Here is a 115343-nt window from a genome sequence, read left to right on the forward strand (position 1 = left end):
TGCTACAAATAAATAGCTTAGAAAGTCACCTTGTTCGTTGACTTTTTATGGGAGTGTCGATATGTAGTTCATGGCCGCTCACTTTCTACTTCTGCATTCTTTACAAGACTTTCAATGACTTTCTTTAACGACTGCTCTGTTTTTTCCTCGTGCCGTATTTTTGCTATGAAACAGAGACAGGCATAGGTTTCTTTTGGGGAAAGAACTGCTGAAAAACAGGATTGCTGGTTCTCATCTGATTCTTCCAGTGAAAAAGAAAAGTCTTTTGATTTGAGAATTTTCATTGCTTCCGCAGAAAATTTTTCATCTGAATAAAGACGGAATTCCGCTCCGCATGAGGTTTCAAAGGCGGTTCTGCATTTGCCGTAAAGATTTCTTTCAATTTCTGTCATTCTGAATTCTCCTTGCTTGAAATCTCTTTAACATCAAGAATTGTCGAATAGATTGTTATTCTTGTTGCTGTGCTGCTTACATATTTAACGCTTCTCATGTCTGTAGGCTCATCAACCTGCACAATGGTTATCTCTGTATTTTCTTTCCTGAAAGAGACAGTATTTCTTTTTAGATAGTCATGGCTTTTGTACAGGCAGTTTCTGACATTCCATACTATGTATTCTTCCGAATCAGTTTTTATGATATATCTGCTGTCCCAGTCCGTTGCTTTGACTGTTTTGACGTTGTCGTATTTTCCATATTTCACTGGCACTGAACCGCATGAGAAAAATGACATTGAAATTAGAAAAAACAAGAATGTTAGATCAATTATTTGTACTGCAATAGATTATCTCCTTTTGTAGCTATAAGTGAGATATTGAGAATAATAAAAAGAACTGTAAGAGCAGATTTTGTGGCGATAAAAATTACGGCTCTTTTTGTTGTTTTATCAGGAAGTCTTTTTATTTCTTTCATTCTTTGCTCTCCTACATTACGCTCAGTTTTTCTGAAACTATTTCCAGCCGCTCTTTAAGCAGTTGAATTGTTTTTTCCAGCCGTGCTTTTTCTTTTGTGAGCTTTTCATACGGTGATGAGCTTCTGTCTTACTTTATGGAAACAGAAGCCTGGTTTATTGTTTTACCTTTTTTCAGTCCATTTATTATGTTTTGCCGAGTATGTGAATTCTTTACTTTGAGAACAGTTTCCATCTCATCTTGACCGAAGTTTTCTTCGATGTTTTTGGTTTTAAGGCATTTTTCTGCCGTATTCTTGGATATGTTCAGGTCGTGCGAAAGAATGTCCTCAAATCTGATGCTTTCTTCCTGGGATTTCTCATGTATTTCTGAAAGAATCTTTCCGAGCTTCTTTTTTAGGTTTACGATTTCACGGTCAATTTCCTTTGCTTCTTCAATTAAAACAGACAAATCCTTGGAGCGTTCTCTCGTATAGATTTTTGCTTCAACAGCTTTTTCCAGAAGGTCATCGAATTTTGCCCAGAATTCCGTTGTGTGGCTTTTACCACCATTCTTCACTTCAATACCGAGCTTTTTTTGCTTACAGTTTATAAGGTGATGTGTATATTCGTGGATTGCCGTGTATATAAGCTCATTTTCTGTGGTGAAATTCTTGTTGTGAAGAAAAATTTCAAACGTAGCAGGTCTGTACAGCCCATTCACTTTTTTAGAAGCTTTTCCTGTCTGTGTAACCGAGAAGTCTATGTCTGCTTTTTCAAGGGAAAGAAGAACCTCTTTTATTTTTTCGTTTGTCATTTGCTAGTTTCCTGATTCATCTTGTCTTTGACTTTCATCTTTTTCATTCTGCATTCTCTCGATTTCCTCCAAGTCTAATCCGTTATTGTTTATGATAATCTGAGGCATTTACCGACTCCTGCTTTTTATAAACTTGATTATCTCAGAAATGAGGTCCTTATGTATAATCCGACCGAACTGTAATTATGATTGCAATAAGCAGCTCGATTGTTTCAAGAATCATTTTTTTGCCTCCTCAAACAGGATAAGCTGTTTTTCTTTTTGCATTGCCTCTCTTTTGGCGATGATGTCGTCAACGTTTTTCTCAAGCTCCTTTGACTTTTCAAGAGATTTCTGTGAGCGAGTACGGAAATAACATTTCTGCGCCGCCCTCATCTCGGCGACAATATCTGCAAACTGCCCTGCGGTCATTTTTTATTAACCTCGCTTGTCTTATCGCTCTGGCAACTGTTTTCCAGATAAAATTCTGTAACCTCGTATCTTTCTTTTGCCTCTACAAACAGAACTTGATAAAATACTAGAAGAATTTCTTTTATTGAATTGAAAGCTTTAATCATTTGTTCTCCTCTCCAAAGGCATCATCAAAATCAGAAATATCCGACTCATCATTTTCTGAATCAGAATGTTCTTTTTCCTGTTTCTGCCCATCATCCAGATTGAAAGCCCTGTAAATTCTTGCCACAGAGAAATCGTCAAAATGTATGTCATTACGGATTTCCTCTGCAGATTTTCCGCTCTCAATTTCTGAAAGAATGAAGTCATAGATTTCGTAAGCAAGGGCGCTGCCTTTTTTCAGTCCGGCTTCGTAAGCCGCTTTTCGTTCCTTTGTCCTCTCGGAATCTTCTTCCGGGGAAAGCCTGTATGACGGTCGCTCTATTCCGTCTGAATGGTTGAAGTTCAGTCCTGCAGGAGTACCCTCGTTCGTGGAGAGGGATTCGGAAATATCATCATCGGAAGGTTTCTTCTTAGACGCTTTTCGGGATTTCTTCTCAGCCTTGATTTCCTTGCAGATGTCCTTTACCGTTGCCTCGCCTGATTCAATCCTTTCTCGCTGCTCATCGGTCGCCTCTTCGTCAACGGTTTCTTGATTGATAATCTCATTGTAAATCTGGTTCGGGGAGGCCTCTCCTTTTTCAATTCTCTCGATTTGCTCGTCGCTAGCCCGGCTGTTCACTTTGTTTGCGCGCTCTACTGTTTTTTCCGACAGCCCAAGCTCTTTTCCAACTGCCTCGTTCTTGTTTCCCTCAAGGCTCTGGATATATTCGCTTCCCATAAGCTCCTGTATGTTTTTCAGGAGATCGATTCCGTTAAGGTTTCTTCTGTCGGTCTGAAGATGAAGAGCGTAGCGGTGCGCCTCCTCGAAACTTTCAAAAGTGTGCTTGAAGTAAGGAACCATTTTTATTCCTGCCATTCTGGATGCTGCGACCCTTGTGTAGCCGTCTATCAGATAATTATGCTCCGTTCCGTTTTCATCCCTTGTAACCCATATATGCACCGGCTGGCTTGAGTCGAAGCTGTTCTTTGCCATGTCTGCCGCAATCCGGTCAAGCAATGTCTTGTCTATGGAGAAAAGGCTCTTGAACTTTTCATGCTCCTCGATTTTCTCAATCAGAATGTTTTCGGAAAGCTTTAGTCCGTTGTTTGCGAATGGAAGGTTTCCGCCTGCGGTTATTATGTTGAGCTTTTTTGCCATATTTTTATCCTGCCTCTCTGTAACGAAGAACCGACACGTGTCGGTCAGAATTTATCCACCTCATTGCTGTTTTCAGCAAGCATGCTCACGAGCTTGTTTATTTCGGTTGCGAGCCGTCTTGCGCCGACAAGCTTGCTTGTTGTGCTGATTTTTTCATCAGTCTGCACATATTTGTCCGCGGCGGATGTCTGCGGAATATGGACATCAAGAATATTTTGAAACTCGCTTTCAAAGACTTGAACAAACTGCGACTGAGTTGAGGTTGCGAAGCTTGCAAGCTTTTCCTGCCAGTGGGAATACAGCAGGTACCATTTCCCAGCCTGCTGCGGACAGTCGTCATAAATTTGCCTCTGGAGGAATTTTGTTGTCGTCAGGTTGAAGGATGTGAATTCAAGCGGCGTAAGAATTATGTCCGCGGCGATAAGGGCGTTGATGACGATGTTGTCATAAGTCGGAGCTGTGTCAATCACAACATAGTCATATCCGTTCTCGCGGAGAGTTTTCTGAAGCTCGTTGTAGCCGATTCCTCTCAGCTTGTATATATTCAGGTGGCTCGGAATTATGTCGATGTTTTCAAGCCGGGATTTTATCGCATAGTTCTTTACATTGTTGTGGCTTAGAGCCTCGAAGACATTGCAGCTTTCAATTGTTTCTGCGATGTTCTCAATCCCTGATGTAAAGTACATTGTGCCTGAGTTGTTCGGGTCGAGGTCGAAGTAAAGAACCTTGAAGCCCCTTGCGGCCAGGTTTGTCGCTGTCAGAATTGAGTCTGTCGTTTTTCCGACGCCGCCTTTCATGCTTGAGTACGTGATTACCATATTATTTCCTTCCGTTGAAATTCTTCCGGAAGTCCAGCTGTTTTCTGCCCGCCCAAAAGTTTATTAGCTGTCCTTCCGAAAGAGAAGATTTTCTAGGCAAAAGCCTAAGCCCAACTCCGGGGTTTGAACCCGAGAAATTCCCGCTGAATGAGATGGGCAAAAAAAAACAAGAAAACAACCTGAATCTGCCTGAAAGAGGGTGTCTTCTTGTTCAAAATTGAGAAAAAGATATAAAAGCAAGCAGATTCCAAGACAAAGCCGCGCTTCACAATGGAAATGCCGCTTAAATATCTTGTTTCAACTTGATATTACAATCTACCTAAAAGAAATTTTGATATGTTATTGAATAAGATAATCTGGATTTGTAATTCGTTATAAAAAACAAATTTTATTTAAAATAAAAATACGGCAACTTCCTACTTTCCCGCGTTAGCAGTATCATCGGCGTAGAAGAGCTTGACTTCCGTGTTCGGGATGGGAACGGGTATTACCTCTTCACTTTGGTTACCGTGATTAAGAATATATATTTTCTAAAAAAAAATGTCAATCCCTTTTAATAATTTTTTTTTAGAAATAATTAAGAATTTCGCTTCGGAAGGGCAAGATTGTTTTTGTCGTTTTTATGATGCAGAACTTTTCCGAATGAAAAAGAGTTTCATCTGCATTGAATGGAACTTGCGGCGGCTGTTGGTTCAATTATTGATACTATCTGAAAAAACTTGTATACTAAAGAAATATAAGCGGCGCGCTGGATAATCCGATGGGATTATTCAATGATAGCCATGATTCTGCTGTTTTGCGGTATTTCAAAAATGCAAAAAAATGGAAGCGCAGATAATCGCAAAGAGGTAATCCGCGTTTTCTTAAACATAAATCAGAATAAATAAAGAGGCCTTAAAAAAAATGACTTTTTCGGGGCAGCTCTAAACTGTAAAAATTTAGGATTATTGAGATGAAATTTAGTGAATTTTCTTTGCACGAAAACCTTGCAAGTGGTATTGAGGGCGCAGGGTATGTGGATTGTACTCCGGTTCAGGAGCAGGTTTTGAATTCTTCCCTTGAAGGAAGAGATTTATATGTTCAGTCCCAGACGGGAACAGGAAAAACAGCTGCGTATTTGATAAGCGTTATACAGGAACTTTTGGTTCGCGCCGATGCTGCTGAAAAAAAAGCGCTCATTATGGTTCCAACAAGAGAGCTTGCCGTTCAGGTTCAGGAGGAAGCCCAGAAGCTTTCAAAATTCACATCATTGAAATGCGCAAGCTTTTACGGCGGCGTGGGATATGACAAGCAGGTTGCTTCCCTGAAAAACGGTGTGGATATTATGATTGGAACGCCGGGACGTGTGATAGACTTGAACCAGGGAAACCAGATGGATTTGAGCAATGTGGCTTTCCTTGTGATAGACGAAGCTGACAGGATGTTTGACATGGGATTTTATCCTGATTTGCGGACTCTTATAAAGGTTCTTCCGGCAAGCGGGCAGAGGCAGACAATGCTTTTCAGCGCAACACTGAATTCCTATGTAAAGAATCTTGCCTGGGAATATACAAGAAATCCTGCGGAAATCACAATCGCGGCGGAACATATAACAGTGGACGAAATTGCACAGGAGCTTTTCCATGTTTCAAGCAGTGATAAAATGCGGCTTCTGCTCGGCATAATTTCGCGTGAAAAACCTGAAAGCCTGATTATTTTCTGCAATACAAAGAAAAACTGCGAGATTGTCGCAAAAAGGCTCAGGCACAATGAAATTGAAAGTGAATTTATAATTGGCGATTTGCCACAGAAAAAACGTCTTGCGATAATGGATAAATTCAAGGCAGGAAAAATAAAGTGCCTTGTTGCCACGGATGTTGCCGCCAGGGGAATTGATGTGAATGATCTCGCAATGGTTATAAACTATGATCTTCCTAATGAAGCGGAAAATTATGTGCACCGGATAGGGCGAACCGCGCGCGCCGGAAAGACTGGAAAGGCCTTTACTTTTTGCAGTGAGCAGGATGTTTATTCGCTTCCTCCTATTGAACGCTACATAGAAAAATCCATACCGAGCTGTGTTGCGGATGAATCGCTTCTGGCGGAAGATAAGAGCGCAGGCATCTATATAAAGCTTGATTCTTTCCATGAAGATTATAATGACAAAAGTGAATTCGGAAGGAAGCGGGCAGGCGAGTACAGCAGGCGGAATTCTTCCCATGGAAAAAAGCAGCCCGCAAGAGGAAACGGACGTTATTCACGGCGCAATGAAGAGGCAGGAAAAGCATATAAGCGTGACAGGCGTGTTTATATTGATGAAGAAAAGCTTGCTTCAATGTCCACAGATGAGCGCATGAAGCTTTACAGGGAAAAATATTCATCATTGGCATCTTCTGGCAGCTATAAAAAAACACATTCACGTTCAGAAAAGGAAAAATCCAGAAAATACAGCGAAGAACTTCCACGCCAGAACAGAGCGCAGCCGCATGGCAACAAAGCTTATTCTGAAAAATCCTCTGAGCGCAGAAAATCTGAAAAGAAAAATGTTTTTGCAAAGATAAGAGCTTTCTTTGGAAAAAAATAGCTAAAAATTCCGTTTGAAAATTAAGAGAGCCTTGGAATTTCAGTTTTTCAAGGTGGCTCTAAAAATATTTGGAGAAAAAATTGATTACAGTAACAGATGTTAGCTTGAAATTCAGTGAAAAGCCTTTGTTCAAGGATGTGAACATAAAATTCATGAAGGGAAACTGCTACGGAATTATCGGAGCAAACGGAGCAGGAAAATCAACCTTCCTGAAAATTCTCTCCGGCGAAATTGAGCATGATACAGGGACGATTACTGTCACTCCCGGCGAGCGAATGTCTGTTTTGAGCCAGGACCATTTTAAGTTTGACAGCTATTCCGTAAAGGAAACGGTCAAGATGGGCTACCCGAAATTGTATCAGCTTGAAAAGGACATCGATGCCATTTATGCCAAGGAGGATTTTTCTGATGAGGACGGAATGAAGGCTGCTGAAATGCAGGCTGAATTTGGGGAGCTTGGCGGCTACGAGGCTGAAAATCAGATTGAGCAGATGCTTTCCGGGCTTGGGCTTGATGAGGAATTTCATGATAAAATGATGAGCGAGCTGGATGAAAGCCAAAAGGTTCGTGTTCTTTTAGCCCAGTCGCTTTTTGGAAATCCTGACTATCTTATTCTTGACGAGCCTACAAACGGTCTTGATCTTGAGTCGATTATCTGGCTGGAGGAATTTCTTCTTGAATTCGAAAACTGTGTAATTGTCGTAAGCCATGACAGGCACTTTTTGAATGCTGTCTGCACTTTTACATGCGATATCGACTACGGAAAAATCACTCAGTTCACGGGAAACTATGATTTCTGGTATCAGATGAGCCAGATTCTCCAGAAGCAGGCGAAGGATCAGCAGAAAAAGCGGGAAGACAAGATGGCTGATCTCAAGCAGTTTATCCAGCGTTTTGCAAGCAATGTTTCAAAGGCTGGACAGGCTTCGAGCCGCAAGAAGATGCTTGAAAAAATGGAGCTTGAGGATATTCCGGTTACAAGCAGAAAGTTCCCTTATGTAGGGTTCCAGCCGGAAAGGGAAATCGGCAATTTTGTTCTGACTGCGGAAAAGCTTTGCTCAAAGGACGACGAAGGCAATGTTCTGCTCGATAATTTCAGCCTTACAATTCATCCCGGTGAAAAAGTTGCTTTTGTCGGCATGGAGCATAATTCCATCACATCTTTTTTTGATATTGTTTCAGGCAAAAACACACCGGAAAGCGGCACTTATACCTGGGGGCAGACGACGAGCCACAGCTATATGCGGCGCGACAATTCTTCATATTTTGACAATGAGCTTAATATCACAGATTGGCTTAAGCAGTATTCACCTGAGCAGGATGATGCTTATGTGCGCGGATTTCTGGGGCGAATGCTTTTTTCCGGAGATGACGGTCTGAAAAAAGTGAAGGTTCTTTCCGGCGGTGAAAAAGTCCGGTGTATGCTTTCTAAAATGATGCTCAGCGGCGCAAACGTCCTTATTCTGGATGACCCAACAAATCATCTGGACTTGGAGTCTATAGAGAGCCTGAACGAGGGGCTTGTGAAATTTCCGGGCGTTGTGCTTTTTTCAAGCCATGACCATGAATTTATTTCCACCATCGCAAACAGGATTGTCGAAATTACACCAAAAGGTATAATTGACCGCATGATGAATTTTGACGATTATCTGAAGGATGAGCAGGTCAAGCAGCTTAGAAAGGAATTCTACGCCGGTCTGAACAAAAAAATCAGAATTTAAAACTGCCTCTGAAAGTTTTCTGTTTTCAGAGGTATGCCTCACTGACGCTGTCCGCGCAGGCGGACAGTCTATGGCAGCTTCCTAGAATTCTATCCAATCGCCGTCGGTTGTAAGATACCAGTCTGCAAGAAGATTCTGCGAGTTTGGCTCATACCATGAAATGCTTCCATTGTAATTCAGAACTGCAAGCCTGCTTTTTGTGCCCGCTGATTTCATCGGCATTGAGGCGGAGCGGTGGAATGTCGTTGTTTTTTTAGCCAGAATGCTGTATGCGCGTATTTGGTTTTTACCGATATTTGTGAAAATAAATGGATATGAAATTTCCGCAAATGCAGTTGTATCTTCCGCCTGAAGCGTGAACAGTGAAGTTTTAATTCCCGATTTTGGGCTATATGAAAAAACTTCGGTTTTTGAAGATCCGTTTTCAGAGTTTATTGAAATTCCATAAATTGTCTGGTTTTCATTTGAATTGCTGTTGTCGCAGCTCAGGGAAAAAGCGACATCGCCGGTGAATTTCAACGGAACTGTTTCTTTTGTTTCAATATTCACGGAGACCATAGCGGAGTCTCCCTTTCCTGTGGCTGTTTTTGCAACTATGACATGGCTGCTGCTGAGCATAACGGCATCCTGCACAGAAGTTCCGGTGTACAGTGTGGAATTTTCCCCGGTGGCTATGTCGTACATTCCAACAATGGATGTTCCAAGTATATAGATTATTTTATCTTTAAAGACTCGGAGATTTCTGATTTGCGCGGACGGGGTGAAAAGCTGTCTGGAATTTTCGCTTCCGTCAACAGATACAAGCTGAACCTGCCGGCTTGCATTTTTTGTCCAGAGCACAAGCCCGTCAGCGTGTTTTGAAATGTTTGTCTGCGAAAAGCTCGATGTTATTCTTGTCATGACTTTTGTGTCATAGGAAGTTTTATACAGAGAATTCCTGGTCAGGATATAAAAAAACTGCCCGTCAGAATCAATGTCGTAAACCTTCTGGTACATATTTTCTGTTACCGAGGAAATTGTATACAGCTCAGATTCCGGTATATCAGTCATTGAATAGATATTTCCGGCTTGTGTTCCAATCAAAACTGTTCCCGAGTTTTTTGCAGCGCAAGTAAAGGTATCTCTGTTTTTTAGCCCTGTGAAATTCTTTATAATGAGAGGGCGCGCCGGAGTTTTTTCGGAGAGCTGGATTTTTAAATCCTGCTGCCGGATAAGATTCAGCGAGAAGTTTTTTCCGCTGTCTGCGATATAATAAAGCCCCTGTTTTTCCTCGTTGCTGTTTTTGTACACAAAAAGAATAGGGCTTCCGGCCTGGTAGGTGGCAAGTGTTTTTCCCGAAGTTGCATCGAGCACATATATGCTGTTGTTTTTTTCTCCGGCAATGAATCTGTTCTTTACATTTCCTGTTCCGAAGAGAACTGTTTGATTCAGGGAAGCCGGAGCTGAAAACTGAGCCTTCACTTTCATTTTCAGCAAGTCATAGTAATATATCGTGCCTGACTTTGAGTACATTATTGCGGTTTTTTCCGAGTCGCCTGTAAGAATGAGCGGCACAATTCCTGAAACATCTGTTGCTTTCTTTATAACAGTTCCTGTGGTCGCATTCAAAATGAATGTTCCGTTGACAGCTGTGGTTCCTGCAAAAAGATATTTTCCCCTGGAGGAAAATGAAATGGAAACTATGGAATTTGCAAATTTTTTTGAAAACTTTTTTGTGTATGTTTTTTCGTCCAGAACAGTCAGCCTGTGATTTGAAATTCCGTCTGTTTCATATACTGCGATGTCGCCTGACACTGGATTTTTTGCCACGAGCCGGACTTGCAGCTCTGAAACTTGGTAATGTTCTCCCATTCCATCTGAAGTCCATTTTATAATGAAGCCGTCATTTCCCGCGGAATAAAATGATTCCTGCGCGGAAAACGAAGAGTCAGGCGAAAATAAAAAATTTACTTTTCCCTCATGGGACTGCGTGGAATCTATTGTCTGTGAAAAAATTCCAAGCGGAGCAAGGAGAAAAAAAATAATAAAAAGATGTTTCATTGGAATCCTCTGTTTTTTATGAAATACATTATATCGCTTGCCATGGAAAAAGCAAAAAGCAGCAGTATAAGAAAAACTCCTGCGGCCTGGATAAAATACAGGAATTTCGGATTCATTTTTTTGCGCAGGGCAAATTCAATAAAGGCAAAAAGAATGAGGCCGCCGTCTAAAACAGGAACAGGAAGCATGTTTGTCATAAACAGTGATATGCTTATGAGCGCAAGAAATTCCAGTGTTGAAACAATGCCTTCCTTGAATCCGGCTGAAAATCCGCTTGCTATTGTTGTGCCCAAAATCGATGTTATTCTTGCAGGCCCTGACACCGCGTTTGTAAGCTCAACGCCTTTGAACATGATTTTTATGCTTTTTCCTGTCAGCACGATAATCTGAATGCATTTTGAAAAGCCTTCCCTGCATGCGCCGAAAAAACTGTGGCTTGGATAGCTCCGGACGGCAACAGAATCCGGCATTGAAACAATTCCTATTTTCCCGGCGCCGGTTTCCTTGTCCAGGTCAGTTTTTACATTGAAAAAAAGTATTTCGCCTTCGCGCTCAGCTTCAACCTGTATGATTTCGTCAGGGCGGCAGGAAACAAAAGCTGCAATTTCGCTGAAGTCATTTACTGTGTTTCCATTCAGGCTTAGAATTTTATCGCCGGTTTTCATTCCAGCGATATGAGCCTGAGATACCATGCCGGGGTATTGCTCGTCCGCCATTATAACTGTAGTTCCTGCGCTGTAGTATGTGTAGCCCATGAGCGCAACTGAAAAAAAAGCCAGAAATGCAAACAGAAAATTCGCAAACGGTCCTGCAAAAGAAATTGCAAGCCTTTTCAATGGCGATATTCCATAAAATGAATCCTTTTCGCCGGGAATTTCCTTGAGTTTTTTTTCCATTGCCTCCTGAAAATCCTTTTCGCCTTTCATTGCGCAGTAGCCGCCGAGCGGAATAAGTGAAATCCTGTAATCTGTTCCTTTCCATTCCCGGTGAAACAGAATCGGCCCCATTCCTATTGAAAAAGCTTCAACCTTCACTCCAAAAATTCTGGCTGCTGTAAAATGCCCTAGCTCATGAAAAAAAACAAGGAAACTCAGTCCCAGAATTCCCCAGATAAATATCAATGAATTCCTCCTGGCAGCATTGAAAGCTGGCGCTCTGCCTCAAGCCGGGCCTTTCTGTCAGCCTCAAGAATTTCGTCAATCGAAGCCGCCTGAAAACTCCAGTCAAGAGAAAGTGTGCTGATTACAATTCTGGAAATATCCATAAATCCGCACTTTTTGTCAAGAAATGCCTGGACTGCTGCCTCGTTTGCTGCGTTGAAGGCTATTGTATAGCTTGCTCCTTTTTTTGCGCAATCAAAGGCTGTTTTTAAAAGCGGAAATGAACTGAAGCGGGGAGGCGAAAATGTCATTTCTCCGCAGGCGGAAAGGTCAAATTTTTCAAGATAATTCTGCGAATTTTCAGGCCATGCCAGCGCGCCAAAAATGGGATGCCGCATATCGGGATTTGAAATCTGGGCATAAAGTATTCCGTCCTTTGTTCTTACCAGTGAATGGATAAGGCTCTGTGGATGCACAACAACACTCACATGTTCCGGCGGAAAATCAAACAGCCTGCATGCTTCTATGACTTCAAGTCCCTTGTTTGCAAGAGTTGCGCTGTCTATCGTGATTTTTTGCCCCATAGACCAAGTAGGGTGCTTTAGCGCATCTTCCACGGAAACTTTTTCAAGCTCGTCATCTGAAAGAGTCCTGAAAGGGCCGCCGCTTGCTGTGATTATAAGCTCGCTTATATTTTCTATTCCGATTTTTTCTGTCAGATTGAATATTGCAGAATGTTCGCTGTCCACAGGAATTATATTTGCATTGTGTTTTTTTGCAGTTTCCTTTACAAGAACCCATGCCATTACAACAGTCTCTTTGTTCGCAAGCGCTAAATCGATTCCGCTTTCCAATACAAAAATAGAGGGCTTTAGTCCTGCTGCGCCTGCTATTCCGTTTACCGCTATGTCAGCCCCTGAATTTTTTATGAGAGCCTCAAGCCCTTCTATTCCGTCCCTTGAAAAAACTGTTCCCGGACAGTTGAATTCACTGCACAATTCAGCGACTTTTTCTTCATTGCTGCCGGCGGAAAGTCCGCACACTTCAAACCGGCTGTCCATTTTGCGGATAATGTCAAGAGTCTGCCGCCCGATTGAGCCAGTGCAGCCTAAAACAAGAATTTTCTTTTTCATCAGTTAAAAGGTCCGAATAATATTGAAACTAAAAGGTAGAAAACCGGCGATGAGATAACTATTGAGTCAATGGAATCAAGAATTCCTCCGCGGCCGGGAACAATAGTGCCCGAATCCTTTATATCAGAGGAACGCTTGAATACAGATTCTGTCAAGTCACCTACTATTGCTGACAATGCAATGCAGAGACCTGTAAAAACCATCTTGAAAATTGAACCGCAGAAAATTTCCGGCCATAAAAAATACCCGGCGATTCCTGCTGCCACAGAGCCCAAAAAACCGCCTAAAAATCCAACTATGCTTTTATTTGGGCTCGCCTTTACTATTCCGCGGTTGCTTTTTCCAAAAAGAATTCCCAGAAACCAAGCCATACTGTCGCACATAAAGACCATCATAATGAATACACATGCAACAGGAACAGTTATGTTTCTGCCATTAAGAGCCCATGTTGTCATCCGGGAAATAAAGCTGAGCAGAAAACCTGTGTATGTTATTATGAATATAGAAGCTGAAATTCTGATGTTGGAATTTCCGAAGTCCTTTGCTGTTAAAATTTCCAGTAAAAATAAAGCGATTATGGCAATGACATAGGTGAATGTTATAATTTCCTGACCGCTATAGAAATTTACGCCAAATGACGGCAGAATTGCATAAAGCGCGGCAACAAATGGAATAAAAACGCTTAATGTAATTATAAATTTTCTATTCAGCAAACTGTATTTTGTTGAAAAAATTGTATAAAGCTCATTTGCTCCAAGCGCAGAAATTGTACAGACTAAAATGTGCAGCAAAAGATGATTAAAAAAAGGAACTGCAATAAACAATATTACAAGAGGAATTCCAATGAAAAAAACCAAAAGCCGGGAAATTACTTTGCTCATACGGGAACTGCTCCAAATTTTCTAGTTCTTTTTTGAAACTCCCCGATGTCCTTAAAAAATTCTTCCTTAAAATAATCTGGCCAAAGTGTGTCGGTAAAAAGAAGCTCGGCATAAGCTGAATGCCACATAAGAAAATTGCTTAATCTTTTTTCACCGCCGGTTCTTATAAGCAAATCTACGTCAGGAAGTTCTGGAACATCAAAACTTTTTGAAATAGATTCCTCTGTTATCTCAGAGGCGGAAATTCCGCTTTCAATGAGTTTTTTTACACCCCGGACAATTTCATCGCGTCCACCGTAATTTATTGCCAGGCAAATTGTAAGCCCTGTGAGGTTTTCAGTGTCCTTTTCTATTTTGGAAATGTCTTTTTTTACATTTTCAGGAAGTCTTTCTTTGTCGCCAAGCATCCTGACTCTTACATTGTTATATTTGCAAAAATCAAATTCTTTTAAAAGATAGGAATGAATAAGCCCCATCAGAAAACCGACTTCTTCCTCTGTTCTTTTCCAGTTTTCTGTTGAAAAAACATAAAAAGTTAGAAATTTCAGACCAATATCAGATGCTGCCTTTGCAATTTCCTTTGCTCTTTTCAAGCCTTCTGTATGACCGTTTGTTCTGAGTAAATTTCTTTTTTTTGCCCAACGACCATTGCCGTCCATAATTATTCCTACATGAACCGGCAATGCGTTTTTATCAAATAATTCCATGGAATTTATTCCATTATTTCCTTTTCTTTTGCTTCGTAAACTGCGTTGATTTCCTCTATATATTTATCAGTGAGCTTCTGAAGTTTTTCAGTTTCTGTCTTAAGCTGATCTTCTGTAAGCTCTCCGGATTTCTGCTGTTTTTTCAGATCTTCATTTCCGTCGCGGCGGATATTTCTGATTGTTGTGCGGTAGTTTTCTGCAGTTGACTTTGCCTGCTTTACAAGCTCCTTTCTTCTGTCTGCGGTAAGAGGAGGAATTGCAATGCGGATAACTTTTCCGTCATTGTTTGGATTCAGACCGAGCTCTGCTTTCTGGATGGCTTTTTCAATGTCGCCCATAATTGACTTGTCAAAAGGAGAAATTACAATAGTACGTGCTTCTGGAATAGAAATTGTTCCAACCTGGTTTAACGGGGTAGGGGTTCCGTAATAGTCAACGCGCACCTTGTCAAAAATTGCTGCGCTAGCTCTTCCTGTTCTGATTGATTTATATTCTTCTTTCAGTGAATTAACTGTTTTTTCCATCCGGCTTTCGTTGTCAGCTGCCATAGTTTCTCCGATAAACAAGCATAAAGCTTGCCGTTTTATTTTACATTTTCAAGGAAAACTCTAAAAATTATAGTTTTTAGAAATTTTCTGTTAACAATGCGGCAAGGCTTCCCATTATGGAATATTCTTGCCGCAAAAATTTTATTTTCCCAAAAGCAAAAGGGTGATGCTGCTGAATTCGAGGCTTGAACCTACGGATTTTCCAACTTCATCAAGTTTTGCCTTTACTGATTTTTTGTCATCCTTTACGAACATCTGGTCAACAAAGCATATTTCTGCAAGATGCTTTTTAATTTTGCCCTCAAGAATTCCGGCTTTTACATTATCCGGTTTTGAAGCCATTTTTGGATCATCTTCCATCTGCTTTGCAAAGATTTCCTTCTGCTCATTGATGTATTCAGCAGGAACATCTTCAGGTCTGTTATAAGGAGGCACAAATGCTGCAAGGTGCATACAGCAATCACGTGCGAATTCTTTAACCTTGTCGTCTGTTGAACCCTTTATAACTGTAACAGCAGCTGTCTTGAAATCTGAGTGAATATAAATTCCAGCAACAGAATTTTCAGGAACATCAATAATCTGAATTTTTGAAAGGGACATATTTTCGCGTGTGCGTGTTGCAAAGTCCAAAAGAACATCTGAAAGCTCTTTGTTTACTTCTGTGTATCCCTTTGCAAAAATTTCGTCAAGAATCTTTTCTCCGCAGGCAATAAATTCTTCATTTTTTGCAACAAAGTCTGTCTCGCAAACCAGCTCTGCTACTGCAACCTTGTTTCCATTCTGACGGATGAAAATACGTCCTTCTGAAGTTGCGCGCTCTGTGCGTTTTGCGACTGCAGCCAGTCCCTTTTCCTTCAAAAGCTTTACAGCTGCATCGAAATCTCCATTTGTATCAACAAGAGCCTTTTTGCAATCCATCATACCTGCGCCTGTTGTTTCACGCAGGTCTTTTACCATAGCGGCTGTGATATCTGCCATTTTTTTCTCCATCAGGGAATAATCAGATGCACTGAAATTCCCTGTAATAATTATTTTGTATAATTGTCCTCGTCCAAAAGCTCGCTTTCTCTTTTGTCAGCTTCTGTGTCTTCTTCTTTTGGCTCTGTAGGAGTGTAATTTGAATAATCAACAATTTCTTCATCTTCTTTCTTGGTTGTGGCATCTGTTGTGATGTCATCCTCGTCACCAAGAGTATCGATGATTTTAAGCCCCTGCTCATTGTCAGCTTCAATAACAGCATTCGCAATAATTGAAGTAAACAGGCTGATTGCGCGGATTGCATCATCGTTTCCTGGAATAGGGTAGTCGATTCCTTCTGGATTGCAGTTTGTATCTACAATAGCGATAATAGGAATTCCCATGCGGCGTGCTTCTGCAACAGCAATCTGCTCCTTGTGTGTGTCAATGATAAAGACAGCGCCAGGAAGCTCTTTCATATCCTTCATTCCACCGTAATTCTTTGTAAGTGTTTCTTTTTCCTTGAGGTATGAAGCGACTTCTTTTTTTGTAAGCTTGTCGAAAGTTCCGTCAACTTCCATTTTTTCAATTTTCTTCAGGCGAAGAAGTGATTTTTTTATTGTAGTGAAGTTTGTAAGTGTTCCACCAAGCCAGCGGTTGTTTACATAATACATTCCGCAGCGCTCTGCTTCTTTTGCTATTGCCTGCTGTGCCTGTTTTTTTGTTCCTACGAAAAGAACTGATTTGTTTGACGATGCAACTTTGCGGATAACATCGTAGCTGTCTTTGATTGCAGTGATTGTTTTCTGCAGGTCGATGATGTGGATTCCATTGCGCTCAGCAAAGATGTACTTCTTCATGCGCGGATCCCAGCGCTTTACTTGATGTCCGAAATGAACTCCAGACTCAAGAAGACTTTTCATGGTTACAACTGCCATGATTAACTCCTTCACCGGAAAATTTTCAAAATGAAAAATTTTCCACCGGCATTATTTCTCGTGACTGGAAAAAACCAGCCCGGATATTTTCGTAACATTTTTAAAATGTCCGGCAGAATTGTTTATCAAACTGTAAACTTATAATTCTGCTCTTTAAGCATATCATATAGTTCAAAGATAGGCAAGCCCATGACGGAACTTTCAGTGCCTTCTATTTTCTTTATAAAGCAGGATGCTTTCCCTTGTATCCGGTATGCTCCGGCGGCTCCGTGCCATTCGCTTGTTTCAAGGTATGCTTCTATTTCTTCATTTGACATAGGGGCGAAAGTCACTTTGTTTATGCTTGTCCGTGTGGACATATAATGTGCGCTTCCGTTAAAAAGCGCAATGCCTGTTGCAACCTTGTGTGTTGTGCCCTGGAGGGATTTCAGAAATCTGCGCGCTTCATCCTGATCTTCGGGCTTTCCGAAAATCCGTCCCTTGTGGATGATTATTGTATCGGCTGCAAGAATCCAGCCTATTTCATCTTCGGTCGGAAGCTTTCTGGCAACTGCATCGATTTTTCTTGCGGCAAGAAATTCCGCGGCGCTTTCAAGGGGAATATCCTCTGGAATTTTTTCTTCAATGCATGCTGGGTTTACTATAAAAGGAATATTCAGGAATCTCAAAATTTCCTGACGTCTTGGAGAAGATGATGCTAATATTATTGGATCCATAATTTCTTTTTTTCAGTTGACATTTTAAAAACAAAAATATAAAGTATCTTTGTTTTTCGGGAGATTAGCTCAACTGGATAGAGCGTCGGCCTCCGGAGCCGAAGGTTGTGGGTTCGAATCCCGTATCTCTCAGTTTTAGAATTATATCTAAACTGCCTGTTTTAATTATCTGTTTTTAAATCAAGTAAGCACATACGGATTTTATAAATTCATATGTGCTTTTTTTGTGCTTACATACCTTCTTTTTCGCTGCTGCTTGTGTTGCCGCTTTGAAGAGCCTTGATCAGCTGAAGGGCTTTTGTTCTTACAGGTGTTACATATCTGTAGTTTGTTCCAATCGAAGAAATTGACTGGATCATTGCGCCTTTATCCTGCACTGTAGGAGCAAGCTTTTCATAGGCATTGAGAACTTCAAGCGCAAGCGAGCTAGTCGGGTTCAACGCCGCATATTTTTTGTGAACGAAATCAATCATGCTTACAACTTCGTCATTGTCATTCATGCCTATGTTTCCAAGTGAGCGGATAGCGGCTGTAACAACCATCGGCTCCTTGTCTTCCACAGCGATTGAAACAAGCATGTTCTTTGATTCCTCAGAAGGAATTTCACCGAGAATATCACAGGCCTTTGCGCGGATGTCTGGAAAGTTGTTCATAATGCGCCCGTTTGTTCTGGCTTGGCTTTTTACACCTTCACCAGCGAGCCGTGAAAGTGCTGCTGTCATATCTGGAGATGTTCTTCCAGCTGCAACAGCTTCTTCAAGATACTGTAGGGCTACAAGCTTGTTGTCATAGTCCTCTGAAGCTGCAAGTTCTCCTATAATTATGTCTTCTGCGCTGCTGAAATACTCTTCCTCAACTGTAGTTTCGCTTCTTGAATTTTTGTTCTTTACATTCTGACCCTGTGCGAAAAGTGCCTGGCAGATAAAAATGCAACAAGCAACTGAAGCCAGCTTTGATAATTTCATATTTATTCCTCCTTATGGATATCTTCAAGTTTAGAATATATTTTCTAAAAAAGCAAGAAAAATGTAAGGCTGTTTTATTCTAAATTCTTTGGAAGAACAAGTTTCCATTGACCGTTTGTTTTATGAAAGTTGTAATAAACAACATCGATGTCATCTTGGACTTGAACTGCTTTTACAAGTGTTTTTGTTTCATACCTGATTTCATCAACCTGATGTCCGGCTCTTGCTGGTATGAATACAAATTTGAAGTAATCCTCGATTGTGTTAAGCCTGATTCCTTTTTTAGGAAGCATATTGGAAGCTTTCTGAAGATTCTGGCGCTTTGACCAATAATTGAAGCTTTCCTCGTCAAGGCATGAAATCCATCCGCGGTAATCGACATTTTTCATATAGGTGTCAAGATCTCTTATTATAGCAAGAATCCTTGCCTTGTCCTCATTGAAAACTTCCTTTGAAACCGAAACCGCTGATGTGGATCTTTCGTATTCATCGTCAGTTTTCTCAGCTGGCTGCTCTACTGGAGCCGGCTCTGGAACAGGAACAGGTGCAGGGGCTGGTTCTTCAAGCGGAGCTTCCACAGGAGGCTGTTCTTCTGCGGGAGGCACTTGCTCGATTACTGGCGCACTGGCACAGGACAGGAATGCAAATGCAAAAATAAGACTTGTTTTTGTAAAGAGTTTTTCCATGACAAAAATTGTAATATGTTTATCGCCTTTGGTCAATTAAAGGAAAGCTTTAAAAAGTCATTTTCATTGATTTTTTAGGAGTTCCGGAGAGAGTTAAGTTGTTGTAATAGCATGACTTAAAGAACCGCGTTTTTATATCCGGCTTAAAAAATCGTTATTTTGCAGGGGAAAGTAACGGAGAGTTATAATGTCTTAATTAGCCTGAAATTCGAGTTTTAATTTAAGCGTAAGCCTGAAGCAATTTTCATAAAACTCCAGATTGCGGCTAATCATGTAAGCCGCGGTGCTGAAGAAAAAAATGACGAAACATTCCATTCAAAACGACTCATAACTCTCTTCATGTTCTTTCTCGGGGCAGCTTCAAATTTATTTCTTCATTTAAGCAGTTTATGCAGTCTTAGTTTTTTATTTTTTCAAAAAGTCTTTTTTTGGGGCATAGGGGGATAATTCTGATAAAAATTCATTTGTTTTTTTACAGGGGAATGAAATTTCCTAATGCTGAAAATAAAACAGAGACCAGAACCGCAGGAAGATAATTGGCGGTTTTTATTTTCTTCAGGCCGAGGAGATTTATGCCTATCATTGTGATTAAGGCTCCTCCGACAGCCGTGATTTCAGCAAGCATTGCTTCGTCTATAAAGCTTTGAATCGCAGCGGCCAGCAGTGTCAGCGCTCCCTGGTAAACAAGTATTGAAAGGCACGAGAATATAGTTCCCGGTCCCATTGCGGCTGCAAAAGTTATTGCCATGAATCCGTCAAGAATGGATTTTGTGAAAATAATTGTATAGTCCTTTTCAAGCCCTGCCTTGAAGGATCCGAGGATTGCCATTGCGCCGACACAGAATAAAACAGATGAATTTAAAAATGCGTATGCGAAATTCCATTCTGAGCAGGCAGGCTCTTTGAGTTTTCCGCCGTTTTTTTTGCTGTTTTTATTCAGCAGATTTTCTATTACTTTTCCCAACGATAGGATTTTTCCGTCCCAGTCCCACCATGCGCCTAAAAGACCTCCTGTAATCAAGGAGAGTGTGAGGACAACAATGCTTTTGTATTGAAAGGCAGACTGTATTCCGATTATGCATGTTACAACACCTGCGGCGTTCTGTATGATTTCTGACAGGTTCTTTGAAATTTTCTTTGCAAAAAAAATTCCTATAAGGCTTCCGAAAATTACAGTCGCGCAGTTTACAAAAACAGCAATCATTTTTTTCTCCGGCAGATGGAATTATTAAAATTTTCTTTTTGCAGAATTTTATAGCATGCCATGAGTGTGTTCCGCAAGTATTTTTTACCCTCGGGGAAAATCCACTGTTTTGCCTTGATTCCAGAAATGCTGTCCTTTGAATCGTTGCATCGCAATTATTTTTTTTAGCTTTCTCTTTTGCTTATTCAGTTTCTTGTTAAAATATTTAAAATCTGCTAAAATCCAAAATATGACTACAGCGGTTTTTCCGGGGTCTTTTGATCCTCCGACTTACGGGCATCTGAATATAATAGAGCGGGCGAGCAGCCTTTTTGACAGCGTTGATGTTCTTATTTCTGTGAATCCAGACAAAAAATGTCTTTTTTCAGACCAGGAGAGGCAGAATCTGCTTGAGCGGCTTACAGAGAAATTCAGCAATGTTTCTGTGCATATATGGAATTCTCTTGTTGTTGATTACTGCAGAAAATCCGGCGCGAATGTATTGATCAGGGGAGTGAGGAATGCCATGGATTTTTCACATGAATTCGACCTTTCCCTTATGAACAAGCATTTGAATGCCGATGTGGAGACTCTTCTTATTCCTACCGACCAGAAATATTTTCTTGTGAGATCAAGCAGCATAAAGGAAGCGGCGCGCTTTGGCGGAGATATAAGCACTATGGTTCCTAAGATTGTTGAAATGGAGCTTAAAAGAAAATTTTTCGAGGGAGATTCCAGTGCAAAGGAATCCTCTGGGGCTGAGGCGCTTTAAATTATGCTGGTGCAAGTGCGGGAAGTTTCCCTTAAAATAACAAAAAATGTCAAAATGTCAGAAAAAAGTGCTGAAATTCATTGACAAATATTTCATAATGCAAGTATAATTCTTGACAAGAAATAGAAATCTGTAGTAATATTCAAAACCGTTATACAGACGACTAAAAATTATAGCGAGGTTATATATTATGGCAGTACCTAGATCGAAAACTTCAAAAGCTGTAACCAAGAGAAGACGTGGCGTTAATATGCATCTTGACACTCCGAATCTTGTTGCATGCGGAAACTGCGGAAATTTAGTTCTTCCGCACCATGTATGCAAAAAATGCGGTTTTTACAAGGGCCGCCAGGTTCTTACTCCAGAAGTTAATGGCTAAATCAGGAGATTAAAATGGATGAATTGTTTGTAAAAATTCAGAAGCTTACTGCAGAAAAGCTTGGAATTGAAGAGTCAAAGGTTACAATGGATGCATCTTTCCGTGGTGATCTTGGAGCTGACAGCCTTGATACGTATGAACTTGTTTATGCGATTGAAGAGGAATTGGGAGTTTCTATTCCTGATGACAAGGCTAATGAATTTGAAACTGTAAAAGATGCTTATGACTATATTAAGTCACAGCAGCAGTAGTTTCTGATTTTCAGTTTTATAAGGCACAGTCTGTTGGCTGTGCTTTTTTTATTTGGACTTTAGGCATGATGTTAAAGAATCTTTTCTATCCGGAAAAAAGCCTGACAAAGGAAAGGCGCAAAGAGCTTGATGAGTTCTGCCGCAACTTGAAGCTTCACTTCAAGGATTATTCCCTGCTGGACTTGGCCTTTCATCACAGATCGTATTCAAATGAAAATTCTTCGTATAAGCGTTACAATAATGAGCGCCTTGAATTTCTAGGCGACAGTGTTCTGGGGCTTGCCACAGCGGCTTTTCTGTACAATGACATGTCGCAGAACAAGGAAGGCGATCTGGCCAAGATAAAATCGAATGTTGTCAGCGAGCAGTCACTGGCACCGATTGCGGTTGAAAAAATGCACATAGACCGCTATCTGGTTCTGGGAAAAGGCGAGGAGCTTTCAGGAGGAAGAAAAAAGAAGGCTATTCTTGCAGATGCCGTAGAAGCTGTTATCGGCGCGCTGTATATTGACTCCGGGTATGAGAGCGCTGAAAAGCTTGTTCTTGAGATTATCATTCCTGAGATCCGCAAGGTGCAGAATGACCATGGAAGCAAGGACTATAAGACTTTGCTCCAGGAATTTTATCAGAAAAAGACAAGCCTCTGTCCGTCCTATTCTCTTGTGAAGACAACAGGCCCAGACCACGACCGGGTTTTCTATGTTTCTGTAAAGCTCGGGAATTCAGTGTATGGGCCGGCTTCTGGAAAAAACAAAAAATCTGCGGAGCAGGCTGCGGCTGCGGTTGCATGCGAGGCTCTTGGCATTGAATAGGAATCTCTGCTAGCAGCTGTATTTTTCACGGAATATTTTTTTTGCAAGCGAAATAAGAGTTTCTTTTTCGTTCTTTTCAGGGAATTCTGTTATTGTATCAAAAAGCTCCCTTAAAATTTTACCCATTGTTTTTCCGGCGGGAATGCCTGCTTCTATGAGCTGCGTTCCGTTTACTTTCATGTCTTTTATGCTCAGCGCGGATTTTTCCTCGAGCAGATTATGAATTCTGGTTTTCAGCTCTGAAAGAAGATTCCATGACGGGCTGTTTTCCTGAAGCGGAACCGCGTGCATTCCGTATATGTCCGCAAGTCGCAGCAGAAAGAGGTTTTCAAGATTTTCAGTGCCGGCCCTTATTATAAAACGGCGCACCGCAGAGTCGCTCCAGCTGCTTTCATAGTGGAACATGTGCTCCCTCACAAGGTGGCTCACGGTTTTGATTTCGCTGTTTGAGAATTTCAGGGCGGTCATAGAGTCTTTTGCTTTTTCGGCTGAAATCTGCTCGTGCCCGTGAAAATGAATTCTTTCAGCTCCGTTTATCATTTCAACAGTTCTTGATTCGGGCTTGCCTATGTCGTGGAAAAATGCCGCCAGCCGCACAATGAGATTTTCCCTGGGCGCGCCGTCGCAGGTGTTCAGAATGTGGTCTGCAACATCAAATTCATGGAATCCCCTGTCGTCCTGCTGAAGACAGCCCCTGCACACTGAAAACTGCGGAATGAATATTTGAAGTATGCCGCACTGCTCAAGAAGCCTCAGGCTGTCGCTTGGCTTTTCAGTCTGAAGAATCTTGCAGAATTCGTCCCTGAATCTTTCCGGCGAGATGCCTGCAACTTTTTTCAGCACTTCTTTTTCTGAGATAGCGGCGAATGTTTTTTCTTCAATTCTGAACCCAAGCTGCCCCGAAAATCTGATTGCCCGCACCGGTCTGAGTCCGTCCTCTGAAAATCTGTCGAGCGGATTTCCCACTGTTCTTATTATATTTTTCTGTATGTCGTCCTGTCCGCCGAACGGGTCTGTGATTTTTCCTGTTGAAAGCTCAGCTGCGATTGCATTCATTGTAAAATCCCTGCGCGAAAGATCCTCTTCAATCGTTGCCGCGTACTCAACCTTGTCCGGATGTCGTCCGTCTGTGTAGCTGGTTTCTGTCCTGAATGTGGTTGTTTCAATCTCCATGCCGAAAATGTGGATTGTGACTGTGCCGTGCGCGATTCCTGTTGGAATGACGTTTCTGAATATTTCCATCACCTGCGAGGGGGAGGCGTCTGTTGCTATGTCATAGTCATGGCAGGGATTTCCTCTGAGCATATCGCGGACTGCTCCGCCCACAAGGTATGACTTATATCCGTTGTCTGAAAAAATTCTGCCGATTTTTATTAATTTTTCTGGAATTCTGATACTTTCTGCTGAAAACATGATAATATAGAATATCACATTTCAAACGGAATTTCTATCTATGAAGATTGCAGTTTTTACAGGAGGCGAAGCTCCGTCTCCGGATGACGCTTTTTTGTTTTTTTCGCGCAATAGACCTGACTATGTAATCGCCGCTGACTCCGGGCTTGATACGGCGGATTTGTATGTGCGCTCCCTGGGAGAAGATTTTGCTCCTGACATGATTCTCGGCGATATGGACAGCCTGAGGAATTCATCTCTGCTTGAAAAGTACAGCGGAGCCTCCCGTTCTGTTTTTCCGTGCGACAAGGATTTTACAGATACTGAGCTTGCGCTGTTTGAGGCAAGAAAAGTATGCGGAACAGCCGAAGTTATTCTTGTAGGCGGAAATGGCGGCTGCGTTGACCATTTTATTTCAATATATGATTCTTTTTCCGAGGAATTCCACGCGGATGTCTGGCTTTGCATAAACCAGGTCGCATATTTTGTTCCTGAAAAAAAACGCGCCCGTGTCTTTGACCTGATGATGGAAGACCGCATTTCTGTTGCCCGGCTTACAAGCAGCTTTTGCAATTCTTCAATGGAAGCTGAGGGGCTTGAATGGAATTGCTTCAGGCAGAAGGGAATGGCAAGCATATCAAACAGAATTTCCCGCAGAAATTTCACGGAGAAAAAACCGGCTGAGCTTTTTGCAGAAAAAGGTTCTTTTTTGATTTTCGCTCCGTACCATTGCCGCGTTGAGCTGGAGTAGCTTTAGACTCCCTTTGCAGCGATTGATATTATTCTGGCCGCCACAAAGACTGCGGATGAAAAAATGCATGCTGTAAAATAGATTGCAAAAAAAATCCAGTAGGACTTTCTTTTTGTCACAAAGAAAAATACCGCGCTCTGAATTATTCCCGCCGCGGAAAAAATAAAAAGCCCCAGGCAGGATAGGGAGCACAGGGCAAGAATAAAACTCTGCGTGCTGTTCAGAAAATCCTGGTATGTGCCGCTGATATAAAGTGTTGCAAGAAATACAGAAAACAGCAGAAAAAAAAGAAAAGTCCGGCCTGTGAGCTTGAAGAGAAAAGAGCGGTCTATGTTTTTCAGTTTGTAGTTTATGGAATTCATTTTCTGTAAATATGCTTTAAAATATTTCTTTAAAACAGTATAATAAAAAAACTTCAGATTATCGAGTGGGGCAAAATGAAAGCCAGAAAGTTTTTTGTAAATGCCGTTATCCTGCTGATTTTTTCAGCGGTTGTTTTTTTTATCGGCTGGATTCAGTTTTATGTGAGTCCAGGCACCTGCGCCATAATGAGCTCCAAGACAGGCGGGCTTTATTCTTCCGCGATTGTTCCGGGAAAGTTTACCTGGAGATGGGAGCGTCTTCTGCCGACCAATGTCAGCCTTCAGATGTTTGACCTTTCTGTGTACAGCTCAACACAGTCTGTTTCCGGGGAGCTTCCTGGCGCGGCTTTTTACAGCTCCCGTTTTTCAGAAAAAAAAGTTGATTTTTCCTATGATGTGCAGATTTCTGTTTCAATGTGCGTTTCCCCGGAGGAAATTCACCGCCTGGTTTCAGAAAACAAGATAACTTCAGGGGAAGATCTTCCTGCCTTTTACGATTCAAAGGCTAGGCTGATTGCTTCACTTGTGGCGGATTACCTTGTTGCGAATTCCCGTCTGGTAACTCCTTCCGCGCTGACACAGCAGGAAATTCTTGATGTGCTTGGAAAAAGTCCTTCTGAATTCAAGGGAATTTCAGTTTCGTCAGTCGAGCTGCTTGCGGCGAAAATTCCCGATGTGGAGCTGTACAATATCGCCAAGGAAAACTACGCTTCATACCTTGAGCTTTTAAATTCAAAGATGGCAAAGAAAGCTGATTCCCAGGCGGAATTTTTTGTTGAGCAGGACAGGACTTTGGCGCAGCTTGAAAAGCTTGGTGTGATGCTTCAGCGTTTTCCTCAGTTCGAGGAAATGTTCAAGACAGGGGATGCGGCTGATATTATAAATGCTGTCCGCGCTCTGAAATAAATTCGGAGGAAAAAATGGAAAAGAGAATATATGGAATCCGCGGCGCTGTGTGCGCAGAAAATACCCCCGAGTCAATACAGAAAAATGTGGCTGAAATGTGCCGCGCTCTTTTTTGCGGCAACAATCTGAAGTCAGAGGATATTGTTTCTGTCCATTTTACAATGACCCCGGATTTGGACTGCATGAATGCCGCTGCGGCTCTCAGAAAAAGCGATGCGGGAATCGATACGTCTTCTCTTGCGCTTTTTGTTTCCCAGGAGGCGGTTATTTCTGGGATGTTGCCCCGTGTTGTCAGGGTTCTTGTTACAGCCTATCTTCCCAAGGGATCTGTTCCATCTCCTGTGTACATGAATGGAGCGGAAAAACTCCGGCCTGATTTTTTTAAGGAAGATTAACTTGAATATCTGGCTTGTTTCTAGGGAATACGCAGGCATAGCGGAAGCCGGCGGCGTGAAGAATGTCGCCTGTTCTCTGGCTGAAAGCCTTTCTCGCCTTGGGCATCATGTTTCTGTTTTTATTCCTCTCTATGGCTGCACAGATTTGTCGCATATTGAAAATTTTTCGGATAAATGGCGCTCTTCTGTTTCTTTTGAGATCTGCGGAAATCCGGTTGAAGTTTCATTTTCGCATGGAATTTTGAATTCTGTTGAAATAATTCTTGTCTGCCACCAGTCTTTTCTGGAAAAGAAAGCTGTCTATACATATACCGCTGAAGAGCAGAAAGCAAATCCTGCGCACCGGCAGGGTGAAGGTCATGCTGACCGTGATTTTTTGAATATGCTTTTCCAGAAGGCCGTTGTGTTTTATTCAGAAAACTGCGCCAAGCCAGAGAGGCCTGATATAGTGCATTCCCAGGATGCGCCTGCTTCGATGGTTTCTGTTTTTGCGCGCTTTTTTCCTGCTGTTTCTGAATTTTTTTCGGATACAAAGTTTGTTGTAACGGTTCATAATGCGGGGCCGGGCTACCACCATGAATTCAAGGATCTCAGTGCTGCGGAGCGTTTTTCAGGGCTTCCTGCAAAAATTCTTGAAAAAGGAAAGAACCGCCACTGCATTGAGCCTTTTCTTCTTGCTGCGGAGACAGCCTGCATTACGACTGTTTCACCTGAATATGCCTGCGAGATTATTTCAGGGAGAACAGATACAGCCGGGCTTTCTCAGGAATTCAGGAAGAAGGGCATTGAGCTGGTTGGAATCACAAACGGCATAGATTTTTTCAAGTATGATCCAGCGGATGTACATAAATCGCTGCTTCCGTTTTCTTTTAATCCCCTGAAAAATGACTTGGACGGAAAATATAAGTGCCGGGATTTTTTTCTGGAGCATTTTGCTTCTGAAAAAAGCCTTGCGAGCGGAAAATTTGAGCGCGGAACGGTTCAGTACGGCTTTATTGATACTCGCGGAGACAATACAGGCTTTGTTTACATTGCCTATCATGGGCGGGTAGTTCAGCAGAAAGGCATAGAGGTTATGCTTGAGGCTGCTGAAAAACTTCTTGCCGATAAAGTTCCCGTGAAATTTGTTTTTGCGGGGCAGGGAAGCCTTGAGCTTGAAAATTCCCTGATTCGTTTTTCCGACAGATGGAAGGGAAGCTGTGTGTACATAAAGGGCTACAGCAAGTCTCTTTCCAGGCTGGCTTTGGCTTCAGTTGATTTTTCACTTCATCCAAGCTATTTTGAGCCGTGCGGACTTGAAGATTTTATCGCCCAGACATTTGGCACTCTTCCTGTTGCCCATGCAACTGGCGGTCTTTGCAAGATTGTTGATGATGAAACAGGCTGGCTTTATGCCCCGAACACTGCATCTGCGCTTCGCACTGTGCTTGAATCTCTGGTGTGCATTATGCATTGCGCTGGACGTGATATTTTCAAGGCCATGATTTCTTACGCATCTCGCTATATCCATGAGCATTATTCGTGGAACAGGGTGGGGCTAGAGTATGAAAATCTGTACAAGAAGCTTTTAAAAGGCTAAGTTGAAAAAAAAGGAAGAAAGAAACCGCATCGGCTCCTTTCTTCCCCTTGTTGGATTTCTCTTTTCAGGATAATTTATTCTACAATAGACAAGTCAGATATTGAAAGCAGAACCGGAATGTTGTTGGAATTCGTTACAATGATTCCTTTTCCTGTAACAGTAATAGGGGTGCTTTCTGATATCTTTTCAGTGCTTTTCTGCAAGAGATTAAGGGACTTGTCATAGCGGCCCAGAACCCAGCCTGAATTGTCTTTAATAATGCAATAGAAGCTGCTTCCGTTGTTTACAAGGACTGAATGGGCAGAAACTGTTTCCTCTGATTCCTTCTGGATTTCCATTTTGTAGGCATCAATAAGACAGAGCTTTATAGCGCCTTTTCCGGATTCCTCGCCGCATATTGCCATGTAAAATGTTGATTCTCCTGATGTCTTTGGATATGAAGCGCCTGTTGCAACACCGACAACTGCGTCCTGGACTGCGATTATAGTTCTTCCGCGTATTACTTTTACGGCGGACTCTTTTACAAGCTTTCCTGTTTTTGAATTCAGCTTTATAAGTTCGCTGAGATAGTCATTTTCCTTTACAACTTTCAGTCCGATTACAGTGCCGTCCTCAATCTGCTTTAGCTCTGACTCGGCAATATCCTGCTGGTCTTTTGCAATTTCAATGCGCTCGCTCTGCGCTTCGTCCAGTTTTTTATCAGCTTTCTGCTGCTGGTCTTCGGCTATTTTTGCCGCTGTGTCAGCCTTTTGCTGCTGCTGCTGAGTTTTCTCCTGTTCCTGCTTGGCTTCAGTCTGAGCCTTTTCAGCTTCCTTCTGAGCGGATACAGCTTTCTGCTCTGCTTTTTTTGCTTCTTCGCGCTTTGCAGTGTTTTTTGGATCTGCGGCGGCCTCTTTCTTTGCAGTTTCCGCGGCTTGCTTTGCCTTTCCTGCTTCAGCCTGCTTTACCTGCGCTGTTTTTTCCGCCTGGGACTGCTTCTTTTTCTGATTGTCAAGAGCCTGTTTTTCTTTGGCGGCTTCCTTTGCAGCTTCCTGTGCTTTTGCTTCTGCGTTTTCAGCTTCGCGCTCTTTTATGTCCACCATGTTTTTGCGCTCATCAATGCCTCTGTCGTCTTCTTCCCTCATGGATTCCACGACTTTCTTATCGCTGATAACTGAAGTGTCCACAGAAGAAAGGCCGCCCTCCGGATAGTCTCCGAGCGGAATGACAATCTGTGAATTTCCTGGCCAGTCGCTCCATTTTACTGAAAGACCGCATTTTTTTTCGGACAGGTGCATGAGGACTTTCTCCTTGTACCTTGCCCTGAAAGTGTCAATGTTTCCTCTGTAAACTGCATTGTACACTGTGACAAAAGTAGCGATTGTCGATGCGTCCTGGGCTGAATAGCTGTAGGCTTCGGTTAGATAGGCTGCGATGATTCTCCTGAGGTTTCTTATGTGGTCAACTGTTGCATCTTTATTTATAAGGATAATATCCGCATCGAGCTTTCCGGTTTCAGAAGGGTCTACCGCATGAATCACTGTGTATTTTCCGTTTGCTTCGAATGTTCCGGGAGCTCCTGTTCCGGCTCTCTTCAGCTGCCTTCCAAGTCCTGTTCCTATTGCCTGTATCGCTGCGGCTGATTCAATCACAGAATGCGGGCCTTCATAGTTTTCAAAGACGATTGTGCTTCCGTCTGCGCTTCTCAGCTCTCTTTCATTTACAGTCTGCGCTGAAACGAAAAATGCTGTTCCCGCAAGAATCAGCACGGCAAAAAACTTTCTGTTCATATTTCCTCCAGAGGAATTTATGTCTGCCCTGAAAAACGCTTCAGTTTTCCACAGGGCGGCTTGCGAATTTTTAGGCGAAAAGCACTGCCTAAAGCATCGCATTTTTTTTAGGTTGCCACTAAAAACTTCTGTTTTTATGGTTTTCTTATGTTATCATGGTTTTATAAAAAATTCTATTAAAATGCGCTAAAACTTACATTTCTGACTCAATAATTTTATCAAGCGTTTTTACCGCGTATTCCCTTGTTTCCTTGTCAAACTGCGGATACATCATGTACTTTAGAATTTCCTTTCCCTTTTTGAAGAACGAAGGCCTGCCCATGAACCTGCATATTTCATAGGTTGAATCTGCGATTTCCCTGAGGAGCTGCTTGTCATTTCTTGTCGCTTTTGTTTTTATAACAATCTCAAGGGCGGAAAGCATATTTCCCTCTGGGTCGAATGCGGTTTTTCCTGCGCTGTGAACAAGCCGGATAAGGAGAAATGGATCGTCCGCGTTTTTTATAAGCTGAGGAAGCGCTCCGAAATAAATTCCGCTTTCGCTTTCAAGGTCGATAAGGGTTTGGCAGTAGGCTATATTTCTCCTGAAATATGGAATTTCTCTCCTGGATGCAGGCGTCTTTGTCCAGTCCGCTCGCAGACAGTCAAGCTCGCTTTTTAGCAGTGAATTCCATTTTTCCTCATGGCCGCCGAATTCCCCTGTTGAAAAGGCTTCCTGCATTTGAGCGGCAAGGTTTCCGCTTATGGCCTGTCCCAGAAAATCATCTGACTTCAAGCCGGGATTTTCGTAAGTGTAGGGCGCGGCTTTTTTTTCTTCAAAAACATTTCTTTTTTTTCCCGACAAATTCAGTCTTGCCTGGAATGCTTCCAAAGCCCAGTTTTGCATGCAGAATATAATATAGCCTGAGTCAGCTGCAAAAACAAAGTTCCATTTTTTTTCTCTGCCGAATTTTGTTTTCCATATAATCGAACCGTCTTCTCCGTAACAGGCTCCGCCTTGAAGGCTGCACACTGCAAGCCCCTGCGCGGTCTGCTCTGCGTAAATAATTTCCTGTATGTCAGAGGGAAATTCTGCTGATGTGCTTCCCGTTTTTTCATCCAGCAGATATATGTAGCCGGGATAGATAAGGGCTATTTTTCTGTTAAAGGCCGCAATTCTGGGAACTTTATGGAGCTGCGGCTGGAAAATCCATTTTGATACAGCTCCGCTTTTTTCAGCTGAGCAGAGACCTGCGCTTCCGTCAGTGAATGCAAGGACAACTCCCTGGGCGCACTGGAACACCTGGGTAACTTTTCCTGCAAAGACAATCTCTTCTTTTTTTTCGCCGAACGGGGTTATGCGAAGCGCAACTGATTTTCCGTTTTCTGATTTTTCAAGAAAGACAAGAAGGCTTCCGTCGTTCAGGGCAGAGAGGGGAATTGAACAGTCCTGAATTTCTGTCTGCATTTTCCATCTTTGCACGCCCTTTAATCCGTAGCAGGAAAGCATGTTTTTTCCTCTGATAAAAACTCTTCCGTCCTTTCCGCACAGGGGGGCTTCTTCTATATTGAATTCCGGCTGCGCTGTCCACAGAACAAGTCCTGAAGAATTCATCATAAAAAGCCTTGAATCGGTGGTTGCGCCGTAAATTAAATCTGCCGGACCTTCTGTTATAAACGGCTTCAATCTTCCCGGAGCGTGGCGCTGCCATAAAAGTTTTCCGAGCCTTGAAAAACCGAGCACCTGTTTTCCATCGCCTGCCGCGATATAGCCGTAGCTTGTTCTGACTGGCTGGCAAAGGACATTTCCGCCTAGCACTGAAACAAAGGCCGGATTTTCCCCTGAAAAATCTGTTTCCTGTGAAGTAAATGAATTCTGGGAAAAAGAAAAATGAATTTGTACTAAAAACAGTGTAATGATGTATATTTTTTTGGACAGTGATTTCATTTTTCAAGGTACCCGAGGCTTTCTATATGGCTTGTTTGAGGATAAAAGTCAAGTAAAAACAGCTTTTTTAGCTTATAGCCGGCACTTGCGAGTTCTTGTATATCCCTGGCATGGGTTGCAGGGTCGCACGAAAGGCTTCTTATCACTGGAATATCAGAGGACTTGAGCCAGCTGCGCACTGATTTTTCCATTCCGCTCCTTGGAGGATCTATTACAACCGCATCAAAAGCGCCAAGTTCTTTTCTGCATGTTTCGGCATGGTATTTGACCCAGACGTCTCCGCTCACCCCGAAACTTTTATGTTTTTTGCCTGCAAGGTTTTGTTCTGCGTAGACGACCGCTCCCTTGTTGTGCTCCACGAGGATTGTGTTTTCAAAGCGGTCTGCAAGGAATACTGAAAAAGTTCCAGCCCCGGAATACGTGTCAAGAACGTTTTTGCCGGACAGACCTTCTGTGATGAGCGGAATTGTTTTTTCCAGAGCCTCAAGGTTTGACTGGAAGAATCCCTGCGCATCAAACGTTATGCTTTTTCCCAGAAGGCTCACTGTGCAGAGGCTTTCTGAATCCGGGGATGTTCCTTCGTGTCGGGGTTTTGCGGCTTTCTGCTTTTTGCCTTTTGTTCTGACGGGAGGAGTTTCAGGTTTTGATATGACGATTTTATCGAAGCCGTCCGGTACAGAAGTGATGTATTTGCTTCCAAAAATGTGGACTCTTCCCCTGGGGCGTTCGTTTGGCGGAATTTCTTTCAGGTAGCGGTTCACTTCTTCCGTGGCACAGGGGCAGTGGCTGATTGGTATGATTTCGCTGCTTCTTTTTTCCATGAGGCCTCCGTCGTGGAGCTGGAACCTTGCCCTGTATCCTCTGTCGGGGCTGGAAATCACCTGGATTTCTGGAACTGTTATGCCTTCCCGTAAAAAAGCGTCCCTCAGGATTTGAGCGCGGAGAATTTTCTGGTACTCCGGATCGATGTGCTGAAGGCTGCATCCGCCGCATTTTCCGTAGTAGGGGCAGAACGGCTCGGTTCTGTATCTGGATTTTTCTATGATGCCCAGGTTTTTTGCAGTACTGTAGTCCTTGAAGTCTTTTTCGATTTCAATTTGAACTTTTTCGCCTGGGATTGTATAGGGAATAAAAATTTTTTTTTCAGAGTTTTCCGCTATGCAGTCTCCCCCGAAAATCATTTTTCCTGCGATTACTTCCATTGACATTCGAAAAGTATAGCTAAAAAACTTGTCGCTTTCAATAAAAGAAGAAATATTTTTTTTCCAGGAGAAAATCCCGGCGGCTTGAATCTGGGGTTTTGTGCAGTTGTTTTTAGAATATCAAGCGGACTCTTCCTAGGTTTTTACACAGCAAGTCTATTTTTTCAGACAGTTCGCAGTCCGGCTGAATTCTGTCTGGCACCATAACAGTAAATAGACCCGCTGATTTTGCGCTTTTTATTCCGTTCGGGCTGTCTTCAACTGCCGCGCATTTTTCAGGCAGAAGGGAAAGCGACCTGCATGCAACTCTGTATATTTCCGGGTCTGGCTTGGAATGAGAAACCATATCGCCTGTTGTCACGGTTTCAAAGAATGAAAAAAGCCCGGCGTTTCTTAGCTGCCTCTCGACAACCGGTTCCCTCGTTGAAGATGCAAGTGCCAGCCTGTATCCTTTTTGCTTCAGGTGGGCGAGTGTTTCACGGGCAAATGGCATCAGTTTTATTCCTTCGGAAGTTTCTATTTGTGAAAAAAGCTCCGAAGTCCGCTTCATGAATTCTTCCGCGCTGACGGTAGAAGCCAGGTTTTCTTTTAAAATATTGCTTGTGTCAACCTTGTTTGTCCCTATGCATTTTTTGAAAATCACAGTGGATTCTTCCTCGGGAATTCCGAATTCCTTGCCGGCGATAATCCAGGTTCTTTCGCAGATTGTCTCCGTGTCAAGGAGAACACCGTCCATGTCGAATATAAAGGCTTTTATATCTCTGTTCATAAAAATAGTATATGAAAAATCAGCTGAAATTTCAATTTGAATATTGACCATGCCTCTTTGTTTTTATATACTAATTGGACAATAAAATTTATCTTGTGGCATTGATTTGTTGGACAGCGGAAAATAGAAATACAGGAGCCTTGGAAGCTGCGGAAATGTTTTTTCAGGTTCCCTTTAGTATGAACGACGTCTTTCTTTAATGCCGGGCAAGAATAGGAGTTATCATGAAAAAGGAAATCCATCCGGATTACAAGCTTACAAAAATCACATGTGTATGTGGAAATGTGATTGAGACCCGCTCAACTGTTGCGGATATTCATGTTGAAATTTGCTCTGCCTGCCATCCTTTCTATACAGGAAAGCAGAAGCTTGTTGATACTGCAGGACGCATTGACCGCTTCAATAAGCGCTACGGTGTGAAATCCGCAGAGACAAACTAAATTTGTCCTTTTATTCTCTGAAAGGGCTGTCTAAAAAGTACATATTATAGCATGCAAGGAAATCTGCATGTCGGTACTTGTTGGGCAGCCCGTTTTATTTTTGGCTGCTTCTAAAAAATGCGATTTTTAGGGCTTTCTTTATTTTTTATTGTTTGGAATATAAAAATGCTGTTTAAAAAATCTATTTTGACTTTGTGCGCGCTTGTTTTTTTATCTGGCGTCTATGCACAGGAGGCTGAAACTTCCGAGTCTGGGGAATCTTCCCTGGAATTTTCCAGCGGAAATATGGAGCTTGATACTGAAAAGCATTATTTTGTTGCAGCCGGCGGAATGATGCTTACAAACCTTGTCATCGGAGGCTGGAACCGTTTTGGGCCGGCGCAGGCAGGCTGGGCGCAAGTCTACTGGGATGATATAAAGGATCCGCTTGGCAAGGAAATAAAATTCGACCGCGACTGGTACTGGACAAATTTTGTCCTTCATCCGTATCAGGGAGGACTTTACTATCTTGCTGCAAGAAATTCGAATTTGAACTGTCTTGAATCTCTTGCTGTTTCTGCTGTGGGCTCATTTATATGGGAATATTTCTTTGAAACAAATTCTCCTTCGACAAATGACCTTGTATACACTCCGATAGGCGGATTTATAACAGGCGAAATGCTGTACCGTCTGGGGCTTGAGGCGGCCGCGAGGGGACATACATTTTTGAGCTATACCGCAAATCCTTTGAGGCTTTACACTGACCCGGTGCTGAAGCGTCCTCCGCAGGGACCATCCGGGCTTTTGCAGGATTTTTCTGTCAAGGCAGGCTTTGGTCTTGCTTTTGCAAATACATGGCTTAAAGACCCTTATGACGACTGCTCGGAATTTTTCCCTTCCTATGGCTTTTTGGGGCTTGATGTGGTTTATTCTGATCCCTATGGGCATGACTCAAACAGTCCGTACAGCCAGTTCGAGCTTTCAATTCAGGGAGCTGCCGGCATAGGTTCCGGAGAAGGCGCGGATTCCACAGAAGAAAAGATTATGTACAGCATAAGCATATTCAGCAATGGAATGCTTCTTTCCCGAAGCCTCGATTTCGGGGAAAAATACGATACAACATTCGGGCTTGTTCTTGAATATGACTTTATGTGGCATTCTTTTATGGAATTCTCTTCAATCGCTCCGGGTGTTGCATTCAAGCAGCGCATTTATGGAAAGAACGGAGTTGTTGAGTGGCAGTCGCATATCGCTGGAATTATAATGGGCACTGCGGATTATTATTATCTTAGGCGTGGAGTTTTTCCAAAGCCTGATTATGTTTCCTGCGACTACGGATATACAACAGGCGCGGAGATTGTTGAAAAATTCGCATACAAGCATGATTCCGGGCTTGTCTTTGACTGGACTGTCCATGGATATGCAATGTACAAGTATGAAGCCCAGAAGCAGGACTGCGATGATACCGGCTGGGAATTCTTTGCCTTTTCACAGTGCGGCGTGGAGCTTCCGGTTTCCAGGGCAGTTTCCGTGGGAGTTTCGGATGATTTCTATATAAAATATGCCGCCTATGACGAAGTTGATGATGTTTTTTCAGTCCTGAATGCAGTCAATGTTTACGCAAGACTTAAACTGGGGCGGTTCTAAAAAAATGTAATTTCCCAAGCCCTGTGGATTTTTGAATTTCTGAAATCCTCGGGGATTGTCGATTCTGTTATTTCCCTTGCCTGAACTGAAGCGGGAAGCCTGGAGTTGTTGAGCCTGAGTCTGCGGCTGTTTGTGCTGAAATATAGAATTCCGCGCGGCGACATGATTTTTGTGCATTTTTCTATAAGAGCCGGCCAGTCTTTGTTGAGATCGAGTGTTGTGTCTGTGCTCTTGGAATTGCTGAATGTCGGCGGATCCAGGATGATTATATCGAATTTTTTGTTTTCCGGCAGACTGTCCGGCATTTCATTCAGAAAATGTATGGCGTCAATTCTTTCGGTTTGGTAGATTCCGCTGTCTGTGAATCCGTTCAGCTTCAGGTTGCTCCTTGTCCATTCAGTGTAGGTATTGCTCATGTCGACGCTTTCCACAAAGGAAGCTCCTCCTTCGGCGGCATACACAGAAAAGCTTCCGGTGTAGCAGAAAAGGTTAAGGACTCGTTTTCCCCTGCATGTTTCGCGTACTTTCAGGCGAAGCGGCCTGTGGTCGAAAAAAATGCCTGTGTCTATGTAGCCGGTCAGATCCACGGAAAAAAGCTGGCCCTGCTCGAATATAATTCCCCTTATGCTGTTTTTATCTTCGGATTTTTCGTACTGGTCGCGTTTTCCGCTGCTGTCTCCGCGCTGACGTTTTCTTGTCTTGACTATGATATTGCTTTCCGGTATTTCAAGCGCCCTTGAAACTTGAATGCTCATTTCCTTCAGCCATTTTTCCTCTTCTTCCTCCGGCTTTTCGTAGGGACGCTCATATAGATACAGCCGCGCATAGGTGCAATTTCTTTCTTCCGCCGCAAATTCTCTTGCCCGCTGTCCGTTTTCGCTCACTGCGGCGCACAGTTCCTGGTGGTATTTTGCCGCATCAATTTTTGTTTCAATATAATCCGGCAGAAAGGTGTATATGTCAAGGCACAGCGGAATTTCAGGAATGTCCCTGTCGTAGAGCCTGTAGCAGGTTATCCTGTTTTTTCTTGCCCATTTTTTCAGGCGGCGGTAGTTTTTTGTAATCCTGTTGAAAAAAATTTCGCCCTGATAGCTGTTTTTGTCATTTTCCATAAAATACCTCGCAAAAATTCCGTGAGCTGTTTCCGCGCTTTTTATGCTGCAAAATTCACTATTTGCTTAGCATAGAAAAGGGCAGCGGCTCAGGCGGATTTTCTGTCGCTTCCCCGAGCTGCTTTTGCATCCATACAATGTCCTGCCATTTTCCTGCCTTGTTCCCTGCATTCGGAAATTTTCCTATTTCCTGAAAACCGAGCTTTTTGTGCATTTCAAGGCTCGCTTTGTTTCCTGAAGTTATAACTCCGTAGACATATTTGAAGCCCTGCCTGGAAAGTGTTTCGATGAATTTTTTGTAGAGCGCGCTTCCGATTCCCTGGCGCATTGGAGCCTGATGAGAAAGATATATTGTCGCCTCAACATTCCATTTGTAGGCTTCATGCGGCCTGAGCTGGTGTCCGTAGACAAAGCCAATGATTTTTCCGTCACTGCTCAGCGCGACAAAGTAGGGGTACATTTTTTGGATTTCACAGATGCTTTTTCTACATTCATCCTCGGTCGGAGCCTGTGTTGAAAATGTTACGGATGTGTTTTCCACGTACCACCTGTAAATAGCGCAGATTTCAGGGGCATCTTTTTCTTCCGCCTTTCTTATGCTGAAATTCTGCATCCGGCTATCTCCTGTCATACTGGATTTTAAAATTCCTTCTGTCTGCTGAAACTTCTGCCTGAAGCCCCATTGCAATGGGAACAACTGGATCCACGTGGCCTATGTCAGCGTCCATCACAATGGGAACTTCAAGGTCTGCTAATATATCCGTAACGGCATTGTACTGGTCAATTCCGAAAAGTGTTTTTCCAAGCGAAGCCAGAGGCCGTCCGACAAGAAATCCTGCTGCGTTTTCAAACCAGTCCGCGCTTTTTAAATGCCATATCTGCCTTCTGATTTCGGCGGGATTTCCGTCGCAGCTTTCAAGAATCCATATAACAGGCCCTGAGTTTTTGTTGAATTCCTTCATGCAGTCAAGGTGTGTGCCGCAGAGATTCGCAAGAACATCCAGACAGCCTCCAAGAAGAATTCCGCTGAAGTGAACCTGCTCATTTTCTTGCGGAAAGAGCCTTATGATTTTCTTTTCAGTGAGGCAGTATGTCTGCTCTTCAATTTTTTCTGTGGAAGAATTATCGTTTTCCGGGAGCTGGAATTTTTCAAATCCGGAGGTTTCTTTTATTTTTCCTTCCAGAAGCCCGATGGAATACAGCTCAGTTTCCTGCCATTTTTTTCCGAAGCCTGTGATTGTCGGGCCGTATATTGCCGCGACACCGCATTTTGTGACAAGCGGAAAAATGAAATTTGTGTTGTCTGAATATCCCATGAACCACTTTGCAGGCGCGGCGGCTATTTTCTCAAAGTCTATAAATCCTGCTGTTTCGCACATCAGCTCTCCGCCGCCGGCTGAAATAACAGCGGAATTTGAGCCTGAGCAGTAAAATTCCTCAAGCTCCCTTGCGGCGGTTCTTGGGTCTGTGGAAATTCCTTTTCCGTCGCTTTTAAATACAGTTTCCCCGGCAGAAATTTTGTAGCCGGCGGATTCAAGCTGTGTTTTCGCACACTTAAAGCGGGATATATACGGTTCTGTTGTGCAGCCAAATGAAGGGGCTGTTACACCTATTGTGCATCCTTTTTGTATTGACGGGGGAATTCGAATGTTCATTTTGTTTTTTTTAGATATCCGGTGTTTCTTTTAGAACAGTTCCGGCATAGAGCTCTGGCCCGCGTGAAGCCAGACTTAATAAAAAACCGAGACCGCCCGGTGATTTCAGGACAGCCTCGGTTCACAAAAAATTCTGCTTACTCTGCGGCAGTTTCTGCAGCTGGAGTCTCAGCTTTTTTTGCAGGAGCTTCTTCCTTCTTTTCAGATGAAGAATCATCCTGGGATTTTACTGTGATTTTTACTTCTGCAACTGAAGTTTCATAAAGGTGAATTTTTGCAGAATAAGAACCTGTGCTCTTTATTGTGTGGCCAGGAATCTCAATTTTCTTGCGCTCAATCTCGAATCCGCTGTTCTTGTAGAAATCCGCGATAGTCTGGCTTGTAACCGCACCGTAGAGTTTTCCGTTGTTTCCAGCAGGCATTGAAATAACAACTTCAAGAGCCTCGAGTTTTTCCTTCAGGCTCAGGCTGTCCTTGCGCTTCTGTTCCTTGCGGGCTTCAATTTCAGCCTTTTTTGTTGCGAAATAAGCTTCAGTTTCTGGAGTGCATGGAACTGCGAGCATGCGCGGAAAAAGATAGTTGCGGAAATATCCGTTTGCAACATTTTTTACATCACCCATTTCACCGAGGTGTTTTACATCTTCGTTAAGAATTACTTTCATTTTTCAAGCTCCTAAAAATAAAATTACAGCGCAACCAGGAGTTGGCTTTGCCGTCTGCGAAATTAGAATATCGCATTTTTTACTGCCCCTAAAAACAGCTGCTTTAGAGGCTCCATGGCATAAATTAGTCTGCAACAAATGGAAGAAGGCAAATTGCACGTGCGCGCTTGATTGCAGCTGCAATCTGCTTCTGGTGTCTTGAGCAGGTTCCTGTTATGCGGCGTGGAAGAATCTTTCCGCGCTCTGTTGTAAAGCGGCGAAGTCCGTCTGCGTCCTTGTAGTCGATTTTTCCCTTGTTTGCGCAGAAACGGCACACTTTCTTGTGGAAGAATGATTTTCCTTTTCCGCGTCCTCCGCGAACTTCGTCTTCACGTCCTGAATCCTGAAGCTGCTCCTGTGTTACATTTGCGTTTTCATTTACATCTTTTTCGTCTGCCATAATTAGCTCCTATTTTGAGAGTGTGTTTTTTTCAAACTGCGAATTCACGCTTAAAATGGAATATCTTCCGGAAAACCTGAGGCTTCTCCGCCAAATGGTTCCTGTGAAGATTCGTATCCTCCGCCTGAAGACGTATTCTGGGAATATGACGGACGCTGCTGATACCCCCCAAAAGAATCAGAGCCGCTGTTTCCCTGTGAACCGGAAGACCTTGAGCCCAAAAGCTCGATAGAGTCAGCGAGAATATTCACTCTGCTGAATTTCTGGCCTTCCTTTTCCCATCTGTCCTGGCGCAAAGAACCTTGAACCGCAATCTGTGTTCCCTTTGTAAGATAAGGCTTGATACCTTCCGCACCCTTTCCGAAGTATGAAACATCAAAAAAATGCGCTTCGCTGATCCACTGGTCGCCGTCCTTTTTGCTGCGGTTTACAGCAATGGAAATAGAGGCAACCGCAGTTCCATTGTTAAGGTATCTCAATTCTGCGTCCCTTGTGAGTCTTCCCACAATAACAACGCTGTTTATATCTGAATTTGCCATAATCTACTCCGGAATTTTTTCCTGCTTATACGTTCTTTGATTCTATTAAAACAAACAGGTATTTCAAAAGATTATTGTTGAATTTGAATTTTGCATCAAGCTCAGCGACTTTAGCTGGATTTAATTTCAGAGTGAACAGAACAAAGTGTCCGCGCTTCTGCTTTTTTACTTCATAGGTAAGATCACGGTCGCCGAATACTTCTTCCTTTTCAATTTCAGCGCCAAAAGCTGCAAGGTCAGCTCTCATTGTTTCAAGGCCGGCCTTTGATTTTTCTTCCTCTAAAGGAAAAATTGTCATAAGTTCATACTTTCTCATTGTATGGTTCTCCTTATGGTCAAAATGGGGGCCGCATACGCAGCTCCAAGGGGTACAAAATGTTATCAGTTTTCTGAAAGTTAGTCAAGAAAACATCTGGAAACTGAAGATTTCCGCTCGGAGCCAAAAAACAGAATTTTCAAGAAAATATGTTTTACCACTAGAGTTTTTGTAAACATTTAAGTATAATTTTGCCCATTCTATTTTGAAATAAGCACTGTGCCTGGAAGCAGGGGAAATGCAGGCTGTTTTCAAAAGAGTCATTCAGGCGCGGATGAAAAGCTGTGCCTGGAAACTGCGGTTTTTTTATCCGCAAGTTCGCGTTGCGGACTTTTTATTTTTAATGCAACTTTACACTTCATCACGAAGTTGCGGAAAAAGTCAAATCGAAAATTGTCATAGGCTTTGCTTGCAAGTTTTTCATTGGCTTTTTTAAGGGAGAAAAGATGAACAAGGCTGAACTTATTGAGAAGATGGCAAAATCTACAGGGCTTTCAAAAAAAGACACAGAAAGCGCCCTGAAGTCATTTCTTGAGATTGTTTCAAAGGAGCTTGAAAAGGGACATGAGGTCCAGCTCATTGGTTTTGGAACATTTGCTGTAGGAAAAAGAGCTGCCAGGGAAGGACGCAACCCTGCAACCGGAGAGACTATAAAGATAGCCGCTTCAAAGACACCTAAATTCAAGCCGGGAAAAGCGCTTAAAGACCGTCTGAACAAAAAGTAGAATTTCAGCTTGAAAATCCTTGTTTTTAGTGATGGCGCCGTTCTTTGTGGACGGTGCTTTTTTTATGTGCTTTTTTTTCTTAAACTGCCGGTTTAATATTCTTCTGGTTTATAAAATTCTGTTTTGTTCTGCATTGAAAAGTCGCAAGTATAGAATTGTTCCATGGACAGATCCAGGGATTTAAGTGAAATTTTAGGTTCGAATATTCGCCGCTATAGGCTTAAGCTTGGAATGACGCAGGAGGAATTCAGCAGGAAGATAGGGCTGACTTCCATTGGACTGTCGAAGATTGAAACCGGAAAGTCGTGGCCCAAAAAGGAAACTCTTGCCAAGTGCGTGGAAATTTTCAATATAAAGCCCTTTCAGCTGTTCACGGAAACAAATGAGGATTTTATAAGGTACAGGGGTATCGTTATAGAGGCGATTTCAGATTTGGTTGAAAAGGTTTTTGCGCGGCAGGAAGCCTGTGAAAAAAAGAAAACAGATTTTTCGCTGCGGCACTGATTTTCTGTGGAAACGGAAAAATACAGAGGAATTTTTTTTCAATATTTTTTTTAGAGCCGTGGTTTGGGTGTTGACAAAAAAGCGCAGGACTGATAATATATTGAGCATATTAAATGGGCTCTTAGCTCAGCTGGTACGAGCGTCTGGTTTACACCCAGAATGTCGGGGGTTCGATCCCCTCAGAGCCCAGCTAATCGGGACGTAGCGCAGCTGGTAGCGCATCTGGTTTGGGACCAGAGGGTCGCAGGTTCAAATCCTGTCATCCCGAACTTTTAAGGCATGCAGAATTTTCTGTGTGCCTTTTTTTATTCATGCGGACTCCTTGATGATTGCTGTCTGTGCAGATTTTTTTTATTTTTGAAAAAAATATTGATTTTGCTATTGACAAAAAAAATCATGAAGAGTATAGTATGTACATTAATTGCCGGTGTAGCTCAGCTGGTAGAGCGGAGGACTGAAAATCCTTATGTCGTCAGTTCGATTCTGACCGCTGGCAATGAAAAGCATCCTTTTTAGGGTGCTTTTTTTTATGCCTTGAATTTTGCCTGTTTTCTGATGTATAATTTTGCACGGTTTGCGTTTTTAAATTAATAAGAACGGAAAGTCAGTTTTTTTGCGCAGACCGTGTTTCTGGCTCGCCGTATTTTTCGGGATTATCACGATGGAACTGAAAGACAAGATACCGCCGCATAATATAGAGGCCGAGCAGGCTGTTATTGGCGCTCTTCTGCTGGACTGGAGCTCTGTGGGCGATGTTGTTACATATCTTCGCGCTGAAAATTTCTACAGCCAGCAGAATCAGCTTATTTACGAATCCCTTATGCATCTTTTTTCAGCCGGAATAAAAGGCGATATACTTACACTTGTTGACGACCTTACAAAAAACGGAAAACTGGATGCGGCCGGCGGAGTTGCCTATATTTCATCGCTGACTGATATTGTTCCGACAAGCGCGAATGTTGAGTACTATGCGAAAATTGTCCTGGACCAGTCAATCAGGAGAAGCCTGATAAAAATTTCCTCCGAGATAAAGGCGGAAAGCTTCAACGAAACAAAGGAAAGCCGCTTGATTCTTGAGGACGCCGAGCAGAAGATTTTCAAGCTTACAGATGTGAATCAGTCTGCGCAGGTTTATGCGATGAAGGATGTCGTTCCTAAGGCGATCCAGCTCATCGACACGCGCTACAAGAACAAGAATGCGTTTTCCGGTATTCCGTCAGGGCTTAATGATCTTGACACAATGACAAGCGGCTTCCAGAACAGCGAAATGATCATTATCGGAGCGCGCCCTTCCATGGGAAAAACTGCCCTTGCTCTGAGCATGATGCAGAACATTGCCGTTGACCGCGGAATTCCCTGCGGCTTTTTCAGTCTTGAAATGTCAGCTGACCAGATTGTTCAGCGCTTGCTTTCTCAGATTGCTAGGATTCCGGGCTCTAAGCTTAGAAACGGAATGTTGAAGATAGAGGACTTTAAAAAGCTTCAGGATGCGGCGGGAGACTGCTTCAATGCGCCCCTTTATATAGTAGATACTCCGAATATGAAGCTCCTTGACCTCAGGGCAATGGCGCGGCGCATGAAAGTCAATCAGAAAGTGCAGATTATTTTTATAGACTACATAGGTCTTATTACAAGCGAAAATCTTGATGTGCCTGTTTTTGAGCAGCAGTCTGAAATTTCAAAGTCGCTGAAGGGGCTTGCCAGGGAGCTTGAAATTCCTATTGTTGTGCTGTGCCAGGTCAACCGTGCCGCAGAAGGCGAAGAGCCCAATCTTGCTCAGCTCAGGGGCTCGGGTTCCATTGAGCAGGATGCGGATGTGGTCATGTTCATCCATGGAAACCGAGGCGAAAACAAGGAAAGTAACGAGGACTATAATCCGGTTCAGGAAAGAAAGCTCATTGTGGCAAAGCAGCGTAATGGTCCTATCGGCGATGTGAAAGTTATATTTCTTTCCAGCTATACAAAATTTGAGAACAAAAGCAAGGAATAGTCTGTTTACAGTGTGCTGAAATTTTTATATACTATGGTACTTTTATAAGGGAACCTCTGAAATCTCATTTTCAATGATTTTTTTAGGTTTCTGCGGCTTGCAATGGAGGAAGAAAGTGCTTATTCATTTCTGGGGTGTCAGAGGGTCCTTGCCCACGCCGCTAAAAAACGATCAGGTTCAGGCTAAAATCGCCGCGGCTATTTCCAGGCTTTCTCCTAAGGATTTGGAAAGCTCTGAGTCGAAAATGAGATTTCTTTCATCCCTTCCTGATTGGATTTACGGAACAATAGGGGGAAACACTCCCTGCATAGAGCTTAGGTCGCGCTCCGGGAAGCTTTTTCTCCTGGACTGCGGAACGGGGCTGAGGGAATTTTCTGTTTCCGGGCGGCAGCCTGAGGACAAGCATTATACGATTTTTCTTTCGCATTTTCACTGGGACCACATCCAGGGCTTTCCTTTTTTCGGCCAGTCTTTTTCCCCTGATAGCAAGATTGATATCTATACGCCTTTTCAAAACGCCGAGGATTATCTTGAGCGTCAGAGCAGCCTTCCGTTTTTTCCGATGAATGCATGCTTCGAGTCTGTCAAGAATCAGCTTTCTTTTCATTTAATGGAAGAAGATGTTCCTATTGAAATTGCCGGTGTAAAAATAAAATGCCACAGGATGTTCCATCCAGGAGATTCCTATTCGTATTCGTTTGAGGAGGACGGCAAGCGTTTTATTTACAGCACTGATGTGGAGCTTCAGGCTTCGGATTTTGACAAGAGCCGAGAGCGCAATGCTTTTTTCAAGGATGCGGATGTTCTGGTTTTTGACAGCCAGTATACAGCCCCTGAGGCCGCTAAGAAAATAAACTGGGGCCATAATTCATTCAGATCCGCTATTGATTTTGCCTCCAACTGGAATATACGGAATTTATATTTCTTTCATCATGAGCCGAATTATGATGACAAGAAGCTTGAGGCGATTCTTGATGCCGGAAACAACTACAAGAAATACAAATCCTGCGGCAGCTTGAATCTGTATATTTCAAGGGAAGGCCAGGAAATTCAGCTTTGAAAACTATTTTTAGAAAAACCGTCGTCTTTTTTACATGGGTTCTTGCAGCTGTGGCGCTTCTTGCGGTGGGGCTGTTTGCTCTCTGGTCATATTTGTGCGCTCCGGTTGACATGGCCGGAAATTTGCGTGTGGAGCGTGTTGTTGTTCCGGCTGGAATGTCCGTGAGGGATGTGTCAAATCTTCTTGCGGAAAAGGGGCTTGTGAAGTCCGCCGGGGCATTTTATTATGCGGCCCGTTTCAGTGTTTTTGACAGGGAAAATCCATTCTGCCTCAGAAGCGGCTCTTATCTTCTTGACACTTCCATGGGAATGAAAGCGCTGTACAGAATTTTGCAGTCCGGGGAAAGCGAAAATTTCTCTGTGGTTGTTCCCGAGGGCTTTACGATGTCAAAGATTGCGCGCCTTCTGGAAAAAGACGGTGTGTGCTCCGCTGATGATTTTCTTGCTTCATGCAGAAAGGCAGAGCTTCTTGAAAAGTACGGAATTCCTGCGCAGAGCTTTGAGGGCTATCTTTTTCCCGATACATATTTTTTTATTCCGCAGATGGATTCCGATGCCGTGGTTTCTACTATGGCTGAAAACTTTTTTTCGCGGATTGACTCTATTCCGGAGATGAAGGGGCTGTCCGGGGAAAAGCTTCATAATCTTGTGGTGCTCGCTTCTGTTGTTGAGCGTGAATACAGGATTGAATCGGAGGCTCCTCTCATCTCAAGTGTTTTCACGAACAGGCTTCGGAATGGAATCGGGCTTTATTCATGCGCCACAATCGAGTATATTCTGACAGAAATCATGGGCAGACCTCATCCTGACCGCATAACATACAATGACTTGAAAATCGACAGTCCGTACAACACATATAAGTGGGCCGGTCTTCCTGCGGGGCCTATTTCAAATCCGGGGCTTGTCGCACTGTCCGCCGCGGCTGCTCCTGCTGAAACAGATTACTATTTCTTTGTTCTTGCGGATTCTGAAACCGGGCGGCATGTTTTTTCTAGGAATTTTGACCAGCACAAGGCCGCGGAAAACACAGGCTATTATTTGAAGGGTTATTAAAAGCAGATGCCGGGATTGATTTCAAAGAAATCTATTGACGAAGTGTCGGACAAGACAGATATAGTGGAGCTCGTTTCTGAGTATGTTCCGCTTGAGCAGCGCGGAGCCGACTGGTGGGGCTGCTGTCCGTTCCATAATGAAAAGACTCCTTCATTCAGCGTTTCCCCCTCAAAGAAATTTTACTACTGCTTTGGCTGCGGTGTTTCAGGAAGTGTTTTTGACTTTGTAAAGGAAATGGAGAAAATTTCTTTTGCCGAGGCCGTGGAGCTTCTTGCAAAAAAAAGCGGAGTGGTTCTTTCCTATGCTGACGGTATGTCCAGGCGGGACGAGCCTGCTTCCTCCCTGAAAACCGAGTACAAGACTCTCTATACAAGGGTTGCCGGAATGTTCCATTATATGCTTATGGAAACTTCCGCCGGAAAATTTGCCCTTGACTATGCCATGCAGCGCGGCTTGTCCGCTGAAACTCTTGAGAAATTCAAGATAGGCTACAGCCCTGCGGACAGAAAATGGCTCAGGAAATTTCTTCAGAAAAAAAATTATTCCGATAAGTTTCTGGACGGCTCGGGGCTTTTCAGCAGAAATTATCCGGACTGCGCTTTTTTTTCGGACAGGCTGATGTTTCCGATTTTTGACAAGGACGGCGATGTTGTTGCCATGGGAGGCCGCTTTCTCCGCGGAGATCCTCAGAAATCCCCCAAGTACCTGAATTCCGGGGACTTGCCGCAGTATAAGAAGGGAAGCACTCTTTATGCCTTCAACTTTGCAAAGCCTGCGATCCGTGAAAAGCGCAAGGTTGTATTCTGCGAGGGGTATATGGACTGCATTGCCTATCATCAGTGCGGAATAAACTGGGCGGTTGCGCCTCTTGGAACGGCTCTTACAAACGAGCAGATTTCCCTGGTGAAGAATTTTGTTGAAGAAATCTATCTTTCGTTTGATTCAGACGGAGCGGGGCAGAAGGCCACAAGAAAGGCTATCCTGATGTGCAGAAGTCAGGGAATCGCGGTGAAGGTCATAAGGCTTTCAGGCGGAAAAGATCCTGCGGAAATAATGCTCAAATTCGGCCCTGAATACTTGACAAATGAAGTGAATAATGCTATATTTGATTCTGATTATCTGTTGTCTAAACTGCAAGAACTTTGTCCTAGAGATACGCCGATGGGGAAGACCCGAGCATCCTTGGATTTTTTTGAGTATATCGATTCATTGCAGTCGGATGTTCAGAAAGATGCCTGCCTGGATCAGCTGTGCCAGGTCTACGGTATAGAAAAGGAGGCTGCCCGAAAAGATTATTTCAACCGGAATAAATTGGCGCACCGTTTTAGAAATGTGATTACGGAGCAGAAAAATCAAGCGGCTTCAGAAAAAATAAAAGTGACCGCTGAGCTGCAAGCTGTTATGACAGCCGTAACTGAAGATGTCAGTCTTTTCCAAAAAATGTGTGGTCTTGTTTCCGCTGATGACCTGTCGGATAGTTATTCCAAACAGCTGTTTTCTGTAATGCAGGAATGTCAGAAGAGCGGTTCTTTCTCAGTGAGCAATATACTTAATCGGATAGAGCAAGAGGAATTCAGAAGACTTATAATAGAATATATAAGTAAAAATAATGGAAGAATTCAGGAATCTGTCGATAGTTGTATTCAGTATCTGAGAAAAAATGCCCTCAAGCGGCGGCGAACATCTGTCATGGAGCAGATGGTTTCACTGTCAAGAAGTGTTCTGCCCGAGGACAAAGCCCTTTTGTCGGAGCTTGCTAAGCAGAAAATGGAACTTGATTTCCAAATTGAAAATTTGAAGGATTAGTCAATGGCTAGAAAGTCACCTGAGAAAAAATCTGACACAGTTAAAAAAGAAAAAAATTCGCTGGAATCAAAATCTGAAAAAACTAAAAATGAAGCCGCTTCCAGTGACTATGATGAAAATGAAGTTTCTTCTGAAAACGATGATGCCTCTGACATTGATGCGGATTCTGAGGAAGAGCTTGATCCCAATGTAAAGAAGCTTCTTGATTACGCATGCAGCAAACAGATTATTTCATGGGATGAAATCACAGAAATACTTACTCCTGAATTCGTCGCTTCGCCAAAAATGGAGGAGGTTCTCCAGCTTCTTACAAAGAACAATATCCAGGTCATGGAAGAGGACAGCCTTCTTGATGAGGAAGAGGATGATGAGGATGAAGATTCCCTTTCTGATTCCGATGACGAGTCCAAGCTGGACGAAAAGCACCGCCTTGTTTCTAACGATAAGGATTCGGGAATTGATGATCCGATAAGGCTTTATCTCCGTGAGATAGGCAAGGAAAATCTTCTTACTGCGGAACAGGAAGTTATACTTTCAAAGCAGATGGAAGACGGGCAGAATATCATAAAAAATGTGATAAGAAATTCAGGAATGATTATCCCCGAATTCTATCAGATTTGCCACACAATCTACAAAAAAATAGATCCGCATGAGCCGGGAAAGGCAAGAAAGGAAATAACTGAGCTTATGGCGGAGCGCAGACGGCTTAGAAGCTGCTACGTGGAATATGTCAAGCCGATCCGTGAGCAGATGTCTGAATATATGCAGCTGAAAAAACAGCTTCATTCAGAGGATCCGAGCATAAATATTTTTTCTGATGAAAATTTGAAGCGTGTAAGAAATTTCATAAAGGAAGCGCTTGTAAATGCGGATCTCCAGACCGAGGAAATTGAAGTTTTCAGTGCGAAATTTATCACTGCCTCAAAAAAGATTGACGAGTACCATCTGATTCAGGAGCGCCGCATGAAAAAGCTCCGGATTACTGATGCTGTGGGGCTTCGCTCTATCGGACGACGGCTTGCAATCAGGACAGAGTCTGCAAAGCTTGAAAAGGATCTTGCCATGTCTGCGGATGAGATTCGCTCTGACTATACGGAAATCCAGAAAATTGACAGAAAGCTTCGCGAGCTTGAGTACGATTTCGAGAATTCAGTTGATGAAATTCTGGAAATGAAAAAGGAAATTGAGCGGGGAAGAATGCAGCTGGAGCAGGCTAAAAACAGGCTGATAAATGCAAACCTCCGCCTTGTCGTTTCAATCGCAAAGAAGTACACAAACCGCGGACTTCAGCTTTTTGATCTGATTCAGGAAGGAAATATCGGACTTATAAAGGCTGTTGAGAAATTTGAGTACCGCAAGGGCTATAAGTTTTCAACCTATGCTACATGGTGGATACGCCAGGCCATTACACGCTCTATATCAGATCAGGCGCGCACTATCCGTGTTCCTGTCCACATGATTGAGCAGATAAACAAGGTTGTGCGCGAAAGCCGCCAGCTTATGCAGAAACTCGGGCGCGAGCCGACTGACGAGGAGATTGCAGCCCAGCTTACATGGCCGTTGGCGCGGGTTAAGCAGGTTAAGAATGTTGCCCGCGAGCCGATTTCCCTTGAAACTCCTATAGGCGAGGAGGAGGATTCTTCTCTGGGAGATTTCATTGAGGACAAGGAAATTGAAAATCCTGCAAACCAGACTGCCTATACGCTTCTGCAGGAGCAGCTTCGTTCTGTTTTAAGCACTCTTCCGCAGCGTGAACAGGAAGTTCTGAAGATGCGTTTCGGTCTGGAGGATGGATATTCGCTTACCCTTGAGGAAGTCGGACTGTATTTCAATGTGACACGAGAGCGAATTCGCCAGATTGAAGCGAAGGCGTTGAGGCGGCTCCGTCATCCTAGGCGCGCGGCTATTTTGCGTGACTATAATGAGCCATGGTAAAATTGCCTGAATAAAAATGTTCCGGGGCGCCTTTAAAAATCGCTGGAAATCAGTTTTTTACAGGTGCCCTAGACATAATAATTGAAATTATGTAAAATATTTTACCTTTGTTTGGAATTCAGGGGGAATTTCTAGGATCTTGCTTTCCTGTGTTTTGCAGGCTGGGATGCTGGAAAAATAGTGTTCAATAAAGAGGTTGCTGTTTATGCAAATGACAGAGGAATTGGAAAGGCTGAAGAGCCTGCAGGATGTGCTTGCTGAAAAATACGATATTGAAGCGAAGGTAGAAGAGCTGCCAAAAACTCTTGACGGCAGTACAGAAAGCCTTGACCGTTTTAAAAGAGAATATATAGAAAAAAACAGGCTTTATGAAGAAAAAAAGGAAATAGTTGCCCGCTTGAGAGTTGAGCTTGACGAGGCTCAGAGAAAGCGTGAAGAGGGTGAAAAGGGAATGGATGCCATTTCCACTCACCGCGAGTATGAAATTCTTGAAAAGCAGATTTCCGAAGCCCAGACTTTGGAGGATTCAAAGCGCAAAGAACTTCAGCGTGAAGAAAAGAGCATGGCCGAGCTTAATGACCTTCTGAAAAGCGAAGAGGACTTGATTGCTTCCACAGAAAAGGATGTAAATGAGTCGCGCCAGAATCTTGACAAGGAAATCGCAGAGTGCAACGAAAAGCTTGAGGCTCTCAAGAAAAAAGAAGACGAAATTTCCGAGGGAATAAACACTGAGATTATTATAAAATTTCAGCGCATTATAAAGCGGAACCGCAAGGGCATTGTCGCAGTTAAGGGAAAAGTGTGCGACGGCTGCCACATGATACTTCCTGCCCAGTTTGCAAATGAAGTTCACAGGGGAAAGGAAATTTTGTTCTGCCCTTATTGCAGTAGAATTCTCTTTTACGAGGAGTCTGCTGATGCGGATGAAAGCTATATTTCTATTCAGGATGATATTTCTGCCGATGAGACCGATGAGGATCTTCTTGAGGATGATGATATCATTGATATTGACAGTGACGATTCAGAAGATTCTGATTCTTCTATGAAGTCGCTGGATTATGAAAATTAAAAAATAAGGATATGTTGACCGCGCTGAGGGAAACGATGTGTTTCCTGTCAGTGAGGAAAAGTCCGGGCTCCTCCGGAAAGGATGCCGGGTAATAACCGGGCGGATTTGAAAACTGCTGTTTCAGCAAAGTTTCTTTTCCGACAGAAAGTGCTACAGAAAATTACCGCCTGCGACGCAGGTAAGGGTGAAAAGGCAGGGTAAGAGCCTACCGCGTTTTTGGCAACAGAAACGGCATAAGTAAACCTCATCAGGAGCAAGATCATATAGCAGTTCGGTTTTCCGGCCTTATGCTGCGGGTAGATTGCTGGAGGTGCCAGGCGACTGGCATTGCAGATAGATGGTCAATGCGCTTTAGAAATAAAGTGTTCCAGAACCCGGCTTATCATATCCTTTTTATTTTTGCTTCCTGTTTTGCAGGCTGCGTTTTATATTTTTGCATTTTCGGGTGGGGAAATGAAGACAAGATACGGATTGGATCTGTTTTATCATAAAAAGAAAACATTTGCCGTTAAACTTGTAATCGCGTCTTTTTCTGTTGCTGCGGCGATAGTTTTTTCCTTCCTTTTTATAAAATTCGTAAGAAATAAAATTTTCAATCTTGATTCTGTTGATTCTATGTATGAAAACTGGGCTTTGCATACGGAGGATGGCTATAAGGCTGTCTACAATGCGGCCATGAATATACTTGAAAAAAATCCCTACCACAATGCGGCTCTTGCTTTTTCGGGCTACAGTTCCTTCATGCTCGCCGAATCAGAAACAGACAGCGTAAAATCCCAGGAGCTTTTGGAAAAATCCATTTTCAGCTTGAGAAAGGCAATGCATGGATGCAGGAAAAATGCCCTGCCTCAAATTCAGTATATGCTCGGCCGCGCGTATTTTTACAAGAACAAGGTTTCAGCCTACCATTATTATGCGGATTTGGCTGTGAAATATCTTACACTTTCAGTTTCAAACGGATATAAGTCCGCGGATATTCCGCTGCTTCTTGGACTTAGCTACGCATCTCTTGGTGAGACTGACGAAAGCATAGCGGCTTTTACAGAGGCGCTTCTTGTGCGCGAAACCGATACGCTTTTGTTCAACATAGCAAAGCAGTATTGCGCCAACGGGCAGGAGATGGTTGCCAAGCAGTATCTTGTGCGTGTTCTGGAAACAAGCCAGAATGAGGATTTGCTTGATGACAGCCATATTCTTTTGGGGCAGATATACACAGGTGAAGGAAATTTTTCTGATGCGGAAAAGGAATTTGACTCAATTCTTGAAAAAAATTCAAATTCTGCTGACGCACATTACGGACTTGGTGTATTATATGAAAAAAAAGGTGATACTATAAAAGCGAGGGCAGAATGGCGTAAATGCCTGAAAATTCAGTTCAACCATAAGGATGCGCTGAAAAAAATGTCAGAGCTGTAAAAAAAATACGGATTATGCGGAAAAGCTTGGAGGAGGAAAAGATGAGCTTTCTTGACAATTTCACAACTGATATAGGAATTGACCTGGGAACATGCAATACATTGATTTATGTCCGCGGACAGGGAATTGTTATTGATGAGCCTTCTGTTGTTGCTGTTGAAAAGGGAACTGGAAGAATTGAGGCTGTCGGTGTTGAGGCAAAGCGCATGCTTTGGAAGACACCCGGAAATATTGTTGCCATCAGACCGCTTGCGGACGGCGTTATTTCTGACAGTGATTCAACAGAAAAGATGCTGAAGTATTTTATTTCAAAAGTGATTCCACGCCATCATCTTTTTAAGTCCATAAGAATGAAGATTGGAATTCCGTCATGCATAACACAGGTTCAGCAGGATGCTGTAATGGCTGCTGCTCTTAAGGCCGGCGCAAAGGAAGTTAAGCTCATAGAAGAAAGCCTTGCGGCTGCTATCGGCGCTGAGATTCCTATTTACGAGCCTGCGGGCCACATGGTTTGCGATATCGGCGGCGGCACAACAGAGGTTTCTGTTATTTCACTGGGCGGAATGGTTGTTACAAGCTCAATCAGAATCGGCGGAAATGCATTTGATGAAGCTATTATAAAGCATATACGCTCTGTTCATAATCTTATTATCGGCCAGCAGACAGCAGAGCGGCTGAAAATTGAAATTGGAAACGCAATCGCTGAAAAAAATATTGATGACAATAAAATCCGCAAGATGGAGATCCGCGGCGGTGATGCTATAACTGGACTTCCGCGCCGCCTTGAGGTTGATTCTGTTGAAGTCAGGGAAGCTTTGAAGGAGCCTGTTTCTAAAATCATTGAGGAAATAAAGAAGACTCTGGGACGCACTCCGCCTGAGCTTGCAGCTGATATTGTTGAGCGCGGTATTGTTATGTCCGGCGGCGGTTCAATGCTTAAAGGTCTTAAAGATCTTATAAAGAAGGAAACTGGAGTTCCTGTTTTCCTTGTTGAAAAGCCGCTTGAGTGTGTTGCAAAAGGAGCAGGCGAAGCCTTTGAGCTGTTCAAGGATATGTCTACCCGCCGTTCAATTTATGAAAATTTGAATGACTAGGCGCAGGTTGTTTGTCCATGGCAGGAAAATTTAAAGCTTTTGTCCGCCTCCGGTTTGCAGAGATTCTTTTAGCGTTTCTTGTTTTATTCAGCGGAATTCTCCTGGGATTTTCCAGCGGCGGTTTTGTTGTGAATTTTAGCAAGCTGGGATTTTCTGTAGTTTCGCTTGTTCAAAAGGGAGCTGGCGCAGTTGTAAGTTCTGTAACCGGGGTAGTTACATCTGTAAGGGATATTGCGGTTCTGCAGAAGGAATACCAGGAGCTTTCAGAAAAGCTGAAGGATTACGAGTATATGCGCCGCAGCAACGTTGAGATACGCAAAGAAAATGAGCGCCTGAGGGAGCAGCTTCAGTTTGCTGCTGAGATTGAATATAAAAATATTCCTGCCCAGATAATCGGAAGAGATCCCGACAATCTTTATTCAGGAATCACTATAAACAAGGGTGCACGGAGCGGCATAAAAAAAGGCTTTCCTGTTATTGCGATTCAAAGCGGAAATGTCGGTGTTGTGGGCAAGGTTGTTATAGCCGGACTTGATACAAGCCTTGTGATGCCTATATATGACACAAAATGCAATATTTCGGCCAGAATCCAGAATACCCGGGACATTGGAATTGTTTCAGGAAACGGCTCATACAGCAGCCCTCTGAATCTCCGCTATATACGCAAAAGAGTTTTCGACAGCTTGAATCATGGTGATATTATTGTTACGAGCGGTGAAAATGGAAATTATGTGAAGGACATTCCGATCGGGCGAATTTCAAAAATCACTGTTCTTGACTATGACTCTTCGCTTGAAATTGAGCTTGAGCCTGCGATAGATTTTCTTCGCCTGGAAAATGTTCTGGTTGTTGACCAGAAAAATCTAAATGACAAGCCGCTTGAAGCGCGCAAATAGTTCACTTCTTGGAGAAAAAATGATTCGTTCCTTTTTTTCTGCATCCGTTATTTTGTTTTTTGTTTCAGTTTTTGAAGCTGCTGTTCTTTCCAATATTGTATTTCTTCCTGCTTTGCCGGATTTGTCGCTGATTTGTGTTCTGTTTTTTTCGATAAGCAACGGAAAGATAATCGGCGAGTCAACGGGCTTTGTTTCAGGTCTTCTGCTTGATTTTCTGAGCCTGTGTCCGCTTGGGCTTAACTGTCTGCTTCGCTCGCTGCTCGGTTATGTGGGCGGCATTTTCAACAAATCTCTGAACACAGAGGGATTTTTTGTTCCGTTTTTTCTTGGAGCCTGTGTTACAATTTTGAAGGTTGTTTTGATTCAGCTGATTTCCATTTTTTTCCCGATGGCTGTTGTTTCCTATAAGATATTTTCGTTTAATTTTTTGTTTGAGATTTTGCTGAACAGTTTTTTGTGTCCGTTCATTTTTGCATTTTTGAGGCTGTTTAAAAACAGTGTTGTGATGAAGCCGGAGACTATTTTTCAATGAGCGGAAGAAATAATTTGGGCATGGGTCTTGAGAATTCTGAAGAGAAAGGCAGTTCCCTTAGAAGAAATTACAAGATTTCCTTTTTGAGGGGGTTGATTTTTATTATTTTTGCCCTTTATGCGCTCAAGCTTTTCAGCCTCCAGATTCTTGAGGGGGCGCAGTATCAGAACCGCTCGGTGAGGATTTCAAGGACTGTGACAACGATTGCGGCCCAGCGCGGTGAAATTTTTGACAGAAAGGCAAATCTTCCCATGGTTATCAACACTGATTCTTTTGCCGTCGACCTGATTCCCGGGGAAATTTCACAGAACTATTTTGATACTGTCGCAACAAAGCTTGCAGGTTTTCTTGGAATTTCAAAGTCTGTCATTGACACTAAAATTCCGCCGGAGCTTAGAAAAAGCTTTTCGCCTATTGAAATAAAAACAAATGTTCCTTTTGAAGTGATTTCTGATATCGCGGAAAATATCACAGATCTGCCGGGGGTTTCATGGAGAAACAAGCCGGTCCGCTATTACGCTGAAACCGGTTCCATGAGCCACGTTTTGGGCTATGTGGGCGATATTACAAATGAAGAGCTGAAGCTTATGTATAACAAAGGTTATACTTCAAATTCGATTGTGGGAAAAACAGGAATTGAGCGGCAGTACGACAGCCTTCTTCAGGGAAAGGAAGGAAGCATAAGCCGCACAGTTGATGTCCACGGGCGCATTTTGAACGAAGCTCCGGTTGTAGTTCCCCCTGTGAGCGGAAAAAATCTGGTGCTTACCATTGACAGCGAAATTCAGACTCTGGCGGAAAAGGCACTCGGCGAGCGAATCGGGGCTGCTGTTGTTCTCAAGCCTGCATCTGGGGAAATTCTTGCGATGGTTTCCTATCCGTATTTTGATGCGAATATTTTTTCACGGGGCGATGCTTCATCCCAGTATACGCAGCTCGCCGCAGATAAAAACAAGCCAATGCTCAACAGGGTTGTGAATGCTGAATATCCGCCTGCATCTACCTTTAAGATTATCATGAGCACCGCGGTTCTTTCTGAAAAAGTTTTTCCGTCTGAAAAGAAAATAGAATGTCCCGGACGGATTACGTATGGTGATAGAGTTTTCCGCTGCCACATCGGTGTTCCCGGACACGGATGGCTTGACTTGAAAAATGCGCTCGCCCAGAGCTGCGATGTTTATTTCTGGGTCATAGGAACTGAATACCTTGGAGTTGAAAGAATCGCCAGTTATTCAAAGGAATTCGGATTCGGCCAGAGCCTTGGAATTGATCTTCCGGCGCAGAGTGTCGGTTTTGTGCCGACTCCGCAGTGGAAGGAAAGACGCTACCATGAAAAATGGCTCGGCGGCGATACAATGAATATGTCAATCGGGCAGGGCTATACGCTTGCAACGCCTCTTCATGTGGCGAATATGATGGCGATGGTCTGCAACAGCGGAAAAATTTACCGTCCGCATCTGCTCAAGGAAGTCAGGGATTCTCTGAACAATTCAATACAGGAAATTCAGCCGGAAGTCATGCATGAATCCACGGTTGCGCCTGAAGTCTGGAAAGAGATACAGCGGAATTTGCGGTATACTATTTCAGATGGAACTGCTGTTTATCCGATGCATAATACTTCTGTTCAGATTGCCGGAAAAACCGGAACAGCGGAGGTCAACGGAGTGGGGAAAAACCACTGGCATTCTTGGATGGTTGCCTATGCTCCGTTCGATGCGCCGCCGGAGGATCAGGTTGTAGTGGCTGTTCTTGTTGAGGCTGTAAATACATGGGAATGGTGGGCGCCTTATGCCACAAATATAATTATCCAGGGAATTTTCAACAATCAGACTTTTGAGGAGTCTGTGGATGCCCTGAAATTCCGCTATCTGCTGAACAGGCAGGGTGCTTCTGGAGGAAGGCGGGAATGAAAGTACGTTTTTTTAGCTCAATTGATTATATTCTCCTTCTGTGCGTTCTTTTTTTGATATCAGTGGGAATTGCGTTTATATATTCCTCCGGAATTAATTCAAACGGAATTCTTGTTTCAAATGAATACATAAAGCAGATTGTCTGGTTTGCCATCGGTTTAGCCGTTATGATTGTCATGGCTCTTCTTGACTACAGGCGGCTTGAGCGGTATTCCTGGCATTTTTTTGTTTTTATGTCTGTAGTTCTTGTCTACACAAAACTTTTCGGAAGGTATGTAAACGGAGCTAGAAGCTGGATTGGAATCGGAGATTTGGGAATTCAGCCTTCTGAGCTCATGAAGATTTCCTTTGTGCTTTATCTTGCTCGCTATCTTGACAAGTCCTATGCGGAAAAGCCGATAAAGCGTTTTGCATTTGCAATATACATAATGATGGTTCCAATGGGGCTTATACTTCTTCAGCCTGACCTTGGAACTGCCAGTGTTTTTGTTCCCATTTTTCTTTTTATGTGCTTTATGGCCGATGTTCCTGTCCGCTATCTTATGATTGTTTTTCTGACTGGATTGTTGACCGTCGTTTTTGCCGTTCTTCCGATCTGGGAAACTGAAATACTTCGGAAAAGCGTGCCTATAATTCATATTCTTTCAAATACAAAGCTTTGGCTTCTGGTGCTTTTTGCTTCCATGGGAATATGCATAATTGGAATTCTTGGGAATATGTTCTTCAGAAAAAAATACTATTACTGGATTACATATTTTTTCGGAATACTTTCAGCAGCTCTTGTAGGCTCATGGGGATGCGGCAAGGTTCTAAAGTCGTATCAGATTGCCCGCCTTATTGTGTTTATAGATCCGAACAGCGATCCAAAGGGGGCAGGGTGGAATATAATTCAGTCAAAGACAGCCATCGGCGCCGGACAGCTTTTGGGAAGGGGCTTTATGCAGGGGTCGCAGAGCCATCTCCGCTTTCTTCCGCAGCAGAGCACTGACTTTATTTTCAGTATTTTTTCAGAGGAAATGGGCTTTCTGGGGGGAATTGTTTTGTTCCTTGTTTTTTTTACGGTGCTTCTCAGGATAACTTATATAATACGGCAGACAAATAATTCCTACAGCTGCTATATCGCCTCCGGAATTCTTGGAATGTTCTTTTTTCACTTTATCGTAAATGTCGGAATGGTTATGGGAATAATGCCTATAACAGGAATTCCTTTGCCGTTCCTTTCTTACGGAGGTTCTGCGCTTTTGACTAATATGCTTGCAATAGGACTTTTGATGAGCATCAGCAGCCGCCGCCTGGACTTCAAGACTGCCCTATGAAAAATTCTTTTCTTGTAGAGCCGCTCAAGGTTTTCGGCACAAGCTTAAATGGCGTGCAGTCTCCCTCCAGATATATTGGCGGAGAATTCAAAGCTACTGTCAAGCCGCACAGTGATTCTGACGGGCTTTTTAATTTTGCTGTGGCTTTTCCTGATTTGTATGAAATCGCAATGTCGAACCTTGCCGTGAAGATTATCTACAACGGATTGAATCAGCTTGGCAATGTAAGGTGCGAGCGTGTTTTTGCGCCTGATGTTGACTTTGAAAAGCTTCTGCGTGAAAATGACGTTCCTTTGTATACGCTTGAAACTGGAATTCCTCTTTTTAAGGCAGATATGATAGGCTTTTCGATCGGGTATGAGCTTGGAATCACTGAAGTTCTGGCTATGCTTGACTTGGGGAAAATTCATCTGCTTGCCTGTGAGCGCAGTGAATTCGAGCCGATTGTTATAGCTGGCGGCTGCGGTGTTACAAATCCGGCGCCGTTCAGTGATTTTTTTGACGCGGTTTTTATTGGTGAAGCCGAGCCTGCGCTTTTTTCTCTGGTTGAAGAGCTTTCCCTGCGGAAGAAGGAGGGCGCATCCAGAAAAGAGCTGATTGAGCTGATGGAGTCCAAGCCTTTTATATGGACAAAAAGAAAGCACCTTGAAAATAAAACCGCCAGAAGGGCAGTGCAGGCTGATTTTGGTCTTGTGCGCTCTGTTCCGTCGTGGTTTCCGCTTCCGTCCTGCAAGCCTGTCCAGGATCATGGGGTTGTTGAGATAATGCGCGGCTGCCCGAACGGATGCCGATTCTGCCATGCAGGAATTTACTACCGCCCCATGAGGGTAAAAAACAGGAATCTGATAATAGAAGAAATAGATCATCTTGTATTTGACGCAGGATACAGGGAAATAAGCCTGAATTCGCTGAGCAGCGCAGATTTCCCCGATGTTTCAGGGCTGCTTGACGAGCTTAACGAGCGCTACAAGGGGCTGAATGTTTCCTTTCAGCTTCCGTCGCTCAAGGTCAATGCTTTTTCCCTTGATATTCTTGAAAAGCTTTCAAAAGTCCGAAGGAGCGGTCTTACATTTGCGGTTGAAACTCCGGATGAAATGTGGCAGCTGAGCCTCAACAAGGAGGTTTATGCAAGCCATCTTGAGGAAATCATCAGGGAGGCAAAAAGCCGTGGATGGTCAAGCGCAAAATTCTATTTCATGGTGGGACTTCCGCTCGGAGATTATTTTTCACAGCGGACTTTGCCTGCTGGTGCTGAAGGCAGCGAAGAAAAAGCGATTGTAGATTTTATGCTGGATCTCCAGTCAAGGGTGAAAATACAGTGTAATGTAAATGTCGGAGTTTTTATTCCAAAGCCGCATACTCCTTATGAGCGTGTAAAGCAGATAGACCCCAAAACAGCCGAAGAAAAAATCGAGTATATTTTCAGGAACCTTCCGCGCGGAAAATTCAAGATGTCCCGGCATAATTACAATGCCACAGTTCTAGAAGGCCTTTTGAGCCGCGGCGATTTTAGGGCTGGAAGTGTTATTCTCAATGCCTATAAAAAAGGTGTCCGTTTTGATGCCTGGGATGATTATCTGCAGAAGGGTTTTTCTCTGTGGAAGGAAGCCTTTGCAGAAGCGGATTTTGATGTTGAGAAATGGATTTTTAGAAATTGGGATGAAGGGGAGCTTCCATGGAAATCAGTGAGTCTTGGGCCTTCGTCCGGGTTCTATGAAAAGGAATGGAAAAAATCCATTGCACATGAGCTGACTGAAAAGTGTACCCCGAACTGCACCCATAAATGCGGTGTCTGCAACAAAAAGGAAAATACTGAAGTTTTTGATAAAGATAAAATAGAATCAGCTTTAACATGTCTAAAAAATAATACAGTTATTGACAGGGTTCAGTTTCCTGAGTGCAATATTCCGGTTCTTTACAGGGTTATTTTTAATTTTTCAAGGAAAAACGGCGGCGAATTCATAGCATATTTGTCACAGGTTGAAATTTTTCATAAGGCTGTTTTCCGCTCGGGGCTTGATTTTGTGTTTACGTCGGGCTTTAATCCGCTTCCGAGGCTGGAATTTGCCACTGCGATGACGCTGGGAATTCCTTCCCATGAAGAGTCCGCATCCTGTCTGCTTTACACTGAAATTTCGTCCTCGGAATTTGTATCAAAAATGAACAGTGTTCTGCCTTCAGGGCTTCAGATAACGGAAGCGTTTGTTTTTCCTGTGACCAATCTGCGTAAGAGGGAATCATTGAGCCAGGGGCTTTGGGGAGGTGTGTACAGATACAGCTTTTTCAATGATCCGGCTGCCTTTGCGGCTTCCCGGCAGTTCCGTGAATTCGCTGAAAAAAATCCACTGGCGGAATTTGATTTTAAGAAAGAAAACTTGACTGCTGTTCTTCCTGTGAGCGACAAGGCTTTGCGTCAGGCGATGGAGTCTTTTTATGAAAAAAAGTGGTATGAGGTTTCCCGGATAGAAAAGCTGCATACTCTTGCAAAAAATGAAGTCGGCGGATGGACTGTTGAAGATGAGGATATGTGGAGAAGAAACAACCGGAATTTTGTAAAATCCGCTCCAAAGTCCAGCGGAACAAAGCCTGTTTCTTATATGGAGCTTTATTCGCAGATTGCCAGGGTGAATATTGATTTGATAAACAAAAGAGCTGAATTCTGATTCCCACATACAGGAAAGTTTGATGGATATCAGTGTTTTTTGTGTATAGTTTACTGACTATAATGCGTATTCTGTCTACTAAAATCTCCAGTTCCTTTTCTTTTTCCGTCCGTTATCCTTCTGGACTTTCCTTTTTCAAAGTTCAAATCATATCAGCTGCTCAAGCTTTTCCTTTATAAATTCGCTTTTGCTTTTCAAGTCAATGGTTCCGGTCTGAAGAATAATCTGGTTTGGCCTTGCCGGGTCAAGCTTTACTCTTCCGGAGCTTGATTGTATCAATCCTATTACTTTGTCTATGTTTATCTTTGAAACTCTGCTGAATTCTATCTGGACAATGCCTTGCTTTTCCTTCAGGGAACTGACTGAAAGCCTGTTGCAGATTATGCGGATTTTAGCGAGGCTTAGCAGGCTGACTACTTCATCAGGAACAGGCCCGAATCTGTCAAAAAGCTCTTCCCATACTGCGTCCAGGGAATCCTGTGTCTGCACGGAAGCGATTTTCTTGTACAGCTCCATTTTTGTCTGCGCGTCCTTTATATAGGAATCAGGAATGAAGCCTGTGTATTCAAGCTCAAGCAGAACTTCGTCCGGGGAATGCCAGTCGCTGTTGGAAAGCCGCTCTATTGCTGAATTCAGCAGGTTCAGGTACATTTCGAAACCGACAGCGTAAATTTCACCGCTCTGGTCTTTTCCCAGAAGATTTCCGGCTCCGCGGATTTCCATGTCCTTCATTGCAATCTTGAATCCTGAGCCAAGCTCTGTAAAATCGCTTATAACCTGAAGCCTCTTCATTGCAACTTCGCTTAAAGCCTTGTCCCTGGGATAAAAAAGATATGCGTATGCCTTTCTGTCGCTGCGGCCCACTCGCCCCCTGAGCTGGTAAAGCTGGCTAACTCCGTACATGTCGGCTCTGTCTATTATGATTGTGTTCACGTTTGGAATATCGATTCCGTTTTCAATTATTGTCGTGGCAACAAGAATATGAAATCCTCCCATCTTAAACCGCCTGAAGATGTCGTCAAGCTCTTCGCTGGTCATTTTTCCGTGCGCTGTTTCGACCAGCATTTCCGGAAGAAGCCGCTCAAGCCTGAGCCGTGTTTCGTCCAGCGTTTCAACGCGGTTGTGAAGAAAGAATACCTGCCCTCCCCGCTGGACTTCATTTCTGACTGCCGCGGCGATTTTTTCGTCGTTGTATTCTTCGATGACTGTTTCAATCGGCTGTCTGTTCTGCGGCGGTGTCGTGAGAAGCGACATATCCCTGATTTTCAGCAGGCTCATGTGGAGTGTCCTCGGAATTGGCGTTGCGCTCATTGCAAGGCAGTCGATGTTCGTTTTCAGAGTCTTCAGTTTTTCCTTGTCCTTCACTCCGAATCTCTGCTCTTCGTCAATTATCATCAGCCCCAGATCCTTGAACACTACATCTTTCTGGAGAATTCTGTGGGTTCCGATAAGAATGTCGATTTCTCCGTTTTGAAGCTTTGCCAGTGTCTTTTTCTGCTCTGACGGCGGAATAAAGCGCGAAAGCTGGGCGATTGTCACCGGAAAATTTCTGAAGCGCTCTGTGCAGTTTTCAAAGTGCTGCTCTGCGAGAATTGTAGTCGGCGCAAGGAATGCCACCTGTTTTCCGCCCATTACAGCCTTGAATGCCGCCCGCATTGCTATTTCAGTTTTTCCGTAGCCCACATCACCGCAGACCAGGCGATCCATGGGGACAGGTTTTTCCATATCTTCCTTGATTTCCCTGGTGGCAGAAAACTGATCTGCTGTGTCCTCGTATGGAAAAGCCGCCTCGAACGCCGCATTCCATTCTGTATCCTTTGGAAACGGAAAACCGCGGGATGCCTTTCGCTTGGAATACAAGTCGATGAGTTTTTCTGCGATTTCCTCCACTTTTTTCTGGACTTTTGATTTTCTTTCAGACCAGCTTTTTGAGCCGATTCTGTCGAGCCGCGGATGTTCGTTTTCGCTGCCGATATAACGCTGAACCATGTTGACCTGCTCTATCGGAATGAATGCGATTTCCTCGTCAGCGTACTCCAGCTTTATATAGTCGCGCTCCATTCCCATTGTGCGTACACGCTCTATGCCCTTGAACAGACCTATTCCGTAGTTTACGTGCACAACATAGTCGCCGGGCGTAAGCTCTACAAATGTGTCGATTGCGCGGGATTTTGCTTTCCTTGCTGATTTCGGAATGTTTTTCTTGCGCCCGAATATTTCGTTTTCCTGGATTACAAGAAGCTTTTCGCTGGAAATCATAAAGCCTGAGGTAAGCGCATTCGGAAAAATTGTAACTCCGCCGGGAGCGCAGAATTCCTTTATGACTTCCTGTATTCTTGCGGCTTGATTTGCGTTGTCTGCGTACACAAAAATGCTGTAGTTTTCCCTGCTGAAGGCTTCAAGCTGCTCCTTGAGATAGGCGATGTTTCCAAAGTAGCTTTGCCCCGGCTCGCTCTGAAGTTCCACAGAGGTACAGAATGAAACCGGACTGTCCTGTGATCCTTCCTCGGAATTGCTCAGAGTGTCAAGTGTTCTGAATGCAGTGAGCCTTCTGCACGATGAGGCCAGAGTGAAAAAATCCAGCTGGACTGTATCTGGCTGAAACACCGGAAGATTCTGTCTTGCCAGCCTGTATGCGGCATTACATTCGTTTTCCAGCATTTTTTTTGCGTTTACAAGCCTGTCCCAGTCAAGGCAGAAAACGTCAGTGTCTTCTGTTATATAGTCCAGAACAGAATAAAGCTTGTCAAACAGCACGGGATAGAAAAGCTCTTCTCCCTCGGTTGTCCCGAATTCTGCAAGCTCTGAAATTATACGTTCCTGTTCTTTTTTTGCGTTTTCTGTGAGTGAAAGATGCACCGCTTGTGCAACTGATGACTGTTTGTTAGTTGGATTTTCGTCTGCTGTATCTGTCGGTTCGGCTTCTGACCGGTCGTTATTTTCTGAATTTTCAACAGATTTTTGCTGTTTTTCAAATGAACGGTTGTTAGTTATCTGGCGTTTTGCCATGTCATATTCAGCAAAGCTGTTTTTGATTCCACCCTGGTCTTCTTTTTCCCATTCCGAGGTAAGTTTTTCTATGAGGGCTTCATTCCAGACAACTTCTTTCTGCGGATAGATTACAAGCCTGTCTATGCTTTCCCTGGATGCCTGTGTTTCAGTGTCAAACAGCTTTATCTGGCTGATTGTGTCAAAGTCAAAGACAATTCTGTGCGCCGAGCTTTCTCCGCTCATGAAAATTTCAAGGACTTCACCGCGGAGTACAAATTCGCCCTTCATTCCTATTTTTGGCACCCTTAGATATCCCTGGGATGCAAGCTTTTCTGCGAGTTTTTCGGGGTCAAATTCCTGGCCCTTTCTTAGGACTGTAATCTGGCTCCTTGTATAGGCGGCGGGTGGCACAGGTGTAAGGAACGCTCTCTGCGGAATTATAAAAATCCGGGGCTTTTCTGAAACCGGATTTCTGACAGCGAGCTTTGCAAGAAGTCCTGCCCTTTCGCCGAAAACAGCGGAGCCTTTTGCGCTTGGCCTGTAAGGAATAGTTCCCCACCAGGGAAATTTAAAGATGCCGGCTTCGTCCTCAAAAACTGTGGCGAGGTCAGACTCACATTCGTCCGCCTCTTTCTGTGTGGGAACAACAATAACCGTGTCCTTCTGAAACTGCTGGTTTTTGTTTTCGTACTGTGCCTGGTGTATTCTGTTTTGCAGGTGCCTTTCAGCTATCTGCCTGATGAAAAATGCCGGAAGGCTGCCTTTTAGTCCTGAAACCTGAAGCGGAAAACTACCCTGCTCCGAATCTGCGCACTGCACCGCCGCCGCATGGAATTCCTTGCATGAATTCATTCTGGCAATCAGCGGATTTTGAATTTTTGTTGATAATGTATTTTTCATAATTGTCCGATGATATAATAAATAGATAAGATAATCTTCTTATTTTAGCTTTATTTTAGGGGAATTGCAAAGCCCTGGACAAAAAAAAGGTTTTCCCCGGGAGTATTTTTGTGAACATAAAACGCTTTTTGCTTGCGGTTATATCATTTTCCTGTGTTCTTTCCTTTGCGCAGGTTGCCGGGACGGACAAAGCTGAAGACAGCGGCGCGGACGTTTCAATAAAATTCTATGACAGGACGATTTATTATCCGGGCAGCCCCGAGGAAAATCCGGTTTATGTTTATATAACAGTTTCAAACCGCGGAAATTCGACACTCAGATTTAAGATTGCCGACGACAAGATGTTTTCTGTTGACTTCATCGGATTCAATGTAAAAAAAAGACAGCTCGCTTCAACCCAGAGCCTTGTGAGAAAGCGCACGACCAACCAGACCGTGTATTTCCGCGAAATTTCACTTGAGCCTGGCGAGGAGTATTCATTCCGTGAAAACCTGAAGGATTACCTTGAGATAAAGGATCCTTCGATTTATTACGTAGAACTGAAATTTTATCCTGAACTGTACAGGAACAAATCTGTCAGCCTGACTTCAAACCGTCTCAGCCTTGAGATTCGCCCGAGCCCGTCTGCTGCGTCCTCTACTGCCCTGCCTGTTGAGGCGAACAGTGCTGTCGTTCTTCAGCCGGAGGACATCGGGCCTGATCGTGTTGTTGAGCAGACTATTGTTGCGCGGCAGAAAAGCCTGTGGGATCAGTTTTTCCTGTATATAGATCTTGAGGAAATGCTCAAGCGCGACCCTTCACGCGGAAGAAAATACAATCTTGCCGGGGCGGATGAGCGCGCTGATATGCTGCGTTCGTTCAAGGCGGAGCTTATGCTTCAGCGCATTGACTATGATATTGTGGCTATTCCTGCAAAATTCAAAATTGAAACAACTTCTTATTCGCAGACTGAAGGATCTGTGAAGGTTCTTGAGTGGTTTAAAAATGACAATTTCATGGAGCGCAAGCGGTATACTTACTATGTGCGCCAGAGGGATGGAATTTGGCAGATTTATGACTACACCGTTGATAATCTGGGTACTGAATAATGGCTGATGCAAAGAAGGCGAAGTATTTTTGCGAAGGCTGCGGCTCCGAGGTTGTTCCTGACGCGAAATTCTGTCCGAAATGCGGACGGTTTTTTGCGGCGGTCAGATGCCCTAACTGCGGCCACATAGGAACTGTAAGAAATTTCATCAAGGGCTGTCCTGCCTGCCACTATGCGATGAGCAAGGATGAAATTTACGGAGAGCCTTCCTCCCAGGGCAGAAAAAAAAGGCTTTCCGCCAGTTCAAGAAAAAAAATAAAGAAGGCTTTTAAAAATCATCAGCCCGCTTCTCTTTTTTCCGACGATGTTCCCGCCTGGCTCTTTTTTGCAAGCATTATAGCTTTGATTGTGATATTCGCGGTTCTTTTTATACGCTGCAAAAACTGACAAAGGATAGCTTATGGATAAGAACGAACAATGGCTGCAATGGGCAGTGGAATTACAAGCTATTGCTCAAGCCGGTTTGTTTTATGGAAAGGATAAATTTGATTTAGAGCGTTATAAAAGAATTCGAGAGATTTCAGCTGAAATACTTAGCTTTAAAACAGAAATATCTATTGATAAAGTAAGAAAACTATTCTGCAATGAAACCGGATATCAAACTCCTAAAATTGATACAAGAGCGGCAATTTTTAATAATGAAAAAATACTGTTAGTCCATGAAGCTAATGGAACGTGGTCATTGCCGGGCGGCTGGTGCGATGTCGATATTTCAGTTGCGGAAAATACAATAAAGGAAGTAAAAGAGGAAGCGGGTCTTGATGTTTTAGTAAAGCGCGTTATTGCGGTTCAGGACAGAGAAAAACATAATCTGCCTGTATATACATATAAGGTGTGCAAGATATTCATGCAATGTGAAGTGACCGGCGGTGAATTTGCAGCCAATATTGAAACAACGGGCTTTGATTATTTTGGAATCGATGAGCTTCCGGAGCTTGCAGAAGAAAAAAACAACAGGGAGCAAATTGAGATGTGTTTTAAAGCCATGAAGTCAGATACATGGGAAGCTTTGTTTGATTAGTTTCCGTTTTTTTTAAACTGATTTCAGCTGTATTCAAGATGTTCCCTTGACAAAGAACGGATATTTAAATATACTATATTGAAATTGCCCAGGTGGTGGAATTGGTAGACACGCTAGTTTCAGGTACTAGAGTCCGCAAGGATGTACGAGTTCAAGTCTCGTTCTGGGCATGCTTCTGTTCAATAATTCCTGTCATTTCATAAAAATCCTTTATTTCGGCATAAAACGGTTTTTCACTTTCGATGCGGAGCGGAGCTTGGCGTTTCCTGTTCAGGTAAAAGCAGTTTATTCCGAGTTTTCTGGCTGGAACTATGTCATGCTCCGTGCTGTCGCCTACATACCATGTTTTGTCCCTGGGCGTTTCTGAAAGCTCCATTGCCTTTTGAAAAATCGTAGGGTCGGGCTTGCTTGCTCCTGCTTCCGAGGAAATCACGATTGGGCTGAAAAATTCAGTGATGCCTGCCCTTTTCAGTTTTGAGCGCTGGTTTTCTGAGTCTCCGTTTGTTATTATGCCCATGCGGATTTTCAGGCTGGAAAGTTTTTCAAGCGCTGGAAGTGCATCGCTGAAAAGTGAATATTCCGCTTCGTAGGTTGTCCAGTAGAGAGTGAATCTTCTGTCAAGCTCTTCCCCGGATTTTACAGGTGAACCGTTGAGCTCGAATATTTTTGCTATGCGGCTTTTTCTCTGCCCGTCAAAGGTCAGTTTTCCGGCCGAATATTCATCAAAAAAATACTGCGCCCATTTTTTCCACTGAATTTTGAATTCATCGAAATCCATGGAAATTTCGTTTCTGTATTTTTCAAACACTGCCTGTATGCCGCGGTTTTCGGCCGTTTCAAAGTCCATGAGAGTTCTGTCCAGATCAAAGAAAACTGTCATTCCAAGAAAATATCATTTTTTTCCGATGTTTTCCACCCCTTGCGTTCGCTTGACAAAACTTTTCATTTTGCTAAACTTTTTTTCTATGCGCGTTACAAGGGCTTTGATTCATTTGGACAATCTAAAGGAAAATATCAGGCAGATACGGACTTTTATTCAGCCTGAAACAAAAATGTGCGTTGCTGTGAAGGCGGATGCATACGGTCATGGTGCTGTCCAGTGTGCAAGGGCTGCTCTTGAGGCTGGCGCTGATTTTCTTTCAGTTGCGACATGCGCGGAAGGAATTGAGCTTAGGAATGCAGGGATAAAAGCTCATGTTCTGATGCTGAGCCTCTGCTCTCCTGATGAAGTTGATGATGCTGTTTCTGCGGAAATTACTCCGCTTGTGTTTGACAGTGAATATATAGGGCTTTTTTCTGATTCATGCAGAAAACAGGGAAAGCGGAATTTTGCGGTTCATCTTGCGGTGGATACCGGCATGGGAAGAATCGGCTGTCTTCCGTCTGAGGCTGGAGAAATTGCTTCCGAGATACAAAACAGCGGTGTGCTTTCGCTTGAAGGAACTGCCACGCATTTTGCAATGAGCGACTGCGTTTCAGCTGCGGGAAAAGAATATACTGCGCTTCAGTTCAGGAATTTTTTACAGGCGATTGACAGCATAAAGTCTGCCGGGATAAATCCGGGAATCTGCCACTGTGCGAATTCTGCGGCCACGCTTGACTGTCCCCAGATGCATCTTGGAATGGTTCGCCCTGGGATTATTGTGTACGGCTACTATGCGGATGAAGTTTCGCGCGAGTATCTGGCTTCGGCTGGAAAACCTCTGGAGCTTCGGCCTGTTATGACTGTGGAAAGCGCAGTGTCAGCTGTTCGCCCGTTTGCCAGCGGTAAATTTGTAGGCTATGGGTGCACATGGAAGTCTTCTTCTGATACCAATATCGGGGTCATTCCTGTTGGGTATGCAGACGGCTGGTTCAGAAGATTTTCGCAGTGCGGTGTAAAAATCGCTGTGGGCGGAAAAAACTATCCTATCTGCGGCCGGATCTGCATGGACCAGTGCATGATAGACCTTGGAAATTCCTGCTCAGTAAAGAGATGGGACAAGGCTGTCTTGTTCGGAGACAGCTCGGACGGCGCGCTTCAGACTGCTGATGACATCGCACGTCTTACAGGCACTATCTCCTATGAGATAACATGCGGAATTTCAAAAAGGGTTCCTCGTGTCTTTATAGATTCCTGAGGCCGTTTTTCAGCGGCTATGCTATGGGGCTGTTTCCCGTCATTGTCCTTTGCGCCATGAGATATTTTTTCACTTCTGCAACAAGGTAAAATGAGCCGGTTACTAGAATTTCCTCGCGGTTTTCTGAAGCCCTGGCTAGTATATACGAAATTGCCTTTGTGTAGTCTGGAATTGGAATGTAGTCAACTCCGGCTGTGTCAAACGCTGCTTTCAGGCGCGGAAAATCAGATTTTTTTGTGCTTCCCGGCACTGTCAGTATAACCTGCCTGAATTTTCCCTTGAAAAGGGATGCAATCTGTTCCACATTTTTGTCTGCGGCGCACGCAAAAAGAAGCTGGGTGTCTGTGCTATGGCTGGGGAAAAGCCTTGAAAATGTGTCCAGTGTGCACCCTATGCTTTTTACAGTATGCGCTCCGTCAAGTATAAGCTGTGGAATTCCCGTGAACGGAGTGCCTTCAAGCTGCGCACATTCAAATCTTCCCGGAAGCGATGCTTTTGCAAGCCCCTGTTCAATTATGCTTTCCTCTATTTCTGGAATCGCTGTTTTTACAGCAAGGGCTGCAACCGCCGCATTTTGTGCCTGAAACGCGCCGAGCATTGAAAGTGAAACTGAAAGCTCTCTTTTGAATAAGCAGGAACTGATTGAAAAGGACATTTCCACTTTATTCTGTCTAAAAAAGTTTACATCATAAGAAGTGTTTGAGGTGCACTGTGTATTTTTGTATACAACTTCAGATATTTTACAGGTTTCATTAGTGAAGTAGATCGGCGCATTTTTTTCTTCCGCTTTTTTTCTGAGTACAGATTTTACAGAATCCTTCTGTCCGAGGGCGACAACGGGTACACCCTGCTTTATTATTCCTGCCTTCTCTGCCGCGATAAGTTCTTCGGTGTTCCCGAGGAATTCAGTGTGCTCAAGTTCTATCTGGCCTATGCAGCTGCATATCGGTGTGATGACATTTGTGGCATCAAGCCTTCCTCCTATTCCCACTTCGTAGACTGCATAGTCTGTTTCAGCATTTTTAAAGCACAACATTCCAAGGAGCGTTGCAAGCTCAAACCACGTGACTGGTCTGCCGCCCGGAAGATCCTGGGTTTTTATGGATGATATGCTTTCCATGAGCTGCCTGACAGATTTTTCATAGACAGCTTCGGGAAATATTCCGGATGCCGTGCCTATGCGCTCTGAAAAATTCAGGATATGCGGCGAGGAATAAAGCCCTGTGGAAAATCCAGCCTCTTCAAGAATGCAGGCAATCATTTTTGAAATGGAGCCTTTTCCCTTGCTTCCTGCCACGTGAAAGCTCGGGCAGCACTTCTGTGGCTCGGAAAGTCTTTTGCACAGAAATTCCATTGTATCCAGCCAGAAAATATTTTTGGCTGGTGTCTGCTCAAAATTCAGGTATTCATCCGCGAAATTTTCAAAGACTGCTAAAGCTGATTTTTTTTCATTCATTGCTTTCCTCCAGGAACTTGTTATATGTCCACTGGCTTATGGAATATCTGTAGTTTATGGATTTCACCGCTTCTGCATCTTCCCCCTGCGGAAAAAAAAGAGGAATCACGATGTATGAATTTTCCCGGCTGTAAATTGAATAGACAGCCTTTGTTTCGTTTGGAAATATTCTTGTGATCACTTTTTCTGGCTTGATGCTGGAGGACGGCGAAAGATACACGAGCGGGCCTCTTCTTAAACTGGAGCTGCTTTCCGCTCCGCTTGCACAAACGGGCGCTATATATGGATCCGCCCAAAATGATGAATCCTTGAATACAAAAGCTGAAAGCCCCGTTTTTGTTTCCCAGACAGTCTGGTCGTTGGCTGTTCTAAGCGATATTCTTTCTGTGATGGAATCTTCCGCTCCAAAAAAAAGATCGCATTCTTTTTCATGATTGCCCTTGAAAAAAGTCAGGCGGCAGGAATTTTTTTCATCCACGCCAAGCTTTTCCCATGATGATACGCGGTCGGCTTTTTTGAAAAGAGTGTGCTCCTTTTCAGCCTCTGAAAGCAGACGCTCCATTGTCTGTGTGTCGCAGGGCCAGTTTATTGTCATGTTGGAAGCGTCATCTGTTCCGATCCATGCTCTGCCTTTTTTTGCGATGACAATCAGGCTTTTGTCCACGGCATTGAAAATTTCAACAGAGGAAATTTCTTTTGCGCTGTCAATGAATTTCAGCCTTGAAACTTCAGGCGAATTTTTTTTTGTGAGCGGAATAAAAACAAGCAGAGCAAGCAGAAGTATAAGATCGAAACCATAAAAAATTAAAAGAGCTTTTTTTTGTGAAAGCTGCTTCATCTATTGAACCTCCTTCTCCATGCGGAGAAAACAAAACCTAACATTAGGATTATGGCGGCAGGAATTCCGCATGATGCGGCAAGTGTTTTTATGGCTGCCTGCCTGAAATTTTCGCGGTCGATTTTGTAGATTGATGTGCCGCAGCCTGTTTTTTTCTTCAGCTCAAGAAGCTCTGTCTGATCTGTGAGTGAGAAAATTCCGCTGCATAAAAAATCAAGACTGCGTGAATCTGCGTCAAGGAGAGAACTTGAATTGTATGCAAGAAGCGAGTCAGAAAAAGTGTACTGGTCTGCAAAAAGTATAAGCGACGGTGCCTTGCTGTTTTTTTTAGCGGAAGCGGCGCACAGTGTAAAAGATGAATATTCATCTTCTGATTCCGCGGATTTTGGAACGGCAAAAGGATTCGTTATGAATTCCTGGTTTCTGTCTGTCTGCCATGCCCTGGCGCTGGTGAAAAGAAGAGGCTCTGTTTTCATGTCCTCTATCTCTGCGATGTCGCTGTCAATGTCAAAGGCGCACGGCCAGAACATGGAAAGCCCGGAGCCGGCGTTTTTCTGCGGGCGCAGAAGAATCCACAGCGGATAGTTTACGTATTCAGTCTGAAGCGGCTTTTGCATTCCATCTGTGTCCTGCGTGCTTGACATTGTGATGCGGAGGCTTGAAATGTCGCATGTAAGGGTCTGCTTGAAATATATACCGAATGTAAACATAAGCCGCTCAAAAAGCCTGTTCGATTCATTTTGCTTTATCATCCAGTTGTCTTCAAAGTCTACTGAAAATGGCTGGGATGCCGCAAAAACTTTTCCGCCGTCAAGAATAAATCTTTCAAGCGCCGAGCAGTCTTCCCTTGTGAAGGTGTCGCTTCCGAATACAACCAGCGGAACATCAGGAAGCTCGTTGAACGACATTCCAGGCTTTATGCCCTTTTCAGACGGAAGTACAGAGTGAATCACGGAAAATCCTTCAGCCTCAAGATACTGTGCGGCAAGACTGTAGCCCGGATTTGGAAACGAAGCGCAGAGAAGCTGAACGGGATTGCTTTTTTCCTCGGTGAGTGATTCTATTTTTCTTGTCAGGTCGAATTCCAGTCTGGATAAATTCAGCGCGAATGGAATCACTTCGCTTTTTCCAAGGTAGTCGATTTTTATTGCGGAATATACAAAAAGCGTGCTTGTTTCATTTTCTGCGGATGAAATCTTCATCGGGTAGCCGCGTATTCCTGCCTCTGAAAGCCGTTCCGCTTCCTTTTTTGAGGGGTTTATTATTTCAAGGGAAACTCTGCGCGATTGCCCTGCATAGGATTCAAGAAATTCTGTTATGTCCCTGACCTGGGGATACAGATTTTTTAGGCGCGGGCTGAGGTAGTAGGAAATGGAAAGCGGATCTTCAATTCTGCTCAGAACCTGCCTGCTGTATCTGCTTACGCTGAATGTTTTTGTCGGCGTGAAGTCTATGCCAAGATTGAGGCTTTCGTTTACAGCGATAAAAAGAATAAATGTCACGGCGAAAGCGCGCTTGGTTTTCCTGAGATACGGCGAGCAGTTTCCCATTCTGTCTTCCTGGACAAAATACGAAAGCGCATAAAAAAGAACGCTGCATGACACAAGAAAAAGAAAACCCGTAACGCTGAAAATTCCCTTGGAAAAAGGATCGAATCTCCATGCAAAGGAAATAAAGCGCACCGCTTTTCCGGCCGCATCCGGTATGTTCATATAGAGCGGAATTATATGAGCTGAATTTACACAGGCAAGCAAAAACGCCGAAACTATAAACGCCGCTCCTGTATTTTTCAGCGTGCGGAAAATAAAAACCGTAAATGAAACCGCGGCTGCAAGGTAGAACAGAATTCCTGCAAAGCCCACAAGCAGCTGGCTTGCTTCAATGTCGCCGAAAAACGAAACGCATATCGGAATGACGGCGGAAAACAAAGCGTTCATACAGCACACCGAAAAAACTGAAATGAATTCCGGCAGCGGCTGTAAAACCGGCTCAAGCGCAAAGTTCCTGTTTACGGAAGAAGAAATTGAAACAAGCCCGGGAATAAAAAGAATGCACGCCGGTGGAAAAGCCGAAAAAAATCTGTGCAGGTCTGTTGTTCCCGCTCCAAGAAAAAACTGCTGCCCTATAAAAAATTTCAGCGACAGAAAAATTCCAAACGCGGCGGTCAAAATATATGTAAGAGGATGAACTGCAAAGTTAAAAAAATATCTTTTCAAAATAGCTTTCATTTTTTTGTTTCCGTGGCGCAGATAAAGGCTTCCTCCAGATTTCTGCAGCCGAATTTTTTTATGACGGAGTCCCGGTTTCCTGAGGCGGCGACTTCTCCTCTGCTGATGATGTAAAGTTTTGAGCAGAGCAGCGAAGCTTCATCTATGCGGTGTGTTGAAAGAATTATTGTCATTGAGCGGGAAAGTTCTGTGAGTTTTTCCCTGAACGAAGCTGTCTGTGCAGGATCAAGCCCCGCGGAAAATTCATCAAGCACGAGAACCTTTGGATTTCTGCATATTGCCTTTGCCAGACTTGTGCGCTGCCTGTAGCCTTTTGAAAGCGCGTGCACTTTGCTCTTTTCAAAATCTTCCAGTCCGCATATTGAAACTGCTTTTTCCACCGACTGAAATGCGCTCTCCTTTTTTTGCCCTGAAAGCTCAGCTTCCAGCCAGAGGGTTTCTCTGACGGTAAGACGTGAATCAAGCTCAGGGAATTCCGGCACAAAGGCAGTGAATTTTCTCAGCATCGCGGAATCCTCTGCACCGCAGACTTTTACTGCCCCGGACGTCGGATAGTGCAGTCCGCAGATTGCCTTCAGTATGGAAGTTTTCCCGGCGCCGTTTGGTCCTAGAATTCCTGTTATGGAATTTTCCTCTGCGAAAAAATCAATGTTCATGCAAGCCTCGGTTGAACCGTAGCTTTTGCAGAATGAAATCAGCTCGACATTATTCGACATAGGGAATCTCGATTCTAAGCCTGTCTCTTGTAAGGAACGTTTCCGGGTAAACCTGGCGCGCCTGCTCTAAAAGGATAGAAAGCTCCTTGTCGTTGTAGCGCGGACTATAATGTATAAGCCCCATCCTGAGCGCCTGTGCATCACGGGCAATCGTTGCGGCCTGTCGTGAAGTCATGTGCTTTTTTTCCTTTGCCTGGTCTGCGCAGCTGTCCTCGAACATCCCCTCGCAGATAAGAAGATCGCTTCCCTTCACTTCCCTTGCGATTGAAGGAAGATACATTGTATCAGTCACAAAACTGAATTTCCTGCCGCTCCTGCATTTGCCCACAACCTGCTCCGGCTTTATCTCTTCTCCGTCTTCATTTAGAACGCTTTCGCCGTGCTGAAGCTTGCCCCATAATGGACCGCGCGGAATTTTTAAGCGCTGGGCTTCCTCCGGATTGAATTCACCCGGCCGGTCAAGCTCCTCCAGTGTATAGCCCACGCAAGTCTTTGTGTGCTCCAGCGGAAATGCGCGTATGTAAAAACCGTCGCCCTCGTATATAACGCCCGGCTCTGTTATTTCCTTTACGACAATCGGATAGTTTATATACATGTCAAGAACTTTCCTGCTTGTTTCTATGTACTCAGAAATTTTTGGCGGTCCGAAGATATACAGAGGCTCGCTCCTGTCAACCTGTGATGAAAGCATAAGAATTCCTGGAAGACCTGTAACGTGGTCGGCATGTGTATGGGAAACAAAAATTGCATTGATTTTTTTCCATTTCAAGTTCAGCCGCCTGAGCGAAACCTGAGTTCCTTCTCCGCCGTCAAATAAAAACAAATCCCCGTCCCTGCGCAGTAAAACAGATGTAAGGTGACGGTACGGCAGCGGCATCATTCCTCCGCAGCCCAAAATAAAAGCTTCCATATTCATAAAAAATGATTTTATATAAAAAAATAAGTTTCTTCAATCTGATTTGTTTGCTCTTTTGACTTTCGCAGATGACAGCGGAAAGCTTTTGCAGACCGGTGTTTTTATAACTTTCCTGGTGTAACCTTGAAAGAGGCTGTTTTATTCATTATAATGAAAAGAACCTTTAAAAACTGAGTTTTTTCCAGGTTTCCCTTACATTTCCGGATATTCCTAAAAAACGAATGGAGATTGCATTGAAAACTTTCTTAAAAAAAATTGCGGCGGCTGTTTTTGTTTTATCAGGAGCCTGCGCCCTTTTATTTTCAAATTCACCCTACAACGAAAATCTATCAGATGAAGACAGAGCTGTTTTGAGCGAAGGAAGCACTGTGATAAAAAATACCGCTTCCTATAAGAAGATGTGCATAAAAAGCGATAATCCCTATGTAAAAAGGGCTGTTGAAACTGTTTCAAAACTGAAGCCAGCCTACCTCGCTGAAGTCATCAGGGAATATCCGTACGAGGGAAACGAAAATCTCATGGATAATTTTTCTTCGCTTGTTATGGATATTCCGTCATACGCAGGAATTCCCTATTATTCAGAGCGCGCGGAAGAATGGTATGACCTTTATTCTTCTGCAAAGATAGTTTCTTCCGGGACAGACGGAGATGTTCAGACCGTGAAGGCTGACTTTGAAATGAAGCCGTTCGGACTTGTGGAAATGCGGATAGTCTCTGAAAAAGGAGATGCCTGCTATTATTACGAGTCGACAAATCTTTCCACAATGCGCTATTACGACAAATTCAACTGCGTAAGCCCTGAGTGCATGAAATCCATAATAGTTATTTTCAGGGAAGAGGAAAAATGGATTCTTTACGGAATCGGGGCAGTCAAGGCTCCAAGCGTTTTTTTTCTGAGAGAGCGTGTGGACACTTCATTTATGAACAGAATAAAGACATTCTGCGCATATTTCTTTGAAAAGATGGAAAAGAAAGAAGAAACATCTGAAAACTAAAAAAGAACTTTGTCTGAAATCGCTTTTTACAGGAGAATAACATGGGCAAAACCGGTTTTACCGATATTGTGATACTTGCAGGAGGATTCGGAGACAGGCTGTGGCCGGCTTCAATTCCTGAGTTTCCAAAGCAGTTTATGGCGCTGGAGGACGGAATTTCATTTATCCAGACTGCCATTATGCGTGCGCTGGATGTTGAGCCGTCAGGGAAAATTCTTGTTGTTTCCCGCCCTGAAATCTGCGGAGAGCTTACAAGGCAGGTTGAAAATTTAAAGCCGGTGCTTTCTTCCAGCCACAGGGAAAAAATCAGCAATGACCTTTATGTGATTGCAGAGCCGTGTCCCCGCCACACTTGCCCACCTCTTCTGCTTGCATGCAAATTTCTTGAGCTTTCCAGCAAAAGCGAGCATTTGATTCTTGTTCTTACAAGCGACCATGTTATAGGTCCTATGGAAAATTTCGTGCGGGACTGCCATAAGGCCGCGGAATTTGTTGCGCAGGGAAATTTTGTGTGTTTCGCCATTCCGCCTGCGGAGCCTTCAACCGGATTCGGCTATATAAAAACTGGAATTCCACTTGACGCGGAAGAGTCGGTCTTTAAAATTGACAGCTTCAAGGAAAAGCCTGATCTGGAAACTGCCCGCGCCTATCTTGCCACTGGAAAGTATGCCTGGAACAGCGGAATGTTCGGTTTTTCAGCTTCGCTTTTTGAGGATGAAATAAAAAAGTATGAGCCTGAAATGCACGAGGCGTTCAAGGTGTTTGATACTGCGAAGCTTCCGGAATGCAAAATTCTGAATTCCATAAAATATATTGAAGGCTGGGAGCCTTTGGTGGATTCCTACAGCAAAACAAAAGCTGTTGCGGTTGACAATGCAGTCGCCGAGCGCACGGACAGGGCTGTTGCAGTGAAGGCTTCGTTTGACTGGGATGATGTCGGGAGCTGGGATTCGTTTGAAAAGTATTTTAAAAAGGACAGCGGAGATTTTATTTCAGTGGAAAGCAGCGGAAATTTTGTCTATTCCGATATGCCCGTGGCTCTGTGCGGAGTGCAGGATTTGATTGTTGTTGTGAAAAATGGTAAGATTCTCGTCATGAAAAAGGGAGCCAGCTCTTCCATGCGGGAAGTCGTGAAGAAATTCAAGGAAAAAAATTAATCTGGCTTTTTGAAATTTCCTTGTAAGACAGTTTTCCGCAGTTGATTTTTGTATTTTGGAGCGAAAAATGGTTTGGCTAATCGGTTACAAAGGAATGCTTGGAAGTGAAGTTGCAAGGCAGCTTACAGAAAATAAAATCAGATGGATTGGCAGCGGAAGCGAGGTTGATATAACAGATTCCGTTGCGCTTTCCAAGTTTGCCCGCGATCATGGAACTGAGGCCGGAAGAACGGGAATTTCAGTTGCGCGCAAAACCGTTCCTGAAAAAATAACATGGGTCATAAACTGCGCCGCCTATACTGCTGTGGACAAGGCCGAAACTGAAATCGATTCCGCTGAAAAACTCAATGCCGAGGGGCCTAAGAACGTAGCGCGCATTACAAGGGAGCTTGGCGCAAAGCTTATTCATATTTCAACCGACTATGTTTTTGACGGCAGCGGAAATATTCCCTATACAGAGGATATGCCAAAATGCCCTGTTTCTGTCTACGGAAAAACAAAGGCTTTAGGCGAAGATTTCGTGGAAAAAGAGATGACGCAGTACTATATTTTGAGGACTTCCTGGCTCTACGGATTTGATGGCGGAAATTTTGTATACACCATGGCAAAAAATATGAATGTCAGGGATGAGCTTTGCGTTGTATCTGATCAGAAGGGTACGCCGACTTGCGCTGTGGATTTGGCGGCTTTGATTTTAAAAATAATGTGCGTGTCTGAAAAAGCAAAAAGCCTGTTCGGAAAAAAATCCGCCCTGCCCTACGGAATTTACAACTTTTCCAATCTCGGGGAAACAACATGGTTTGACTTTGCCCGTAAAATTTATGAGCTTGGAAAAAAATACGGTAAAATCACAAGGGATTGCACTGTGAATTCCTGCGCTTCAGAAGAATATCCTACAGCAGCCGCAAGACCTGCCTATTCTGTGCTGAGCAAGGAAAAAATACAGTCAGCTCTTAAAATAAAAATCCCCGAGTGGCAGGACAGTCTTGAAAAGTTTATAAAAAGCGAGCGTTTCATGCCCAGCCCCTCCGTGTAGTTTTGAAAAGCATTGACTTGCATAGCCTTAATGTAAAATTGTTTCCAAGGAAAATAGAATTTTGTAAAGCTTGAACTTCCAATCTTTACTGAATCTAAAAAAAACAGCCTGCTGCCAGCAGGCTGTTTTTTTTGTTTTTTATATTTCAGTTCCGCTTCCTATAAAGCAGCCGATTCCCTCTGTAATAAAGAGCTTTCTGAGTTTTACTACAATCTGCTTTATTTTTTCGGCATCCTCTTCTGTGCAGTAGATTATGTACATTGTGTTCAGCTGCGGCCATACTGCATCACCGAGATGCGGATTGCTGTATCCTGCTCCCATAACAGGAGAAACTTTTGTGTAGTGCTTGGCTACTCCATTCTTTTCAAACTCCTCGGAAAAATCTTCCTCCAGAGCCTGGGAGCATATTATTTCAACACGCACACGCGGAATATTCTTTTCATATTCATCTGCCATATTTTCCTCCAAATCAGCTGTTTCTTGCATTGATGGCATCAAGCTTCTTTTTCTGAAGAGCTTCCTTTTTAGCAGCTTTCTTTGCCGCTTTCCTGATTCTTCTTGAGTTCACGATATAGTAGATTGAAGGCATGAGGAACAGTGTCATAAGCGAGCCGAACGACATTCCGCCGAATGTTGTGAGAGATATTGGCTGCATTGAAGTTGAGCCTTCTCCCGGGAAGAACGCCATAGGAGCCAGTGAAATAACTGTTGTAAGCGTACTCATCAGAATAGGTCTAAGTCTGTTTCTTGCGGCCTCAATACAGGCTTCTTCAAGCTGATAGCCTCTTTTGCGCAGAAGGTTTGTATAGTCGACAAGAACAATACCGTTGTTGACGATACTTCCTACAAGAACGAGCATACCCATGATTGTAATAACGCTCAGCTGCTGTCCTACGAGCGCGTAGATTGTTATAACTCCGATGAACGAAAGCGGAATTGTAAGCAGAACAATGAACGGATCCACAAGGGACTCGAACTGGCTTGCCATGACGATGAATACAAGAGCCGCCGCCAGAATAATGATTGCGCCGAAGTTTACAACAGCTTCCATCATGTCTTCGTAGTCGCCGCTTATCGAGATTGTCACAGCATCGTCCTTTGGAATATTGTCATTGATGAGCTTCAGAAGTCCTGCCTGTACAACATCAAGCGAAACTCCGCTAACAGGCTTTGCTGTTACGTGGATAATTCTTGACTGATCCTCGCGCAGGATTGAAACCGGCGAAAGGTTCTCTTCATAATGCGCAAAGCTTGAAAGAGGAATGCGCTGGCCGCTTGAGTTTACAACGGAAATCTGGTCAAGGTCGCTGAGCTTCTTTCTGTCCTTTTCAGAGAAGCGGACAACTACATCAATGTCGTCACCCATCTTTGTGTAGCGGCTGGCAGTCTTTCCGTTTATGGCCGCGTTTATCTCATCGCCGATATTGTATATATTTAGCCCGAGCTCATACATTCTGTCTCTGTCCACAACAATTTCAGCCTGCGGAAGTCCGTCTTCAACATCGCTTGAAACTTCTGTAACAAGGTCAGCGCCCTGCTCTCTCAGAAGCTTTTCAACGCGGACTGCGGTTTCACGAACCAGATTCAGGTCATCGCACTTGATGTCAACGCTCATTTCACCTGAAGATGCGCTGTTGGAATTTGTGGAGAACGAAAGCTTGGCGCCCGGAATTGTGTTGAAATATTTTCTGAGCTTGTCCTTGGCGGTCTTTTCGTTGTCCCAGCCTTTTTCGCGCTCGTCCGCATCATAAAGTGTCCATGTGATTACACCTGTGTTTGTTTCAGAGCTTGCGGAAATAACGCTTGTTCCTCCGACTGTCACGGAAGCGTACTTTACGCCTACAAGCTCTTTCTTTCCGATTTCAGCGAGTGTGTCCAGGGTTTCCTCTGTAACTTCAAGCGTTGTTCCCATCGGAAGCTCTACGTCGATTCCCACAGTTGTGGACGCGGTTTCCGGCATGAAGATAAAGCCTACAAATTTCACGCTGAAAATTGAAATAAAGAAGCACAGAACCAGCACGCCGATAAAAATTTTTCTGTGGTGAAGAACAAAGCGGACACCCTTTGCGTATGCGTTGTCAAGCCACAGGAAGAATCTGTTGAACGCCTGGTTCATTCCGTAGCCGATTCCAGAGCGGTTCTCATCAACAATCTTGTCAATCTTCAGGTAGCTTGAGCAGAGAACCGGAACGAGAGCCATGGCAACTATGAGGGAGCACATCAATGAGAAAATAATAGTGTATGCAAGGCTGTCGAACATCTGTCCCATGATTCCGAGTTTTTTCTTGAACAGAATCATCGGAAGGAAAACGCATACAGAAGTCAGCGTGGAGGCAGTAATCGAAGTGATCATTTCCTGGCTTCCGAGAATAGCCGCAACCTTGAGCTTTGCATCTCTCTGGCGGTAGGCATAGATGTTTTCAAGAACAACGATTGAGTTGTCAACAAGCATACCTATTCCAAGAAGAAGGCCAGCCATTGAAATCATGTTGATTGTCATGCCTCGGAAATACATAAGCATGAGCGTGATGAATACTGAAATCGGAATTGAAAGTCCGATGATAAATGTTGTTTTAAATGAGCGCAGGAAGATAAAAAGAATCGCAATGGCAAGAAGCGCACCCTGGATAACGGAAGTAACAACTTCATTGATTGTCTGCTCGATGATGTCGACACTGTTCGATGTTTCAACCAGGGAAATTCCGCTCGGAAGATCGTCCTTGAGTTTTCCCATTGTCTTTCTTACATTTCTTGCGGCGGTAACGGAATTTTTTCCGCTCTGCTTCTGAATCTGAAGCATTACACATGGCTTTCCGTCAAGAAAAGCGAGAGTGCTTTCGTCCTTGTATCCCTCGTAGACATCGGCTATATCACGGAGCTTTACAGTGACCATGCGGGAGTTGTCAAGAGAATCCGGCTTGTATGTGATTACGGTATTCTTCAGCTCCTCGATGCTGCTGTATTTTCCGCTTGTCTTGATTGTGTAGTTCTTGTCTCCTGCTGTTATTGTTCCGCCCGAGCTTTGAATGTTCTGGGCTCCGATCATCTGGGAAATTGTTGAAATTGTAAGTCCGTATGCCTCGAGCCTGTCCCTTGGAATATCAACGTTGATTGACTCCTCGCGGCCGCCGATTACATTTGCGGATGCAACACCGTCAAGCTGCTCAAATCTAGGCTGGATGATGTCCTCCGCGATTGTGCGCAGCTCCTCCTGTGTCATGTCGCCCTGAACCGCAATATTCATGATAGGCATCATGGAAGGGTCGAGCTTGAGTGTTATAGGAGAATCCGCTTCGTCCGGGAAATAGCTTCTTACAAGGTCAATCTTGTCGCGGATTTCTATGGCTGCGGTGTCAAGGTTTGTTCCGTAGTCAAATTCCATGAATATGATGCTTGCGCCTGACTGAGAGGTTGACTGCATCTTCTTAAGTCCGCTTACACCGGAAAGAGAGCTTTCCATGACACGGCTAAGGCTCTGCTCAACTTCCTCCGGGCCTGCGTCGTCGTATGCTGTGTATACAACCATGTACGGCAGATCCATGTCAGGATACATGTCTACAGGCATATCAAAAATACAAAAGATTCCAAGCGCGACCATTATAAAGAAAACAAGAATAGTCGTAACCGGCTTGTTTACACATTTTTCTGAAAATGTCATATTTTATTCCTTGCTAACAATTTAGAAGCAGTTTTATTTTTCAACAGCTTTTCCTGAAATAGAAACAATCTTTACCTTTGAGTTGTCGCTCAAAAGAGACTGGCCTTTTATGATGATAGTGTCTCCTGCCTTCAGTCCTTCCTGAATTTCAGTGCGGTTATCCACTGTAAGGCCTTCCTTTATAGAAATCATTGAAACTGTAGTGCTCATGTCGGCGGTGTTTGTAACAAAGACATAGGGCTTTCCGTCGCGGTAGATGATTGCATCATTCGGAATTACAACAGCAGTTTCTATTGTGTCTGTTATGAGCTTTACGCGCGCATACATTCCAGCCTTGATTCTAGAATCAGCCGGCTCCACCTTGAGCTTTGCAAGCATTGTGCGGCTCGTTGTGTCCAGAACAGGCGAAACTTCAAACACGCGGGCTATGAATTCAACTCCCGGATATGCGTCAAGTGTGACAATCGCTTTCTGGTTTTCCTTTATGCGGCTTATGAAACGCTCGGCGACATTGATTTTTATCTGAAGCTCGTCAGTGTCGCTCACCTTTGCGATTGAATAGCTCGGAGAAACCATTGTTCCGATTGTAGGAGGAAATGATGTGACTCTTCCTGTGATCGGGGATTTTACAGGGTTTTCGCTGTAGTTCATTCCAGGGCGGCTCGGGTCTACATAAGCGATAATCTGGTCTTTGTGCACTGTGTCGCCCACTGCAACCGTTATGCGGGAAATTTTTCCTGATGCATCCGGATATACATCCACAGCGGAAACAGAGGAAATATCTCCTCCGAATTCAAGGTAGTTGTCAAGGTTTCCGACCTGCACAACGTCAGCGTTTACAGCGTAGACTGTCTCTGCCTCTTCATTTTCGCCTGCGCCGGAATTCTTTCCCTTGCATGCTACCATAACTGATGACGCAAAAAGCGCGGCTAAAATAACAGATGTTTTTACAATAGTTTTTTTCATTTTATTTTTCTCCTCCGGTAAGTTTTGTATTCAGGGTTGTTTCAAGATCAATCAGCGCTGAAATATAGTTGTATTTCTGCTTGGCAAGTCCGAGCTTTGCAGTGTTAAGCTGGTTTTCAGCATCGCGCACATCAAGAAGCTCCTTTGTTCCGTTGCGGTATGCGCGAAGTGTCATGTCATAAGAACGCTGTGCAAGTGTTATGCTCCTGTTCATGGACTGTATCTGCTCGCGCGCCTGTGTCAGAGTGTCAACTGATTTTCTGACTTCCATCTTCTGGCTCTCAAGGAATTTTTCCCTTTCGATTTTCTGCTTGTCAAGATTCGCCTGCAAGTCCTTTGCCTGCTGTCTGTTAGAAGAGAACGGAAGAAGGTTTGTAAGGTTCCAGCCGATTGTAAAGCTCACAGAGCCTGAGTCAGTCCAGTCTCCGCCGTTTGGAAATCCGCCCTTGTCAGCATCAAGAAAATCAGTGAGCATCGGCTTGAATCCATAGCTTATATTGAAATACGGAGTGTATGTGCTCAGGTTCAGGGCATCAAGGTTGCGCTGCATAATCTCAATTCCCTTGTCGAGCTGCTGAAGGCTGAGGCTGTTCTTGCCGTATTTTTCAAGCAGTGTATCGTAGTTCAAGTCCACGTAGAACGGCTCTATTTTTCCCTGAAGCACAATGTCTGTTCCCACAGGAAGCCCAAGAAGGAACGCAAAATTGTCTATTTCCTGCCTGAACTCGCGCTCGAGGTTTGAAACTTCAGGACGCTTGTTTTCGTAGGTAACCTGCGCCTGGAGAAGAGCAAGCTCTGAAGCCATTCCGTTCTTGAAATTCGCTTCCGCCTGAATCATGCGCTGGCGTGAATTTTCAAGGGTCGTGCGCTCCAAATTCAGGTTTTCCTGCTGGAGGAGCAAGGCGTAAAAGAGCTTTTTTACAGCAACTTCCGTCTGCACAAGGCTCTGCTCGTAGCTGATTTTTCCGCTTTCATAGTCAGCCTTTGCAGCTCTTATCTGCTGGATTTTTGCGAGGCTGAAAGTCCAGTCCGCCGAAATTCCAGCGATGCCAGTCCACTTCATGCTTTCTGTTTCTTTCACCTTGGGAAGGCTCGCTACAGACATGACCATGTTTGTGGTTTCAAGATTAGAAGAAATGTCCGTTGTTCTGTTCAGTGTTCCGGTTGCATTCACGTCAGGAAGCAGGACATTCCATGCATTTTGTCCGGCGCGCTTCTTTATCTCAAGGTCAATGTCCGCGGTCTTGAGATTATGGCTGTGGTCGAGCGCATAGTCCACTGCCTCATAAATTGTCAGCTTGACTGTTTTTTTCTCTGCGGAAGCTTTATTCTCCGCTTTTTCCTGAGAATAGACAACTGCAGTGAGTGCAAGCAGCGCGGCAGCTGCAGAAAGCACTTTTCTTCTAAAAATCATCTCTTTCCTCCTCGTATTTTTAGATGTGTATTTTTTTGGAGCTGCCTCGAAAAATTCATTTTTTCAAGGCTTCCTTTTCATTGAAGCTTATTCCTTTTTCCATATAGTAGAAAAAATCCTTTGTTGCTGCATGAATCTCCTCGCTCGCCATATTGTGCATTTCGCCGTGGAGCAGAAAAAATATCGGCATCTGGTAAATCCAGGCAAATATTGTGTACATATCTATAGGCGGATTTCCCATGTCGGGGATTTCCGTTATTATGTCGGAATTCGCAAGAAACGCAAAGAAGTCAAAATCACTGTTGGCGTCTATCAGCTTTGGCACTTTCCTTGGGGAATTCTTTGAGTAGAAGTCATCGCATAAATTCTGGAACATAAACCAGCGGAACGAGGCAAGAACGCTTTTTCTCTGTAGGAAGAATTCAACTTCTGTTGCCATAAGTATATAAACGCACTCGGCCGGATTTCTTGCAAAGAGAAGATTTTTCTTTGTGGCGTTTATAAGCTTGAGCGCCTCCCCTTCAAGAAGCTTTTTGAGCATTTCCTTCTTGGAGCTGAAATTTGTGTAGAAGCTGCTCTTTGCAAGCTCCAGTTCATTCGCAAGATTTTCCACTGTCATTCTGCATGAGCCGAGCTTGCAGATAACATTTGAAATGCCCTCGAGAATTCTGTCCGGCTTTTCAAGGCAGTCTATTTCCTTTAGACATTCCTTGGCCAGCTGCGAAAGTCTTAGGGGATCTATGCTTGAAATGTCGTGCCTGAGTCCGCTGTTGCATATAAACGAAGAAAGCTTTGCGGCGTATTCAGCTGCAAAATCGTCGTTGTCAGAAATATTTCTGTCCAGCAGGATAAAATCTCTTGCGCCGTGGAAGAAGATAATGCATCCGCCTGTGTACACTGCCCTTTTGTATTTTTCCTTGTCGATGATTTTTCTGTCTGGAGAAACCAACTGCGAAAATGGCGAATTTTCCAGCTTCCAGGATGTATCGAAAAAGGTATCTATTGCAAAATTGACTGTATTTGAAATAATATAGTAGAAATACTGCCTGTTCTTGCACAGGAAGATAGCTATTCTTTCAATTATGTCAGCATCTGGAAGGTCGTTGTATTTTTTGATTTCCGAAAGTGTCGCGGAAACTATGGTGTCAAGCATTGCGTTTTCAAGCTCTGTGCGGCTCTTGAAGTGCTTGTAGATTGCAGGCTTTGTTATTCCGACTTTTGCGGCTATCTTTGAAAGTGGAATCTTGTCAAAGATAACTTTGTCGTAGAATGAGAATGCTGACTGAATTAATTTTTCCCTTGTGGATATTTTGTTCTTTTCCATAATGCCTTACTTGGTTACCGAACAATCGGTAACTTGAATATAAACAAATTTAAATAACTAGTCAATACGGATTTAAAAAATATTATAAAAAAATAGAAAGACCGAAAACTCTGGAATTTTTCAAAGTCCGCGGAATAATCCCCGGGAAAAACTCAAAAGTCTTTGTCTTTAATTTCAACAGTGCGGCCGGTCAGCGGATGCGGAAAACTTATGTAGTCCGCAAAGAACTGCATTTTTTCATCAGGACGGCTAAGCGGATTGTAAAGCCTGTCCCCGCGCACAGGAAACCCCATCCATGCAAGATGGCACCTCACCTGATGGCGGTATCCCTGCGTTATGCGGCATGAGGCGGAAAAATTGTCTGAATCCAAAACAATGCGCGTGGTGTATATTTTTTCGCCGCTTTTTTTATTCGCTGCCCTGCCTGAATTTTCGGTTACGGGGCGCACCTGGGCTGATTTTCTGGAAAACGGCCTGAACCGGGAAGAAACCGTGTATATCCTTGAATTCCTGCTCGCCTCTTCAGCTTCAAATTCGAACGGCGGAAATCCTTCCTGCTGTTTGCCTTTGTATTCCTGGCACAGCGCGGTATAGCCCTTTACAAAAAGCCCGTTTTTCTGCGACTGCATTATGGCGCTGTAGCTTTCCTGGGTGGCTGCAATCAGAAGAAGCCCCGCTGTTTCGGTGTCGATTCTGTGTACAAGACCGTGCTCCGATTCTTTTTTTCCGCGGACGTCAAGAAGGAACGGATAAAGGGATGCCGCAGCCGTGAATGCGCTTTCGTCGTTTTCAAAGAGAGGCGCGCTCGGAATGTGCCGGGGCTTCCGCAGAACAAGAAACGGATTTTTCGTGGAAGGCGGCAGAAGAATTTGTATGCTGTTTTTTGGTTCCACTTTTTTCACCTGTCCCTGGGAAGAATAACTTTGGCGAAATCCTTTTTCAGTATCTTCATCACTTCAATAAAACGCTGGGGTGTGGGCGACTTGAAAACTGAAGGCTCGTCTTTTCCGGGAATTCTTATTTTTAAAAGCCTTGCATTCAGCATGAGCTTTGCCCGGGGAAATTTCTTGTCGGGGCGGGCATAGATTCCATCTCCAAGAATCGGGCAGTTGAGATATTTCATGTGAACCCGAATCTGGTGCGTGCGGCCGGTTTTTATGCGCACCTTCATCAGGGAATATTCTCCGTAGCAGCTTATACATTCATAGATGGTTTCCGCGGGCTTTCCTTCGTCCGTGTCCACGGCTGCCTTGAATCTTTTTCTGTCCCTGGGATCTCTTATTATATTTGTGCGGATTATTCCGTGCTGGTGCTGAGGCCGGCCCATGCAGATTGCAATGTATTCCTTTGTAATTGAGCTGTGGTTTCTGAACTGCGCGGAAAGAAATTCCTCGGTGTCATGATTTTTTGCCGTTATGATTATCCCTGAAGTTTCCTTGTCGAGTCTGTGGACAATTCCGGGGCGGCGGTTTGAAAGAATCTTTGACACCTGCCCTTCCTTCAGCTCCGGAACAGCCTCCCTGCCCCAGTGGTACAGAAGCGCATTTACAAGTGTTCCGCTCCAGTTTCCAGCGGCCGGATGTGTCACCATTCCCTGGCTTTTGTTTACAACGCAGACATTTTCGTCCTCGTAGACAATATCAAGGGGAATGTTCTCAGGCTCGATGTTGTCGGGAACATTTTCCTCCCACTGTATGTCGATGATGTCATTCGCTTTTACCAGGGATGAAAGCTTCTGTTTTTTTCCATTTATCTGGATGCAGACAATTCCGCTCTTGAGCTTGCTCCTGTTCATTCCGTTGGGAAGAGATGCTATGTATTTGTCCAGCCGTATTTCTCCCTTGTATGTGGGAGGAACTTTGTTTGAAAAAAAAGACATCTATTGCTCCGAATTCGAATTTTCAGTATCGGCGTTTTCTGCTTCCTGAAATGGAACTACTATAATCTGGTCATGGCTTTCCTGTATTTTCTGCAGCCGCTTCTTTTCGCTTCTTCTCTTTGCAAGGCAGATTGCAAGATCCACTGTTCCGATAAGTACTCCTGTTCCAATGGAAAGGCAGAAAATCTTCATCTGCTCCCCCTCGGAAAGCGACGAATTTCCGGAGAACGGTGCATGAAAGCTGTCTGAGTTGCCGGAAAAATACTGAAATGCGCTGTATCCAAGGTTCACGCTTATTGCGGCAAACGGAACGGCTCCGAGCGAAACAATCTCGAACCGCCTGAGGTCGATTGCCCACTGCGGAAATTCTTCCTTGGTGTACGGCTCCGGAGTGTCGGAAGAAGACGCGGCTTCTGCTGTTACCTGTAGCGGTATAGAAAGAGTAATAACCAGCAAAACCAGAATACTCACTATGCGCTTCATTTTTCCCGGGGATACTCCCGCTCTCCGAAAATAGCTGTTCCTATGCGAACCATGGTGCTTCCCTCTTCTATTGCGATTTTATAGTCGCCGCTCATTCCCATGCTTAGCTCTGTGATTTCAAGCTGCGGAAATTCAGCGCTGAGTTTTTCTTTTGCTTTCCGGAGCGCTGAAAATGACGAGCGTATAAGAGTTTCATCTTCTGTGAAGGGCGCCATTGTCATAAGACCGGCAGGAACGATATGAGGGTAAATCCCCGATGCGCAGTTTTCCGCGGACTTGAGCAGCTCCGTGAGATTTCTGTAGCCGCTTTTTGAATCTTCGCCTGTATGGAATTCAAAAAAGACCTTTATACTCTTTTCAAGCTTTGCGCACTGTTTTTCAATTTCCTGCAAAAGCTCTTCCCTGTCCACAGACTGTATGCACGCAGAAATTTCAACTGCCTTTTTCACCTTGTTGGACTGAAGGCTTCCGATTATATGAAGCTCAGGATTTTTTCCGGAAAGCTCGCTTATCTCATGGAATTTTGTGTATGCTTCCTGCACCCGGTTTTCACCAAAAAGAAACTGGCCGCAGCCCATTGCCGCCGTTACAGCTTCAGCCGGATGAAATTTGCTTACAGCGCAAAGTTTTACACTTCCTCCAGCCCTTCCTGATTTTAATTCCGCCTCTGCAATCTGGCTTTTTATATTCTCAAGATTTTCTGCTATTTCTTCCGCTGTCATTTTCCGCCCTCCGCACATCCGCTTTTTATTCTATCAGATTGGCAAAGTTGGCTCAACTGCTGTGATATTCCTGCGAAGTCTTCCACCGAAAGATTTTCTGCCCGCTCGTTTTTGGGAATGCCGCATTTTTCAAGAAAGCTTTCTGCTGAAATTCCAGGAGGAAGAAGCGGCTTTATGTTGTTTTGAACAGTTTTTCTTCTGGCTGAAAAAAGCGCGTGCACGGTCTTTGGGAACAGACTGGAGTCCCCGGTAAAAAGATTTTCCTTTTTTGTCATTACAACGGCCTGTGACGAAACCGAGGGGCGCGGCCAGAAACTGCTTGAGCCCAGAACAAGAGAGGGCTTTACATTATAGTTCCACTGGCACAAAACGCTGAACGCAGAATACTGCTCAGTTCCTCTTTTTGCCGCCATTCGCTGTGCAACTTCCCTTTGCACTGTAAAAACGCACCTGTCAAAAACCGCGCGCTCTGTAATGGTGTCCGCTATGAATGTTGCCGCAATATTATAAGGAAGGTTTCCAAAAAGCTTTGCGGGTCTGCGCTCCGCTCCAAAAAATTCGCCCTTCCAGTTTTTTAGGACATCGCCCTCTGAAATTTTAAACTGCCCTGTTTTTTCGCTGCTGGAAAAAAATTGGTGCAGAAATGATGCAAATCCCCTGTCAATTTCAAATGACACAAGGGATGCGCCGCTTGCAAGAATTGCTTCTGTCATGCAGCCCAGCCCCGGCCCGATTTCCCAGACAAGGTCGCCCTTCTGCGGCTCAAGAAGCTCTATTATTTTTTCCCGGGCTGACGGATTTATCATGAAATTTTGCCCGAATTTTTTCTGCATTGCCATTCCCGCCTGCTCTAAAAAAGCTTTCAGTTCAGACGGAGAGTTGTAGTCAGGATGGTTCATATTTTCTCCAAGTCAGGAATTTTTTAAGTGCCCTTCGCTGTTTTTTCAGGAAGTGTTTATTTATATGTGTCATGTTTTTATTCTCCAATCATATCTGAATTTACTCTAAATTATTTTTGTCAATCCACCGCCAGCATTGGAAAAAGCGAAAACACCGCAGCGGCCGATTTTATCAGCTGATAAAGAAAATTCAGCATGGCGCCCATAAGTGGCGAAAGAAAAGGTATCATAAAAGAAACTATAATTGCAACTATTGCCGCGGCAAGAAAAATGCTCACAAGCGGACACACTGCAACGGAGGCCGCTATTCCGGCTGCCGGCACTGCTTTGAAAAGCGAAATGCAGATTGGAAAAGTTGCTGCCTGTGCGCCTGCGGAAGCTGAAGCCAAGTCTGTGAGTCTCCGTGGCAGAAATCTCTGCATAAAAAATCTGAACAGTCCGCCAAAAACGAGGATTCCGGCCAGAGCTGAATACGAAAGCATAAACGCCGCGGAAAAAATGTCCTCGGGAAAAAGCATGCAGTGAATCAAAAATACAGCGCATAGAATTTTAAAAAAGCTTATCCGGGCGCAAAAGAAAATTCCGCATAAAAGAAGCAGCGCGGAACACAGCAAGGCTCTGAGCAGCGAAGGCGAAAGTCCGGCAAACCAGACAAAAAAAAGAATTCCTGCCGCGCGGAAGAAAAAATCATATTTTCTGCCAAAAATCCTGCTTCCTGTTTTTCCTGCAATTAAAGAAAAAAACGAAAGATGCATTCCACTCAGGGCAAGAACGTGAGAAAGCCCGGCTTTTCTGAATATTTCCTGTAGAGCCGGATCAAGATATTCCCGTGAGCCTGAAAGAAGTGCAAGGATAAAGCCGCCTGCGCTTCCCCAGCCGTACATGAGTTTTTTGAACGAAAGCCGGCATAGTGTTCTGAGTCTGATTATTCTGCCGGAAAATGAAGGCGGCAATGGCTGCTGCAATGCTTTTTCCGCTGAAAAAAACGGCGCCTTGAATTTCCCTGAAAAAGAAAGCCGCTCTCCCCGCTCAATGAAAATTCCGCCGCCTGAAGCTGAATAAAGCCTGCCTGGAAAAAGAGCCTCCACGATTTCAGCAGGCACAAGAACAGAGATTTTCCCCGATGCGCGGGATTTGACTTCAACACCGGAAATTTTTCCCTGCACGGAAAAAAGCTTTAGTTTTACGGCATAAAATTTTCCGCTTGAAAACTTTGAAGGGCTGGAGCAGACTGTTCCCTCTATGATTTTAGCATTTTCCAGCGGCACAAGAGATTTGTAGGGAAAACGATCGCGGCACGGCAAAATTCCGGAGTAAACAAAAATGCAAAATACGCTTGCTGCAATAAAAAACGGGCTTAAAAAATTTTCTTTTATAAAGTCTACCACTTAAGCTTTGCAAGGGCGTTTTTTGCAGCTGCCACAACCTCCTCAGGATAATCAATGTATGTCGCATAGAGCAAGCTGTCAAAAGCTGTCTTGTCGCCCATGTCCCCCAGTGAATTTATCAAGGAAAGCACAACGGCTTTGCTTGGAGCCTTGTTTTTTTCAGCCTGCTTGTTCAGAAAGTCAAGGTACGATGAAAGCTGGAGCACAGTTTCTGACGATGAAACCGCAGCGATATTCTTTATTGCAGCGGAAAATTCTGTGTCTGAAAGTCTTCCGCTTTCATATTCCTTTTTAATTCCGTCAAAGCACTGAGCAACCAGAGAAGCTGACCTTGTCCACTGTGTGTCGGAAATCACTTCAAGGCAGACAAGCGCAAGATCAAGCTTGCTTCCGGAAAAATCAAGTTTAGCTCCTTCAATATTATATATTACCGATGAAAGAGCATTTTCCGCCGCTTCTCCGCAGATTTTCTTTGAAATTTTCGGGTTTGTGTCGAGCTTTTTCAGAATCAGGATTTTCTTTTCAACAGGAACTGTCGCCAGGAACTGAAGAATTTCCTTTTCGCTTTCGTTCGCAAGCGAGCCGTAGGATGACGAAAGAATTTCGCTGTATGAAGGCCAGATGTCAAGAATGTCCGCTATAAAAAGCATATTGAACGAGGCGGAATTTCCGTATGTTTCCATAAAAAGAACCGCCTTCAGAATTGCTTCGTTCATTTCATTCTGGTTCTGCATGTTGCTGTAGAAAAAGTCATTTACAAGGTAAAGGTTTTCCTGCGACTGGAACACTGAAAAAGCGTCGATTACAGCAATTATTACTCTTGAGTCATTAAAAAGCTTGAAAACTGACTTGAGTTTTTCCGAGACAAGCTTTTCCTTGCCCCGGCAGTTTCCGGCGGTCAGGGATTTTACGGCTGTTTCGGCAAGCGTTATAAAGTCATCGTCATATATAAGCGCGTCATAGGCTGAAATTGAAAAATCCAGGGCTGCAATAGCGATTGAAGAATCCCCGGATGCGGCGGAAGCTTCAACGACTTCTTTTTTTTCTATAAGATTGCCCTTGTAGAATTCAGACATCAGGGATTCCTGCGCTGCGCATATTCCGCAGGATAAAAGAAATAGAATGAATATAAGGTTCAGTTTTTTTATCATAGCTCTTCTTCTTTTAAGTAACGTTAAGGCTTGCTGCCACGCTGTTTAAAAAATTTTTTTTAGGAAACCTCGAAAAATTTCTGTTTTCAAGATAACTTAAAAAATATTACAAAAAATATAAAAAAATATCTACAGTCAAAAAGTCAGTTCAGATCAAGCTCCGCTTTTGGTTTCATCAGGAAGCACCTGTTTTGCTTCTGGAGCGGAAGGCGGCGTTGGTGATGCGCTGCCGTTTTTTTCATGTGGAATGACCTTGTAGACAAAGGCAAGAATTCTGTTTCTCATTTCCTTTTCGATATGAGTGCACTCAAAGTGAATTCTTGACTGCCCGAGCTGGCTGTTCCATTCAACCGCCCGGATAACGCCGTGCATGACAATCATTTTTCCGCTCAGCTCAAACTGTATTTTTATGCGTGTGCCGGTTTTTCCTTTTCCGCCGATTCTTATCATTGCGCCGTCTTCGCTTATGTCCTCAAGAAGGCACTTGTAGCCGGATGTCTTTTCCACATTGTGGTAGTCAGCTTTGTCGTTCTGTCCAAGGAGATACATCTGCGCGTAAATTTCACACTTGCAGCGTATGGACTGCCGCTTCTGGGTGCGCTCAAGCTTGTGGGAATGAAGAAGATACAGCGCCTTGTTGCTCCTGAACATTCCTGTGCCGATAACCCTTGTGTCGAACGCATAGCCTGCATCTCCGTTTCTCCAGAAGTAAACGGAAATATCCATTCCGTCCCATTCTTCCTCCGGCAGAAATTCAGGATTCTTTGATGCCCTTGTGTATCTATAAGGAAGAAGAATTGTAAGCTGCGCGCCGCTGTTGAGCACCCTGGACTTGAATGCGCCTTTGTCCTTCAGGAGAATTGTGAGCCTCTGGTCTGTGTCAAGCGACTTTGTGTTTTCTATGCCGTGCTTTTTTTCCCTTTCAAGAATTACGCGGGTTTTGAACTGGTAGAGTTTTTCAAGAAAAGCCTGCACATGGGACGAGCTTTCCTCTCCTCTTTTTTTCGCCTCTATAATAACTGTTGAAATGCACCTGTTCACCGCATTTTCAGAGATAAAAAGGGAGAGCGGCTCTTCAATTTCGCATTTTTTGGCAAGCTTCCACAGAGCTGAAATTTCAGAATGCCGGAAGCCGAAATCAAAGCCTTTTGAATAGAAATTTATTCTGTCTGAGCTGGACTTATAAATCTTGAAAACCGCGGCAATAAACACAAGTATTATAATTACAGATAACGCTGCCGGCACAAAAATACCTCCCGTAAATTTATCTTGGGACAAATTCTGGATATTCTTAATTATAGTAAATTTTATATTTTCCTGTTATTATACATAACAAAATGAAAAAAAGATATATTCTTGCAGAATTTTTAATTGTTTTGGCATTTCTTGTTGTTCCTCCGCTTTTTGCTGAAGAGGGCGCTTCGCTTGGAAACGGAATTTCGCTTTCTGTGATTTCAGAGCTTGTCGCGGCATCTCTTCTTCAGATTCAGCATCTGTCCATGAAACGCTCCTGCAAGCCCACGCCAAAGGAACATTTCTGCTTTGTTGTCCGCTCGTTGAAATGGGGCGCGCTCACACTTGGGCACATGATGCTTGTTTTTTCGGCTGTCCAGCTGATTTCGTTTGCAATGCGGCTTTCTCCGTCACATTCTGGCGTTGTGCTTTTTCACCCTGAAAAGATTTCCTCCTGGATTTTTGTCGCTGTGACTCTGGCTGCCGGGGCTTTTTTTGAGGAGGTTCTTTACCGCCAGTATCTTCCGGAAACTCTTGCAACTCTTCTGGGTGAAAGAAAAATTCCTGCTGAAATTCTTTCTGTCCTGCTTTTTGCGCTTGCCCATAGATACCTGGGCTGGATTTCGGTTCTCAATGCGGTTTTGTGCGGAGCATTTTTGCGGCTGTGCAGGGTAAAAACGGGAGCTGTGGTTTCTTCCGCGGCGGCTCATTTTCTGTACAATCTTTCATTGACTGTGTTTTCGGTGCTGTTGTAAAAGTTTACAATGATTGTTATAATGTCGTATCAGAAAATAAGTTAACTTTGAAAACGCAATGTTTTCCCATGGGGATTTTTTATGAAGTATACAGACACAAGAGATAAAAATGTCAGTGTGGATTTCAGAACAGCTGTTTTGAATGGAATGAATGCGGAAACAGGCGGACTTTATATGCCTGTTGAATTTCCGAGGCTTGATTCGTCATTTCTGGAGCGCAATCCGGAGCCTTCATTCCGCGAGACTGCCTATGAGATGGCAAAGCCCTTTGTTGAAAATGAAATTTCAGATGAAGACCTTGAGGCGATAATCCAGGACTGCTATCCTTTTTCGCCCAAGGTTGTTCCCATAGATCCTGTGACATACGTTCTTGAGCTTTTTCACGGTCCTACCTGCGCATTCAAGGATTTTGGAGCAAGGTTCATGGCTCGCGTGATGTCGTATTTCAACCGCTCGGAAAGTGACAATCTTCATATTCTTGTTGCTACTTCAGGCGACACAGGCTCTGCGGTGGGAAGCGCATTCCACAATGTTCCCGGAATAGATGTTACAATTCTTTATCCTGATGGAAAAATTTCTCCGCTCCAGGAAAAGCAGCTTTCAACTTTCACTGGAAATGTCCGCGCGCTCAAAGTAAAGGGAACTTTTGATGACTGCCAGCGTCTTGTAAAAACGGCTTTCACAGACAGGGATCTGCGCTCCAAATTCAGGCTTTCATCTGCGAATTCAATAAACATTTCACGGCTTTTGCCACAGGCGTTTTACTATATGTATTCATCGCTTGTTGTAAAGAAGCGCATTCCGTTTGACAGCAAGACAGGCGGAGATTCTATAATTGTTGTTGTTCCAAGCGGAAATTTCGGAAACCTCACATCAGGTCTTATTGCCAGGGAAATGGGCGCTCCTATAACGGGCTTTGTTGCGGCTACAAATTCAAACCACACTGTTCCCGACTGGATTGCAAGCGGCGATTATAAAACCAGGCCGTCTGTCGCCACGCTCAGCAATGCGATGGATGTCGGCGCGCCAAGCAACTATGAAAGAATCGCAGCCATGTATTCGCTTGATCAGGTGAGGGAGCTTTTTGCTTCATACTGGACAAATGATGAGGGAACTATAGAAGGAATCAAGGCCTGCAAGACAAAGACAGGATATGTGATAGATCCGCACGGCGCAGTGGCATGGAAAGCCTGGAATGATATCCGCGGCGGTGAAATGGAAAAGCTTGTTTCAGGAAAAAAGAACGAGATCGACAAGCCGGGACTTACACCGAACGTGCCTCTGTGGGCTGATGCTGTTACCGGAAAAAAAGCCTCCGCTATTGTTCTTGAAACAGCGCACCCTGCGAAATTCGGAGCAACTGTACTCAAGGCAATCGGAGAAGAGCCTGCTCTGCCTGAGCGTCTTGAAAAAGTCATATCGCTCCCGGACAATGCTATTCCTATGGGCAAGGATTATGACACTTTCAAGGAATGGCTCACAGCCAATCTCTAGGAAGCAATGATAGCTGCCGCGGATAAATTTTTCCGCGGTAATTTTTTGGCTAGGCTTTTTTTACAAGCCCGCGTTTTTCAAGTTCCTGAAGTACAAGCTCTGCAATCTGTTCCGGAGCATAGGCTGCTGTATCGATTTTTATATCCGCAAATTCAAAGTCATTGTTGTCAATTCCATAGAGCTTTTTATAGCGGCGTGTGTCTTCCGAATCTCTCATCGCAGTGAAATTTCTTATTTCTTCCAGAGAGCCGCCTTCCCTGTTCAGAATTCTTTTTGCGCGCACTTCGTCGTCTGCCAGAAGATACACTTTCAGGTCAGCTTCCTTCAGCATCCAGATTGCAAGGCGGCTTCCGAGCACACAGCTTTCCTGCCTGGCAAGCTCAACCTGCCTTGTGTCCACTGCGATGTCGTAGCTGTCGTCTGTCTTTGCGTTTTCAATAACCTGGGCAAGCGTAAGCCCTTTTTCCGCTGCAAGCTGGCGGAATGTGAAATTTATAAGCTTTACACCGAGCAGCTGCGCAATAAGAGTGCTCACTGTGGTGTTTCCGCAGCCTGACTTTCCGCTTATAGCAATTCTTAGTTCCTTTCCCTGTGGAATTGTGTAGCCCATTTCAGCCTCCAAAAAATATTTTCCGCGGCAAACAGAAATCTGCCGGCAGATGTGTCCGACTATTCAATGTTTTTTCCCTGCTCCCTTATATTTTCAAGGGCGTTTTTTGCCTCTATGACTTTTTCACCGATTTCAATGAACTGGTTCTTGCTTCCGATTGTATTGATTTCCCTGTTCGCTTCCTGGCAGATAAAGTCAATTTTCTTTCCGGGAACAGGATTTTCGCTGATTTCCTTTCTGAGAGCCTGAAGATGGCTTTGGAGGCGTATGATTTCCTCGTTTATCGTGTACTTTACAATCATTGCCGCTGTTTCTGCCATTATGCGGTTTTCGTCCGCCTTGTCCGCAAGAAGCTCGTGGAATTTTTCTGAAATCTGCGTCCGGAATCTTTTTTCCATTTCTGGCTGCCATTCCTTGAAAAATGCCGCGCAGCTGTCAAGAACTGAAAGCTTTTCGAGGATATCATGCTCAAGGTTTCTTCCCTCTCGCTGGCGGTCTTCCGTGAACTGGTCAAGGACTTCCGCAAGAATTCCTTCGATTTTTTTCCAGAAAGCCTCCGCATCATAGTTTCTTGAGATATTCAGAACGCCTTCCTGTGAAACAATGAGGCTGAGCGGAATTTCGGCATCTTCCTTTCCTATTGACTTTGCTATTTCGCGGATTGCATCGAAGTATCTTTTTGCCGCGGCAGGATCCGCTGTTACGGTTGCAGAATCTCCGCTGTCCCGGACACGGACTGTCAGATCCACTTTTCCGCGCACGATTTTTTCTGATACCGCCTTGCGGATTCTGGCTTCAAGCGGATTCAAAAATGATGGAATATTCACCGATAAGTCCAGAAAACGGGAATTCACTGATTTTATTTCAACACTGATCTGTGTGCTGTCTATGACGGCTTCCTTGAAACCGTAACCTGTCATGCTGTTCATAGTTTGTCCTGCTGTTTGAATTTTTCAAGAACCATCTGGCCGACCTTGAAGTTGTCTCCTGCTCCCATTGTAACAAAGACATAGCCGTCCGGAAATTCAGTTTTTTTGTTTAGCTCTTCCGCCGCAATCTCGCATGCTTCCTGGAATTCCGCGGCATACACAACGTGCGGATGATACTCCGCCGTGCGCTCTGCAAGGATTTTTCCTGTTACAGACAGTGTGCCGGGCTGTTCGCGCGCGCTTCCATAAATCTTGTTTATAATAACAAAGTCTGCGCTCCCGAAGCTGTCTGCAAATTCGTCAAGAAGGGCCGCTGTGCGTGTGTAAGTGTGGCTCATAAAATCCACGATTATTTTGTGGTTTTTGTAGAACTGGCGGAATCCATCGAGCGTTGTTTTTATTGCTGTGGGGTGATGGCCATAATCGTCGATGAATATTATATCCTGCCCGAATTTGTTTTTTGCGCGCCCTGTGACTTCGCTTCTCCGCTTTCCGCCTGAAAATTCCTCTATGCCTTTTTTTATCTGCTCACGGAAATCACGGGGATTTTTTCCAGCTTCATTGAGAAGCCTGTATGCCAGCGCAAATGCCGCCGCCGCATTTAGAACATTATGCCTGCCGGGAACATGAAGGACACATTCAGTGTCGCCTATTATAAAATGCTGTTTTCCGCCTGAAACAGAACCGAATGAAACCCCGAAATTCCCCTGCGCATTTTCGCCGTAAGGAATCAGGTTTATGTCGCTGCGGCGTTTTGAGGCAATAAGGGCAGTTTCAAAAGCGCCCTTGTCATCCGCGCAGAAAATCAGGTCGCCGTTCTGGGGCAGCAGGCAGATATAGTCAACAAAAGCATTCTGTATATCAGAAAATGTGGGATAAAAATCCTGATGGTCGCTTTCCACTGAGGTCAGGATAATTTTGCGCGGAGAAAACGACATGAAGTGCCGCTGGTATTCGCATGTTTCAGCGATAAAATACTTCTGCCCTTCCGAGGCTGAAAAACTGCAGGTTGTCATTGTGCATGAATTTCCGAACGATGCGATTATGCTTCCTGCCAGAACCTGTGAAGGCAGATCCAGATTTTTCATTATAGTTCCAACAAGACCGGTTGTTGTGGTTTTTCCGTGCACGCCGCAGATTCCGCAGCTGTATGAATTTCTTGAAAGCGCTCCCAGGGCTTCGCTGTAAAGCATCATCGGAATTCCAAGCAGCCTGGCTTCCGCAAGATCAGGATTTTTTTCAGGTGAATATGCGCTTGAATAAATTACAAGCTGGATTTTTTCTGTGATATTTTGTTTTCCGAATGGAAGAGGCTCAATGCCGAGCCGCTCAAGAATTTCGTCGGTATAGAAACGCTCTGTGACATCGCTGCCTGTAATGACAGCACCGCGGGCAAAAAGAAGCTCCACCAGCGCCGCCATGCCCGTTCCCTTTATTCCTACAAAGTGTACATGAACCCCATGGAAATCACGGGGAAAAAATGTTTTTTCCATAGGGTGCCATTTTACAACAGAAACAATGTTTTTGCAAACGAACACGGCGGCTGAGTTTTTAACCCAGGCAGATTTGATTCAGGATGTTTTCGTAAAGCTCCTGCCTGCCTGAAGTTCTTGAAACTTCGCTGTACGGCTTGGCAAGTGCCGCAGTCTGCTCAAGTGTAAGTTTTCCTTCGGCGAAAGCCTTTCCATTGCCTGATTCAAAGCTGGCATAGCGTTCCTTGACCATGGCTGGAATTCTTCCGTCTTCGATAATCTGGGCTGCTTTTTCAAGACCGCGCGCAAAAATATCCATTCCGCCTATGTGGGCAATGAAAAGATCTTCCGGCGCAACAGAATTTCTTCTGACTTTGGCATCGAAGTTGAGACCGCCGGTTGTGAAGCCGCCCATTCTGATTACCTGGAGCATTGCAAGTGTTGATTCGTAGATGCTCGCCGGGAACTGGTCTGTGTCCCAGCCGTTTACAGGATCGCCCCTGTTTGCATCAATAGAGCCGAGCATTCCGTTGTCTACGCACACTGTAAGCTCGTGGGCAAAATCATGGCCTGCAAGCTCTGCGTGGTTTGCCTCAATGTTCAGCTTGAAATCCTTGTCAAGTCCGTGGGCGCGCAGGAATCCGATGACTGTTTCAGAATCGTAGTCATACTGGTGCTTTGTAGGCTCCATAGGCTTAGGCTCTATATAGAAGCATCCGGTAAAGCCCTGTTTTCTGGCGTAGTCGCGGGCCATTGTGAGCATCATTGCCAGATGTTCCTTTTCAGCCTTCATGTCTGTGTTCAGGAGGCTCATATATCCTTCGCGTCCGCCCCAGAATGTATAGCCTGCTCCGCCCAGCTTTATTGTGCCGTCGATTGCCGCCTTTATCTGGCTTGCCGCCTGCGCGATAACTTCAAAATCAGGGTTTGTCGCGGCTCCGTTCATATAGCGCGGATTGTTGAATACATTCGCAGTTCCCCACAGAAGCTTTACGCCTGTTGCCTTCTGCCTTTCAAGAAGAATATCCGTGATGTGCGAAAGCTTTTTTTCGCTGTCGGCAGGGCTGTCTCCTTCAGGGCAGATGTCGCGGTCGTGCCATGCGTAGTATCCACAGCCGAGCTTTGTGATGAATTCAAATGCGGCGTCTGCTTTTTCCTCCGGGGTTTTCCATGTGAATTCCCTGGTTCCGCTTCCAAAGGGATCTCCTCCGTCAGCGCAGAATGAATGCCAGTAGGCCACAGTGAATTTGAGCCAGTCTTTCATTTTTTTGCCCATGACCGTCTTTTCAGCGTCATAATACTTGAATGCGAGCGGATTTTTTGAATCCGGACCTTCATAGGAAATCTGCGGAATTCCCGGGAAATACTCTTTGGAACCTTTGAAAAATGACATAAAATCCTCCTGAAAAGCAATCAAGCTTTTTCATATATTTTTTAGCAGCCTGACACACAGGCTTTTTTTTTGCCAGCAGATACTCTCTCCTGCAAGCTTCCTGAAAACTCTATCTGTAGAGGGGCGCAAGATGCTCCACCAGCGACTGGTATTCTGAAAATGCCCGGTTGTATTCCTGGACACGTTTTTCGTCCGGCCTGGCGGTTTTTGAGCTGTCCATTTCTACGTGAATCTCCGCAAGGCTTTCCATGCTGACCGGATTTTTCTGGAGCTTGCTCAGACACCACAGAGCCTGAAGCGCCGCCCCGAATGCAGCCGCTTCCTGCAAGACTGGAATCCGAACCGGAAGATTCATTATATCCGCTGTAATCTGCCGCCATAATGCGCTCTTTGCACCTCCTCCCGTAAGCCGCAGCTCGCTTGGAGTGAATCCGTGCTTTCTGAATGAATCAAGCCCTGTCTTCATGGCATAGACTGCGCTTTCAAGTGCCGCCCGTGCTATGTTGCTCCGGCTACAGTTCTGGGCAGTAAGTCCCGTTATGCTTGCTTTTCCATGCGGAAGATTCGGAGTGCGCTCTCCATTGAAGAAAGGAAGCACAAAGACTCCTCCTGCGCACGGGTCTGCTTTTTCAGCCTCCGCATCGAATTCCTTTACGCCGAGGTTCAAAAGCCCTCTGATTTCCTCGGAGGCCACGGTGCAGTTCATGGTGCAAAGAAGCGGAAGGTAGCCCCCCGATGACGCGCAGAAGCCTGAAATTCCCGCCGCCGGATCTGATATCGAAGTGCTGCTGAAGCCGTATAGCGTTCCCGAAGTTCCCATGCTCATCGCAAGAACTCCGTTTTTTACAGTGCCTGTTCCGATTGCGCTCATCATATTGTCGCCGCCGCCTGAAGAAACAACTGCGCCCTCAGGAATTCCAAGCCACCCGGCAGCCTCCCTGGAAACAAAGCCGGCAGGCTCATCCGGAGCAATTACAGGCGGAAGTTTTTTTATAAGCTCCGGGTCAACCGCCGCGCAGAGTTTTTCCGACCATTTTTTTTCCTTTGAGCTGAAAAGGGCGGTTCCGGAAGAATCCCCCTGCTCCATCACGTAGTTTCCTGTTAAAAGAAAATTCAGGTAGTCGTGGGGAAGCATTATATAGCGGAGCTTTTCAAACAGCTGCGGTTGATGTCTTTTAAGCCACAGTATTTTTGGCGCGGTAAATCCGGGGAGAATGAAGTTCTGGACTTCCGCGGCTGCTGCTTCCTGCCCTCCAACGCTGTCTGCAATCAGCCTACATTCCTCCGCCGTTGAAGTGTCGTTCCAGAGCTTGATGTTGTACAGAGGATTTCCCTGGGAATCCAGCGGAACAAATCCATGCTGCTGTCCGGAAACTCCGATTGACTGAATCGAGCTTTTTCCTTCGGCTGACAGTTTTAAAAAACACGACTCAAGAGCCGCCCGGTACCATTCTGCCTTCTGCTCCCTGCTTCCATCCGCCCCTGAAATCAGTTCCAGGGGAAAAGACGAGCTTTCCACCGTTTTTTTTGCCTCATAGTCATAGAGGACAACTTTCATGCTCTGTGTTCCAAGATCAATTCCAGCGACAGTCTTCATAAAACCTCCAGAAAGCGAATCCGGCAAAATATTTTCCGCCTCTGAAAATAGTATCAGGGTGAATTCGCCATAAAGCAATACAGAAAACTGATTTTATATATCCAAAATTGATTTTTGTGCTATAATAAAAGCAGAAAATTTTCTGGGCGCAATCGACTGAATGTTGTGCCATAGGAAGCGAAGCCGGAATAAAACTTTCGGCGCGAATAAAATCTAGCGGAAGCGGAAAAAGCTTTCTTGGAATAAAAAATGGAAATAAAGGACACGGCCTATATCTATAAGCTTATTGCAGGCGAAAAACTTGCCTGGCACGGGCGGTATCATTCCCACGGCGAAATGGAATTTGAAATCCACTTTTTTGCGGAGGGCGAAGGAACTTTCTTTTCAAACAAAACATCCTGCGCCATAAGGAACAATTCGCTGTTTCTGGTTTTTCCGCACGAATTCCATTCAATTCTCCCAAAGGAAGTTAAAAAGCCGCTGACTTATTATGCCGTGCTTTTTTCCCTTGAAAAGTCCGAGGAAAATCTACGCCAGCTTCTTATGCAGGCAGGAAGAAAAAAAAGGCAGTCTCTTGCGGAAAGCGATTCAGTTTCCATAAAATTCATGATGGAAGATATAATGCGCCTATCCAAGGCAGAGTCTGCTGATCTCAGAAAGTCCGCCGCCCTTCTCCTTGAAAGCTGTCTTCTCAGGTGGTTCGGGGAGCAGAACGGAATAAGCCAGGATTCTCCGGTTCCAAGAAATTCCACGGCGGCAAAAGGCTATGTCGGACGCGCAGTGAAATTTATGGAAGGCAAAGTCTGCAAGCGATGCACTGTAGCGGAGCTTGCTTCTTTCTGCGGAATTTCCCAGGAGCATTTTATAAGGATTTTCAAGGATGAAATGCAGATGACGCCTCACCAGTATTTTACGCGGCTCAAGATTCAGACTGCGGCTCTTGCCCTTATAAATTCCAGGGCGCCTGTTTCACAGATTGCGGATGACTTTTCGTTTGAAAACCAGTTTCATTTTTCCAGGGTGTTCAAAAAATGCACAGGGCTTGCTCCGTCGGCATACCGCGCGGCATTCACTTCATAAAGGCTCAAACGAATTCATCAGAAGCTTATATGCCTCCACAATCATCCGCGTTTTGTCTGTAGCGATTTTTCTGAGGATAGGATTTTTGTCATACTTGTCAGGATGAAAATAAAGGAGCTTTTCCTTGTATGCCCTTTTGACATCGGCAGGTTCCGCGGAAAGCGTTATGTCAAGAAGCCTGCATGCGCGCTCTGTTTCCGCCGTGATTTTTTTTATCCGCTGTTTTTTTTGCTGTCCGGGAATTTCTTTTTTTTCAGCGTGAAAATCCTGCTTTTTTTTCTGCTCGCTCTCTTCCCTCTTTTCTTTTTCAGCCTTTTCATCAGGGGAAAAAAAATTCTTCTGATTTTTCTGGGAGTGCTTTTTTTCTTTTATATGCCCGGATTTCAGGCTTTCGCTCAGAAGGTCTCCGAGCCTGTCATACATCGTCTCCATCTGCGCTCTCCGTTTCCTCATTCCAGTCCGAAAGTTTTCTCTGGAGCGTTTTTCTTCCGATTCCGAGTATATCAGCAGTCTTGCTCTTGTTGTTCTTGTTTGCTGCGAGTGTCTGCTCGATGACAATTCTTTCAGCTTCATAAAGCTTTACGCCGAGTGGAATCATGATGCTGTTTTCCTGCGTGCTTTTTGCCACCGCCGGCGGAAGGTCTTCAATTCCTATTTCGCTGCCGGAACTCATTACGACTGCGCTTTCAACACAGTTTCTCAGCTCCCTTATGTTTCCCGGCCAGTCATACTTCATGATAGCGGCTTTTGCCTTGCTGGAAAATCCTTTCACCTGCTTTTTATTTTCGGCGTTGAATTCTTCAAGGAATGAAGAAACAAGCAGAGGCAGATCGCTTTTTCTTTCACGGAGCGGCGGCACATGGATGTGAATTACATTCAGGCGGTAATATAAATCCTCCCTGAATTTTCCGGCTTTTATTTCGTCCTCAAGATTTCTGTTTGTCGCCGCGATTATTCTCACATCGACGCTGATTGTCTGCTCGCCTCCGACTCTCTCGAATTTTCTTTCGGCAAGCACTCTTAGAATTTTTATCTGCACGTTCTGGTTTATCTCGCCGATTTCATCAAGAAAGACAGTGCTTCCATGCGCAAGCTCAAACCTTCCCTTCTGCAGATGGTCGGCTCCCGTGAACGCTCCCTTTTCATGCCCGAACAGCTCGCTTTCAAGAAGTGTCTCGCTTAAAGCCGCACAGTGCACGTTGATCATCTGCCTGTCGCGCCTGGACGAAAGCAGGTGTATTGCGCGCGCCACGACTTCCTTGCCGACTCCACTTTCACCTGTGATGAGAACGCTTGCCTTTGACGCTGCGGCTTTTTTTATAGTTTCCTGGATTTTCTGCATTGCCGGGGAATTTCCGATCATTTCCTTCATCACGGAATTTTCAGCAACTTCTTTTTTCAGCTCCTGGTGCTCTATTTTTATCTGGCGGTTTTCAAGCGCGCGCTTTACAATTATTCCGAGCTGGTCAAGGTTGAGCGGCTTGGTCAGAAAATCGTATGCTCCGTGCCTCATTGCATCCACGGCGGAATCAATGCTTCCGTGGCCTGTAAGAATAATCACAGGAATTCCCGGTGTTTCTGTGGCAATGCGGCTTAGGACTTCCTCTCCTGAAATTCCCGGCATGCGGAGATCCGTGATAACAAGATCAATGTCGCCCTTGGAAATCAGCTCAAGGCCCTCTTTTCCTGATGCAGCTGTCTTTACATTGTAGTCCTCAAGCTCGAAATTCGCCGCAAGCCCTTCGCGTATATTTTTTTCATCGTCAATAATCAGAATTGTGAATTTCAATATTTCCTCCCTGAATTTTATTCCTCAAGAAGCATTGTGTTTTTCTGCGGAGCCGGAATCTGTATTGTAAAGACTGTGCCTTTTTCAAGCTCGGAATTCACCGCTATGTCTCCGCGGAATTCCTTGACAATCTTGTAAACCGTTGTAAGACCAAGCCCTGTTCCGTCCGCCTTTGTGGTGTAGTACGGCTCGAAAATTCTTGAGCAGGTGGCTTCATCCATTCCGCAGCCATTGTCGGCGATAGTCATGATATACTGCCCGTCCTTTAAAAAAGAATTCACGGCGATTTTTCCCTCCGGTTTTTTTCCTGAAAGAACGGCGGACTTTGCATTCTGGATTATGTTTATAAAAATCTCGCGGAACAATTTGTCGTCAATAAGAAGCCTGACTCCGTTGCCCTGAAGACGCACTGAAACCGCAATTCCGCTGCTTTCAAATTCAGGCATGAAGAAATCCATGGACTTTTTAATTATTGAATCCGGCTCGTAAAGCCTGAGGTCCGCTTTAAGAGGGCGCACTGCAAAAAGAAAATCCATTACGATTTTGTTCAGGCTTTCAATTTCTTCGTTTATGACCTCAAGGTATTTTTCCATGAATTTTTCGTCAGGGAGCATGCCGTCTCCGTTTCTGCATTTTTTTATTGACTTCTGCAGAAGCTGAATGTGAATGCTTATTGCTCCCAGCGGATTTTTTATTTCATGCGCAACTGAGGCAGCGAGGCTTGTGAGGCTTTTCATGCTTTCCATGCGGTGAACAAGAATTTCCTGCTGTCTTTTTGCGGTTATGTCTTCTATGAAAATAATGTTCCCCGCAATTTTTCCGTTGCGTACAAGAGGCAAAATGGAAACAACAATAAACCTTGCCTTTTCATCTGCGGAAACTATGGAAAATTCCTCGCTTGTATTTGTGTTATGTTTCTGCGCGCAAAGTGAGATGAAGTCCGAAACTTCCTTGTCCTCTATAAGATTCCAGACCGGCTCGGATTTCACCTGATGCAGATGAAAAAAATGAATGTATCTTTTTGCGGCCTTGTTTATCTTTGAGATGCACCAGTTTTTGTCAACAATCACAAGCCCCGAGGGAATGCTCTGGATTATCGAGTCATAGACTTCGTTTTCCTCACGCACATTTTTTACAAGCCTCTCAAGCTGCTCGTCAGAAAGCTTTTTAATTTTTTCCGATGCCTTTTCAACAAAATCTGTCATCTGTGATGCTCCTGTTCTTTCAGCATGCCATTCATTTTTTTTCCTGCGGGCCGGGCAAAATCAGCTCCCTCAGAATTCCGTTGTTCATATAATTTACATGCATTATGCTGCGGGCAAGCTCTTCAAGGCAGGCTGCCGGATTCTGGTTGAATGTTTCTGCATTGCTCAATGATGATTTTAAAAGACCTAGAATTTCAAATGAAATTTCCGAGCCGGCCGCTGACAGCTTCAGTTTTTCCTGCGCCTCGATAAGTCCGAGAATAAAAATTCTAAAAAGAACACGAGGTTCGAACGAGGAGCACTGCGACATTATTTTTTGAATATCAGGAACATGGCCCTGCGCTATGCAAGAAAAAAAATCCGCCGCGCATGATTTTACAAGCTCAGGCTTTACAGAAAGAAAGGACTGCAAAAAAACATTTATGCTGTCGAATTCTTTTCCGCCGTTGAACTGAGGCTCGTAGTGAAAAATTCTGTCAATGACATTTTTCTGCTGCTGTGCTGTCCGCTCAAAAAAAACATAGGTGCGCACTCTTGAAAGAATTGTCGGAAGCATTGCTCCGCGGCGCGAAGTTGTCAGGATAAAAACTACATCTCGGGGCGGCTCTTCAAGAATTTTCAGCAGGGCATTGCGTGCGCTGTCCGCCATCAAATCTGCATTTTCAATGATCAGAACTTTTTTGCCTGAGCTGGATGCAAGGTGCGCCCAGGAAGATAAATTGCGTATCTGCAGAACGGGAACTGAACCGTACAAAAAACATCCCTCGAGCTTTGCGCAGGCCTTTTCAATTTTTTCGGTGATTTTTGAAAGCTCCTCATCTTCCGGAAGAATTCTGCCTGGCTCAATCTGCTCAAGCTCCTCTTCAATTTCCTGAACCAGCGGTGAAAATTTCTGTAGCTTGTCGTCGCCTTCCCAAAGCACAGGACTGAATCTCACTGTAAGTTTTCTGACAGCGCGGATAAAAAAATAGCGTGAAGCTTCAAGGTGCTTTGTGTTCTGCACGTTCTGGCTGAGCAGGGATTTTTTTGCGGCGGCAATTTCCAACGTTCGGTTTCCGGCCCCTAGAACAAGGAGCGACGGACTGACCAAAGCTTTATTCTGGCGGCAGGAGGAACAGTTGCAGTTCCATTCTCCGCTATTTGCGCATGAAAGAATTCTAGCGGTTTCCAGCGCGGCGGATAATTTTCCTGAAGACACCGGCCCTGAAAAAAGAATAGAGCCGGGAAGCCTTTTTTTTTCAATGTCCTCGCGCAGAAGAGAAGTTGCGCTCTGGTTCAGAATATTCTCGAACATTTTCAGTTGTCCCCTGTCACAAGAGGAATTGCAAGCGGAGCAGCTGAAGTGTTTTCAACCGCGCCTGAAATTCTTTGAAGCGGCACTGAAACAATCGGACTGAAAATCCTGAAGAAAAAACTGTTTTTCAGAATCGGCTCAACAGAAAACCACGGCTGAATTTCCATGACAAACATAACAAGGCATACCACCACAAGCCCTTCCAGAATCCCGAATAAAAAGCCAAGAATTCTGTCAAGATCCTTGAAGATTTCTCCGCCGAAAATATTTTTCACGGCTGTCTGCAAAAGCTTCATCACAATGAACGATGAAATAAAAATAAGAAGAAACGAAATTATCACTGACAGAAATCTGATGTGAATATATTTTTCAATCGGCAAAACAAGCTGCCCGTAAAAAAGAAAAGCAACCCATGCGCTCACAACAGGCGCGGCTTTTCCGAAAATTTCATTCAGAAAACCGTTAAACGTTCCGAGGACAGCGAACAGCAAAACAATAAGCAAAAAAATGATATCAACAGCAGGAAACATCATATTTTAACTTGCTCCATAATAAGGTTTGAAATTATTTCAGATGGCCTTGATTCACCGCAGATAGCCCCGCAGTTTTCAGACATTTTTTTTCGCTCTTCGGGAATACTGAGGCGGTTCAGGGCTGAAATCAGATTTTCCTTGCTGGCAGCTTCTCCTGCAAGTGAAACAGCGGCTCCTCTTGAAGAAAAATATTCGGCATTGTCAACCTGGTCTCCTCTTGTTCCGGCTCCGCACAGGGGAATAAGAATCATCGGCTTTCCGCAGACAGCACATTCCCACAGCGAATTTGCTCCGGCTCTTGAAACAACAACGTCCGCCGCCTGAATCACAGAAACCATTTCGCTGTAAATGAATTCATAGGGCCTGTAGGATTCATCCGCAGAAGCCATCACGGAAGGATTTTCCATTGCGAATTTTTTTCCAGTCTGATGAACCACTATGTATTTTTTCTTCAGCTCGCCGATACATTCAAGCACAAGTCTGTTTATCTGCTCTGCCCCGAGGCTTCCGCCCAGAACCAAAAGAATGTCCTTCTTGCAGTCTTCACTTATGCCAAGAAATTTTTTTCCGGCCAGGCTTTTGTCCTCGTAGAATGAAGGGCGCACTGGATTTCCTGTAGCTATGCATTTGCCCCTGAGTCCGCTGTCAAAATATTTTGAAGTTTCGCTGTAGGAAAGCAGAATCTTTGCGGCATTGCAGCTGTTTATTCTGGTTGCAAGCCCCGGTGTGAAATCACATTCATGCGTAAAGTACGGAATTTTCAGAATGAAGGCGGCGGCGCATGGAGGCACACTCACAAATCCGCCCTTTGAAAAAAGAAAATCAGGCTTTATTTTTTTTAAAATCAAAATCGACTTGAAAAAGCCCGCGCAAATTTTGAACATGTCGCTGATGTTTTTGAGTGAAAAATACCGGCGCAGCTTTCCGCAGGGAATTCCATGGAAAAATGAAATGCTTCCGCCTGATGAAACAAGATTTTTTTCAAGAATCGAAGCGTCCATTCCGCTGGAATTTCCGATCCAGTGAATTTCAATTTCATCAGGAGATGCGAATTTTTTTTTGAGCTCGTCGGCAATGGCGATTCCAGGATATATGTGTCCTCCTGTTCCGCCGCCTGCAAAAACAACTTTTATTTTTTTTCTGGACATTTTTTATTCCGGCTTGGCTTTTGCTATGAGGCTTGAAAGCTCTTCGTTTTTAAACAGCAGTGCATATTTTCTTGCGCTCATTCCCATGCTGTCCTGTATGTCAGGGTCGGCTCCGGAGTCAAGCAGAAGCTTTACAAGCTTCGGGCTTCCGTTTCCCACTGCAAGAACAAGAATCGGCTGGCCGTCTGAGCTGACAGTGTTCAGGCTGGCACCCTTTTCTATGAGCATCTGGGCGACAGTGTAGTTTTTTCTCCACACAGCGTCCATTACAGCTGAATATCCCCTGTCCGAGGAAATGGCGTTTATGTCAGCGCCCTTTGAAAGAAGCCACTCAATCATCTCCTGGTTGTCATTTCTTGTTGCAATGCATATCAGAGGCACGCCCTGCATTGTCCTTGAATTCACATCGATGCCGGAATTTAAAATGGACATGCAGATGTCTTCTTTTTCCTTTTCAAGGTAGAATTCAAAGCTGTCTGCCGTGCATGAAATTCCCTGCGCAAGAAGGCTGGCTTTGTATTTTCTTTCATTATGTTCAGTTTTTATCGCATCAAGATTGCGCTCAAGCCACTTTCTGGCAAGCTCCCATGTGCGGAACTTTTCAGCCGGAAAGTTTTCAGAGCAGAAAACGGACTGCTCATAATTTTTTTCTTCCGCGCAGACAATGGCAGGAATCTGTTTTCCGGCCGCAACTCCCAGGATATAGGACAATGCGCCGGCGCACTCTCCGCCTTCAGGGAGCATGAGGAATGCATCCGCTGAAAAAATTTTTTCCGCCAGAAGCTCCGCATTTTTTCCGCTGTCCAAAAATGAAATTCTTTCGATTCCGCAGCCGTTTCCGCTCAGGAATTCTTCGGCTTTCCGTGTTTTTTCTTCCTTATTTGATGAAGCAATAATCAACCAATTCATGCCGCAATTATACTCCAGGTTTTCTCAAAAGTCTATTACTTGATTTATGCGGAGATTTCAGAAAGGTTCATTTTTCACTTGACAAAAAAGCGTGCTAGCGGTATGTTTCTATAAATAGAAACTTAAAAACAGGGAGCATTTTTATGAACGAAAATGAAAATCTTGGCGAGAAGCGCGTTCTTGTCTCCGAGGAAAAAAAGGGACTTCAGGTGCAGGATCTTATTCTTGTCGCGGTTCTGCTTGCGGCAGGAGCTGTGCTGAAATTTTTTGTCGGCTCAATTATAAACATCGGGGGAATGAAGCCGAACTTTATTATCGCAATGTACTGCATGGCGATTGCCCTGACAAAGCCCGGAATAAAATCAGCGGCTGTGATAGGAATTCTTGCCGGCGCAATCTGCCAGTTCTTCCCGGGAACTCCCTATCTGAATTTTGCAAGCGAAATAGCCGGCGCGGTTGTAATGGCTCTTTTGATGAAGCTTCCGGTTCCGCAGCTTGGAAAGCTTGATTTCAAGCCGGCGCTTTCCACACTGGCAAGCACAATTGTAAGCGGCGGCATTTTTACAGTTCTTCTTATATTTGCGCTCGGAGCCGACAAGGGAACTCTCGTGGCTTACATTCCTATTGTTCTCTGCACAGCCTGCATCAATGCGGTTCTTGTGCAGGTTCTTTTTATTCCTCTGAAAATGACACTCAAGTGAGCGCCTGATGATACAGATTGAGAAACTTAGCTTTTCCTACAGCGGCTCTTCTTCTCCCGCACTGAAAAACATCTCCATGGAAATTCCTGACGGAGAATTCCTTGGAATAACAGGTGCTTCCGGCGCGGGAAAAACAACGCTCAGCTTTGTGATAAACGGAGTTGTTCCCCACTACTACAGGGGCGAATACTACGGAAATGTCCGCGTGAACGGCAATGATGTTTTCAGCACAGATCCGTGCAAGGTCGCGCTTGATGTCGGCAGTGTTTTTCAGGATATAGACAGCCAGATGACCTGCTCTGTTGTTGAGGATGAAATTCTGTTCGGACTTGAAAATTTCGGAGTTCCGAAGGATGAGGCGGAAGCCAGGCTTGAATGGGCGCTCAGGGAAACCGGAATTGAAAATCTCCGCAGCCGTGAAATTTCAGGGCTGAGCGGCGGACAGAAGCAGAGAACGGCGGTTGCGGCGATTCTTGCCCTTAAACCGAACATTCTTGTTCTTGACGAGCCGACCGGGGAGCTGGATCCGGCTTCGAGCAGGAATATTTTCAGAATTCTCAAGGAGCTCAACGAATCATACGGGATAACAATCGTAGTCATAGAGCAGAAAATCATGCTGCTGTGCGAATTCGCAAGGAAGCTTGCAGTTCTTGACAAAGGCTCTCTTGCATTCTACGGAAGCGTTAGGGATGTGCTCAAAAATGCGGACAGGCTCGCCTCGCTCGGAGTGAACTATCCGCGCGCAGTTGATTTCCATAAAAGCCTTGTTTCCCGCGGAATGATTGCCCCGGGAACAGAAGTCTGCATAAGCGCGGAAGAGGCTGCGGCTCTTGCAGGAGGACTTCTATGATAGAGTGCAAGGATGTCTGCTTCGGCTACGGAAAGACAAAGGACACCGAGCTTATACACAGCATTTCGCTCAGCATAGAAAAAGGCGAATTCGTTGCGATCACAGGAGAAAACGGAGCCGGAAAATCCACGCTCAGCAAGCTTATCGCAGGAATTCTAAAGCCGTCATCCGGAAAAATCACAGTGAGCGGAGCGGACACGGCAAAGTCAAAAAACAGCGAGCTTGCAAGGAACACCGGCTTTCTTTTTCAGAACCCGGACAGGCAGCTTTGCGCTTATACCGTCAGGGAGGAAATCGCATTCGGGCAGAAGGCTCTGAAAACAGGCACGGAGGAAGAAATTTACCGCCGGACAGACAGCATAATAGAAGAATTCGGCTTCAGCCCTGATGCTGCTCCGTTTTCGCTCAGCAGAGGACAGCGGCAGAGGCTTGCGCTTGCTTCGATTATCGCGGTTGAGCCAAAGATAATGATTCTTGACGAGCCGACAACCGGGCTTGACTACAAGGAATGTATGGAAATCATGCGGTCAGTTCAGGAACTGAACAGAAACGGAACAACAGTTGTAATGGTCTGCCACGACATGGAGCTTGTTCTTGATTTCGCTGCGCGAATGGTTGTTCTTGCCGGCGGCAGGATTATCGCAGATGGTGAAACCCTGGACATAATGCGCAGCCGGGATGTTCTGAAACAGGCCAGCCTTCTTCCGCCTCAGATTGTGCAGGTTGCGCTTGAGCTGGAAGAAAAATTTAGCGGCAGATTCGATTTTTCAGATGTCAGAACCGCTGACGGTCTTGCCGCAAAAATACAGGAGGCAATAAAATGAAGGGACTTGTAGACTTTGCCCCCGGAAATTCTGTTTTCCATAGAATGAATCCTCTGGCAAAATTGTTTTTTTCAGCTGCGATCTGTGCTTCATGCTTTGTATCGTCATCACCGGCGGTGCTTCTGGCTCTTCTTGCAGTGGATATAACATCTGGCTTTCTGTGCGGAATTCCAGGAAGAACATTCAGGCTTCTGCGGGGGCTTGCAAAGATTTCGCTTTTTCTGCTTATCATACAGATTCTGCTTATCAGAAAAGGCCAGGTGGTGGCGGATCTTTATTTTCTGAAAATCACGGATGAAGGGCTTGCGGTTTCTGTTGTCCTTGTTCTAAAACTTTGCTGCGCCACACTTCCTCTTGTGCTTATGCTTTCTGTGACAAAGCTGGCTGACCTTTCAAATGCTCTTGTTGAAAAATTGAAAGTTCCGTACAAGTATGCCTTTACACTTACAACTGCAATCCGCTTTATACCGATTTTTGCACAGGAAATGGAAGGAATTCAGGAGGCCCAGACTTCCCGGGGAATTCAGCTGGACACAAGAAATCCTCTGAAGAAGCTGGCGCTCATTCTGCCTTTGTGCGCTCCTCTTCTGGTTTCTTCTGTGCGGAAAACAAACGGAACTGCGATTGCTGCTGACCTGCGCGGCTTCAAGCTCCGGACTGCAAAAAGCTGCCTGAAAAAATATCCGTTCAGGGCAAGGGATTATATCTGCTTTGTTTTTTCGATTGCAATGGCAGTGTCGGTTATCTGCATGGAACTGAAAATATTTTAACTTTTTTTTTGATTTGCACTTGACCAACAAAAGCAATTCATATATAGTCTTATACATCGATTGCATGGTGCCTGTAGTTCAGGGGTAGAGCGCCAGATTGTGGATCTGGTTGTCGTGGGTTCAAATCCCACCAGGCACCCGGATTCCAACCGAAAGACCGTGCAGCGGAATGCGTTCGTAGCTCAACTGGATAGAGCAGTGGACTTCGAATCCGAAGGTTGCACGTTCGAGTCGTGTCGGACGCAATAAACGGGCGATTAGCTCAGCTGGTAGAGCAACAGACTCTTAATCTGTGGGTCGGGAGTTCGATCCTCCCATCGCTCAAAGGATTTTGAAACACTCTGTGTAGGTCAAAAAATTCACGCGAGAGTGGTGAAATTGGCAGACACGCTAGACTTAGGATCTAGTGCCCTAGGCGTGAGGGTTCAAGTCCCTCCTTTCGCATTTTAATCTTCTTTATTTTTATAAGGAAATTAATACAAAACGCAGAGGTTTTGCGGAAATGGCTCAATGGTAGAGCGCGACCTTGCCAAGGTCGATGTTGCGGGTTCGATTCCCGTTTTCCGCTTTACATTTACAAAGCAGTGCTGTATTCAGTTGCTGCGACGCAATTTGCGGAAATGGCTCAATGGTAGAGCGCGACCTTGCCAAGGTCGATGTTGCGGGTTCGATTCCCGTTTTCCGCTCGACGACGAAGCGATTTGGATTTTTTCTGAATCGCTTTTTTATTTATGGTTTACACCAAACCATAGAAACAGCGGAGTCAGGGACTTGAGAAAAGCGTGCCTTGGCCCGGTGCATTTTATAATCGAGAGGTTCCCACGTGAAGGTAACAAAGGAAATTTCCAGACTTGAAAATTCAGCAGTAAAGCTTACTGCCACAATTTCAAAAGAAGATGTTGTTTCTGGGTACAACAAAAACATTTCTAAATACGCAAAAAATGTTCAGCTTCCAGGCTTCCGCAAGGGTCATGTGCCTGTGAAGGTTCTTGAGCAGAAATATGGCGACTCTCTCAAGCAGGAAGTTCTTGCAGATCTCATAGATGAATCACTGAACCAGATTTTCGCAGAGGAAGAGTCAAAGGATATCCGTCCCCTTCCCTATGATCAGCCGCGCCTTGACGGAGATAAGCTTCCTGAATTCAGCCTTGAAAATGATCTGACTTTCTCTGTTGTTTATGATGTTTTCCCTTCTGTTGAAGTGAAGGATTTTTCCAAGATTGAAGTGAAGGAGCCTCAGGTTGAAGTTGGAGACAAGGAGCTTGAAGAGGAGCTGAAGGCTATCCAGGACAGAAACGCTTCTGTTATTGACAAGAAAGACGGAGAGCCTGTTGAAAAAGACAATATTGTAAAAATCGACTACAAGGAGCTTGATGACGCAGGCAACACTGTTGCTGGCTCTGAGCGCGAAGGCTTTGTGTTTACAGTCGGAAGCGGCGAGAACATCTATAAAATCGACAATGAAATCATAGGCATGAAAAAAGATGAAACAAAGGAAATTGTAAAGACCTATGATGCAAAAGATGAAAACGAGGATCTTGCTGGAAAAACAAAGAAAATCAGCGTGACTGTTAAATTTATAAAGACACGCACTCTTCCTGCATTGGATGACGAGCTTGCCCAGGATGTGAGCGAAAAATACAAGACTCTTGATGACTTGAAAAAGGACATTCAGAAAGGTCTTGAGAGCGCAAAAAACAAGAAGATTGAGGAAATGAAATCACAGAGCCTTCTTGAGCAGCTTGTTGAAAAGAATCCTATTTCACTTCCAAAGTCAATGGTTAAGGCTGAAACAGAAAGCCGCTGGAGAATGATGGCTCAGCAGTTCCAGACAACACCAGAGCAGCTTGAAAAAATAGTGGCTAGCTCAGGAGATTCCAAGGAAAATGTTATTTCAAACTGGATCGGGGATCCTGAAAAAATGCTCAAGAGCCGCCTGATAGTTGATACTCTTATACGCGAAAAAAATATTTCAGTTTCTCCTGAGGAAGTTGAAGCTGAATTTTCAAAGCTTGCAGAAGAGTCAGGCTCGACTGTTGAAGAGGTAAAGGAGCGTTACAAGGATGCCCGCGCAAAGGAATATTTGATTGATGAAATCAAGGAAAAAAAGCTTTTTGACGATCTTTACAAGCAGGTGAAGGTTTCAAAGGGCGATAAAGTTTCGTTTGCGGATCTCTTCAAAAACAGCCGCTAGAAGTTTCAAACACTTCTAGGCACAGGAAAAACGGAGTGTTGCACATTCCGTTTTTTTTGTTTACATTATTCAGCAGGGGAAAATTTGATGAATGAATTTATGAACACTCTTGTTCCGACTGTCATTGAAAGAAGCGGAAATGGCGAGCGTGCCTATGATTTGTATTCAAGGCTTCTGAAAGACAGGATAATCTTTGTGGACGGTGAAATCCGGGATGAAACAGCTGATTTGATTGTAGCTCAGATTCTTTATCTTGAAAGCGAAAATCCAGAGAAAGATATAAGCATGTATATAAACAGCCCTGGAGGCTCTGTGACAGCAGGTCTTGCCATTTATGACACAATGCAGTATGTGCGCTGTGACATTCAGACTATCTGCATGGGACAGGCAGCAAGCATGGGCGCAATTATTCTTGCCGGAGGAACAGTCGGAAAAAGATATGCGCTTCCGTCCAGCCGTGTTATGATACATCAGCCGTGGGGCGGAGCTCAGGGACAGGAAAGCGATATAGCGATACAGGCAAAGGAAATCGGCCGCCTGAAAAAACTGAGCATACAGTATCTTTCTAGGCAGACTGGAAAAAAGGAAGAGGAAATTGCCGCTGATATGGAGCGTGATTTTTATATGCCTGCTGAGGAAGCTAAGGCTTACGGCATAATTGACCATATAATGAACAGTGCCAAAAAAGGAAAATAGCCGCGTTTTCAGATTTGGATTTTCCATAGGAAGCCACTGAAAATGCAGTTTTAACAGCAGCTTTGTAAAAATCAAAACAATGGATAGTTCTTTTTGGATATTCATTGTTTTCTTAAGTTTGCGTTGCAAATTTTATTATCAACTGTA

At 44.2% G+C, this 115343-nt stretch carries 108 protein-coding genes, 11 tRNA genes, 1 rRNA gene and 1 other RNA gene; 55 read left to right on the forward strand and 66 right to left on the reverse strand.

What is annotated here, in order from left to right; all coding sequences use genetic code 11:
- Positions 1-68 precede the first annotated feature (68 nt).
- From ACI4L0_RS01050 to rrf, 9 genes are all read right to left on the reverse strand, one after another.
- Positions 69-392 carry a hypothetical protein gene (locus ACI4L0_RS01050; protein WP_439798321.1) on the reverse strand — a complete coding sequence of 108 codons (324 nt, stop codon included), beginning with the start codon at positions 390-392 and terminating at the stop codon, positions 69-71.
- Positions 389-730: a hypothetical protein gene (locus ACI4L0_RS01055; RefSeq protein ID WP_439798322.1), complete on the reverse strand. Its 342-nt coding sequence runs from the start codon at positions 728-730 to the stop codon at positions 389-391. The genes ACI4L0_RS01050 and ACI4L0_RS01055 overlap by 4 nt, the downstream gene beginning before the upstream one ends.
- A 32-nt stretch (positions 731-762) precedes the next feature.
- Positions 763-909 (reverse strand): hypothetical protein, encoded by a 147-nt coding sequence (locus tag ACI4L0_RS01060; RefSeq protein ID WP_439798323.1) that lies wholly within the window; start codon positions 907-909, stop codon positions 763-765.
- Between the two features lie 128 nt (positions 910-1037).
- Positions 1038-1703 (reverse strand): hypothetical protein, encoded by a 666-nt coding sequence (locus tag ACI4L0_RS01065; RefSeq protein WP_439798324.1) that lies wholly within the window; start codon positions 1701-1703, stop codon positions 1038-1040.
- A 219-nt stretch (positions 1704-1922) separates the two neighbouring features.
- Positions 1923-2114, reverse strand: a complete 192-nt coding sequence (locus ACI4L0_RS01070; protein WP_439798325.1) for a hypothetical protein — start codon at positions 2112-2114, stop codon at positions 1923-1925.
- Complete coding sequence (locus ACI4L0_RS01075; RefSeq protein ID WP_439798326.1) at positions 2111-2260, reverse strand: hypothetical protein; 150 nt, start codon at positions 2258-2260, stop codon at positions 2111-2113. The genes ACI4L0_RS01070 and ACI4L0_RS01075 overlap by 4 nt, the downstream gene beginning before the upstream one ends.
- Complete coding sequence (locus tag ACI4L0_RS01080; RefSeq protein ID WP_439798327.1) at positions 2257-3396, reverse strand: hypothetical protein; 1140 nt, start codon at positions 3394-3396, stop codon at positions 2257-2259. The genes ACI4L0_RS01075 and ACI4L0_RS01080 overlap by 4 nt, the downstream gene beginning before the upstream one ends.
- Before the next feature lie 44 nt (positions 3397-3440).
- Positions 3441-4214 (reverse strand): ParA family protein, encoded by a 774-nt coding sequence (locus ACI4L0_RS01085; protein WP_439798328.1) that lies wholly within the window; start codon positions 4212-4214, stop codon positions 3441-3443.
- 403 nt (positions 4215-4617) lie between these two features.
- Positions 4618-4726 (reverse strand): 5S ribosomal RNA (gene rrf, locus ACI4L0_RS01090).
- A 440-nt stretch (positions 4727-5166) separates the two neighbouring features.
- Between rrf and ACI4L0_RS01095 the strand changes: the two genes are divergently transcribed.
- A complete protein-coding gene (locus tag ACI4L0_RS01095) occupies positions 5167-6777 on the forward strand; it encodes a DEAD/DEAH box helicase (protein ID WP_439798329.1) in 1611 nt (536 codons plus the stop codon).
- 80 nt (positions 6778-6857) lie between these two features.
- Positions 6858-8498, forward strand: a complete 1641-nt coding sequence (locus tag ACI4L0_RS01100) for an ABC-F family ATP-binding cassette domain-containing protein (protein WP_439798330.1) — start codon at positions 6858-6860, stop codon at positions 8496-8498.
- An 81-nt stretch (positions 8499-8579) separates the two neighbouring features.
- Here the strand turns inward: ACI4L0_RS01100 and ACI4L0_RS01105 are convergent, their stop codons facing one another.
- The 9 genes from ACI4L0_RS01105 to ACI4L0_RS01145 form a co-directional block, all read right to left on the reverse strand.
- On the reverse strand, positions 8580-10538 hold the full coding sequence (locus ACI4L0_RS01105) for a hypothetical protein (protein ID WP_439798331.1): 1959 nt from the start codon (positions 10536-10538) through the stop codon (positions 8580-8582).
- The gene (locus ACI4L0_RS01110; protein ID WP_439798332.1) at positions 10535-11659 is read right to left on the reverse strand and encodes a M50 family metallopeptidase; all 1125 of its coding nucleotides are present in this window, start codon (positions 11657-11659) and stop codon (positions 10535-10537) included. Before ACI4L0_RS01110 ends, ACI4L0_RS01105 begins: the two co-directional genes overlap by 4 nt.
- Entirely contained in the window at positions 11656-12771 is a 1116-nt protein-coding gene (dxr, locus tag ACI4L0_RS01115; RefSeq protein WP_439798333.1) for a 1-deoxy-D-xylulose-5-phosphate reductoisomerase, read from the reverse strand. Before dxr ends, ACI4L0_RS01110 begins: the two co-directional genes overlap by 4 nt.
- Entirely contained in the window at positions 12771-13652 is an 882-nt protein-coding gene (locus ACI4L0_RS01120; protein WP_439798334.1) for a phosphatidate cytidylyltransferase, read from the reverse strand. The genes dxr and ACI4L0_RS01120 overlap by 1 nt, the downstream gene beginning before the upstream one ends.
- On the reverse strand, positions 13649-14359 hold the full coding sequence (uppS, locus tag ACI4L0_RS01125) for a polyprenyl diphosphate synthase (protein ID WP_439798335.1): 711 nt from the start codon (positions 14357-14359) through the stop codon (positions 13649-13651). Before uppS ends, ACI4L0_RS01120 begins: the two co-directional genes overlap by 4 nt.
- A gap of 5 nt (positions 14360-14364) precedes the next feature.
- A complete protein-coding gene (gene frr, locus ACI4L0_RS01130) occupies positions 14365-14907 on the reverse strand; it encodes a ribosome recycling factor (protein ID WP_439798336.1) in 543 nt (180 codons plus the stop codon).
- Between the two features lie 141 nt (positions 14908-15048).
- Positions 15049-15885, reverse strand: a complete 837-nt coding sequence (gene tsf, locus ACI4L0_RS01135) for a translation elongation factor Ts (protein WP_439798337.1) — start codon at positions 15883-15885, stop codon at positions 15049-15051.
- Positions 15886-15935: 50 nt separating this feature from the next.
- Positions 15936-16802, reverse strand: coding sequence for a 30S ribosomal protein S2 (gene rpsB, locus ACI4L0_RS01140; protein ID WP_439798338.1), 867 nt, complete (start codon positions 16800-16802; stop codon positions 15936-15938).
- Positions 16803-16927: 125 nt separating this feature from the next.
- Entirely contained in the window at positions 16928-17518 is a 591-nt protein-coding gene (locus ACI4L0_RS01145) for a Maf family protein (RefSeq protein WP_439798339.1), read from the reverse strand.
- 58 nt (positions 17519-17576) lie between these two features.
- Between ACI4L0_RS01145 and ACI4L0_RS01150 the strand changes: the two genes are divergently transcribed.
- Positions 17577-17650: transfer RNA gene (locus ACI4L0_RS01150), tRNA-Arg, on the forward strand.
- Positions 17651-17748: 98 nt separating this feature from the next.
- On the opposite strand, the gene ACI4L0_RS01155 is transcribed toward ACI4L0_RS01150, so the two are convergent.
- From ACI4L0_RS01155 to ACI4L0_RS01165, 3 genes are all read right to left on the reverse strand, one after another.
- Positions 17749-18483, reverse strand: a complete 735-nt coding sequence (locus tag ACI4L0_RS01155; protein ID WP_439798340.1) for a HEAT repeat domain-containing protein — start codon at positions 18481-18483, stop codon at positions 17749-17751.
- 74 nt (positions 18484-18557) lie between these two features.
- Positions 18558-19169, reverse strand: coding sequence for a hypothetical protein (locus ACI4L0_RS01160; protein ID WP_439798341.1), 612 nt, complete (start codon positions 19167-19169; stop codon positions 18558-18560).
- A gap of 472 nt (positions 19170-19641) precedes the next feature.
- A complete protein-coding gene (locus ACI4L0_RS01165) occupies positions 19642-20373 on the reverse strand; it encodes a DUF554 domain-containing protein (RefSeq protein ID WP_439798342.1) in 732 nt (243 codons plus the stop codon).
- A gap of 229 nt (positions 20374-20602) precedes the next feature.
- On the opposite strand from ACI4L0_RS01165, the gene coaD reads away from it, so the two are divergent.
- The 4 genes from coaD (at position 20603) to rnc (ending at position 22566) form a co-directional block, all read left to right on the forward strand.
- Entirely contained in the window at positions 20603-21124 is a 522-nt protein-coding gene (gene coaD, locus ACI4L0_RS01170; protein ID WP_439798343.1) for a pantetheine-phosphate adenylyltransferase, read from the forward strand.
- Positions 21125-21314: 190 nt separating this feature from the next.
- The gene (rpmF, locus tag ACI4L0_RS01175) at positions 21315-21503 is read left to right on the forward strand and encodes a 50S ribosomal protein L32 (protein WP_013701408.1); all 189 of its coding nucleotides are present in this window, start codon (positions 21315-21317) and stop codon (positions 21501-21503) included.
- 14 nt (positions 21504-21517) lie between these two features.
- Entirely contained in the window at positions 21518-21754 is a 237-nt protein-coding gene (gene acpP / locus ACI4L0_RS01180) for an acyl carrier protein (RefSeq protein ID WP_439798345.1), read from the forward strand.
- A gap of 65 nt (positions 21755-21819) precedes the next feature.
- Entirely contained in the window at positions 21820-22566 is a 747-nt protein-coding gene (rnc, locus tag ACI4L0_RS01185) for a ribonuclease III (RefSeq protein WP_439798346.1), read from the forward strand.
- Between the two features lie 9 nt (positions 22567-22575).
- Here the strand turns inward: rnc and ACI4L0_RS01190 are convergent, their stop codons facing one another.
- Complete coding sequence (locus ACI4L0_RS01190; RefSeq protein WP_439798347.1) at positions 22576-23979, reverse strand: CCA tRNA nucleotidyltransferase; 1404 nt, start codon at positions 23977-23979, stop codon at positions 22576-22578.
- A 40-nt stretch (positions 23980-24019) separates the two neighbouring features.
- On the opposite strand from ACI4L0_RS01190, the gene ACI4L0_RS01195 reads away from it, so the two are divergent.
- Complete coding sequence (locus ACI4L0_RS01195; RefSeq protein ID WP_439798348.1) at positions 24020-24709, forward strand: hypothetical protein; 690 nt, start codon at positions 24020-24022, stop codon at positions 24707-24709.
- 2 nt (positions 24710-24711) lie between these two features.
- Here the strand turns inward: ACI4L0_RS01195 and ACI4L0_RS01200 are convergent, their stop codons facing one another.
- Positions 24712-25071 (reverse strand): hypothetical protein, encoded by a 360-nt coding sequence (locus ACI4L0_RS01200; protein ID WP_439798349.1) that lies wholly within the window; start codon positions 25069-25071, stop codon positions 24712-24714.
- A 75-nt stretch (positions 25072-25146) separates the two neighbouring features.
- Here ACI4L0_RS01200 and ACI4L0_RS01205 point away from each other — a divergent pair, with 75 nt between their 5' ends.
- The 3 genes from ACI4L0_RS01205 to ACI4L0_RS01215 are packed head-to-tail and all read left to right on the forward strand — an operon-like array spanning position 25147 to position 27951.
- Entirely contained in the window at positions 25147-25977 is an 831-nt protein-coding gene (locus tag ACI4L0_RS01205) for a hypothetical protein (protein WP_439798350.1), read from the forward strand.
- 14 nt (positions 25978-25991) lie between these two features.
- Positions 25992-26372 carry a chorismate mutase gene (locus ACI4L0_RS01210; RefSeq protein WP_439798351.1) on the forward strand — a complete coding sequence of 127 codons (381 nt, stop codon included), beginning with the start codon at positions 25992-25994 and terminating at the stop codon, positions 26370-26372.
- A gap of 1 nt (position 26373) precedes the next feature.
- Positions 26374-27951 carry a glycogen synthase gene (locus ACI4L0_RS01215; protein ID WP_439798352.1) on the forward strand — a complete coding sequence of 526 codons (1578 nt, stop codon included), beginning with the start codon at positions 26374-26376 and terminating at the stop codon, positions 27949-27951.
- Between the two features lie 74 nt (positions 27952-28025).
- On the opposite strand, the gene ACI4L0_RS01220 is transcribed toward ACI4L0_RS01215, so the two are convergent.
- From ACI4L0_RS01220 to ACI4L0_RS01235, 4 genes are all read right to left on the reverse strand, one after another.
- Positions 28026-29720 carry a P83/100 family protein gene (locus ACI4L0_RS01220; RefSeq protein WP_439798353.1) on the reverse strand — a complete coding sequence of 565 codons (1695 nt, stop codon included), beginning with the start codon at positions 29718-29720 and terminating at the stop codon, positions 28026-28028.
- A 193-nt stretch (positions 29721-29913) separates the two neighbouring features.
- Positions 29914-31647, reverse strand: coding sequence for a hypothetical protein (locus ACI4L0_RS01225; RefSeq protein ID WP_439798354.1), 1734 nt, complete (start codon positions 31645-31647; stop codon positions 29914-29916).
- On the reverse strand, positions 31644-32855 hold the full coding sequence (locus tag ACI4L0_RS01230) for a class I SAM-dependent RNA methyltransferase (RefSeq protein ID WP_439798355.1): 1212 nt from the start codon (positions 32853-32855) through the stop codon (positions 31644-31646). The genes ACI4L0_RS01225 and ACI4L0_RS01230 overlap by 4 nt, the downstream gene beginning before the upstream one ends.
- Positions 32856-32961: 106 nt before the next feature.
- On the reverse strand, positions 32962-33618 hold the full coding sequence (locus tag ACI4L0_RS01235) for an HAD family hydrolase (RefSeq protein WP_439798356.1): 657 nt from the start codon (positions 33616-33618) through the stop codon (positions 32962-32964).
- A gap of 224 nt (positions 33619-33842) precedes the next feature.
- Between ACI4L0_RS01235 and rpmE the strand changes: the two genes are divergently transcribed.
- Together rpmE and ACI4L0_RS01245 are read left to right on the forward strand one after the other, a co-directional pair.
- Positions 33843-34058: a 50S ribosomal protein L31 gene (rpmE, locus tag ACI4L0_RS01240; RefSeq protein ID WP_439798357.1), complete on the forward strand. Its 216-nt coding sequence runs from the start codon at positions 33843-33845 to the stop codon at positions 34056-34058.
- A gap of 165 nt (positions 34059-34223) precedes the next feature.
- Positions 34224-35684: a DUF3943 domain-containing protein gene (locus ACI4L0_RS01245; protein ID WP_439798358.1), complete on the forward strand. Its 1461-nt coding sequence runs from the start codon at positions 34224-34226 to the stop codon at positions 35682-35684.
- Here ACI4L0_RS01245 and ACI4L0_RS01250 read toward each other — a convergent pair.
- The 7 genes from ACI4L0_RS01250 to rpsF form a co-directional block, all read right to left on the reverse strand.
- Positions 35681-36796: a class I SAM-dependent methyltransferase gene (locus ACI4L0_RS01250; RefSeq protein ID WP_439798359.1), complete on the reverse strand. Its 1116-nt coding sequence runs from the start codon at positions 36794-36796 to the stop codon at positions 35681-35683. The two genes, ACI4L0_RS01245 and ACI4L0_RS01250, sit on opposite strands and share 4 nt — an antisense overlap.
- A 58-nt stretch (positions 36797-36854) precedes the next feature.
- Entirely contained in the window at positions 36855-37427 is a 573-nt protein-coding gene (locus ACI4L0_RS01255) for a GNAT family N-acetyltransferase (protein ID WP_439798360.1), read from the reverse strand.
- Positions 37414-38451, reverse strand: coding sequence for an LD-carboxypeptidase (locus ACI4L0_RS01260; RefSeq protein ID WP_439798361.1), 1038 nt, complete (start codon positions 38449-38451; stop codon positions 37414-37416). Before ACI4L0_RS01260 ends, ACI4L0_RS01255 begins: the two co-directional genes overlap by 14 nt.
- 137 nt (positions 38452-38588) lie before the next feature.
- A complete protein-coding gene (gene rplI / locus ACI4L0_RS01265; protein WP_439798362.1) occupies positions 38589-39113 on the reverse strand; it encodes a 50S ribosomal protein L9 in 525 nt (174 codons plus the stop codon).
- A 124-nt stretch (positions 39114-39237) separates the two neighbouring features.
- Positions 39238-39552: a 30S ribosomal protein S18 gene (rpsR, locus tag ACI4L0_RS01270; protein ID WP_439798363.1), complete on the reverse strand. Its 315-nt coding sequence runs from the start codon at positions 39550-39552 to the stop codon at positions 39238-39240.
- 50 nt (positions 39553-39602) lie between these two features.
- Positions 39603-40091, reverse strand: a complete 489-nt coding sequence (gene ssb / locus ACI4L0_RS01275; protein WP_439798364.1) for a single-stranded DNA-binding protein — start codon at positions 40089-40091, stop codon at positions 39603-39605.
- Positions 40092-40116: 25 nt separating this feature from the next.
- The gene (gene rpsF, locus ACI4L0_RS01280; protein ID WP_439798365.1) at positions 40117-40407 is read right to left on the reverse strand and encodes a 30S ribosomal protein S6; all 291 of its coding nucleotides are present in this window, start codon (positions 40405-40407) and stop codon (positions 40117-40119) included.
- 422 nt (positions 40408-40829) lie between these two features.
- Here rpsF and ACI4L0_RS01285 point away from each other — a divergent pair, with 422 nt between their 5' ends.
- The 19 genes from ACI4L0_RS01285 (at position 40830) to ACI4L0_RS01375 (ending at position 60375) form a co-directional block, all read left to right on the forward strand.
- Positions 40830-41132 carry an HU family DNA-binding protein gene (locus tag ACI4L0_RS01285; protein WP_439798483.1) on the forward strand — a complete coding sequence of 101 codons (303 nt, stop codon included), beginning with the start codon at positions 40830-40832 and terminating at the stop codon, positions 41130-41132.
- A gap of 162 nt (positions 41133-41294) precedes the next feature.
- Positions 41295-41636 (forward strand): helix-turn-helix domain-containing protein, encoded by a 342-nt coding sequence (locus tag ACI4L0_RS01290; protein WP_439798366.1) that lies wholly within the window; start codon positions 41295-41297, stop codon positions 41634-41636.
- A 115-nt stretch (positions 41637-41751) separates the two neighbouring features.
- Positions 41752-41825 (forward strand) — tRNA-Val (locus ACI4L0_RS01295).
- 6 nt (positions 41826-41831) lie between these two features.
- Positions 41832-41904: transfer RNA gene (locus ACI4L0_RS01300), tRNA-Pro, on the forward strand.
- Positions 41905-42059: 155 nt separating this feature from the next.
- Positions 42060-42132, forward strand: a tRNA-Phe gene (locus ACI4L0_RS01305).
- A gap of 165 nt (positions 42133-42297) precedes the next feature.
- Positions 42298-43626: a replicative DNA helicase gene (gene dnaB, locus ACI4L0_RS01310; protein WP_439798367.1), complete on the forward strand. Its 1329-nt coding sequence runs from the start codon at positions 42298-42300 to the stop codon at positions 43624-43626.
- Between the two features lie 148 nt (positions 43627-43774).
- Positions 43775-44686, forward strand: coding sequence for an MBL fold metallo-hydrolase (locus ACI4L0_RS01315; RefSeq protein ID WP_439798368.1), 912 nt, complete (start codon positions 43775-43777; stop codon positions 44684-44686).
- The gene (mltG, locus tag ACI4L0_RS01320) at positions 44683-45738 is read left to right on the forward strand and encodes an endolytic transglycosylase MltG (RefSeq protein WP_439798369.1); all 1056 of its coding nucleotides are present in this window, start codon (positions 44683-44685) and stop codon (positions 45736-45738) included. The genes ACI4L0_RS01315 and mltG overlap by 4 nt, the downstream gene beginning before the upstream one ends.
- Positions 45739-45744: 6 nt before the next feature.
- Positions 45745-47544 (forward strand): DNA primase, encoded by a 1800-nt coding sequence (gene dnaG / locus ACI4L0_RS01325; protein ID WP_439798370.1) that lies wholly within the window; start codon positions 45745-45747, stop codon positions 47542-47544.
- Positions 47545-47547: 3 nt separating this feature from the next.
- Entirely contained in the window at positions 47548-49479 is a 1932-nt protein-coding gene (gene rpoD, locus ACI4L0_RS01330) for an RNA polymerase sigma factor RpoD (RefSeq protein WP_439798371.1), read from the forward strand.
- A 205-nt stretch (positions 49480-49684) separates the two neighbouring features.
- On the forward strand, positions 49685-50548 hold the full coding sequence (locus ACI4L0_RS01335) for a zinc ribbon domain-containing protein (protein WP_439798372.1): 864 nt from the start codon (positions 49685-49687) through the stop codon (positions 50546-50548).
- A gap of 3 nt (positions 50549-50551) precedes the next feature.
- An RNA gene (gene rnpB, locus ACI4L0_RS01340) (RNase P RNA component class A) lies at positions 50552-50946 on the forward strand.
- A gap of 55 nt (positions 50947-51001) precedes the next feature.
- Positions 51002-51964 carry a tetratricopeptide repeat protein gene (locus ACI4L0_RS01345; RefSeq protein WP_439798373.1) on the forward strand — a complete coding sequence of 321 codons (963 nt, stop codon included), beginning with the start codon at positions 51002-51004 and terminating at the stop codon, positions 51962-51964.
- 41 nt (positions 51965-52005) lie between these two features.
- Positions 52006-53058, forward strand: coding sequence for a rod shape-determining protein (locus ACI4L0_RS01350; protein ID WP_439798374.1), 1053 nt, complete (start codon positions 52006-52008; stop codon positions 53056-53058).
- 17 nt (positions 53059-53075) lie between these two features.
- Complete coding sequence (gene mreC / locus ACI4L0_RS01355; RefSeq protein WP_439798375.1) at positions 53076-53954, forward strand: rod shape-determining protein MreC; 879 nt, start codon at positions 53076-53078, stop codon at positions 53952-53954.
- Between the two features lie 19 nt (positions 53955-53973).
- The gene (gene mreD, locus ACI4L0_RS01360) at positions 53974-54486 is read left to right on the forward strand and encodes a rod shape-determining protein MreD (protein WP_439798376.1); all 513 of its coding nucleotides are present in this window, start codon (positions 53974-53976) and stop codon (positions 54484-54486) included.
- Entirely contained in the window at positions 54483-56396 is a 1914-nt protein-coding gene (gene mrdA, locus ACI4L0_RS01365; protein WP_439798377.1) for a penicillin-binding protein 2, read from the forward strand. Before mreD ends, mrdA begins: the two co-directional genes overlap by 4 nt.
- On the forward strand, positions 56393-57712 hold the full coding sequence (gene rodA / locus ACI4L0_RS01370; protein WP_439798378.1) for a rod shape-determining protein RodA: 1320 nt from the start codon (positions 56393-56395) through the stop codon (positions 57710-57712). Before mrdA ends, rodA begins: the two co-directional genes overlap by 4 nt.
- Positions 57709-60375, forward strand: coding sequence for a TIGR03960 family B12-binding radical SAM protein (locus ACI4L0_RS01375; RefSeq protein WP_439798379.1), 2667 nt, complete (start codon positions 57709-57711; stop codon positions 60373-60375). Before rodA ends, ACI4L0_RS01375 begins: the two co-directional genes overlap by 4 nt.
- 147 nt (positions 60376-60522) lie before the next feature.
- Here ACI4L0_RS01375 and mfd read toward each other — a convergent pair whose 3' ends face one another.
- On the reverse strand, positions 60523-64266 hold the full coding sequence (mfd, locus tag ACI4L0_RS01380) for a transcription-repair coupling factor (protein ID WP_439798380.1): 3744 nt from the start codon (positions 64264-64266) through the stop codon (positions 60523-60525).
- A gap of 110 nt (positions 64267-64376) precedes the next feature.
- Here mfd and ACI4L0_RS01385 point away from each other — a divergent pair, with 110 nt between their 5' ends.
- From ACI4L0_RS01385 to ACI4L0_RS01400, 4 genes are all read left to right on the forward strand, one after another.
- A complete protein-coding gene (locus tag ACI4L0_RS01385) occupies positions 64377-65354 on the forward strand; it encodes a hypothetical protein (protein ID WP_439798382.1) in 978 nt (325 codons plus the stop codon).
- The gene (locus ACI4L0_RS01390) at positions 65354-65740 is read left to right on the forward strand and encodes a zinc ribbon domain-containing protein (protein WP_439798383.1); all 387 of its coding nucleotides are present in this window, start codon (positions 65354-65356) and stop codon (positions 65738-65740) included. The genes ACI4L0_RS01385 and ACI4L0_RS01390 overlap by 1 nt, the downstream gene beginning before the upstream one ends.
- 13 nt (positions 65741-65753) lie before the next feature.
- A complete protein-coding gene (locus ACI4L0_RS01395) occupies positions 65754-66374 on the forward strand; it encodes an NUDIX hydrolase N-terminal domain-containing protein (protein ID WP_439798384.1) in 621 nt (206 codons plus the stop codon).
- Between the two features lie 86 nt (positions 66375-66460).
- Positions 66461-66544 (forward strand) — tRNA-Leu (locus ACI4L0_RS01400).
- Here ACI4L0_RS01400 and ACI4L0_RS01405 read toward each other — a convergent pair.
- On the reverse strand, positions 66526-67254 hold the full coding sequence (locus tag ACI4L0_RS01405; RefSeq protein ID WP_439798385.1) for an HAD family hydrolase: 729 nt from the start codon (positions 67252-67254) through the stop codon (positions 66526-66528). The genes ACI4L0_RS01400 and ACI4L0_RS01405 overlap by 19 nt on opposite strands.
- An 85-nt stretch (positions 67255-67339) precedes the next feature.
- On the opposite strand from ACI4L0_RS01405, the gene alr reads away from it, so the two are divergent.
- On the forward strand, positions 67340-68494 hold the full coding sequence (gene alr / locus ACI4L0_RS01410; RefSeq protein WP_439798386.1) for an alanine racemase: 1155 nt from the start codon (positions 67340-67342) through the stop codon (positions 68492-68494).
- Between the two features lie 16 nt (positions 68495-68510).
- Here alr and ACI4L0_RS01415 read toward each other — a convergent pair whose 3' ends face one another.
- From ACI4L0_RS01415 to ACI4L0_RS01435, 5 genes are read right to left on the reverse strand one after another with little or no spacing between them, the layout of a single operon-like run.
- A complete protein-coding gene (locus tag ACI4L0_RS01415; protein WP_439798387.1) occupies positions 68511-69950 on the reverse strand; it encodes a bifunctional folylpolyglutamate synthase/dihydrofolate synthase in 1440 nt (479 codons plus the stop codon).
- Entirely contained in the window at positions 69943-70788 is an 846-nt protein-coding gene (locus ACI4L0_RS01420) for a hypothetical protein (protein ID WP_439798388.1), read from the reverse strand. The genes ACI4L0_RS01415 and ACI4L0_RS01420 overlap by 8 nt, the downstream gene beginning before the upstream one ends.
- Positions 70785-73016, reverse strand: a complete 2232-nt coding sequence (locus tag ACI4L0_RS01425; RefSeq protein ID WP_439798389.1) for a Gldg family protein — start codon at positions 73014-73016, stop codon at positions 70785-70787. Before ACI4L0_RS01425 ends, ACI4L0_RS01420 begins: the two co-directional genes overlap by 4 nt.
- Positions 73013-73732: an ABC transporter ATP-binding protein gene (locus tag ACI4L0_RS01430; protein WP_439798390.1), complete on the reverse strand. Its 720-nt coding sequence runs from the start codon at positions 73730-73732 to the stop codon at positions 73013-73015. The genes ACI4L0_RS01425 and ACI4L0_RS01430 overlap by 4 nt, the downstream gene beginning before the upstream one ends.
- On the reverse strand, positions 73722-74648 hold the full coding sequence (locus tag ACI4L0_RS01435; RefSeq protein ID WP_439798391.1) for a ribonuclease Z: 927 nt from the start codon (positions 74646-74648) through the stop codon (positions 73722-73724). The genes ACI4L0_RS01430 and ACI4L0_RS01435 overlap by 11 nt, the downstream gene beginning before the upstream one ends.
- Positions 74649-74881: 233 nt before the next feature.
- On the opposite strand from ACI4L0_RS01435, the gene ACI4L0_RS01440 reads away from it, so the two are divergent.
- The 3 genes from ACI4L0_RS01440 to rfbD all read left to right on the forward strand — a co-directional run bounded on the left by ACI4L0_RS01440 (position 74882) and on the right by rfbD (position 77836).
- Entirely contained in the window at positions 74882-75643 is a 762-nt protein-coding gene (locus ACI4L0_RS01440; protein ID WP_439798392.1) for a DUF6675 family protein, read from the forward strand.
- Positions 75644-75684: 41 nt separating this feature from the next.
- Positions 75685-76800, forward strand: a complete 1116-nt coding sequence (locus ACI4L0_RS01445; protein WP_439798393.1) for a mannose-1-phosphate guanylyltransferase — start codon at positions 75685-75687, stop codon at positions 76798-76800.
- A 67-nt stretch (positions 76801-76867) separates the two neighbouring features.
- Positions 76868-77836 (forward strand): dTDP-4-dehydrorhamnose reductase, encoded by a 969-nt coding sequence (rfbD, locus tag ACI4L0_RS01450; RefSeq protein ID WP_439798394.1) that lies wholly within the window; start codon positions 76868-76870, stop codon positions 77834-77836.
- Between the two features lie 138 nt (positions 77837-77974).
- On the opposite strand, the gene ACI4L0_RS01455 is transcribed toward rfbD, so the two are convergent.
- The 13 genes from ACI4L0_RS01455 to ACI4L0_RS01515 form a co-directional block, all read right to left on the reverse strand.
- The gene (locus tag ACI4L0_RS01455; RefSeq protein ID WP_439798395.1) at positions 77975-78292 is read right to left on the reverse strand and encodes a PG0541 family transporter-associated protein; all 318 of its coding nucleotides are present in this window, start codon (positions 78290-78292) and stop codon (positions 77975-77977) included.
- Positions 78293-78305: 13 nt separating this feature from the next.
- The gene (locus ACI4L0_RS01460) at positions 78306-81494 is read right to left on the reverse strand and encodes an efflux RND transporter permease subunit (protein ID WP_439798396.1); all 3189 of its coding nucleotides are present in this window, start codon (positions 81492-81494) and stop codon (positions 78306-78308) included.
- Positions 81495-81527: 33 nt separating this feature from the next.
- Positions 81528-82460 carry an efflux RND transporter periplasmic adaptor subunit gene (locus ACI4L0_RS01465; RefSeq protein ID WP_439798397.1) on the reverse strand — a complete coding sequence of 311 codons (933 nt, stop codon included), beginning with the start codon at positions 82458-82460 and terminating at the stop codon, positions 81528-81530.
- 1 nt (position 82461) lies between these two features.
- Positions 82462-83874 carry a TolC family protein gene (locus ACI4L0_RS01470; protein ID WP_439798398.1) on the reverse strand — a complete coding sequence of 471 codons (1413 nt, stop codon included), beginning with the start codon at positions 83872-83874 and terminating at the stop codon, positions 82462-82464.
- A gap of 55 nt (positions 83875-83929) precedes the next feature.
- A complete protein-coding gene (locus ACI4L0_RS01475; RefSeq protein WP_439798399.1) occupies positions 83930-85198 on the reverse strand; it encodes a TetR/AcrR family transcriptional regulator in 1269 nt (422 codons plus the stop codon).
- Between the two features lie 152 nt (positions 85199-85350).
- Positions 85351-86091 carry a pseudouridine synthase gene (locus tag ACI4L0_RS01480; RefSeq protein ID WP_439798400.1) on the reverse strand — a complete coding sequence of 247 codons (741 nt, stop codon included), beginning with the start codon at positions 86089-86091 and terminating at the stop codon, positions 85351-85353.
- Positions 86092-86096: 5 nt separating this feature from the next.
- Positions 86097-87077 (reverse strand): RluA family pseudouridine synthase, encoded by a 981-nt coding sequence (locus ACI4L0_RS01485; RefSeq protein ID WP_439798401.1) that lies wholly within the window; start codon positions 87075-87077, stop codon positions 86097-86099.
- Positions 87078-87560 carry a hypothetical protein gene (locus ACI4L0_RS01490; protein WP_439798402.1) on the reverse strand — a complete coding sequence of 161 codons (483 nt, stop codon included), beginning with the start codon at positions 87558-87560 and terminating at the stop codon, positions 87078-87080. It abuts the gene before it with no gap.
- On the reverse strand, positions 87557-88282 hold the full coding sequence (locus ACI4L0_RS01495) for a YggS family pyridoxal phosphate-dependent enzyme (protein ID WP_439798403.1): 726 nt from the start codon (positions 88280-88282) through the stop codon (positions 87557-87559). Before ACI4L0_RS01495 ends, ACI4L0_RS01490 begins: the two co-directional genes overlap by 4 nt.
- Entirely contained in the window at positions 88279-89181 is a 903-nt protein-coding gene (gene rsmA / locus ACI4L0_RS01500) for a 16S rRNA (adenine(1518)-N(6)/adenine(1519)-N(6))-dimethyltransferase RsmA (protein ID WP_439798404.1), read from the reverse strand. Before rsmA ends, ACI4L0_RS01495 begins: the two co-directional genes overlap by 4 nt.
- Positions 89182-89300: 119 nt before the next feature.
- The gene (locus tag ACI4L0_RS01505; protein WP_439798405.1) at positions 89301-90449 is read right to left on the reverse strand and encodes a ComEC/Rec2 family competence protein; all 1149 of its coding nucleotides are present in this window, start codon (positions 90447-90449) and stop codon (positions 89301-89303) included.
- A gap of 113 nt (positions 90450-90562) precedes the next feature.
- A complete protein-coding gene (locus ACI4L0_RS01510; RefSeq protein WP_439798406.1) occupies positions 90563-91720 on the reverse strand; it encodes a hypothetical protein in 1158 nt (385 codons plus the stop codon).
- A gap of 153 nt (positions 91721-91873) precedes the next feature.
- Positions 91874-92965: a PilZ domain-containing protein gene (locus tag ACI4L0_RS01515; RefSeq protein ID WP_439798407.1), complete on the reverse strand. Its 1092-nt coding sequence runs from the start codon at positions 92963-92965 to the stop codon at positions 91874-91876.
- A 92-nt stretch (positions 92966-93057) separates the two neighbouring features.
- Here ACI4L0_RS01515 and ACI4L0_RS01520 point away from each other — a divergent pair, with 92 nt between their 5' ends.
- Positions 93058-93708 (forward strand): CPBP family intramembrane glutamic endopeptidase, encoded by a 651-nt coding sequence (locus ACI4L0_RS01520; protein ID WP_439798408.1) that lies wholly within the window; start codon positions 93058-93060, stop codon positions 93706-93708.
- An 81-nt stretch (positions 93709-93789) separates the two neighbouring features.
- Positions 93790-95202: a threonine synthase gene (thrC, locus tag ACI4L0_RS01525; protein WP_439798409.1), complete on the forward strand. Its 1413-nt coding sequence runs from the start codon at positions 93790-93792 to the stop codon at positions 95200-95202.
- Positions 95203-95251: 49 nt separating this feature from the next.
- On the opposite strand, the gene cmk is transcribed toward thrC, so the two are convergent.
- From cmk to xylB, 5 genes are all read right to left on the reverse strand, one after another.
- Positions 95252-95812 carry a (d)CMP kinase gene (gene cmk / locus ACI4L0_RS01530; RefSeq protein WP_439798410.1) on the reverse strand — a complete coding sequence of 187 codons (561 nt, stop codon included), beginning with the start codon at positions 95810-95812 and terminating at the stop codon, positions 95252-95254.
- A 59-nt stretch (positions 95813-95871) separates the two neighbouring features.
- Positions 95872-96741 (reverse strand): YicC/YloC family endoribonuclease, encoded by an 870-nt coding sequence (locus ACI4L0_RS01535; protein WP_439798411.1) that lies wholly within the window; start codon positions 96739-96741, stop codon positions 95872-95874.
- Complete coding sequence (gene murC, locus ACI4L0_RS01540; RefSeq protein WP_439798412.1) at positions 96738-98234, reverse strand: UDP-N-acetylmuramate--L-alanine ligase; 1497 nt, start codon at positions 98232-98234, stop codon at positions 96738-96740. The genes ACI4L0_RS01535 and murC overlap by 4 nt, the downstream gene beginning before the upstream one ends.
- A gap of 58 nt (positions 98235-98292) precedes the next feature.
- Complete coding sequence (xylA, locus tag ACI4L0_RS01545) at positions 98293-99606, reverse strand: xylose isomerase (RefSeq protein WP_439798413.1); 1314 nt, start codon at positions 99604-99606, stop codon at positions 98293-98295.
- A 109-nt stretch (positions 99607-99715) separates the two neighbouring features.
- The gene (gene xylB, locus ACI4L0_RS01550; protein ID WP_439798414.1) at positions 99716-101203 is read right to left on the reverse strand and encodes a xylulokinase; all 1488 of its coding nucleotides are present in this window, start codon (positions 101201-101203) and stop codon (positions 99716-99718) included.
- Between the two features lie 249 nt (positions 101204-101452).
- On the opposite strand from xylB, the gene ACI4L0_RS01555 reads away from it, so the two are divergent.
- Positions 101453-102283 carry an AraC family transcriptional regulator gene (locus ACI4L0_RS01555; protein WP_439798415.1) on the forward strand — a complete coding sequence of 277 codons (831 nt, stop codon included), beginning with the start codon at positions 101453-101455 and terminating at the stop codon, positions 102281-102283.
- Here the strand turns inward: ACI4L0_RS01555 and ACI4L0_RS01560 are convergent.
- The 7 genes from ACI4L0_RS01560 to ACI4L0_RS01590 are packed head-to-tail and all read right to left on the reverse strand — an operon-like array spanning position 102278 to position 109161.
- Positions 102278-102715 (reverse strand): J domain-containing protein, encoded by a 438-nt coding sequence (locus ACI4L0_RS01560; RefSeq protein ID WP_439798416.1) that lies wholly within the window; start codon positions 102713-102715, stop codon positions 102278-102280. The genes ACI4L0_RS01555 and ACI4L0_RS01560 overlap by 6 nt on opposite strands.
- Positions 102699-104072: a sigma-54-dependent transcriptional regulator gene (locus ACI4L0_RS01565; RefSeq protein WP_439798417.1), complete on the reverse strand. Its 1374-nt coding sequence runs from the start codon at positions 104070-104072 to the stop codon at positions 102699-102701. Before ACI4L0_RS01565 ends, ACI4L0_RS01560 begins: the two co-directional genes overlap by 17 nt.
- Before the next feature lie 17 nt (positions 104073-104089).
- Complete coding sequence (locus ACI4L0_RS01570; RefSeq protein WP_439798418.1) at positions 104090-105277, reverse strand: sensor histidine kinase; 1188 nt, start codon at positions 105275-105277, stop codon at positions 104090-104092.
- Between the two features lie 31 nt (positions 105278-105308).
- Positions 105309-106571, reverse strand: coding sequence for a DNA polymerase III (locus ACI4L0_RS01575; protein ID WP_439798419.1), 1263 nt, complete (start codon positions 106569-106571; stop codon positions 105309-105311).
- 2 nt (positions 106572-106573) lie between these two features.
- The gene (locus ACI4L0_RS01580; protein WP_439798420.1) at positions 106574-107104 is read right to left on the reverse strand and encodes a CvpA family protein; all 531 of its coding nucleotides are present in this window, start codon (positions 107102-107104) and stop codon (positions 106574-106576) included.
- Complete coding sequence (gene murG / locus ACI4L0_RS01585; RefSeq protein ID WP_439798421.1) at positions 107101-108252, reverse strand: undecaprenyldiphospho-muramoylpentapeptide beta-N-acetylglucosaminyltransferase; 1152 nt, start codon at positions 108250-108252, stop codon at positions 107101-107103. Before murG ends, ACI4L0_RS01580 begins: the two co-directional genes overlap by 4 nt.
- 3 nt (positions 108253-108255) lie before the next feature.
- Positions 108256-109161 carry an ankyrin repeat domain-containing protein gene (locus ACI4L0_RS01590; protein ID WP_439798422.1) on the reverse strand — a complete coding sequence of 302 codons (906 nt, stop codon included), beginning with the start codon at positions 109159-109161 and terminating at the stop codon, positions 108256-108258.
- A 143-nt stretch (positions 109162-109304) separates the two neighbouring features.
- Between ACI4L0_RS01590 and ACI4L0_RS01595 the strand changes: the two genes are divergently transcribed.
- The 12 genes from ACI4L0_RS01595 to clpP all read left to right on the forward strand — a co-directional run bounded on the left by ACI4L0_RS01595 (position 109305) and on the right by clpP (position 115196).
- A complete protein-coding gene (locus ACI4L0_RS01595) occupies positions 109305-109862 on the forward strand; it encodes a tryptophan transporter (protein WP_439798423.1) in 558 nt (185 codons plus the stop codon).
- A 7-nt stretch (positions 109863-109869) separates the two neighbouring features.
- Positions 109870-110712: an energy-coupling factor ABC transporter ATP-binding protein gene (locus tag ACI4L0_RS01600; protein WP_439798424.1), complete on the forward strand. Its 843-nt coding sequence runs from the start codon at positions 109870-109872 to the stop codon at positions 110710-110712.
- On the forward strand, positions 110709-111536 hold the full coding sequence (locus ACI4L0_RS01605; protein WP_439798425.1) for an energy-coupling factor ABC transporter ATP-binding protein: 828 nt from the start codon (positions 110709-110711) through the stop codon (positions 111534-111536). Before ACI4L0_RS01600 ends, ACI4L0_RS01605 begins: the two co-directional genes overlap by 4 nt.
- Positions 111533-112306 (forward strand): energy-coupling factor transporter transmembrane component T family protein, encoded by a 774-nt coding sequence (locus ACI4L0_RS01610; RefSeq protein WP_439798426.1) that lies wholly within the window; start codon positions 111533-111535, stop codon positions 112304-112306. Before ACI4L0_RS01605 ends, ACI4L0_RS01610 begins: the two co-directional genes overlap by 4 nt.
- 67 nt (positions 112307-112373) lie before the next feature.
- A tRNA-His gene (locus tag ACI4L0_RS01615) sits at positions 112374-112445 on the forward strand.
- A 32-nt stretch (positions 112446-112477) separates the two neighbouring features.
- Positions 112478-112551 (forward strand) — tRNA-Arg (locus ACI4L0_RS01620).
- Positions 112552-112557: 6 nt separating this feature from the next.
- Positions 112558-112630, forward strand: a tRNA-Lys gene (locus ACI4L0_RS01625).
- A 39-nt stretch (positions 112631-112669) separates the two neighbouring features.
- Positions 112670-112750 (forward strand) — tRNA-Leu (locus tag ACI4L0_RS01630).
- 52 nt (positions 112751-112802) lie between these two features.
- Positions 112803-112874 (forward strand) — tRNA-Gly (locus ACI4L0_RS01635).
- Between the two features lie 46 nt (positions 112875-112920).
- Positions 112921-112992 (forward strand) — tRNA-Gly (locus tag ACI4L0_RS01640).
- 137 nt (positions 112993-113129) lie between these two features.
- Positions 113130-114500, forward strand: a complete 1371-nt coding sequence (gene tig, locus ACI4L0_RS01645; RefSeq protein ID WP_439798427.1) for a trigger factor — start codon at positions 113130-113132, stop codon at positions 114498-114500.
- A gap of 87 nt (positions 114501-114587) precedes the next feature.
- Positions 114588-115196 (forward strand): ATP-dependent Clp endopeptidase proteolytic subunit ClpP, encoded by a 609-nt coding sequence (gene clpP, locus ACI4L0_RS01650; protein ID WP_439798428.1) that lies wholly within the window; start codon positions 114588-114590, stop codon positions 115194-115196.
- Positions 115197-115343: the final 147 nt, after the last annotated feature.

The sequence above is a fragment of the Treponema sp. genome (genome assembly GCF_051883275.1).
Taxonomy (GTDB): Bacteria; Spirochaetota; Spirochaetia; order Treponematales; family Treponemataceae; genus Treponema_D.

Coding starts and splice junctions, on each gene's coding strand:
- ACI4L0_RS01435 (WP_439798391.1), bottom strand. CDS start 74,648: ATGAATATGGAAGCTTTTATTTTGGGCTGCGGAGGAATGATGCCGCTG.
- ACI4L0_RS01245 (WP_439798358.1), top strand. CDS start 34,224: ATGCTGTTTAAAAAATCTATTTTGACTTTGTGCGCGCTTGTTTTTTTA.
- acpP (WP_439798345.1), top strand. CDS start 21,518: ATGGATGAATTGTTTGTAAAAATTCAGAAGCTTACTGCAGAAAAGCTT.
- rpsB (WP_439798338.1), bottom strand. CDS start 16,802: ATGGCAGTTGTAACCATGAAAAGTCTTCTTGAGTCTGGAGTTCATTTC.
- ACI4L0_RS01570 (WP_439798418.1), bottom strand. CDS start 105,277: ATGACAGATTTTGTTGAAAAGGCATCGGAAAAAATTAAAAAGCTTTCT.
- ACI4L0_RS01220 (WP_439798353.1), bottom strand. CDS start 29,720: ATGAACAGAAAGTTTTTTGCCGTGCTGATTCTTGCGGGAACAGCATTT.
- ACI4L0_RS01605 (WP_439798425.1), top strand. CDS start 110,709: ATGATAGAGTGCAAGGATGTCTGCTTCGGCTACGGAAAGACAAAGGAC.
- mfd (WP_439798380.1), bottom strand. CDS start 64,266: ATGAAAAATACATTATCAACAAAAATTCAAAATCCGCTGATTGCCAGA.
- murG (WP_439798421.1), bottom strand. CDS start 108,252: ATGTCCAGAAAAAAAATAAAAGTTGTTTTTGCAGGCGGCGGAACAGGA.
- ACI4L0_RS01475 (WP_439798399.1), bottom strand. CDS start 85,198: ATGGAAAAGAACAAAATATCCACAAGGGAAAAATTAATTCAGTCAGCA.
- ACI4L0_RS01290 (WP_439798366.1), top strand. CDS start 41,295: ATGGACAGATCCAGGGATTTAAGTGAAATTTTAGGTTCGAATATTCGC.
- ACI4L0_RS01065 (WP_439798324.1), bottom strand. CDS start 1,703: ATGACAAACGAAAAAATAAAAGAGGTTCTTCTTTCCCTTGAAAAAGCA.
- ACI4L0_RS01575 (WP_439798419.1), bottom strand. CDS start 106,571: ATGTTCGAGAATATTCTGAACCAGAGCGCAACTTCTCTTCTGCGCGAG.
- ACI4L0_RS01145 (WP_439798339.1), bottom strand. CDS start 17,518: ATGGATCCAATAATATTAGCATCATCTTCTCCAAGACGTCAGGAAATT.
- ACI4L0_RS01345 (WP_439798373.1), top strand. CDS start 51,002: ATGAAGACAAGATACGGATTGGATCTGTTTTATCATAAAAAGAAAACA.
- ACI4L0_RS01080 (WP_439798327.1), bottom strand. CDS start 3,396: ATGGCAAAAAAGCTCAACATAATAACCGCAGGCGGAAACCTTCCATTC.
- ACI4L0_RS01490 (WP_439798402.1), bottom strand. CDS start 87,560: ATGAAGCGCATAGTGAGTATTCTGGTTTTGCTGGTTATTACTCTTTCT.
- frr (WP_439798336.1), bottom strand. CDS start 14,907: ATGGCAGCTGACAACGAAAGCCGGATGGAAAAAACAGTTAATTCACTG.
- ACI4L0_RS01415 (WP_439798387.1), bottom strand. CDS start 69,950: ATGAATGAAAAAAAATCAGCTTTAGCAGTCTTTGAAAATTTCGCGGAT.
- murC (WP_439798412.1), bottom strand. CDS start 98,234: ATGGAAAAAACATTTTTTCCCCGTGATTTCCATGGGGTTCATGTACAC.
- ACI4L0_RS01155 (WP_439798340.1), bottom strand. CDS start 18,483: ATGAAATTATCAAAGCTGGCTTCAGTTGCTTGTTGCATTTTTATCTGC.
- coaD (WP_439798343.1), top strand. CDS start 20,603: ATGACTACAGCGGTTTTTCCGGGGTCTTTTGATCCTCCGACTTACGGG.
- rpsF (WP_439798365.1), bottom strand. CDS start 40,407: ATGAGAAAGTATGAACTTATGACAATTTTTCCTTTAGAGGAAGAAAAA.
- xylA (WP_439798413.1), bottom strand. CDS start 99,606: ATGTCATTTTTCAAAGGTTCCAAAGAGTATTTCCCGGGAATTCCGCAG.
- ACI4L0_RS01495 (WP_439798403.1), bottom strand. CDS start 88,282: ATGACAGCGGAAGAAATAGCAGAAAATCTTGAGAATATAAAAAGCCAG.
- ACI4L0_RS01610 (WP_439798426.1), top strand. CDS start 111,533: ATGAAGGGACTTGTAGACTTTGCCCCCGGAAATTCTGTTTTCCATAGA.
- ACI4L0_RS01255 (WP_439798360.1), bottom strand. CDS start 37,427: ATGACAGGAGATAGCCGGATGCAGAATTTCAGCATAAGAAAGGCGGAA.
- rsmA (WP_439798404.1), bottom strand. CDS start 89,181: ATGAACCATCCTGACTACAACTCTCCGTCTGAACTGAAAGCTTTTTTA.
- ACI4L0_RS01405 (WP_439798385.1), bottom strand. CDS start 67,254: ATGACAGTTTTCTTTGATCTGGACAGAACTCTCATGGACTTTGAAACG.
- ACI4L0_RS01205 (WP_439798350.1), top strand. CDS start 25,147: ATGAAAGCCAGAAAGTTTTTTGTAAATGCCGTTATCCTGCTGATTTTT.
- ACI4L0_RS01600 (WP_439798424.1), top strand. CDS start 109,870: ATGATACAGATTGAGAAACTTAGCTTTTCCTACAGCGGCTCTTCTTCT.
- ACI4L0_RS01055 (WP_439798322.1), bottom strand. CDS start 730: ATGTCATTTTTCTCATGCGGTTCAGTGCCAGTGAAATATGGAAAATAC.
- ACI4L0_RS01470 (WP_439798398.1), bottom strand. CDS start 83,874: ATGATTTTTAGAAGAAAAGTGCTTTCTGCAGCTGCCGCGCTGCTTGCA.
- ssb (WP_439798364.1), bottom strand. CDS start 40,091: ATGGCAAATTCAGATATAAACAGCGTTGTTATTGTGGGAAGACTCACA.
- tsf (WP_439798337.1), bottom strand. CDS start 15,885: ATGGCAGATATCACAGCCGCTATGGTAAAAGACCTGCGTGAAACAACA.
- ACI4L0_RS01465 (WP_439798397.1), bottom strand. CDS start 82,460: ATGAAAAAAACTATTGTAAAAACATCTGTTATTTTAGCCGCGCTTTTT.
- ACI4L0_RS01050 (WP_439798321.1), bottom strand. CDS start 392: ATGACAGAAATTGAAAGAAATCTTTACGGCAAATGCAGAACCGCCTTT.
- ACI4L0_RS01095 (WP_439798329.1), top strand. CDS start 5,167: ATGAAATTTAGTGAATTTTCTTTGCACGAAAACCTTGCAAGTGGTATT.
- dxr (WP_439798333.1), bottom strand. CDS start 12,771: ATGAAAAAGAAAATTCTTGTTTTAGGCTGCACTGGCTCAATCGGGCGG.
- ACI4L0_RS01350 (WP_439798374.1), top strand. CDS start 52,006: ATGAGCTTTCTTGACAATTTCACAACTGATATAGGAATTGACCTGGGA.
- ACI4L0_RS01430 (WP_439798390.1), bottom strand. CDS start 73,732: ATGTCGAATAATGTCGAGCTGATTTCATTCTGCAAAAGCTACGGTTCA.
- ACI4L0_RS01395 (WP_439798384.1), top strand. CDS start 65,754: ATGGATAAGAACGAACAATGGCTGCAATGGGCAGTGGAATTACAAGCT.
- ACI4L0_RS01060 (WP_439798323.1), bottom strand. CDS start 909: ATGAAAGAAATAAAAAGACTTCCTGATAAAACAACAAAAAGAGCCGTA.
- ACI4L0_RS01335 (WP_439798372.1), top strand. CDS start 49,685: ATGCAAATGACAGAGGAATTGGAAAGGCTGAAGAGCCTGCAGGATGTG.
- ACI4L0_RS01420 (WP_439798388.1), bottom strand. CDS start 70,788: ATGAAGCAGCTTTCACAAAAAAAAGCTCTTTTAATTTTTTATGGTTTC.
- ACI4L0_RS01535 (WP_439798411.1), bottom strand. CDS start 96,741: ATGAACAGCATGACAGGTTACGGTTTCAAGGAAGCCGTCATAGACAGC.
- ACI4L0_RS01560 (WP_439798416.1), bottom strand. CDS start 102,715: ATGGAGACGATGTATGACAGGCTCGGAGACCTTCTGAGCGAAAGCCTG.
- ACI4L0_RS01235 (WP_439798356.1), bottom strand. CDS start 33,618: ATGAACAGAGATATAAAAGCCTTTATATTCGACATGGACGGTGTTCTC.
- thrC (WP_439798409.1), top strand. CDS start 93,790: ATGAAGTATACAGACACAAGAGATAAAAATGTCAGTGTGGATTTCAGA.
- ACI4L0_RS01105 (WP_439798331.1), bottom strand. CDS start 10,538: ATGAAACATCTTTTTATTATTTTTTTTCTCCTTGCTCCGCTTGGAATT.
- rplI (WP_439798362.1), bottom strand. CDS start 39,113: ATGAAAGTAATTCTTAACGAAGATGTAAAACACCTCGGTGAAATGGGT.
- ACI4L0_RS01595 (WP_439798423.1), top strand. CDS start 109,305: ATGAACGAAAATGAAAATCTTGGCGAGAAGCGCGTTCTTGTCTCCGAG.
- ACI4L0_RS01070 (WP_439798325.1), bottom strand. CDS start 2,114: ATGACCGCAGGGCAGTTTGCAGATATTGTCGCCGAGATGAGGGCGGCG.
- ACI4L0_RS01520 (WP_439798408.1), top strand. CDS start 93,058: ATGAAAAAAAGATATATTCTTGCAGAATTTTTAATTGTTTTGGCATTT.
- dnaB (WP_439798367.1), top strand. CDS start 42,298: ATGGAACTGAAAGACAAGATACCGCCGCATAATATAGAGGCCGAGCAG.
- ACI4L0_RS01075 (WP_439798326.1), bottom strand. CDS start 2,260: ATGATTAAAGCTTTCAATTCAATAAAAGAAATTCTTCTAGTATTTTAT.
- mrdA (WP_439798377.1), top strand. CDS start 54,483: ATGAGCGGAAGAAATAATTTGGGCATGGGTCTTGAGAATTCTGAAGAG.
- ACI4L0_RS01160 (WP_439798341.1), bottom strand. CDS start 19,169: ATGGAAAAACTCTTTACAAAAACAAGTCTTATTTTTGCATTTGCATTC.
- rpmE (WP_439798357.1), top strand. CDS start 33,843: ATGAAAAAGGAAATCCATCCGGATTACAAGCTTACAAAAATCACATGT.
- ACI4L0_RS01375 (WP_439798379.1), top strand. CDS start 57,709: ATGAAAAATTCTTTTCTTGTAGAGCCGCTCAAGGTTTTCGGCACAAGC.
- ACI4L0_RS01085 (WP_439798328.1), bottom strand. CDS start 4,214: ATGGTAATCACGTACTCAAGCATGAAAGGCGGCGTCGGAAAAACGACA.
- ACI4L0_RS01195 (WP_439798348.1), top strand. CDS start 24,020: ATGAAGATTGCAGTTTTTACAGGAGGCGAAGCTCCGTCTCCGGATGAC.
- rpmF (WP_013701408.1), top strand. CDS start 21,315: ATGGCAGTACCTAGATCGAAAACTTCAAAAGCTGTAACCAAGAGAAGA.
- rpoD (WP_439798371.1), top strand. CDS start 47,548: ATGGCTAGAAAGTCACCTGAGAAAAAATCTGACACAGTTAAAAAAGAA.
- ACI4L0_RS01230 (WP_439798355.1), bottom strand. CDS start 32,855: ATGTCAATGGAAGTAATCGCAGGAAAAATGATTTTCGGGGGAGACTGC.
- cmk (WP_439798410.1), bottom strand. CDS start 95,812: ATGGGCTACACAATTCCACAGGGAAAGGAACTAAGAATTGCTATAAGC.
- ACI4L0_RS01390 (WP_439798383.1), top strand. CDS start 65,354: ATGGCTGATGCAAAGAAGGCGAAGTATTTTTGCGAAGGCTGCGGCTCC.
- clpP (WP_439798428.1), top strand. CDS start 114,588: ATGAATGAATTTATGAACACTCTTGTTCCGACTGTCATTGAAAGAAGC.
- rpsR (WP_439798363.1), bottom strand. CDS start 39,552: ATGGCAGACGAAAAAGATGTAAATGAAAACGCAAATGTAACACAGGAG.
- ACI4L0_RS01425 (WP_439798389.1), bottom strand. CDS start 73,016: ATGAAAGCTATTTTGAAAAGATATTTTTTTAACTTTGCAGTTCATCCT.
- ACI4L0_RS01250 (WP_439798359.1), bottom strand. CDS start 36,796: ATGGAAAATGACAAAAACAGCTATCAGGGCGAAATTTTTTTCAACAGG.
- ACI4L0_RS01225 (WP_439798354.1), bottom strand. CDS start 31,647: ATGAAATCACTGTCCAAAAAAATATACATCATTACACTGTTTTTAGTA.
- uppS (WP_439798335.1), bottom strand. CDS start 14,359: ATGGAATTATTTGATAAAAACGCATTGCCGGTTCATGTAGGAATAATT.
- rodA (WP_439798378.1), top strand. CDS start 56,393: ATGAAAGTACGTTTTTTTAGCTCAATTGATTATATTCTCCTTCTGTGC.
- ACI4L0_RS01445 (WP_439798393.1), top strand. CDS start 75,685: ATGGGCAAAACCGGTTTTACCGATATTGTGATACTTGCAGGAGGATTC.
- ACI4L0_RS01555 (WP_439798415.1), top strand. CDS start 101,453: ATGGAAATAAAGGACACGGCCTATATCTATAAGCTTATTGCAGGCGAA.
- ACI4L0_RS01260 (WP_439798361.1), bottom strand. CDS start 38,451: ATGAACATTCGAATTCCCCCGTCAATACAAAAAGGATGCACAATAGGT.
- ACI4L0_RS01200 (WP_439798349.1), bottom strand. CDS start 25,071: ATGAATTCCATAAACTACAAACTGAAAAACATAGACCGCTCTTTTCTC.
- ACI4L0_RS01210 (WP_439798351.1), top strand. CDS start 25,992: ATGGAAAAGAGAATATATGGAATCCGCGGCGCTGTGTGCGCAGAAAAT.
- ACI4L0_RS01580 (WP_439798420.1), bottom strand. CDS start 107,104: ATGATGTTTCCTGCTGTTGATATCATTTTTTTGCTTATTGTTTTGCTG.
- ACI4L0_RS01460 (WP_439798396.1), bottom strand. CDS start 81,494: ATGACATTTTCAGAAAAATGTGTAAACAAGCCGGTTACGACTATTCTT.
- ACI4L0_RS01485 (WP_439798401.1), bottom strand. CDS start 87,077: ATGTCTTTTTTTTCAAACAAAGTTCCTCCCACATACAAGGGAGAAATA.
- mreC (WP_439798375.1), top strand. CDS start 53,076: ATGGCAGGAAAATTTAAAGCTTTTGTCCGCCTCCGGTTTGCAGAGATT.
- mreD (WP_439798376.1), top strand. CDS start 53,974: ATGATTCGTTCCTTTTTTTCTGCATCCGTTATTTTGTTTTTTGTTTCA.
- ACI4L0_RS01190 (WP_439798347.1), bottom strand. CDS start 23,979: ATGTTTTCAGCAGAAAGTATCAGAATTCCAGAAAAATTAATAAAAATC.
- xylB (WP_439798414.1), bottom strand. CDS start 101,203: ATGAAGACTGTCGCTGGAATTGATCTTGGAACACAGAGCATGAAAGTT.
- rnc (WP_439798346.1), top strand. CDS start 21,820: ATGATGTTAAAGAATCTTTTCTATCCGGAAAAAAGCCTGACAAAGGAA.
- ACI4L0_RS01455 (WP_439798395.1), bottom strand. CDS start 78,292: ATGGCAGATGAATATGAAAAGAATATTCCGCGTGTGCGTGTTGAAATA.
- ACI4L0_RS01120 (WP_439798334.1), bottom strand. CDS start 13,652: ATGAGCAAAGTAATTTCCCGGCTTTTGGTTTTTTTCATTGGAATTCCT.
- ACI4L0_RS01165 (WP_439798342.1), bottom strand. CDS start 20,373: ATGATTGCTGTTTTTGTAAACTGCGCGACTGTAATTTTCGGAAGCCTT.
- ACI4L0_RS01590 (WP_439798422.1), bottom strand. CDS start 109,161: ATGAATTGGTTGATTATTGCTTCATCAAATAAGGAAGAAAAAACACGG.
- dnaG (WP_439798370.1), top strand. CDS start 45,745: ATGCCGGGATTGATTTCAAAGAAATCTATTGACGAAGTGTCGGACAAG.
- ACI4L0_RS01510 (WP_439798406.1), bottom strand. CDS start 91,720: ATGATAAAAAAACTGAACCTTATATTCATTCTATTTCTTTTATCCTGC.
- alr (WP_439798386.1), top strand. CDS start 67,340: ATGCGCGTTACAAGGGCTTTGATTCATTTGGACAATCTAAAGGAAAAT.
- rfbD (WP_439798394.1), top strand. CDS start 76,868: ATGGTTTGGCTAATCGGTTACAAAGGAATGCTTGGAAGTGAAGTTGCA.